The 91,373-nt window shown below is 69.6% G+C and carries 89 protein-coding genes and 1 pseudogene; 40 read left to right on the forward strand and 50 right to left on the reverse strand.

Annotated features, from left to right (window positions below):
* On the reverse strand, positions 1-478 hold a 478-nt coding region (locus Pth03_RS16610), incomplete at its 3' end, for a hypothetical protein (RefSeq protein WP_203945185.1).
* A gap of 311 nt (positions 479-789) precedes the next feature.
* Here Pth03_RS16610 and Pth03_RS16615 point away from each other — a divergent pair.
* Positions 790-3,177: a poly(ethylene terephthalate) hydrolase family protein gene (locus Pth03_RS16615; protein ID WP_203945186.1), complete on the forward strand. Its 2,388-nt coding sequence runs from the start codon at positions 790-792 to the stop codon at positions 3,175-3,177.
* A gap of 24 nt (positions 3,178-3,201) precedes the next feature.
* Here Pth03_RS16615 and Pth03_RS16620 read toward each other — a convergent pair whose 3' ends face one another.
* Both Pth03_RS16620 and Pth03_RS16625 read right to left on the reverse strand, forming a co-directional pair.
* Positions 3,202-4,818 carry an alkaline phosphatase D family protein gene (locus Pth03_RS16620; protein WP_239119095.1) on the reverse strand — a complete coding sequence of 539 codons (1,617 nt, stop codon included), beginning with the start codon at positions 4,816-4,818 and terminating at the stop codon, positions 3,202-3,204.
* 15 nt (positions 4,819-4,833) lie between these two features.
* A complete protein-coding gene (locus Pth03_RS16625) occupies positions 4,834-5,319 on the reverse strand; it encodes a MarR family winged helix-turn-helix transcriptional regulator (RefSeq protein ID WP_239119096.1) in 486 nt (161 codons plus the stop codon).
* A gap of 47 nt (positions 5,320-5,366) precedes the next feature.
* Here Pth03_RS16625 and Pth03_RS16630 point away from each other — a divergent pair, with 47 nt between their 5' ends.
* The 3 genes from Pth03_RS16630 to Pth03_RS16640 all read left to right on the forward strand — a co-directional run bounded on the left by Pth03_RS16630 (position 5,367) and on the right by Pth03_RS16640 (position 9,005).
* On the forward strand, positions 5,367-6,461 hold the full coding sequence (locus Pth03_RS16630; protein ID WP_203945187.1) for a substrate-binding domain-containing protein: 1,095 nt from the start codon (positions 5,367-5,369) through the stop codon (positions 6,459-6,461).
* Positions 6,462-6,567: 106 nt separating this feature from the next.
* Positions 6,568-7,998 carry an APC family permease gene (locus Pth03_RS16635; RefSeq protein WP_203945188.1) on the forward strand — a complete coding sequence of 477 codons (1,431 nt, stop codon included), beginning with the start codon at positions 6,568-6,570 and terminating at the stop codon, positions 7,996-7,998.
* Positions 7,995-9,005: an acetamidase/formamidase family protein gene (locus Pth03_RS16640; protein ID WP_203945189.1), complete on the forward strand. Its 1,011-nt coding sequence runs from the start codon at positions 7,995-7,997 to the stop codon at positions 9,003-9,005. The genes Pth03_RS16635 and Pth03_RS16640 overlap by 4 nt, the downstream gene beginning before the upstream one ends.
* A gap of 5 nt (positions 9,006-9,010) precedes the next feature.
* On the opposite strand, the gene Pth03_RS16645 is transcribed toward Pth03_RS16640, so the two are convergent.
* The 4 genes from Pth03_RS16645 to Pth03_RS16660 are packed head-to-tail and all read right to left on the reverse strand — an operon-like array spanning position 9,011 to position 11,721.
* Positions 9,011-9,907: a Gfo/Idh/MocA family protein gene (locus Pth03_RS16645; protein WP_239119097.1), complete on the reverse strand. Its 897-nt coding sequence runs from the start codon at positions 9,905-9,907 to the stop codon at positions 9,011-9,013.
* A complete protein-coding gene (locus Pth03_RS16650; RefSeq protein ID WP_203945190.1) occupies positions 9,904-10,401 on the reverse strand; it encodes a tetratricopeptide repeat protein in 498 nt (165 codons plus the stop codon). The genes Pth03_RS16645 and Pth03_RS16650 overlap by 4 nt, the downstream gene beginning before the upstream one ends.
* A 5-nt stretch (positions 10,402-10,406) precedes the next feature.
* On the reverse strand, positions 10,407-11,363 hold the full coding sequence (locus Pth03_RS16655) for an NAD-dependent epimerase/dehydratase family protein (protein ID WP_203945191.1): 957 nt from the start codon (positions 11,361-11,363) through the stop codon (positions 10,407-10,409).
* A gap of 10 nt (positions 11,364-11,373) precedes the next feature.
* Positions 11,374-11,721 (reverse strand): YrdB family protein, encoded by a 348-nt coding sequence (locus Pth03_RS16660; protein ID WP_203945192.1) that lies wholly within the window; start codon positions 11,719-11,721, stop codon positions 11,374-11,376.
* Positions 11,722-11,834: 113 nt separating this feature from the next.
* Between Pth03_RS16660 and Pth03_RS16665 the strand changes: the two genes are divergently transcribed.
* On the forward strand, positions 11,835-12,542 hold the full coding sequence (locus tag Pth03_RS16665) for a TetR/AcrR family transcriptional regulator (RefSeq protein WP_203945193.1): 708 nt from the start codon (positions 11,835-11,837) through the stop codon (positions 12,540-12,542).
* A 464-nt stretch (positions 12,543-13,006) separates the two neighbouring features.
* On the opposite strand, the gene leuA is transcribed toward Pth03_RS16665, so the two are convergent.
* Positions 13,007-14,731 (reverse strand): 2-isopropylmalate synthase, encoded by a 1,725-nt coding sequence (gene leuA, locus Pth03_RS16670; RefSeq protein ID WP_203945258.1) that lies wholly within the window; start codon positions 14,729-14,731, stop codon positions 13,007-13,009.
* 304 nt (positions 14,732-15,035) lie between these two features.
* On the opposite strand from leuA, the gene Pth03_RS16675 reads away from it, so the two are divergent.
* From Pth03_RS16675 to Pth03_RS16715, 9 genes are all read left to right on the forward strand, one after another.
* On the forward strand, positions 15,036-15,281 hold the full coding sequence (locus Pth03_RS16675; RefSeq protein ID WP_203945194.1) for a DUF2630 family protein: 246 nt from the start codon (positions 15,036-15,038) through the stop codon (positions 15,279-15,281).
* A 54-nt stretch (positions 15,282-15,335) separates the two neighbouring features.
* Positions 15,336-16,319, forward strand: a complete 984-nt coding sequence (locus Pth03_RS16680; protein WP_203945195.1) for a GNAT family N-acetyltransferase — start codon at positions 15,336-15,338, stop codon at positions 16,317-16,319.
* Positions 16,320-16,762: 443 nt separating this feature from the next.
* Positions 16,763-17,065: an urease subunit gamma gene (locus Pth03_RS16685; protein ID WP_203945196.1), complete on the forward strand. Its 303-nt coding sequence runs from the start codon at positions 16,763-16,765 to the stop codon at positions 17,063-17,065.
* A 61-nt stretch (positions 17,066-17,126) separates the two neighbouring features.
* A complete protein-coding gene (locus Pth03_RS16690) occupies positions 17,127-17,468 on the forward strand; it encodes an urease subunit beta (RefSeq protein WP_308442359.1) in 342 nt (113 codons plus the stop codon).
* Positions 17,461-19,185, forward strand: coding sequence for an urease subunit alpha (locus tag Pth03_RS16695; protein WP_203945197.1), 1,725 nt, complete (start codon positions 17,461-17,463; stop codon positions 19,183-19,185). The genes Pth03_RS16690 and Pth03_RS16695 overlap by 8 nt, the downstream gene beginning before the upstream one ends.
* A gap of 36 nt (positions 19,186-19,221) precedes the next feature.
* On the forward strand, positions 19,222-20,088 hold the full coding sequence (locus tag Pth03_RS16700; RefSeq protein ID WP_239119098.1) for an urease accessory protein UreF: 867 nt from the start codon (positions 19,222-19,224) through the stop codon (positions 20,086-20,088).
* A gap of 129 nt (positions 20,089-20,217) precedes the next feature.
* The gene (gene ureG, locus Pth03_RS16705) at positions 20,218-20,913 is read left to right on the forward strand and encodes an urease accessory protein UreG (protein WP_203945198.1); all 696 of its coding nucleotides are present in this window, start codon (positions 20,218-20,220) and stop codon (positions 20,911-20,913) included.
* Positions 20,914-20,919: 6 nt separating this feature from the next.
* Positions 20,920-21,726 (forward strand): urease accessory protein UreD, encoded by an 807-nt coding sequence (locus Pth03_RS16710; RefSeq protein ID WP_203945199.1) that lies wholly within the window; start codon positions 20,920-20,922, stop codon positions 21,724-21,726.
* A 69-nt stretch (positions 21,727-21,795) separates the two neighbouring features.
* Positions 21,796-22,275 (forward strand): hypothetical protein, encoded by a 480-nt coding sequence (locus Pth03_RS16715; protein ID WP_203945200.1) that lies wholly within the window; start codon positions 21,796-21,798, stop codon positions 22,273-22,275.
* A gap of 213 nt (positions 22,276-22,488) precedes the next feature.
* On the opposite strand, the gene Pth03_RS16720 is transcribed toward Pth03_RS16715, so the two are convergent.
* The 9 genes from Pth03_RS16720 to Pth03_RS16760 all read right to left on the reverse strand — a co-directional run bounded on the left by Pth03_RS16720 (position 22,489) and on the right by Pth03_RS16760 (position 28,660).
* Complete coding sequence (locus Pth03_RS16720; RefSeq protein WP_203945201.1) at positions 22,489-22,887, reverse strand: PIN domain-containing protein; 399 nt, start codon at positions 22,885-22,887, stop codon at positions 22,489-22,491.
* On the reverse strand, positions 22,869-23,156 hold the full coding sequence (locus Pth03_RS16725) for a type II toxin -antitoxin system TacA 1-like antitoxin (protein ID WP_203945202.1): 288 nt from the start codon (positions 23,154-23,156) through the stop codon (positions 22,869-22,871). Before Pth03_RS16725 ends, Pth03_RS16720 begins: the two co-directional genes overlap by 19 nt.
* 60 nt (positions 23,157-23,216) lie before the next feature.
* A complete protein-coding gene (gene era, locus Pth03_RS16730) occupies positions 23,217-24,131 on the reverse strand; it encodes a GTPase Era (RefSeq protein ID WP_203945203.1) in 915 nt (304 codons plus the stop codon).
* Position 24,132: 1 nt separating this feature from the next.
* The gene (locus Pth03_RS16735) at positions 24,133-24,468 is read right to left on the reverse strand and encodes a cytidine deaminase-like protein (protein WP_203945204.1); all 336 of its coding nucleotides are present in this window, start codon (positions 24,466-24,468) and stop codon (positions 24,133-24,135) included.
* The gene (locus tag Pth03_RS16740) at positions 24,465-25,121 is read right to left on the reverse strand and encodes a hypothetical protein (protein WP_203945205.1); all 657 of its coding nucleotides are present in this window, start codon (positions 25,119-25,121) and stop codon (positions 24,465-24,467) included. The genes Pth03_RS16735 and Pth03_RS16740 overlap by 4 nt, the downstream gene beginning before the upstream one ends.
* A gap of 317 nt (positions 25,122-25,438) precedes the next feature.
* Positions 25,439-26,740, reverse strand: coding sequence for a hemolysin family protein (locus Pth03_RS16745; RefSeq protein WP_203945206.1), 1,302 nt, complete (start codon positions 26,738-26,740; stop codon positions 25,439-25,441).
* Positions 26,737-27,213, reverse strand: coding sequence for an rRNA maturation RNase YbeY (ybeY, locus tag Pth03_RS16750; RefSeq protein WP_203945207.1), 477 nt, complete (start codon positions 27,211-27,213; stop codon positions 26,737-26,739). Before ybeY ends, Pth03_RS16745 begins: the two co-directional genes overlap by 4 nt.
* A gap of 28 nt (positions 27,214-27,241) precedes the next feature.
* Entirely contained in the window at positions 27,242-28,261 is a 1,020-nt protein-coding gene (locus tag Pth03_RS16755) for a PhoH family protein (RefSeq protein WP_203945261.1), read from the reverse strand.
* Between the two features lie 54 nt (positions 28,262-28,315).
* Positions 28,316-28,660: a histidine triad nucleotide-binding protein gene (locus Pth03_RS16760; protein WP_203945208.1), complete on the reverse strand. Its 345-nt coding sequence runs from the start codon at positions 28,658-28,660 to the stop codon at positions 28,316-28,318.
* 212 nt (positions 28,661-28,872) lie between these two features.
* On the opposite strand from Pth03_RS16760, the gene Pth03_RS16765 reads away from it, so the two are divergent.
* Positions 28,873-29,385 carry a SigE family RNA polymerase sigma factor gene (locus tag Pth03_RS16765; RefSeq protein WP_203945262.1) on the forward strand — a complete coding sequence of 171 codons (513 nt, stop codon included), beginning with the start codon at positions 28,873-28,875 and terminating at the stop codon, positions 29,383-29,385.
* Positions 29,382-29,993, forward strand: coding sequence for a hypothetical protein (locus Pth03_RS16770; protein ID WP_203945209.1), 612 nt, complete (start codon positions 29,382-29,384; stop codon positions 29,991-29,993). The genes Pth03_RS16765 and Pth03_RS16770 overlap by 4 nt, the downstream gene beginning before the upstream one ends.
* Before the next feature lie 19 nt (positions 29,994-30,012).
* Here Pth03_RS16770 and Pth03_RS16775 read toward each other — a convergent pair whose 3' ends face one another.
* From Pth03_RS16775 to hrcA, 3 genes are read right to left on the reverse strand one after another with little or no spacing between them, the layout of a single operon-like run.
* A complete protein-coding gene (locus tag Pth03_RS16775) occupies positions 30,013-30,744 on the reverse strand; it encodes a 16S rRNA (uracil(1498)-N(3))-methyltransferase (RefSeq protein ID WP_203945210.1) in 732 nt (243 codons plus the stop codon).
* 21 nt (positions 30,745-30,765) lie between these two features.
* Positions 30,766-31,899, reverse strand: coding sequence for a molecular chaperone DnaJ (gene dnaJ / locus Pth03_RS16780; protein WP_203945211.1), 1,134 nt, complete (start codon positions 31,897-31,899; stop codon positions 30,766-30,768).
* The gene (hrcA, locus tag Pth03_RS16785) at positions 31,900-32,913 is read right to left on the reverse strand and encodes a heat-inducible transcriptional repressor HrcA (protein ID WP_203945263.1); all 1,014 of its coding nucleotides are present in this window, start codon (positions 32,911-32,913) and stop codon (positions 31,900-31,902) included.
* Positions 32,914-33,146: 233 nt separating this feature from the next.
* Here hrcA and Pth03_RS16790 point away from each other — a divergent pair, with 233 nt between their 5' ends.
* Positions 33,147-33,962, forward strand: a complete 816-nt coding sequence (locus tag Pth03_RS16790; protein WP_203945212.1) for a DUF3097 domain-containing protein — start codon at positions 33,147-33,149, stop codon at positions 33,960-33,962.
* 177 nt (positions 33,963-34,139) lie between these two features.
* On the opposite strand, the gene hemW is transcribed toward Pth03_RS16790, so the two are convergent.
* Entirely contained in the window at positions 34,140-35,360 is a 1,221-nt protein-coding gene (hemW, locus tag Pth03_RS16795) for a radical SAM family heme chaperone HemW (RefSeq protein ID WP_203945213.1), read from the reverse strand.
* A 120-nt stretch (positions 35,361-35,480) separates the two neighbouring features.
* Here hemW and Pth03_RS16800 point away from each other — a divergent pair, with 120 nt between their 5' ends.
* On the forward strand, positions 35,481-36,752 hold the full coding sequence (locus tag Pth03_RS16800) for a glycoside hydrolase family 18 protein (protein WP_203945214.1): 1,272 nt from the start codon (positions 35,481-35,483) through the stop codon (positions 36,750-36,752).
* A 100-nt stretch (positions 36,753-36,852) separates the two neighbouring features.
* Here Pth03_RS16800 and Pth03_RS16805 read toward each other — a convergent pair whose 3' ends face one another.
* Entirely contained in the window at positions 36,853-37,479 is a 627-nt protein-coding gene (locus Pth03_RS16805) for an MOSC domain-containing protein (RefSeq protein WP_203945215.1), read from the reverse strand.
* A 137-nt stretch (positions 37,480-37,616) separates the two neighbouring features.
* Here Pth03_RS16805 and Pth03_RS16810 point away from each other — a divergent pair, with 137 nt between their 5' ends.
* Genes Pth03_RS16810 through Pth03_RS16820 form a run of 3 tightly spaced genes read left to right on the forward strand, consistent with a single transcriptional unit; the run spans position 37,617 to position 39,804 of the window.
* The gene (locus tag Pth03_RS16810) at positions 37,617-38,093 is read left to right on the forward strand and encodes a hypothetical protein (protein WP_203945216.1); all 477 of its coding nucleotides are present in this window, start codon (positions 37,617-37,619) and stop codon (positions 38,091-38,093) included.
* A 2-nt stretch (positions 38,094-38,095) separates the two neighbouring features.
* Positions 38,096-39,166 carry a sensor histidine kinase gene (locus Pth03_RS16815; RefSeq protein WP_203945217.1) on the forward strand — a complete coding sequence of 357 codons (1,071 nt, stop codon included), beginning with the start codon at positions 38,096-38,098 and terminating at the stop codon, positions 39,164-39,166.
* On the forward strand, positions 39,163-39,804 hold the full coding sequence (locus Pth03_RS16820; RefSeq protein WP_203945218.1) for a response regulator transcription factor: 642 nt from the start codon (positions 39,163-39,165) through the stop codon (positions 39,802-39,804). The genes Pth03_RS16815 and Pth03_RS16820 overlap by 4 nt, the downstream gene beginning before the upstream one ends.
* A gap of 4 nt (positions 39,805-39,808) precedes the next feature.
* Here the strand turns inward: Pth03_RS16820 and lepA are convergent, their stop codons facing one another.
* Entirely contained in the window at positions 39,809-41,641 is a 1,833-nt protein-coding gene (gene lepA / locus Pth03_RS16825) for a translation elongation factor 4 (protein WP_203945219.1), read from the reverse strand.
* Between the two features lie 119 nt (positions 41,642-41,760).
* Here lepA and Pth03_RS16830 point away from each other — a divergent pair, with 119 nt between their 5' ends.
* Positions 41,761-42,810, forward strand: coding sequence for a glycoside hydrolase family 18 protein (locus Pth03_RS16830; protein WP_203945220.1), 1,050 nt, complete (start codon positions 41,761-41,763; stop codon positions 42,808-42,810).
* 138 nt (positions 42,811-42,948) lie between these two features.
* Positions 42,949-43,221, forward strand: coding sequence for a 30S ribosomal protein S20 (rpsT, locus tag Pth03_RS16835; protein ID WP_203945221.1), 273 nt, complete (start codon positions 42,949-42,951; stop codon positions 43,219-43,221).
* A 91-nt stretch (positions 43,222-43,312) separates the two neighbouring features.
* On the opposite strand, the gene Pth03_RS16840 is transcribed toward rpsT, so the two are convergent.
* Positions 43,313-44,515, reverse strand: a complete 1,203-nt coding sequence (locus tag Pth03_RS16840) for an MFS transporter (RefSeq protein ID WP_203945222.1) — start codon at positions 44,513-44,515, stop codon at positions 43,313-43,315.
* Between the two features lie 66 nt (positions 44,516-44,581).
* On the opposite strand from Pth03_RS16840, the gene Pth03_RS16845 reads away from it, so the two are divergent.
* On the forward strand, positions 44,582-45,112 hold the full coding sequence (locus Pth03_RS16845; RefSeq protein ID WP_203945223.1) for a MarR family winged helix-turn-helix transcriptional regulator: 531 nt from the start codon (positions 44,582-44,584) through the stop codon (positions 45,110-45,112).
* A gap of 72 nt (positions 45,113-45,184) precedes the next feature.
* On the opposite strand, the gene holA is transcribed toward Pth03_RS16845, so the two are convergent.
* The 7 genes from holA to Pth03_RS16880 all read right to left on the reverse strand — a co-directional run bounded on the left by holA (position 45,185) and on the right by Pth03_RS16880 (position 54,612).
* Entirely contained in the window at positions 45,185-46,150 is a 966-nt protein-coding gene (gene holA / locus Pth03_RS16850; RefSeq protein ID WP_203945224.1) for a DNA polymerase III subunit delta, read from the reverse strand.
* A gap of 57 nt (positions 46,151-46,207) precedes the next feature.
* Positions 46,208-48,625, reverse strand: coding sequence for a ComEC/Rec2 family competence protein (locus tag Pth03_RS16855; RefSeq protein ID WP_239119099.1), 2,418 nt, complete (start codon positions 48,623-48,625; stop codon positions 46,208-46,210).
* 77 nt (positions 48,626-48,702) lie between these two features.
* Entirely contained in the window at positions 48,703-49,521 is an 819-nt protein-coding gene (locus Pth03_RS16860; RefSeq protein ID WP_239119100.1) for a ComEA family DNA-binding protein, read from the reverse strand.
* A gap of 90 nt (positions 49,522-49,611) precedes the next feature.
* Positions 49,612-50,451, reverse strand: a complete 840-nt coding sequence (locus Pth03_RS16865) for a DegV family protein (protein WP_203945226.1) — start codon at positions 50,449-50,451, stop codon at positions 49,612-49,614.
* A gap of 242 nt (positions 50,452-50,693) precedes the next feature.
* Positions 50,694-51,902 carry an imidazolonepropionase gene (hutI, locus tag Pth03_RS16870; RefSeq protein WP_203945227.1) on the reverse strand — a complete coding sequence of 403 codons (1,209 nt, stop codon included), beginning with the start codon at positions 51,900-51,902 and terminating at the stop codon, positions 50,694-50,696.
* A gap of 467 nt (positions 51,903-52,369) precedes the next feature.
* The gene (gene hflX, locus Pth03_RS16875; RefSeq protein ID WP_239119101.1) at positions 52,370-53,773 is read right to left on the reverse strand and encodes a GTPase HflX; all 1,404 of its coding nucleotides are present in this window, start codon (positions 53,771-53,773) and stop codon (positions 52,370-52,372) included.
* A 149-nt stretch (positions 53,774-53,922) separates the two neighbouring features.
* Positions 53,923-54,612, reverse strand: coding sequence for a DUF4097 family beta strand repeat-containing protein (locus tag Pth03_RS16880; RefSeq protein WP_203945229.1), 690 nt, complete (start codon positions 54,610-54,612; stop codon positions 53,923-53,925).
* Between the two features lie 154 nt (positions 54,613-54,766).
* Here Pth03_RS16880 and aceB point away from each other — a divergent pair, with 154 nt between their 5' ends.
* From aceB to Pth03_RS16925, 9 genes are all read left to right on the forward strand, one after another.
* A complete protein-coding gene (aceB, locus tag Pth03_RS16885; protein WP_203945265.1) occupies positions 54,767-56,347 on the forward strand; it encodes a malate synthase A in 1,581 nt (526 codons plus the stop codon).
* Positions 56,348-56,456: 109 nt separating this feature from the next.
* Entirely contained in the window at positions 56,457-57,545 is a 1,089-nt protein-coding gene (locus tag Pth03_RS16890; RefSeq protein ID WP_203945230.1) for a PDDEXK nuclease domain-containing protein, read from the forward strand.
* 2 nt (positions 57,546-57,547) lie between these two features.
* A complete protein-coding gene (locus Pth03_RS16895; protein WP_203945231.1) occupies positions 57,548-58,999 on the forward strand; it encodes an FAD-linked oxidase C-terminal domain-containing protein in 1,452 nt (483 codons plus the stop codon).
* Positions 59,000-59,036: 37 nt separating this feature from the next.
* Positions 59,037-60,254: an FAD-binding oxidoreductase gene (locus Pth03_RS16900; protein WP_203945232.1), complete on the forward strand. Its 1,218-nt coding sequence runs from the start codon at positions 59,037-59,039 to the stop codon at positions 60,252-60,254.
* A 25-nt stretch (positions 60,255-60,279) separates the two neighbouring features.
* Positions 60,280-61,566, forward strand: a complete 1,287-nt coding sequence (locus Pth03_RS16905) for a (Fe-S)-binding protein (protein WP_203945233.1) — start codon at positions 60,280-60,282, stop codon at positions 61,564-61,566.
* A complete protein-coding gene (locus Pth03_RS16910; protein ID WP_203945234.1) occupies positions 61,563-62,297 on the forward strand; it encodes an IclR family transcriptional regulator in 735 nt (244 codons plus the stop codon). Before Pth03_RS16905 ends, Pth03_RS16910 begins: the two co-directional genes overlap by 4 nt.
* A gap of 40 nt (positions 62,298-62,337) precedes the next feature.
* Positions 62,338-62,577, forward strand: coding sequence for a DUF2277 domain-containing protein (locus Pth03_RS16915; protein ID WP_203945235.1), 240 nt, complete (start codon positions 62,338-62,340; stop codon positions 62,575-62,577).
* A gap of 112 nt (positions 62,578-62,689) precedes the next feature.
* Positions 62,690-63,334 (forward strand): RNA polymerase sigma factor, encoded by a 645-nt coding sequence (locus Pth03_RS16920; protein WP_239119102.1) that lies wholly within the window; start codon positions 62,690-62,692, stop codon positions 63,332-63,334.
* The gene (locus Pth03_RS16925; protein WP_203945236.1) at positions 63,331-64,410 is read left to right on the forward strand and encodes a CU044_5270 family protein; all 1,080 of its coding nucleotides are present in this window, start codon (positions 63,331-63,333) and stop codon (positions 64,408-64,410) included. The genes Pth03_RS16920 and Pth03_RS16925 overlap by 4 nt, the downstream gene beginning before the upstream one ends.
* Before the next feature lie 104 nt (positions 64,411-64,514).
* Here the strand turns inward: Pth03_RS16925 and Pth03_RS16930 are convergent, their stop codons facing one another.
* Entirely contained in the window at positions 64,515-65,885 is a 1,371-nt protein-coding gene (locus tag Pth03_RS16930) for a cation:dicarboxylate symporter family transporter (RefSeq protein ID WP_203945237.1), read from the reverse strand.
* A 136-nt stretch (positions 65,886-66,021) separates the two neighbouring features.
* On the opposite strand from Pth03_RS16930, the gene Pth03_RS16935 reads away from it, so the two are divergent.
* Together Pth03_RS16935 and Pth03_RS16940 are read left to right on the forward strand one after the other, a co-directional pair.
* The gene (locus tag Pth03_RS16935; protein WP_239119103.1) at positions 66,022-67,602 is read left to right on the forward strand and encodes a sensor histidine kinase; all 1,581 of its coding nucleotides are present in this window, start codon (positions 66,022-66,024) and stop codon (positions 67,600-67,602) included.
* Positions 67,599-68,270 (forward strand): response regulator, encoded by a 672-nt coding sequence (locus Pth03_RS16940; RefSeq protein ID WP_203945238.1) that lies wholly within the window; start codon positions 67,599-67,601, stop codon positions 68,268-68,270. Before Pth03_RS16935 ends, Pth03_RS16940 begins: the two co-directional genes overlap by 4 nt.
* A 4-nt stretch (positions 68,271-68,274) precedes the next feature.
* Here the strand turns inward: Pth03_RS16940 and Pth03_RS16945 are convergent, their stop codons facing one another.
* From Pth03_RS16945 to Pth03_RS17000, 12 genes are all read right to left on the reverse strand, one after another.
* A complete protein-coding gene (locus Pth03_RS16945; protein WP_239119104.1) occupies positions 68,275-69,042 on the reverse strand; it encodes an HNH endonuclease family protein in 768 nt (255 codons plus the stop codon).
* A gap of 639 nt (positions 69,043-69,681) precedes the next feature.
* The gene (locus Pth03_RS16950) at positions 69,682-70,632 is read right to left on the reverse strand and encodes an ABC transporter substrate-binding protein (protein ID WP_239119105.1); all 951 of its coding nucleotides are present in this window, start codon (positions 70,630-70,632) and stop codon (positions 69,682-69,684) included.
* A gap of 129 nt (positions 70,633-70,761) precedes the next feature.
* Complete coding sequence (locus Pth03_RS16955; protein ID WP_203945239.1) at positions 70,762-71,736, reverse strand: ABC transporter substrate-binding protein; 975 nt, start codon at positions 71,734-71,736, stop codon at positions 70,762-70,764.
* Entirely contained in the window at positions 71,733-73,658 is a 1,926-nt protein-coding gene (locus Pth03_RS16960) for an ABC transporter permease (protein WP_239119106.1), read from the reverse strand. Before Pth03_RS16960 ends, Pth03_RS16955 begins: the two co-directional genes overlap by 4 nt.
* 2 nt (positions 73,659-73,660) lie before the next feature.
* A complete protein-coding gene (locus Pth03_RS16965) occupies positions 73,661-74,734 on the reverse strand; it encodes a quaternary amine ABC transporter ATP-binding protein (RefSeq protein ID WP_239119107.1) in 1,074 nt (357 codons plus the stop codon).
* A 402-nt stretch (positions 74,735-75,136) separates the two neighbouring features.
* Positions 75,137-75,898 (reverse strand): SDR family NAD(P)-dependent oxidoreductase, encoded by a 762-nt coding sequence (locus Pth03_RS16970; protein WP_203945241.1) that lies wholly within the window; start codon positions 75,896-75,898, stop codon positions 75,137-75,139.
* Positions 75,899-75,988: 90 nt separating this feature from the next.
* Positions 75,989-78,268, reverse strand: coding sequence for a tetratricopeptide repeat protein (locus Pth03_RS16975; protein ID WP_203945242.1), 2,280 nt, complete (start codon positions 78,266-78,268; stop codon positions 75,989-75,991).
* Positions 78,269-78,335: 67 nt separating this feature from the next.
* Entirely contained in the window at positions 78,336-79,106 is a 771-nt protein-coding gene (locus tag Pth03_RS16980) for an SCO6745 family protein (RefSeq protein ID WP_203945243.1), read from the reverse strand.
* 102 nt (positions 79,107-79,208) lie between these two features.
* On the reverse strand, positions 79,209-80,021 hold the full coding sequence (gene dapF, locus Pth03_RS16985) for a diaminopimelate epimerase (protein WP_203945244.1): 813 nt from the start codon (positions 80,019-80,021) through the stop codon (positions 79,209-79,211).
* 55 nt (positions 80,022-80,076) lie between these two features.
* Positions 80,077-80,982 (reverse strand): tRNA (adenosine(37)-N6)-dimethylallyltransferase MiaA, encoded by a 906-nt coding sequence (miaA, locus tag Pth03_RS16990; RefSeq protein WP_239119108.1) that lies wholly within the window; start codon positions 80,980-80,982, stop codon positions 80,077-80,079.
* A 69-nt stretch (positions 80,983-81,051) separates the two neighbouring features.
* Positions 81,052-81,582 (reverse strand): methylated-DNA--[protein]-cysteine S-methyltransferase, encoded by a 531-nt coding sequence (locus Pth03_RS16995; RefSeq protein WP_203945245.1) that lies wholly within the window; start codon positions 81,580-81,582, stop codon positions 81,052-81,054.
* A 63-nt stretch (positions 81,583-81,645) separates the two neighbouring features.
* Entirely contained in the window at positions 81,646-81,885 is a 240-nt protein-coding gene (locus tag Pth03_RS17000) for a hypothetical protein (RefSeq protein WP_203945246.1), read from the reverse strand.
* 124 nt (positions 81,886-82,009) lie between these two features.
* Between Pth03_RS17000 and Pth03_RS17005 the strand changes: the two genes are divergently transcribed.
* Positions 82,010-82,750, forward strand: coding sequence for a TetR/AcrR family transcriptional regulator (locus Pth03_RS17005; RefSeq protein WP_203945247.1), 741 nt, complete (start codon positions 82,010-82,012; stop codon positions 82,748-82,750).
* On the opposite strand, the gene Pth03_RS17010 is transcribed toward Pth03_RS17005, so the two are convergent.
* A complete protein-coding gene (locus tag Pth03_RS17010) occupies positions 82,751-83,404 on the reverse strand; it encodes a CGNR zinc finger domain-containing protein (protein ID WP_203945248.1) in 654 nt (217 codons plus the stop codon).
* Between the two features lie 115 nt (positions 83,405-83,519).
* On the opposite strand from Pth03_RS17010, the gene Pth03_RS17015 reads away from it, so the two are divergent.
* A complete protein-coding gene (locus tag Pth03_RS17015; protein WP_203945249.1) occupies positions 83,520-84,224 on the forward strand; it encodes an SDR family oxidoreductase in 705 nt (234 codons plus the stop codon).
* Between the two features lie 284 nt (positions 84,225-84,508).
* Positions 84,509-84,640: a hypothetical protein gene (locus Pth03_RS42120; RefSeq protein ID WP_275413125.1), complete on the forward strand. Its 132-nt coding sequence runs from the start codon at positions 84,509-84,511 to the stop codon at positions 84,638-84,640.
* A 73-nt stretch (positions 84,641-84,713) separates the two neighbouring features.
* Here the strand turns inward: Pth03_RS42120 and Pth03_RS17020 are convergent, their stop codons facing one another.
* Positions 84,714-85,226: a YkgB family protein gene (locus tag Pth03_RS17020; RefSeq protein WP_203945250.1), complete on the reverse strand. Its 513-nt coding sequence runs from the start codon at positions 85,224-85,226 to the stop codon at positions 84,714-84,716.
* Positions 85,227-85,796: 570 nt separating this feature from the next.
* Between Pth03_RS17020 and Pth03_RS17025 the strand changes: the two genes are divergently transcribed.
* Positions 85,797-86,489, forward strand: a complete 693-nt coding sequence (locus tag Pth03_RS17025; RefSeq protein WP_203945251.1) for a hypothetical protein — start codon at positions 85,797-85,799, stop codon at positions 86,487-86,489.
* A 573-nt stretch (positions 86,490-87,062) separates the two neighbouring features.
* Here Pth03_RS17025 and Pth03_RS17030 read toward each other — a convergent pair.
* Both Pth03_RS17030 and Pth03_RS17035 read right to left on the reverse strand, forming a co-directional pair.
* Positions 87,063-87,447, reverse strand: a pseudogene (locus Pth03_RS17030) (ADP-ribosylation/crystallin J1).
* Positions 87,448-87,736: 289 nt separating this feature from the next.
* Complete coding sequence (locus Pth03_RS17035; protein WP_203945252.1) at positions 87,737-88,177, reverse strand: hypothetical protein; 441 nt, start codon at positions 88,175-88,177, stop codon at positions 87,737-87,739.
* A gap of 720 nt (positions 88,178-88,897) precedes the next feature.
* On the opposite strand from Pth03_RS17035, the gene Pth03_RS17040 reads away from it, so the two are divergent.
* Positions 88,898-89,869: a ribonuclease Z gene (locus tag Pth03_RS17040; protein WP_203945253.1), complete on the forward strand. Its 972-nt coding sequence runs from the start codon at positions 88,898-88,900 to the stop codon at positions 89,867-89,869.
* Between the two features lie 55 nt (positions 89,870-89,924).
* On the opposite strand, the gene Pth03_RS17045 is transcribed toward Pth03_RS17040, so the two are convergent.
* Together Pth03_RS17045 and Pth03_RS17050 are read right to left on the reverse strand one after the other, a co-directional pair.
* Positions 89,925-90,692 (reverse strand): IclR family transcriptional regulator, encoded by a 768-nt coding sequence (locus Pth03_RS17045; RefSeq protein WP_203945254.1) that lies wholly within the window; start codon positions 90,690-90,692, stop codon positions 89,925-89,927.
* Positions 90,693-90,769: 77 nt separating this feature from the next.
* On the reverse strand, positions 90,770-91,373 hold a 604-nt coding region (locus tag Pth03_RS17050), incomplete at its 5' end, for a ferredoxin--NADP reductase domain-containing protein (protein ID WP_505873147.1).

Consider the following 91,373-nt stretch of genomic DNA (forward strand, 5'->3'; position numbering starts at 1 on the left):
CGATCGCCGAGACCAACCGATCACGCGCGTAGATCAACTCCTGCGCCTCAGCCAAACACGCAGACGCCACCTCAGGCGGTTCGACCAAGGCCAGCGCGCTGGCGGCATCCACCAGCATCGCTACCAAATCGGTCGGCCCCTCTGTCGCGCTTTCTGTTCCGTTCTTCGGGCTGGGGGGCGGCTCGGGCGAAGCCTCTTGCGCGAGCTCGGCAGCGTCGTCGGCGGGCGGCTCGCCACAGCCCACGGAGGCGAGCCGTGCGGTGGTCTCAGACGGCACAAAGTCAGACGGCGCAGAAGACGTGGATGCGTTCTCCGCAAGTGTGGCTTCCCACCACGCTTTGATCCCCGACGGAGAGCTCAACGCCGAACTGCCGTCGGACGACCACGCCCGGGCTTGCTCCCGTACCTCCGCCCACCACTCAGCGCCACCGATCGGCTCACCCGAAGCAGGAGACGGACGCCTGCGCCGATCGGCCACGCCGCCTCCCCCCAAGAGCCCCGGATCGAAACTGTGTCTGAATAATCTCACACACAGTAACCGTTCGACCACAGATTTAGAACAGAATTTCTATCCGTTCGACGGCTCATAACGGCCACAAACCCGCATTCCGGCACATCCCGACATCACAACGCTGAGACCGGATGCCAAATAGATCGTTAACGACGGCGCAACACACCGAAACGTTCGCAGGCAATTAGGAGCTGATCTTATTCGGGCTGTAACGCACCAAACCCCAGCAAACGTCGGATCCATCGACCAGCTGGGGCATTGCACCCGAAGGGGAAGACATGCGCTTACACGCGCACGCCTGGAAGCGGACGGTCCTCGCCGTAGCGACCGCCACAACGATCTCCACCACCTTCTTCGCAGGAGCCACGGGAACAGCCCACGCCGACGACGGCCGCTGGACGGTCGAATCGGTGACCGGCGGCTACAAGGTCACTCTCCATCTCGACGAGCCGCTGCCGGTGCGCGACGCCGTACCGGAGCTCGCGGTCGACGGCATGTCACTCGGCCCGGCCCAGGAGTCGGCGGACGGCAGTACCTTGACGATCACCACAACCGACCCGAGCGCCGCGCGGCCGTCGTCCGTCGACGTCGCGTGGAACGGGGAGGTGCCGTCCGGCGACACGGGCGTCACCGCACGGACGCTCACGCCGTCTCCCCACGTCGCACACCCGAAAGGCCCGGCCGACCCCGCGACGCCGGGCCCCTACGCCGTGACGCACGCCGAATACGACCTCGGGGACACCGCGATCACCCTCGAAGGCCTGGGTGGGCGGCCGGCGGAGATCCGGGCCGCGGTCTACCTCCCCGACGGAGCACGGGGCAAGCGGCCGCTGGTCGTCTTCCTGCACGGCCGCCACTCGGCCTGCTACAACCCGACGACTCCGGCCACGTCGAACTCGCAGTGGCCGTGTCCGGCGGGCCAGATTCCGATCCCCAGCTACAAGGGATACGACGGCGCCGCCGACGCGCTCGCGAGCCACGGATACGTCGTCGTGTCAGTCAGCGCCAACGGCGTCAACGCGGCCGACAACCCCTTCAGCGACGACCGTGGAGCGCTCGCCCGGGGTGAGGTCGTCATGCGGCACCTCGACCTGCTGGCCGAGGCCGCCAAGGGCAAGGGCGACCCCACGATGGTCAGGCTCTTCAAGGGCCGCCTCGACATGGACGACATCGGCCTGATGGGGCACTCCCGCGGAGGCGAGGGCGTGGTGAAGGCCGCGCTGATGAACGCGGGGCGGGCCAAGCCGTACGGGATCAAGGCGGTGCTGCCGCTCGCGCCCACGGACTTCGCCCGGGCCACGCTGCCGGACATCCCGATGGCCGTGATCCTCCCCTACTGCGACGGAGACGTGTCCAACCAGCAGGGCCAGCACTTCTACGACGACTCCCTGTACGCCGACGCCGGCGACTCAGCCTTCCGCTCGTCGCTGATGGTCATGGGTGCCGACCACAACTTCTTCAACACCGAATGGACCCCGGGTGTGGCCGTGGCCCCCGCCTCGGACGACTGGAGCAACAGGAACGACCCGGTGTGCGGCCCGAGCGCCCCGGCACGGCTGACGGCCGCCGAGCAGTACGCGGTCGGCACGGCGTACATCGCCGGGTTCTTCCGTCTCGTGCAGGGTCATGAGAAGGCGTTCCTGCCGCTGTTCGACGGCAGCGGCGGCGCGGCGGCCTCCGCGGGCCGCGCCGTGGTGCACGCGGTGGCGCAGTCCCCCGCGCGTGACCGGCTGGACGTCGCCCCGTTCACCTCGCCTTCTTCGTCGGTGAGGGTTTCGGGTGCGGCGACCGCGACGGTGTGCGCGAGCATGCTCGACCGCTCGCCGCAGAGCGGCCTGCCGTCCTGCGCGGCCACGCTCACCACCTCGCAGGCGCCGTCGTGGACCCCCGCGACGTACGCGGGCAACGTCGCCGCGACGCCGGTGCTGCGGTTCTCCTGGACCGACTCCACCGGCCAGGTGCGGGTGGCGCTGCCCAAGTCGGACCGGAACGCTTCGAAGTACGACGCGCTGACCTTCCGCGCCGCGCTGGACGAGAACGTCAAGGCGGGCGCCGATCTCACGGTCGGTGTCGTCGACGGCCGCGGCCGGGTGAAGTCGGTCCTGGTGTCCAGCGTGAGCTCGGCGCTCACGCCGTTCCCCGGTACGGCGTCGCCGCTGCCGAAGACCTGGCTGCGCACGGTGCGCATCCCGACCAGGTCGCTCACCGGCGTGAACCTGCACGACATCCGCGAGATCCGTCTCACGGGCGCGGGCACGGCGGGCGGGGCCTACCTCGGCGACCTCACCTTCTCCACGTCGGCCGTGGGTGGGACCGATCTGCCCGACCTGCCGCAGGTCTCCGTGCAGGGCCTCACCGTTCCGGAGGGCGACGGGCCGGCCGCCGCGACGATGACGCTGACGTTGTCGCAGCGGAGCAAGGAGCCGGTGACGGTCAACGTGCAGTCGATCACCAGCGGCTCCTCACCGGTGATCGCCCAGTTGGCGACGCAGGTCGTCATCCCCGCGAAGAAGACCACGGCGACCTTCCAGGTGCCGCTCGCCGGCGACACGACACCGGCGCCGGCCGCGCAGTCCTACCAGGTGGTGGCGTCCGTGCCGACGAACGCGACGATCGGCGCCGGGTTCGCCCGGCTCGTCGTGACCGACGACGACCTGCTGCCCTGATCCCTGCCCGGGTACGGCAGGCCCTCAGGGCGCCAGCCGTACCCGGGCCATCTCCTCCAAGTCCGGCCGGGCCGTGTACCAGCGCACGAGGGCCGACCTGCCGTCCAGGTCGAGCGCGGCCAGCGCGTTCGGAAACCACGGCCCATCGGTGATCTTCCAGCGGAACCTGCGGCGGGGCAGCCGCGCCGTACCGGCCAGCAGCCCACCGGCCAGACCGGCGATCCCGAACGAGGCGACCACGTTGGCCAGCCGCAGCGTACGGCTCAGCGGGTTGCGGATCGGCGAGCACACCGCCTGGTAGATGCGGGCGGCGTCCAGGTGGGCCGAGGCGAGGTCGGCCGAGGCCGGCCCCGCAGCGGCGAGATACGAGTAGTGCACGTCACCCGACAGCAGCACGATCGTGGCCGGAGCCGAGCCGCGCCTGCCGGCCGCGACGTCGACGAGCAGGCGGCCGAAGTCGTCGAAGGAGCGGCGGAAGGCGCCCCAGTGCTCCAGGTCGAGCGCCTGCCGGACCCGTTCGCCCCATCCGGCCGCCCGCCGTCCCCATGCGCCGTCGGCCAGGGCCTCGTTCCAGCTCTCCACGTCGAAGATCCCGCTCGGCAGGAACACGGGCACCGACGAGCCGATGAGCAGGTGGTCGACGTCGCCCTTCGCCTGCTCGGTGAACCATGACCACTCCACGTCGTCGATCATCCGGCGGCGTCCGGGGTCGAGCGTGCGCGCGCAGCGTGTGTCCAGCATGACCAGGCGGGTGCGGCCGATGTCGCGGGCATAGCTCCACCGCGCCGACGGCGGGTCCGCGTCGGCCTGCTTCGCGAACGCGTCGAGCACCGCGGCGCCGTCCCCGTAACCGTCACCGTCACCGGCGGCCGCTTGGATCGCGGCGTACGTCGGGTCGGCCGCGCGTTCGGCGGGCGAGAGGTTTCCGAGGTGCTGGTAGACCCAGTACGCGCCGAGCGCGGAGACCACCCGGGACGGCCACCACGGCACCTCGGCCATCTGGGCACGCCAGGCGGCGGAGGTGTTCCAGTCGTCGCGCACGTCGTGGTCATCGAAGATCATCGCGGTGGGCACGGTGGACAGCACCCATCGGACCACCGGGTCGGTCCACGCCTGCCGGTACAGCTCGGCGTACTCCTCGAAGTCGACGATCTCGTCGGGCCCGTCCTGCCTGCGCGCGCGGATGAAGCCGAGCATCTCCTGCGACGGCTCGTCGGCGTAGACCTGGTCTCCGAGGAAGAGCAGCAGGTCGGGCGGCTCCTCCTCGCCCGCCATCAGGCGCAGGCCGTACTCACGCAGGACGTCGGGGCCGTGCACCTTCACGTGGGCGGCGTCGTGCGGCACGCTCGTACGGCACGAGCCGAACACGACCCTGCGGAGCCGCTCCAGCGGACGGATCCGGCTTTCGGGGAAGTCCTCGACGGGCCACACCTGCCGTCCGTCCAGCTCCACGGTGTAGGCGCCGGAGCCCTCGGCGTCGACGATCGCGTAGTGGTGGCCGTGCACGGTGAAGGTGCGCCCGCTCGTGCGCGTGCCGCCCACGTCGACCGTGACCTCGCACGGTTCGCTCGTCTCCACCCATATGGACGCGCTGCTCGCGTCGGCATGCCGGAGCATGGGTCCCACCAGCAAGTCGGGCACGTGACCTCCCTCAGGTCAGCCTTCGAGTTCGCGGACGAGCAGCTCGAGGTCCTGCATGAGCTGCTCGGTCCTGACCGTGCCGTACGACGCGAGGATCGCCCGGTGGTGCTCGGCGATGCCCGCCTCCAGCCGGCCGAGGAGGTCACTTCCCCGATCCGCGAGAAAAACCGCGACCTTTCTGCGGTCGGCCGGGTCGTGCCCGCGATAGACGACCGCCCGCTCGACGAGCCGGTCGACGGCCTTGGTGAGGGTGGGGTGCGGCATCAGCGCGGCCTCGGCGAGGTCGCCCATCGTGTGGCCGCGCCCGTCGGCGAGGGCCTGGAGGATGCGCCACTGCTCGACCGACACGTCTTCGGAGGCGAGCGCCGCGGCGAGGGCCCGGTTGACGCTGCGTTCCGCCCGGCTCAGCAGGTAGGCGAGGGACGAGCCGAGCCCTCCCCCGGATGTCCGCACGTCGGACCGCCGGGCGTCACGCCCGCTTCCGGGTACCGCCGTCACCACCGAAGGCTCCCTTCGTTTACGAGCGCGCAAGGGTCATACTCGTGCACGTGGCCGATCCTGTCACGGTGGTCATCGACCCCTTCGAAGCTCACCTGCTGCGGGCCGACACGCTCCGGGTGGCCCTGGTCGTGCCCGTCTCCGGCGTGCTCGGCCTGCTCGGTCCGTGCGCCATCAACTGCGCGATGCTGGCCGCGTCGCAGGTCAACGCGACCGGCGGCGTGCTGGGCAGGCAGGTCGAGCTGGTCCTGGTCGACGGCGGCAGGAGCCCGGGCGAGGTCGCCCGCGAGGTCTCCGGCCTGGTGCGCGCGGGAGCCGTACAGGCCGTGGCCGGGGTGCACGCCAGCGACGTGCGCATGGCCGTCGAGCGGGCGCTGGCGGGGCGCGCCCCGTTCGTGTACGCGCCGCCGTACGAGGGTGGGGCGCGCAACCCGGGGGTGTACTTCCTCGGCGAGCCCGCGTCCCTGCAGGTGGGGCCGGGCCTGGACTGGCTGGCCGAGCACAGGCGGGCCAGGCGGTGGTTCCTGCTCGGCAACGACTACGTCTGGCCGCGCCTGGTGCACGCCTCGGCGCGCATGCACCTTCGCACGCTGTCGGCCACGGTCGCCGGCGAGCGGCTCGTTCCCTTCGGCTCCGTCGCGATGGACGCGCTGGTGGAGGAACTCGCGGCCGTACGGCCCGACGCGGTGCTCCTCACCCTCATCGGGAGCGACCTGGTCGCGTTCAACCGGGCGTTCGCGGCGAGCGGTCTGCGCTGCGCGCGGCTGTGCGGGGCCCTGGAGGAGCACGGACTGCTGGCCGTCGGCGGGGACACGACCGGCGAGCTCTACGCCGCGATGGGCTATTTCGGCAGCATCACCACCGACGCCAACCTCGGCCTGGCCGAGCGGTACACAGGGATGTTCGGGCCGGACGCCCCGTCGCTCAACGGCCACGGCCACGGATGTTACGAGGCGGTGCTCATGCTGGCGGCCCTGGCCGGCCGCGCGGGCGCCCTGGCCGTACCCGCGATCGAGGCGGTCGCCGACGGCACCACGGTCACGACGGGCCGGGGACTGCTCACGCTGTCCGGCCGTAACGTCCGGCAGCGGGTCTACGTCGGGCGCGCGGACGGGCTCGACTTCTCCCTCGTCACCTCCGTCTAGGCATCGCCGGTTGTGACCGCCACGTAAAACTTTCAAACGAAACCTTTCCGGATTCAAGTGTTAGTTCTATCGTACGGCTCTGCACCCGCGTGTTAAGGAGCCGTCAATGTCCTCTCCCGCCGAGGCCTCCCCGTCGTCCGCACCACCGCCGACAGGCGGCTCCGGAGTCGAGCAGTTCGGTTACAAGCAGGAGTTGCGGCGCTCGCTGAGCTTCGCCGACCTGCTCATCTACGGCCTGATCTTCATGGTGCCGATCGCGCCGTTCGGCATCTTCGGCAGCGTCTTCCAGGCCTCCGGCGGCATGGTGGCGCTGGTCTACATCATCGGCATGGTGGCGATGGCGTTCACCGCGCTGTCGTACGCGGAGATGGCCAAGGCCTTCCCGATGGCGGGCTCCGTCTACACATACGCGGGACGCGGGATCGCCGCCCCGGTCGGCTTCCTCGCCGGTTGGGTCATCCTGCTCGACTACGTGCTCGTGCCGTCCCTGCTGTATCTCATCGCCAGCGCCGCCATGGCCTCGTTCGTGCCCGCCATCCCGATCTGGGGGTGGCTGATCGGCTTCATCGTGCTCAACACGGTGGTCAACTACCTCGGCATCGAGATGACCGCGCGCATGAACAGGATCATGCTGATCGCCGAGCTGATCGTGCTCGCGATCTTCCTGGTGATCGGCGCGGTCGCCCTGGCCCAGGGCAAGGGACACGGCGGCGCGTTCAGCCCGCTGTTCGACTCCTCGACGTTCTCATGGCCGCTGGTGTTCGGCGCGGTGTCGGTGGCGGTGCTCTCGTTCCTCGGCTTCGACGGCATCTCGATGCTCGCCGAGGAGACCCGCGAGAACACCCGCCGGCTCGGCCGCTCCATGGTCGCCGCCCTCGGCCTCGCGGGCGCGCTGTTCGTCGTCCAGACGTGGGTCGCGGCGCTGCTCGTGCCGAACCGCGCCGACCTGATCGCCAACGGCGACCCCGCCGGTTCGGCGTTCTACGACACCGCCGAGTACGCCGGAGGGCACTGGCTGAGCGTGCTCACCGCCGTCGCGACCGCCATCGCATGGGGCTTCGCCAACTCGCTGGTCGCCCAAGCGGCCACCTCCCGCCTGCTGTTCGCGATGGCCCGCGACAAGCAGCTTCCGAGCTTCCTTGGCAAGATCCACCCCACCCGCAAGGTGCCGGTCAACGCCACCCTCGTGGTGGCCGCGGTCTCCCTGGCCTTCGGCCTGTACATGAACTCGCGCTCCGACGGCATCTCCCTGCTCACCCAGCTGGTGAACTTCGGCGCGATGACCGCCTTCCTCGCGTTGCACGTCTCCGTCGTCGTCCACTACCTCGTACGGCACGGCAGCCGCGACTGGTGGCGCCACCTCATCGCGCCGGTCATCGGCTTCGCCATCCTGCTCTACGTCGTGATCAACGCCAACATCGCCGCCCAGATCCTCGGCTTCGCCTGGCTCGGCGTCGGCGTCGTCATCCTCGTCGGCTCCTACCTGATGGGCCGCCGCCCCACCCTGTCCGCGATCAACACGGAGGTCTCCGAGTGAACGTCTTCTCCTACCGGCCCGCCCCCGAAGACCTGTCGTACACCTTCGGCGGCAGGCCGGCCGTGGCGACGGTCACCCCGGGCACGGTGGTGGAGCTGTACACCGAGGACTGCTTCGGCGGCCGCGTGCAGGGCGTGGGCGACCTCCCGTCGAAGGTGTGCGAGTTCCCGTTCCTCAACCCGGTCACGGGGCCGTTCCACGTCGAGGGCGCCGAGCCGGGCGACACCCTCGCCCTGCACTTCGTCTCGATCGAACCGGCCAGGGACTGGGCGGTGTCGACCACGTTCCCGCACTTCGGGGCGCTGACCGCCACCCACACGACCGCCATGCTGCACCCGCCGCTCGACGAGGTCGTGTGGGTGTACGAGGTGGACGCGGAAAAGCGCGTCGTGCGTTACCACGCGCGCAGGGGCGACTTCACGGTGGAGATGCCGCTCGACCCGATGCACGGCACCGTGGGCGTGGCGCCGGCGGCGTCGGAGGCGCGGATGACGATCACGCCCGACGCGCACGGCGGAAACATGGACACCCCCGAACTGCGGGCCGGAACCACCGTCTACCTCGGCGTCAACGTGGAGGGCGGCCTGTTCGCCGTCGGCGACGGGCACTGCCGGCAGGGCCACGGCGAGGTCTGCGGCACCGCCGTCGAAGCTGCGATGAACACCGTCGTCGCGGTCGAGCTCATCAAGGGCGTCTCGACGCCGTGGCCGCGTCTGGAGAGCGACGACCACCTGATGTCGACGGGGTCGGCCCGCCCGCTCGAGGACGCCTACCGCATCAGCCAGCACGACCTCGTGACGTGGGCGGCCTCGCTCACCGGGCTCGACGAGCTGGATGCCTACCAGCTGGTCAGCCAGGGCGGCGAGGCTCCCGTGGGCAACGTGTGCGACACCAACTACACGATGGTCGCCAAGCTGCCCAAGGCCTACCTGGGCGGCCCAGAGGTCTACGAGTCGGCGCACGCCCGGCTGCGGAGCCTCGGCGAGGAGTACCTCTCCTCACGCTGACCCGATCAGGATTCGGCCGCCTGAGCCACGATCTCCTCGCACAGGACGTGGGTGTCCAGGGCATCGTGCGCGCTGATCAGGCGGCCGTCTCCCAGGGCGGTGAGGAACTCCCGGCAGGCCTGCTCGATGCCGCGCTGACGGGCCACCGGCACCCAGTCGCCTCTGCGGACGAACGTCTCCGCGCTTGAGTAGTCGACCACGTCGGCCAGATTGACGACGCGGCGTTTGCCGCCGCCGCCGATGACCTCGCAGGTCTCCTCGGCGGCGCCGGCGACCCTGCTCATGATTCCGATCGCCGTGTGGCCGGGACCGCTGAGACGAAGGACGACGTGTTCCAGGAGGCCGTCGCGCACACGCACGTCGATCGAGACGTCTGGCGCGTCGCCCGGGGCCAGGAACCGCAGCGTGTCCACGACATGGATGAAGTCGTCGAAGACGACCCTGCGCGGGTCGTACGGCAGCCCGGCGCGGTTCTTCTGCATGACCACGAGGTCACGCGGCAGGTCGCGCAGGGCCGCGTACGCGGGCGCGTACCTCCGGTTGAACCCGACCATGAGCGACAGGCCACGCTCGTCGGCCAGCCGTACCAGCGTCTCGGCGTCGCCCAGGTTGTCGGCGAGCGGCTTGTCCACATAGACGTGCACGCCGGCCCGAAGCAGCGCGGTCACGATGTCCACGTGCGCGACCGTGGCAGCGTGGACGAAGGCTGCCTCGGCGCCGGCCTCGATCACCTGGTCGACCGAGGTGAAACGCGCGGGCACGCGGTAGGTCTCCCCCACCCGCGCGAGCGTCTCCTCGTCCCGGGTGCACAGCAGGAGGTCGAGTCCAGGCGTCGCCGCGAGCACCGGCAGGTATGCCTTCTGGGCGATGTCGCCGAGCCCGATCATCGCCACCCGGGTCACGGGGCGGGCTCCACGAGCAGCCGGGCGTAGTTGGCCAGCGAACGCTGGTATCGGGGCAGGTGCGGGGCCAGCGCGCCGAGCGCGAGGGAGACCGCCTCCCGCTCGTGCCCGGTGTCCGCCAGAGCCAGCGCCAGGAAGGCGCGCACGGCGTCGTCGAGGTGATCTGAGCCGGCCTCCATCTCCGCCTTCAGCAGTGCGACGCTCTCGTGCACGCGGCCGAGGTTGCGCAGCGAGCTGGCCATCTGGATCACGGCGCGACGGCGGCGCTCGCCGGTGAGACCGAGGCCGAGAGCCTCCTCATACAGGGGCACCGCGAGGTCGGAGTGGCCGGTGGAGTCCAGGGCCGCCGCCCGTTCGAACACGGCCGCCGCGGACCCGGGCAGCTCGGCGGCCAGCTTCTCGACGAGTGCCAGGAATTCCTGCTCGGGCAGGCGGGCGATGGACGCCCACGCGTCGGCGACCCGGCGCTCCCAGTCCGCTTCACGTTCAGCCATGTGGGCTAGCTTGGCATAGTTTCGACCTTGTCCTCGCTTTCCCGCCACCAGGCGATGGTGGCCTTCAACGCGGTGTCCAACGGCGTGGGACTCAGGCCGAGAACGGCCTGCGAGGCCGACGAGTCGAGGATGAACGGCCGGTCGAACTGATACCTCGTCTCCCGCATCTCCCGGATCACCGGGTCGACCACCCCCGCCGCCCACAGCGCCCACACGGGGATCCGCCGCAGGCGCGGCGCGGGCGCTCCGGCGAGTACGGCCAGGCGTTCGGCGACCTCCCGCACGGTGAAGGCCGGGTTCGTCGGCACATGCCAGGCACGGCCCCACGCCTCCTCCCGGGCGGCCGCGGCCACCAGCGCGCCGGCGACGTCCGGCAGATAGGTGTAGCTGTGCGGGATGTCCGCGTCGCTGATCACCATCGCCGTCTTCCCCCCGAGCACCGGCCCGAGGAAGCGCGGCCCCAGGAACGACTGGTCGGAGGAGCGCGGGCCGAAGTAGTCGGACCCCCGTACCTCGACGACCCGGGCCCGGCCCTCCTGGTGGGCGGCCAGCGCCTGCCGCCACATCGCGGCCCGGACGCGGCCCTTCGTGCCGTTGGAGGCCAGGGGCAGGTCCTCGGTCATGGGCCCGTCGACGGGGCCGTAGCCGTACAGGTTGCCGAGGGTGACGAGGACGGCGCCGGTGGCCTCGGCGGCCGCGAGCAGGGACGCGGCCGCCGGCGGCCAGTCGCGAACCCACTGGTGGTATTTCGGGTTCATGCAGTTGTAGAGCGCGTCGGCTCCCCCGGCGATCCGGCGCATCTGCGCCGCGTCGGCGGCGTTCGCCGCCACGAGGCTGATGCCCGGCCGCCGGGGGCCGGAGCCCGAACGGGTGACGACGACCACCTCGTGGCCCCGCTCCGCCAGGAGCTCCGCGACCTGACCGCCGACCTGACCGGCCCCGACGATGACGTGCTTTCCCATGACTTCTCCTTCAGACCTGGTGCCAGACGAGCCGCAGAACGGCGTTGACGACGTAGAGGGCGGCGAAGACGGTCCCGGTGGTGACGAGGCCGGAGGCGACGAGTGCCGCGGCCCCTCCCCCGAACCAAAGGACCTCCAGCACGACGCGCGCGGCGCCCGTGAGCGGCACGGGCGGGTTGTTCGCGGCTCCGAAGACCGCCCACACCGCGATGAAGAGGGCAGGAGCTCCTAAGCCGGCCAGCAGCCGAAGGGCCACATGTTCGCTCACCGTGAAACCCCAGTAGCCGGCCGCGAACAGGACACCGAGTTCCAGAAAGAACATCAGCGCCGCATTCACGCCCTTCGCCATGGTCAACATCGCACTCTCCCTGTGTCCAGCGCTTCCTAGCGAGAGCAATGCTCTCTCTTTAGAGCAGTGAACGTCAAGAGCAGTGCTCTCGTTTTCTTCCACTGCTCTGATAGCCTGCGCACATGAACGCGAGCCGTACCGCACGGGAGCGAGTCAGGGCGGAGCTGATCCGGGAGATCACGGACATCGCACGGCGCCACCTGGCGACCGACGGAGCCGGCGGGCTGTCGCTTCGAGCGGTCGCGAGAGACATGGGGATGGTGTCGTCGGCGATCTACCGGTATTTCCCGAGCCGCGACGACCTGCTCACGGCATTGATCATCGATGGCTACAACGCGATCGGACAGGCCGTCGAAGACGCGGACGCGGCCTGGGCCGAGGACGACTTCACGGGACGATGGCTGGCCGTCTGCCATGCAGTACGGAACTGGGCCCTGGAGCATCCGCACGAATACGCCCTGCTGTACGGCTCGCCGGTACCGGGCTACCAGGCTCCTGCGGACACCATCGAGCCGGCCACACGGGACACCGCGGTGTTCGGGCGGATCGTCTCACAGGCGCATCGCGCGGGGCGGCTGTCCCCGCCCGGGATCTTCCCCGACCCGCCCGGGGTGTTGTCGGCGGACGCCGAGATGGTGCGTCAGATCATGCCGGACGTCCCCGACGACGTGGTGGCACGCTCGGTGGCCGCGTGGACCGGCCTGTACGGAATGGTCAGCTTCGAACTGTTCGGCCAGTTCAACAACGTGATCACGCATCGGGCCGAGCTCTTCGAGCACAACATGATCTGCCTGGCCGTCCTGATAGGCCTCCCCTCCGCCCCCGCATGATCACGCCCACCCCCTAGGCGTGATCACACACCCCCCTCCCCGCGTGATTGCACGCCCCCTCCGCGTGATCATGCAGAAGTTCGGGATCATACGCGCCGACCAGCCATCACCCAGTTCGTGATCATGCAGAAGTTCGACAGAACGCCGCCCTGCCTGCGGCAATACCATTCGTGATCATGCAGATCTTCGAGGAAATGCCTCGCCACCTGCGGTAACGTCATTCGTGATCATGCACAAGAGGGTGGCGTCCTCGATGGAACGCCACCCTCTCCACTTCGGCTTCACATACACCCCGGCCACCCTCGCGAAACTGCATGATCACGAAAGGTGTTCGCGCAGGTCAGCGGACCTCCACCCGAACTTCTGCATGATCACGGGCAATGTTTGCGCCGGTCAGGCCACATGTCTCCGAACTTCTGCATGATCACGCCCAAGTGGGTGATCACGCCCAAGACGTGGGGTGATCAGTGGTGGGCGCGGTTGGCGGCGGAGATGATGGCCTTGAGCGAGGCCGTCGTGGTGTTGGCGTCGATGCCCACACCCCACAGCACCTTGGCACCGTCCGGGGTCGTGACCTCGCACTCCAAGTAGGACGCCGCCTTCGCGTCGGCCCCGGCGCTCATGGCGTGCTCGGTGTAGTCGAGCACGCGCACGACCACGCCCACCCCCTCCAGCGCATTGCAGAAGGCCGAGATCGGGCCGTTGCCGACCCCCTCGATCTCGCGGATCTGGCCGTCGATCTTCACGTCGGCGCTGATCACGTCCTTGTCGTCGACCGTCGAGGAGTGCCGGTGGGCCAGCAGGCCGAGCCTGCCCCACGGCTTGCCGGGGTTCGGGAGGTACTCGTCGGTGAACGTCTCCCACATCGCGGCGGCCGTCACCTCGCCGCCCTCCGCGTCGGTCTGCGCCTGCACCACGCGGGAGAACTCGATCTGCAGGCGCCTCGGCAGGTCGAGGTGGTGGTCGCTCTTCATGATGTAGGCCACGCCGCCCTTGCCGGACTGGCTGTTGACCCTGATCACGGCCTCGTAGCTGCGGCCGATGTCCTTGGGGTCGATCGGCAGGTACGGCACAGCCCACGTGAAGTCGTCCACCGGCACTCCGGCGGCCTGCGCGTCCCGCTCCAGATGGTCGAAGCCCTTCTTGATGGCGTCCTGGTGGGAGCCGGAGAAGGCCGTGTAGACCAGTTCGCCGCCCCACGGGTGCCTCGGGTGGACGGGCAGCTGGTTGCAGTACTCCACGACGCGGCGGATCTCATCGATGTCGGAGATGTCGACCTCGGGGTCGATGCCCTGGGAGAAGAGGTTCATGCCCAGCGTGACGAGGCAGACGTTGCCGGTGCGCTCTCCGTTGCCGAACAGGCAGCCCTCGATGCGGTCGGCTCCGGCCATGTAGCCCAGTTCGGCGGCGGCGACGGCCGTGCCGCGGTCGTTGTGGGGGTGCAGGGACAGCACTACGGAGTCCCGATAGGCCAGGTGGCGGTTCATCCACTCGATCTGGTCGGCGTAGATGTTGGGCGTGGCCATCTCGACGGTCGCGGGCAGGTTGATGATCACCTTGCGGTCGGGGGTCGGCTGCCACACGTCGTTGACGGCGTTGCAGACCTCGACGGCGTATTCGAGCTCGGTGCCCGTGAACGACTCCGGCGAATATTCGAAGGAGATCTCGGTGCCGTCCATCTCGGCGGCCAGCTTCTTGCACAGCTTGGCGCCCTCCACCGCGATGGCGGTGATGCCCTCCTTGTCCTGGCCGAACACGACCCTGCGCTGGAGCGTGGACGTCGAGTTGTACAGGTGCACGATCGCCTGTTTAGCCCCCCGCAGCGACTCGAAGGTGCGCTCGATCAGCTCGGGCCTGGCCTGAGTCAGTACCTGGATGACGACGTCGGAGGGGATGCGGTCCTCTTCGATGATCTTCCGGATGAAGTCGAAGTCGGTCTGCGACGCGGCAGGGAAGCCGACCTCGATCTCCTTGTATCCCATCCGTACCAGCAGCTCGAACATCTTGAGCTTGCGGTGGGAGTCCATCGGGTCGATCAGCGCCTGGTTTCCGTCGCGCAGGTCGACGGCGCACCACCGGGGCGCCTTGGTGATGACCTTGTCCGGCCAGGTGCGGTCGGTCAGGCGGACCGGTTCGAACGGGGTGTAACGGTGGAACGGCATGGGGCTGGGCTGCTGCTGGGAATTCATCATGCTCCTCGTCGGGCACACGACGACGCGGGAAAAGGACCCGATCAGATGAAGGCGTCGCCGGTGAAGAAAGACCAGTGACGGCCGACGCGCGTGAGCCTCACCGCGACGAGGGAGCCGGCCTTTACAGGCCCTCGCCGCGGCGGATAAGAAGGAGGCCGCGCAGCATGCCTAGGAGGTTAGCAGACGGCCTCGATCCGGCGAGACACGGGCCCACATGCCGAGACGGCGCCCGCCCGGGCGGCCGGAACCACTCCCTGCCCTCGCACGCTAGTGTGACTCAGGACAAAAAGGGGGTTGCGCCATGAAGGACAACGAGATCCTCGATCAGATCGGCGAGCTCATCGACGAGGAGCACACCCTGCGCCGCCGTCTCACGGCCGGTGAGGTGAACACCGACGAGGAGCACGCGAGGATCCGCCATCTCGAGGAGTCGCTCGACCGCTGCTGGGACCTGCTGCGCCAGCGCCGGGCCCGTCGCGGCGCGGGCGAGGACCCGGACGACGCCGCCGCCCGCCCCGTCAGCGAAGTAGAGGGCTACCTCCAGTAGCGGCGGCGGAAAACCGCTCGCGTCCCCGACCGGCGGTGCGGTTGTCTTGGCCGTATGCGGATCGAGCGCCTCGACTTCTCGTCGTCAGGCGACGGGATGCCCGGCCTGTACGCGGCCCATCGGGCCGGCCGGACGCAGGGTCCGGGCATTTCCCTACGCCATTTCCGGGTGTCGGTCGAGCGCGGCTGGTCTGCGGGGCGCTGCGAGGCCTGGGTCGCCCGTGACGCCGGGCAGGTCGCCGGCGGATACGCCCTCCACTGTCCGGACGCGGACAACACCCATGTGGCGTTGATCCGGACCTTGGCCGTCCTTCCCGGCCATCGGCGCCGCGGGATCGGCAGCGCCCTGCTGGAGCACGCGGTCGGCAGGGCCCGATCCGAGGGGCGGCGGGTGATGATCGGCGAGGCGGTCACCGGCGGCCCCGGCGCGTCGTTCGCCGCGGCCCGCGGATTCTCCGGTGCCGCCGAGGAGGCCCGGAGGGTTCTCGACCTGCGTACGGCCGACTGGCCGGGCTTGGAACTCATGCGCGACTCCGCCGCCCGCCACGGACGGGGCTATTCACTGGAACGCTGGGCCGGGCCGATCGCCGACCACCACCTGGACGACATGGCCGCCCTCCTGAACGGAATGAACGACGAGCCGCGGGGCGATCTCGACATCGAGGACCGGCGCTGGAACGCCGCCCAGGTCCGCACGGTCGACGAGACGACGAGCGAGGCGGGCCTGTTCGTCTACACCATGATCGCCCGGCACAATGCCACCGGCGACCCCGCAGGGTTCACCCGGATCGGCGTCGACGCCGGCGAGCGGGACGGCTGGGCCAGTCAGCTCGACACCTGCGTGCTGCGCCCTCACCGGGGTCGGCGGCTCGGCCTGACGCTCAAGCTCGCCAACCTCGCCTGGTTCCGCGCGTGTGAGCCGGACATCGTACGGCTGGCGACGTGGAACTCCACATCGAACCGGCACATGCTGGACATCAACGAGGCGATGGGCTTCACGGTGCTCGACATCTGGAACCGGTGGCAGCTGCACGTGTGACCGCAGGCAGGCCGCCCAGACGGTGAGGAAGCGAGCCGGCCATGCGCAGGGCCAGGTCCACAGGGCTCTTGTCGAGTGAGTCCCGGCGAGGCCAGAGGCGTTCAGGCGTTCGATCGCTTCCTCTCTTCGACGATAACTCCTGCGACGCCCTCTGCGACCCCGGGGGTCCCCCGCGAGCTCACCGAAATCCGCGTCCAAGCGCCCCGACGATTTCGCCGGCCGTTCTGCGGAAACATAACGAGAACCGGCTCCCTTCGCCCGGTTCCATGAAGGCGGAATTACGCATTTGCCCCGGCTGGCACGGCCGTCAGGGTGATAGCGTGTGATTTCGCGAAAACGTCTGAATGGTTAACAAACCATTAGCGCAGCCCGCCTCCGATCTCGATACACGCATGAAATGCGCGGGTAACGCGAGGGAAACCGCGATTACCTATCGTCCCGCCATGCGGCTCACTCCACATGAACAGGAACGCCTCCTCATTCACGTCGCCGCGGGCGTGGCGCGCGACCGCAAGGACCGGGGTCTGCGGCTCAATCATCCCGAGGCGACCGCGATCATCGCATCGTTCCTCCTGGAGGGAGCACGCGACGGCAGGAGCGTGGCCGACCTCATGGACGCCGGCCGCAAGGTGCTCCGCCGCGAAGACGTCATGGAGGGCGTGCCCGAGATGCTCGACTCGGTGCAGATCGAGGCCACCTTCCCCGACGGGACCAAGCTCGTCACCGTCCACAACCCGATCACATGAGCGCCGTACGGAGTCGCATGCCGCGCAGCGACAGAACGCACGAGACACGAGGGGCGGCCGGATGAGCGACTTGAGCGAGATGGTGCCGGGCCAGATCGTGCCCGGGGGGACGCCCGTCCCGCTGAACCCCGGCAGGAAGAGGATCACGGTGCGCGTGGTCAACACGGCCGACCGCCCGATCCAGGTCGGCTCCCACTATCACTTCGCCGCCGCCAATCCGGGCCTGGAGTTCGACCGGCGTGCGGCCTGGGGCACCCGGCTGGACGTGCCCGCCGGCACCGCGATCAGGTTCGAGCCCGGCGTCGAGCGCGACGTGACGCTCGTGCCCATCGCGGGCAACCGCATCGTGCCCGGCCTGCGCCCCGAGTGGGCGGGCCCGCTGGACGGCGGCGCCCGTGCCTAGCATCGAACGCTCCCGCTACGCGGCCCTGTACGGCCCGACCACCGGCGACAGGGTGAGACTGGCCGACACCGACCTTTTCATCGAGGTCACCGAGGACCTGTCGATGGGCCCTTCGGGAGCGGGCGACGAGGCGGTGTTCGGTGGCGGCAAGGTCATCCGCGAGTCGATGGGCCAGGCGCGCACGACCCGCGCCGAGGGCTCCCCCGACCTCGTCATCACCGGCGCGGTGATCCTCGACCACTGGGGTGTCGTCAAGGCCGACATCGGCGTGCGCGACGGGCGCATCGTGGCCATCGGCAAGGCGGGCAACCCCGACACCATGGACGGCGTGCACCCCGACCTGGTCATCGGCCCCTCCACCGAGATCCTGGCGGGCAACGGGAAGATCGTCACGGCGGGGGCCGTGGACTCCCACGTGCATCTCATCGCCCCGCAGATCCTCGACGAGGCGCTCGCCTCCGGCGTGACCACGATCATCGGCGGCGGCACAGGTCCCGCCGAGGGCACCAAGGCGACCACGGTCACGGGCACGTGGTACCTCGCCAGGATGCTGGAGTCGCTCGACTCCTACCCGGTCAACGTGGCGCTGCTCGGCAAGGGCAACACGGTCAGCACCGAGGGCCTGCTGGAGCAACTACGCGCGGGCGCGTCCGGCTTCAAGCTGCACGAGGACTGGGGCACCACCCCGGCGGCGATCGACGCCTGCCTGAGTGTGTGCGACGCCACCGGCGTGCAGGTGGCCGTCCACACCGACACCCTCAACGAGGCGGGTTTCGTCGAGTCGACGCTGAGCGCCGTCGCGGGCCGGGCCATCCACGCCTACCACACCGAAGGCGCCGGAGGAGGCCACGCGCCGGACATCATCAAGGTCGCCTCGCATGCCAACGTGCTGCCGTCGTCGACCAACCCGACCCGGCCGCACACGGTCAACACCCACCACGAGCATCTCGACATGCTCATGGTCTGCCACCATCTCAACCCGGCGATCCCGGAGGACCTCGCGTTCGCCGAGTCGCGGATCAGGCCCACCACGATGGCGGCCGAGGACGTGCTGCACGACATCGGCGCGATCTCGATGATCGGATCCGACTCGCAGGCCATGGGCCGCGTCGGCGAGACGATCATCCGCACCTGGCAGACCGCGCACGTCATGAAGGCCCGGAGGGGCGCTCTCGGCGGAGAGCCCGGCAACCCGGCCGACAACCTTCGCGCCCGCCGCTACATCGCGAAATATACGATCAATCCGGCCATCGCCCACGGGCTCGACGCCGAAATCGGCTCGGTGGAGGTCGGCAAGCTGGCCGACCTCGTGCTCTGGAGCCCCGCCTTCTTCGGCGTGAAGCCTGACCTGGTCGTCAAGGGCGGGGTGATCGCCTACGCCCAAATGGGCGACGCCAACGCGTCCATCCCGACCCCGCAGCCGGTGCTCCCCCGGCCGATGTTCGGCGCCGCGCCGGCCACGGCCGCCGCCACGTCGCTGCACTTCGTGGCCCCGCTCGCCATAGAGGACGGCCTGGCCGAGCGCCTCGCCGTACGGCGCCGCCTGGTGCCGGTGGCCGACGTGCGCAGCCGCAGGAAGGACGCGATGCCGCTCAACGACGCACTGCCGTCGATCGAGGTGGACCCCGACACGTTCACCGTCCGCGTCGACGGCGAGCTGATCGAACCCGCACCGGCAGAACGGCTGCCGATGGCCCAGCGCTACTTCCTCTTCTGAGCCTTCTGGACCGCGAGCCGGAAAGGGAAATCGGGGATGCAGAACGATAGAAGAAAGGGCGGCATGCGCGGCAGCCCCGACGCCGCGCTGCTGTTGCTGGCCGACTCCCGGCTGCCCGCGGGCGGTCACGCCCATTCCGGCGGCGCCGAAGAGGCGGTCCGGCTGGGCACGATCACCGGCCCGGAGGATCTGGCGCGGTTCCTCCGGGGCCGGCTCGCCACGGCCGGCCTGGTCAGCGCTGCGCTGGCCGCCGCCGCCTGCGAGCTCGCCTCAGCGGGCCATGACGAGCAGGCCGCAGCCCACGACGAGCAGACGGGCGGGCGCGACGGGCAGAGCGATGATCCGGCGGGACGCTGGCGGCAACTCGACGCCGAGGCCGACGCACGAACCGCATCCCCCGCCCAGCGTGAGGCGAGCCGCGTGCAGGGCCGCCTGCTCATCCGCTCGGCCCGCAGGATCTGGCCCTCCCCCGTGCTCGACCTGCTGGCGAAAGCCGTACCGAACGGCGTGCATCACCCGATCGCCCTCGGCGCGGCGGCGGCCTCGGCGGGTTGCGACCCCTATCAGTCGGCCCTGGCGGCGGCCTACAACGCGGTGACCGGACCGGCGACGGCCGCCGTGCGACTGCTCGGGCTCGACCCCGTGACCGTGCACCGGCTTCTCGCCGACCTGGCCCCCGCGCTCAACGACGCCGCCCACGCCGCCTGCGCCTCGCTCATCGACGACGTCGTGATGGAGCCGGGCGCGGCCGACCCCTTCGGCCCGTACGGCACGGCGAACGGCGACGCGAAAGGGAGCACGCGCGGACCGGGATGGCCGGCGCTGCCCGGTCACGCGGCGCCCGCGCTCGACCTGCTCGCGGAAGGCCATCACTCCAACACGATGAAGCTCTTCGTCTCCTGACCGAGACGCCGGAACACGACACACCAGACACCAGATCGGGAGGCCTGCGCACCCCCAGGCGCACGACCGCGCGACGGCATCCACACGGCATCCAGCCCCACTGGATCGAGCAGAAGGACGGGTCCACACATGGGCGCTAACCACGACGACCACCACGACGCGGCCGATCCACACGGGCGCGCACTGCGGCTCGGCATCGGCGGCCCCGTAGGCAGCGGCAAGACGGCCCTGGTGGCGGCCCTGTGCCGCAGCCTCGGCCCGTCGATGCGGCTGGGGGTGGTGACCAACGACATCTACACCACGGAGGACGCGGAGTTCCTGCGCCGGGCAGGCGTGCTCGATCCCGAGCGCATCCTGGCCGTGCAGACCGGCTGCTGCCCGCACACCGCCATCCGCGACGACATCGCGGCCAACATCGACGCCGTGGAAACCCTCGAAGAGCGGTTCGGGCCGCTCGACCTCGTGATCGTCGAAAGCGGCGGCGACAACCTGACCGCGACCTTCAGCCGGGGCCTGGCCGACCGGCAGATCTTCGTGCTCGACGTGTCGGGCGGCGACAAGGTGCCGCGCAAGGGCGGCCCGGGCGTGACGACGGCCGACCTGCTCGTGATCAACAAGACCGACCTCGCTCCGCTGGTCGGAGCCGACCTGACCGTGATGTCCCGTGACGCGGCAGCCGTACGGGAGGGCAGGCCGGTGCTGTTCACCTCGATCAGGGAGGACCGCAGCGCCCATTCGGTGGCCGAATGGGTGACCAGCCTGGTCGGCTCGTGGCACCACCAGAACGACCACACGCACGACCACAGCGCCCCCACGAACGCCTGAGCGGACATGACCACACCGCTCCTGAGCCCGGCGCCGCCGTCCCCCGCAGAGCGCGCGGCGGCGGTGACGGCCCGGGCGGTCATCGCGACGCGGGCCTCCGGCGGCCACACCCGGCTGGAGACCCTGCGCTCCGAGCCGCCGCTGACAGTGCGGCAGACCGGCCCCGGGCTGGTGCATCTGGTCTCGACGGGAGCGGGCCCCCTCGGCGGCGACCGGCTGACGCTCGTGATCGACGTCGCTCCCGGCACCGCCCTGGAGGTCCGCTCGGTCGCCTCGACGCTCGTGCTGCCGGGGCCCTCCCCCGCCGACTCCCTCATGATGATCGACGCGCACGTGGGCGCGGGGGCCTCGCTGCGATTCACGCCGGAGCCGACCGTGCTCGCGGCCGGCTGCTCCCACCGCATGGCCGTACGGCTCTCGCTCGCCGAGGACGCCACGGTGTTCTGGCGGGAGGAGATCGTCTTCGGGCGGCACGGCGAGCGACCCGGCCGCTGCCGGGCCCGGTTCGACGCGACGGTCGCCGGACGGCCGCTGCTCCGTCAGGAGCTCGTCGTCGGCCACCCGGAGGTCGAGGGCAGCCCTGCCGTGTACGGCGACGCCCGCTGCGTCGGCTCCACTCTCGTAGCGGGGCCCGCCTGGGACGCCGCACACGATTCGAAGCGGGAACGCCGGGCCACGATCGGGGCCGGCTGGGCCGCGTTGCCCCTCGCCGGGCCGGGTGTGCTCGCCTCAGCCCTCGCGCAGGACACCGTCGAACTGCGCGCCCGGCTCGGACGGGCCGAACAGGCGGCAGCCGTGCCGCCGGAGCGATGAGCGGACCGGCGTGAGCCGAGGGGACTCCGCGGTACCCCCGGCGCACCGGCGCGCCGTAGCCTGGTGATCGTGTCTGATCTCACCCCGCCCCCCGACGGAGTGCCCGACCGGAGCGTCCCCAGCCTGTTGCTCGCCGCCGGCGTGACCGTCGTCGGCCTGATCCTGTCCATCACGGCGCTGCTCCCATGGGCTGGGGTCACGGCTCAGTTCGGCGTGCTGGACACCGAGCTCAGCCACGTGGTGCGCGGCGTGGACGACGTCCCGGGCTGGCTGGTCATGGTGGCGGGCGTGGTCGCGATGCTGCTCGGCGTGCTCGGCATCGCGCGCAGCTGGCTGTTCACCGGGTTCGCCATCCTGCCCGGCGCGGTCGCGGCCTTCGCGATGGCGATGTTCCTCATGGATCCTCAGGGTCTCGCCGACCAGCTGAACTTCCGGGTGGCCGGGCTGATCGACGTGCACCCCACCATCGAGTACGGCTGGTTCGCGGGCCTGGCGTCGTCGATCGTCATGGCCGTCCTGGCCGCCGCCTCGCTCATCCGCCGCCGCTGATGCGGCGTATCTGAAAGAACGTGAGGCGAAGGAGAGCGTCTAATGACGTTCGAAATCCACGCGCATTTCATCCAATACCGATAGCCACGGTTCCGTCCCATGGAGAGCCCTGACCGCCTGCTCCACTAGTGCGGGCGAATACGACTTCCATGACTTGAGCCGGGCCGCCTCTTCATCCGACAGGCGCCTGCCGATGCTTCCATCTATATGCGGTCAGACCTCGAAGAGCGAAAGCTTCATGCCGATGGAGTCGGCCAGATGCCTCAGGTCGTCGGCGTCGCTGGTGATCACCGCGGCCTGATGCTGGACGGCAGTGACAACGACGATCGCATCCACGATGTCGGCGGTCCCCGAAGCCCCGCAGGCGACTCCGGCCGCGCGGCCGATGCGCTCGTCGTCAGCCACGATGTCGCAGCCCTTGAGAATGCGGGAGACCCGGTGTTGAGGGCCACCCCGCCACGCCTGGGCGAGAACCACCACCGGCACGACCGGGCGCACGCGAGCCGCGCTCAGTTCGTCATGCAGGGCGAGGAAATCCGGACTACCACGATCGGCAGCCAGCAATGCCCCCGTGTCGTAAACGACCGTACGCACTAGCCCGCCGCTCGCCATGAGTCGTCGTCGAGCAGCCCGGCCTCCATCATGAACTCGCGGGCACGGCGCCGGGACTCCTTGGGCAGCTCACCATGCTCGCTCTCATATTCGGCCACCAACTCCTGAGCGGCGGCCCTACCCTGCGTATTCAGGGCAGCGACACGCGCCTTCTCCACAGCGGCTTCGGCCACCCACGTGGACACCGCCTTGCCCTCTTCGGCAGCCGCCGCCTTGATGATCTCCTCGACCTCGGGCGGGACCGAGATCGACAACTTCCGCACGGTCATGGTCTGACCGTAGCACGTGGTAGGAAGCTCTTCCTACCACGTGGCGAACCATCGTCACTGTCAGTCGTAGAAGCCGAGGCGGCGCAGCTGCTTGGGGTCCCGCTGCCACTCCTTGGCGACCTTGATGCGCAGGTCAAGGTAGACGCGGGTGCCGAGCAGCGCCTCGATCTGCTGACGGGCGCGGGAGCCCACGTCCTTCAGCCGCGCGCCACCGGGCCCGATGACGATCGCCTTCTGCGACGGCCGCTCGACGTACATGAACGCGTAGATGTCCAGGAGGTCGTCGCGGCCTTCCCTGGGCCCCATCTCCTCGACCACGACCGCGATGGAGTGCGGCAGTTCGTCACGCACGCCCTCCAGCGCCGCCTCCCTGATCAGCTCGGCGACCAGCATCTGCTCGGGCTCGTCGGTCAGCTCGCCTCCGGCGTACAGGGGCGGCGACTCGGGCAGGCGGGCGATCAGCTGGTCGGCGAGCACGTCGAGCTGCTCCCCGCTCTCCGCGGACACCGGCACGATCTCGGCGAAGTCGGCCAGCTCGGCGACCGCGAGCAGTTGGCGGGCGATCTGCTCGCGTGAGGCGAGGTCGCACTTGGTGACGACCGCGACCACCGGGGTCTTCTTCACGGCGGCGAGCTTCTCGGTGATGAACTTGTCGCCCTTGCCGATCGGCTCGTTGGCGGGCACGCAGAAGCCGATCACGTCGACCTCGGTCAGCGTGGACAGCACCAGGCTGTCCAGCCGTTCGCCGAGGAGCGTGCGGGGCCGGTGGAAGCCGGGGGTGTCCACGATCACGAGCTGGGCCTGCGGCCGGTGCACGATGCCGCGGATGGCTCGCCGGGTGGTCTGCGGCTTGGACGAGGTGATGGCCACCTTGGTCCCGACCAGGGCGTTCATGAGGGTGGACTTGCCGACGTTCGGCCTGCCGACGAAGCAGGCGAATCCAGCGTGGAAGTCGGCGGAGGGCTCGGAGCTCACGTCAGATGTACCGGCCCTTCAGCATGCCGTCCGGGCCCGCGACGAAGAGCGTTCCGTTTCCGAGGTCCTCGATGGCGGCGACGTCCTGCGCGGCGGGGTCGTCCGCCTCGGTGACGAGCGCCGCCGCCTCCACGGCCTTCGCCCCGCTCGACACCGCCATGGCCACCGCGACCTGGATCGCCGTCAGCTGCAGCGAAGGCAGGTCGACGCCGCTCGCGGCATAGGTGCGCCCGGTCTCGTCACGTACGGCGGCCCCTTCGGGGGATCCGTTACGGGCGCGGGCCGAACGGGCCAGCGTGATGATCTTTTGGTCCTCGGGGTCAAGCGTGTCTGTCACGAGTCAAGGCTACCGACCTCACGGACCAGCGATCGGGCCAGTTCCTCGGTGCGGCCGGCATCGGGCGGGGTCAGCCCCGCGTGGACCAGCGCGATGACCGTGTGGCCGACTCCCGCGACAACCAGATGCATCTCGTACGGGTATCCGCCGACGCGTCCGGTCAGCCGGCGGGCCTCGACGTCGGCGCCGACGTCGCCCAGCGCCAGCTCGGTCGCGACAAGGCGGTCGTTCCCGCCCATGGCGCCGCTGCGGGCGGTGCCGCATCCCTCCATGGCGTCGCGAAGCTCGCCGAGACGCTCGCTCGCCCCGCCGCCGCCGGTGTAGACGGCCAGTCCCACGCCGGCCAGCTCGCCGATGTGGTCGCCTTCGAAGGTGGCCGTGGCCGTGCCGCCGAGTCCGTCCCTGGGCGGGCTTCCGGCCGCCGCGTCGAACAGGATGCGGCACGCCTTCTTCCGTGGCGAGAACGGGGGCCGCCAGCTCTCGCGCGCCCGGGCCGAGAACCCCTCCGGCAGGCCGTCCAGGGTGGCGAGGGCGGTGCGCAGGCGGGCCGCCTCCGCCGAGGACTCCGCGCGGGTGTAGGTCCTGCCCTCCACGCCGCAGGCGCCGGCCACCACGATGAGACCGCACATGACGACCACCTGGATGATGCGCATATCCGTCGTCTCCTCCGCCGCCCTGTTCCTTCCCAGGTACGGAAAACGGCAATCACTAAGAGTGACGAACGGAACACGACGAACTAATGGGGCGCTCTCACCCTTCCGGCCAGGCGAGAGGCCCCACGACCCCCGAGGGGGGTGCCGGTGCGCCGCGAACCCCTTCCGGCGCCCCGGGCTCCCCCCAAAGGCGTCCCGAACCCCTCCCGGACGCCTGGTACGACTCTCGCCTATCCCACTTGCAAAACACTTAACGGACACTTGCCACGCAGGTCCCATAAGGTTCAGAGGCGCCCGATAGCCCAATTTTGGGCAAGTCAGTCGCGTTCGGCTGAGGCGCCGACCGCTCCGTTCTCTGGTTCCTGCTCCGTGGTGGCCGGCCGTACGACGACGGTGCTGATCCGGTTGCGGCGGCCCGCGACCGTCTCCGCGGTGAGGTGGAGCCCGCCGACGGTGATCTCGGAGCCGGCGATCGGCACCCGCCCGAGCGCGGCCGCGAGAAGACCGCCCACGGTCTCCACGTCGTCCACGTCGATCTCGGTGTCGAACAGCTCCGCCAGTTCGTCCACGGGCAGCCGGGCGGTCACGCGGACCGCGCCGCCGTCCAGCGACTCGACCCTGGGCGCCTCCTGGTCGTACTCGTCGGCGATCTCGCCCACGATCTCCTCGAGGATGTCCTCGATCGTGACCAGGCCGGCGGTGCCTCCGTACTCGTCGATGACGATCGCCACGTGGATCTGCCGCGCCTGCATCTCGCGCAGCAACTCGTCGATCGGCTTGCTGTCCGGCACGTACGTCGCGGGGCGCATGAGCTCGTCCACGCGCGAACCCACGTCGCCGGTGTCCTGCATGCGGCGCACGATGTCCTTGAGATAGGCGATGCCTACGACGTCGTCCTCGTTCTCCCCGACCACGGGGATGCGGGAGAAGCCGCTGCGCAGCGCGAGCGACAACGCCTGGCTCAGGGTCTTGCCCCGCTCGATGAAGATGATGTCCGTGCGCGGGACCATGACCTCGCGCACCAGCGTGTCACCCAGCTCGAAGACCGAATGGATCATCTCGCGCTCGTCGGGCTCGATGACCCGGCGCTGCTCGGCCAGGTCGACCAGGTCGCGCAGCTCCGCCTCGGAGGTGAACGGGCCCTCCCTGAAGCCGCGGCCCGGCGTGAGCGCGTTGCCCAGCAGGATCAGCAGCTTCGGCAGCGGGCCGAAGATCCTCGTCAGCCCGTAGACGATCGGAGCGGCGGCCAGCGCGACGGGCTCGGCGTGCTGGCGGCCGAGCGTGCGCGGGGAGACGCCGACGATGACGTAGCTCACGAGGATCATGACGACGGCCGCCACGGCGTACGCCTGACCCTGGTCGCCCAGCCAGTCGACGAAGAGCAGCGTGGCGATCACGGTCGCCACCAGCTCGCAGCTGAGCCGCAGCAACAAGAGGAGGTTGAGGTAGCGCGGCGGGTCGGCGACGATCGCCTGCAGCCGCACGGCGCCGCGCCTGCCGTCCTTGACGAACTCCTCGGCGCGCACCCGGCTGATGCGCGCCAGGGCGGTCTCGGCGCTCGCCAGCAGGCCGCCGGCCACGATGAGGATGACGGCCGAGATCAGCCAGCCGTTGTTCACGGCTTCCGCCGCACCTCCCGCCACGCCTCGAGCAGTTCGCCCTGGAGGCCGAACATCTCGGCGTGTTCCTCCGGTTCCGCATGGTCATAACCGAGCAGGTGGAGGATGCCGTGGGTGCACAGCAACTCCAGCTCGTCCTGGGCGCCGTGCCCGGCCTCGGCCGCCTGCTTCGCCGCGACCTGCGGGCACAACACCACATCGCCGAGCAGTGCGGGGTCGGTCGCGGCGTCGTCGTCGCGGCCCGCGCCGGAGCCCGGCCGCAGCTCGTCCATCGGGAAGGCCAGCACGTCGGTCGGACCGGGCTCCCCCATCCACTGCTCGTGCAGCACGGCCATCGCCGGCTCGTCGACGATCAGAATCGACAGCTCGGCCAGGGGGTTGATCCCCATGCGGCCGAGCACGTGACCGGCCAGCTCGACCAGCGCCGACTCGTCCACCTCGACGCCGGACTCGTTGGCCACCTCGATGCTCACCGGATCTCCCTACCTGTGCACGTACTCGTCATCGTCTGCCCCGGGAACGCTTGGCCATCTCGCGCGGCTCCGACGCCACTGCGGCGTCGTAGCGCCCGTAGGCGTCGACGATGTCGCTGACCAGCCGGTGCCGCACCACGTCGGCGCTGGTCAGCCTACTGAAGTGAATGTCGTCGATGCCGTCGAGGATGTTCTGCACGACCTTGAGGCCGCTCTCCTGACCGCCGGGAAGGTCGATCTGGGTCACGTCACCCGTGACGACGATCTTGGAGTTGAACCCGAGCCGGGTGAGGAACATCTTCATCTGCTCGGGCGAGGTGTTCTGCGCCTCGTCGAGGATGATGAAGGCGTCGTTCAGCGTGCGGCCTCGCATGTACGCCAGGGGCGCGACCTCGATCGTCCCGGCGGACATGAGGCGCGGGATCGAGTCGGGGTCCAGCATGTCGTGCAGCGCGTCGTACAACGGCCGAAGATACGGATCGATCTTCTCGTAGAGGGTGCCCGGCAGGAATCCCAGCCGCTCCCCCGCCTCGACGGCGGGCCGGGTCAGGATGATCCGGTTGACATGCTTGTCCTGCAGGGCCTTCACGGCCTTGGCCATCGCCAGATAGGTCTTGCCCGTACCGGCGGGGCCGATGCCGAACACGATCGTGTGCTTGTCGATCGCGTCGACGTACCGCTTCTGGTTGACGGTCTTGGGGCGGATCGTCCGGCCGCGGGAAGACAGAATGTCCAGGGAAAGGACCTCCGCGGGACGATCGGTCGTCATCCGCAGCATGGCGATGCTGCGTTCGACGGAGTCGGGCGTCAGTTCCGCGCCCGAAGTGACCAGTTCGACCAGCTCCTCGAAGAGGCGGACCACGATGCCGCTCTCCTCCGGGCTGCCGGTGATGGTGATCTCGTTGCCGCGCACGTGGATGTCGGCGCGGAATGCCTTCTCGATGACGCGCAGCAGTTCGTCGCGCGAACCGAGGAGGCTGACCATGGGCTGGCCGTCGGGGATGACCACCTTCGCCTGGGTCTTATGGAATTCCTGTGAATCGGACATGGGCGGCCGTACGGCCTGCTCGCCTCCCTCGTTTCCTACCGTCATGCTAGCCGTTCAACCGGGGGGCCACTGGAGGCTCCTGCCGCCGAGAACGTGCGCGTGAACATGGAAGACGGTCTGCCCGGCCCCCGTTCCCGTGTTGAAGACGACGCGATACCCGGACTCGGACACCCCCTCCTGCACGGCGACGATGTGGCAGGCGGAGAGCAGGTCGTCGGCCAGGCCGTCGTCGGCCGCGGCGAGCGCGGCGGCGTTCTCGTAGTGGACCTTGGGAACCACCAGCACGTGGGTGGGGGCCTGGGGGTTGATGTCGCGGAACGCGAGAGCCCTGCCCGTCTCAAGGACGATTTCCGCGGGGATCTCTTTGGCCGCTATCTTGCAGAACAGGCAGTCGGTCACGGCGAAAGCGTAGCCGTTGCCAATCGGTGATGCCGTGGAAAGATCCCCGCAGATAGTCTTGGTGTGCGACACTGCACCGAAAAAACACCCCTAGTGTCGGGCGAGGACACCACTGGGTCATGCCCCCTAATGATTCGGAAGAACGTAAACTTCCCGGGAGTGACGAGCGTCCTACTGACGTGACCACCGAAACCCTCGTGGCCGACAGGTCAATGGGGGCGGTGCCCGTCGGATGGGACGCCGACATGGCCGTGACGGCGCTGTACAGCGCTCACTATCGGTCGTTGGTGCGTCTCGCGGTATTGCTGGTCCGCGACGTGGCCAGCGCCGAAGAGGTCGTGCAGGACGCCTTCGTCGCCATTCATGGCGCGTGGCGACGTCTGCGGGACACCGACAAGGCACTCGCCTACCTGCGCCAATCGGTCGTCAACAGATCACGGTCGGTGCTTCGGCACCGTGCCGTCGTCGAGAGATACGCCCCCAAGGGCCTTCCCGACGCTCCCAGCGCGGAGAACGGCGCCATCGGAGAACTGGAGCGCACAGCGGTGATCGAGGCACTCCGCGGCCTGCCGACCAGGCAGCGGGAGGCCCTGGTCCTGCGCTACTACGGGGACCTGTCCGAGGCGGAGATCGCGGGCGCCATGGGCATCAGCAAGGGCGCGGTGAAAAGTCACACGGCCCGCGGCATGGCCGCATTACGGATGGCACTGGAGCAGTTCTCATGACCTTCCCCGACGACGAGTTCGAGGAGCTGCTCCGCACCGCCATGCGCGCGGAAGCGGACTCCATCGTGCCGTCACCCGAGGGGCTGAACATCATCCGCGGGCGGATCGAAAGACGTGGCCTGCGGGGCACCTTTTGGTGGCGGATCGGAGTCTCGGTAGCCGGAGCGGTCCTCGTGGCGGGCACGGTCATCATGCTGGTGCCCGATCTTCGTGATCAGGTGAGCCAGAGCACGGGCATCTCCCAGGCGGGCGCGGACGGCACCGAACTGCCCGACGTCTCCTCGACCGGGCGGCCTCCGGCGGGCACCGTACCGACCCCGATCGTCAACTCCGGCGGCTCGATGCACCCCGAGCAGACCCCGACCCCCACTCACAAGGCGACCCCGAGCGTGAAACCGTCACCGCGGACGAGCCCCTGCCCCACCCACACCACAGGCCACGCGCCGGCGTCGCCGTCGTGCGCCCCGGTGTCGCAGGTGCCTCCGCCGCCGGTGGTCACGCCGACGACGGTCACCCCTCCGGACCCGTCTCCGACCCCCACTCCTTCACCGACCCCGTCGCCGGTGGACACGGCGGCCGGCGACACCGCCGAGGCCCCGGCCTCCTAGACCGCTCCGGCCGGGCGCGTCACCAGCGCCCGCAGCGGGACAGCAGCACGGACGCCGCCGCCACCCCCGCCGTCGACGTCCGCAGCACGGTCGGCCCGAGAAGGGCGGGTACGGCTCCCGCCTCCGTGAACCGGGAGATCTCCTCGCCGGTGACGCCTCCCTCAGGGCCGACCACGATGACGACGTCTCCCTCCGCGGGCACTGCGAGTCCGGACATCGGCTCGGCGGCCTCCTCGTGGAGCACGATGCCGAGCGCCGCCCGCGAGATCAGCGCGGCCACGTCGGCGGTCGTCGCCTGCTCGGTCACCTCGGGCAGGTGGAAGCGGCGGGCCTGCTTGCCCGCCTCGCGCGCCGTACTCCGCCAGCGGGCCAGCGCCTTGGCCGCGCGGTCGCCCTTCCACTGCGTCACGCAGCGGGCGGCCGACCACGGCACGATCACGTCGACGCCGACCTCGGTCATCATCTCGACGGCCAGTTCGCCGCGGTCGCCCTTCGGCAGCCCCTGCACGACCACCAGCCGCGGCGCGGGCGCCTCCACCTGGTAGCGCTTGACCACCTCGGCGGTCAGCGACTCCTTGGCGACGTCGACCACGACGCACTCGGCGACCTCACCGGCGCCGTCGGTGAGGTCGATCCGCTCTCCCGGCCGCATCCGGCGCACGGCGGCGGCGTGCCGCCCCTCCGCCCCGCCGAGGACGATGCGGGCGGCCTGGAGGCCGGCACGGTCCGCCAGGAACACGGGAACGCTCATGCGATCTCCGACCCCGAGGGCTCAGCGGCCGTTGAAGGCGTCTCTGAGGCGGGAGAAGAAACCCTGCTGTCCCGGGGAGAACTTGCCGGGCGGCCTTTCCTCGCCACGCAGCTTGGACAGCTCGCGCAGGAGCTCCTCCTGCTGGGGGTCGAGCTTGGTCGGGGTCTCCACGTTGACGTGGATCAGCAGGTCGCCCCTCCCGGTCTCGTTGAGCCGCTGGACGCCCCTGTTGTACAGGGGGATGACCTGCCCCGCCTGGGTACCCGGCCGTACGTCGATCTCCTCCGCGCCGTCGAGGGTCTCGACGGTGAGAGAGGTGCCGAGCGCGGCCGCCGTCATGGGGATCATCACGGTGCAGTGCAGCTCGTCGCCGCGCCGCTCGAAGATCGGGTGAGGACGCTCGACGATCTCCAGGAAGAGGTCGCCCGCGGGGCCGCCCCCGGGGCCGACCTCGCCCTCGCCGGCGAGCTGGATATGGGTGCCGTCCTCGACGCCCGCGGGGATGCGCACCTTGATGGTGCGCCGGGTGCGCACGCGGCCCTCGCCCGAGCACTCCATGCAGGGGTGGCGGATCACGCTGCCGAAGCCGCCGCACTGGGGGCAGGGCCGGGAGGTCATGACCTGGCCGAGGAACGACCGGGTGACCTGCGACACCTCGCCGCGCCCGTGGCACATGTCGCAGGTGTCGGGGTGGGTGCCGGCGGCCGCACCCGAGCCCTGGCACACCTCGCAGACCACGGCGGTGTCGACCACCAGCTCGCGGGTGGTGCCGAACCCCGACTCGGCGAGGTCGAGCTCGACCCGGATCGTCGCGTTACGGCCCCGCCTCGCCCGCGAGCGCGGGCCGCGCGACGCGCCGGAGGCGCCGAAGAAGGCGTCCATGATGTCGCTGAACGGGAACCCGGCTCCGAAGCCGCCCGCCCCCGCCCCGGCTCCGTTGCTGAACGGGTCGCCGCCGAGGTCGTACATCTGGCGCTTGTTGGTGTCGGAGAGCACCTCGTACGCCTGGGTGATCTCCTTGAAGCGCTCCTGGGTCTCCGGGTCCGGGTTCACGTCCGGGTGCAGCTGACGGGCGAGACGGCGGTAGGCCTTCTTGATCTCTTCCTGGCTGGCGTCACGGCGGACCCCGAGGGTCGCGTAGTAGTCCTGGGCCACTTACGACCCCGCCAGAATCTGGCCGACGTAGCGCGCCACGGCGCGCACCGCACCCATCGTCACGGGATAGTCCATTCGCGTCGGGCCCAGCACTCCGAGCCGGGCCAGTTCCTTGTCGCCCGAACCGTATCCCGCGGCCACTATCGAGGTGCCGCGAAGTCCGGTGTACGGGTTCTCCGAGCCGATCCGGACGGTCAGCTCGGACAGGCCGCCGGTCTCGCCGAGGAGACGCATCAGCACGACCTGTTCCTCCAGAGCCTCCAGCACGTCACGCAGGCCGACGCTGAAGTCGGCCGCCGCGAGGTTGGCGGCCCCGGCAAATACGATCTTCTCCTCGTGCCGCTCCACGAGTGTCTCCAGCAGCACCGACAGGATCGTCGCGGCCACCGGCCGGTCCTCCTGCGGCAGCCGCTCCGGCAGTTCTGCGACGGTCTCCGGCACGTTGGACAGGCCGCAGCCGTCCAGGCAGGTGTTGAGGACGGCCCGCAGGTTCGCGATCCGGTCCTCCGCCACCTCCTCGACCAGATCGATCACGCGCTGCTCGACCCTGCCGGTGTTGGTGATCAGCACGAGCATCACCCGCCGATCGCCGACGGGCACGATTTCCACGTGACGGACGGTCGACCTGGTCAGCGACGGATACTGCACCACCGCGACCTGCCGGGTGAGCTGGGCCAGCAGTCGCACAGTGCGCATGACGATCTCGTCGAGGTCGACGGCCCCGGCGAGGAAGGTCTCGATCGCCCTGCGCTCGGCGCCGGACAGCGGCTTGACCTGCGAGAGGCGATCGACGAACAGGCGGTATCCCTTGTCCGTCGGCACGCGGCCCGCGCTGGTGTGGGGCTGGTGGATGTAGCCCTGCTCCTCCAGCGCTGCCATGTCGTTGCGGATCGTCGCGGGAGAGACGCCGAGGTTGTGCCTGTCGGCAAGGGCCTTGGAGCCCACCGGCTCATTGGTGGACACGTAGTCTTCGACGATGGCACGCAGCACGGCCAGCTTGCGGTCGTCGAGCAATGTGTCACCTCCCTCTGCGGGGAACACGGGCTCTGGCACTCTGTGTTCCCGAGTGCCAAGTGTACGGCCACCGTCCCCGGGGTGCGATAACACAAGCGGCGGCTCGGACAAACCGCCTGTATATCGCTTACATGCGCTCACGAACGAAATACCCCGTCCGTGGAGAAGTCCCCGTTTTACGCGTCACGGATCTCTGCCGACAACTCCCGCCCCTGTTTGCTAGCGTTCCCGGCATGTACGGGCAGGACGTGCTCTCCGGTGACTGGCGGCGCCCCAAGAAGGGGCAGATCCCCAAGATCCCAGCCGAACTCGATCTCGTGGTCGAAGACGCGGAGGGCCGCTTCTGCGGGGCCGTCGTCGCCTGCGACAAGGAGGGCGTGACCCTGGAGGACCGGCACGGCCGGCGGCGCCTGTTCCCGCTGACACCCGCCGGGTTCCTCCTCGACGGCAAGCCCGTGACCCTCGTACGGCCGGCTGCCGCGCCGCAGGCGCCCAGGAGGAGCGCCTCCGGCTCCGTCGCGGTGGAGGGGCTGCGGGCCCGGGTGGCGCGGGAGAGCCGCATCTACGTCGAGGGCGTGCACGACGCGTCTCTCGTCGAGAAGATCTGGGGCCACGACCTGCGCGTGGAGGGGGTCGTCGTCGAATACCTCGAGGGCGTCGACGACCTGCCCGCCATCGTGGCCGAGTTCGCACCCGAGCCGGGCAGGCGTCTGGGGGTGCTGGTCGACCACCTAGTGCCGGGTTCCAAGGAGAGCCGGATCGCGAGCCAGGTCTCGGGAGACGACGTGCTGGTCGTCGGCCATCCGTACGTCGACGTCTGGCAGGCCGTCAAGCCCTCGGCACTCGACATCCCCGCCTGGCCGAACGTGCCGCGGGGAGTTCCGTGGAAGGAGGGCGTGATCGCCGCTCTCGGCTGGCGGATGGACCCGCAGGAGGCCTGGCGGCACATCCTCGGCCGCGTCCAGACCTACGCCGACCTCCAACCCGAACTCCTCGGCCGGGTGGAAGAACTGATCGACTTCGTCACCACCCCCCACCCCTCCCCGTGATCATGCAGAACTTCGGGATCATGCCCTCCCGCCTGCGCATACCCTGCTCGTGATCATGCAGAAGTTCGGACACAAGCCGCCCTGCCTGCGCATACGCTGTTCGTGATCATGCAGAAGTTCGGACACAAGCCGCCCCACCTGCGAAAACATCAACCGTGATCATGCACGGGGACGCATTCAGGCGGTCAGGTCGACGATCAGGGCGTCCGCGAGCAGCCTTCCCCGCAGGGTGAGCACGGCCTGACCACGCTTGAACGCCTCCGGCTCCAGCAGCCCGTCCCCCAGCGCCCTGGCGACGGCCGTACGCGCCTGAGGGGGCAGGTCCGCCAGCGGGAACCCGGAGTCCAGGCGCAGCTCCAGCATGATCCTTTCGACCGCCCTGTCCGCGGCGGACAACTCCTCCCTGGCGTACCCGGGTGAGTCTCCCGCGGCCAGCCGCCCCGCGTAGGCCGCCGGGTGCTTGACGTTCCACCAGCGGGTGCCGCCGACGTGGCCGTGGGCTCCCGGGCCGACGCCCCACCAGTCCCCGCCGGTCCAATAGAGCAGGTTGTGGCGGCAGCGCGCCTCGTCGGACGCCGCCCAGTTGGAGATCTCGTACCACCGCAGGCCTGCTGCCGAGAGCATCTCGTCGGCGATCAGGTAGCGGTCGGCCGCCACGTCGTCGTCCGGCATCGGCAGCTCGCCGCGGCGCACGCGCGCGGCCAGCCGTGTGCCGTCTTCGACGATCAGTGAGTACGCCGATATGTGATCGGGCCCGGCGGCCAGGGCGGCCTCCAGCGTCGCCCGCCAGTCGGCGTCGGTCTCCCCCGGGGTGCTGTAGATCAGGTCCAGATTGACGTGGTCGAATCCGGCCTCGCGCGCCTCCCGTACGGCTTGCGCGGGGCGGCCGGGCGTGTGCCGCCGGTCGAGCACCTGGAGCACGTGCTCGCTGGCGCTCTGCATGCCGAAGCTCATGCGGTTGAATCCGCCCGCCCTGAGGGTCTCCAGGTATTCGCGGTCGACCGACTCGGGGTTGGCCTCGGTGGTCACCTCCGCGCCGGGCGCCAGGCCGAACTCCTTGTCGATCGCCTGGAGCATCCGTACGAGGTCGGCGGCGGGCAGCAGGGTGGGCGTGCCCCCGCCGAAGAAGACCGTCTGGACCGGCAGTGCGGCGTCTCCCAGCACGCGCCGCGCGAGCCGTACCTCTTCGATCGCGGTGGCGGCGTAGTCGCGTTGCGAGGCACCGGGGCCGAGCTCGGCAGACGTGTAGGTGTTGAAGTCGCAGTAGCCGCAGCGCGTGGCGCAGAACGGCACATGCACGTAGAAGCCGAACGGGCGGGAGCCCAGCCCGTCGAGGGCGCTCGGCGGCAGTTCGCCGGACGCGGGGACGGGATCGCCGTCGGGAAGCACGGAAGGCACGGTCCCAGTCTGCCGCCCGTGCCTGCATGCCATTGACGCCCCGGGCGCTCCGGTCTACGATCAGGCGCAATTTAAAAGAAAGTTTCCTATTAGTTGTCCATCGCAACAGCAGGAGACAGCGTGCGCAGGTTCCTCAAGCACACTCTCGTCGTGGCGCTCGCCGCCGGCCTCGCGGCCGTCGCGGTGCCGCCCGCGGCGCAGGCCCAGACGGGCAAGAACGACCGGTTCAAACGCGTCGCCTACTTCATCCAATGGGGCGTCTACGCGCGGAACTACCAGGTCAAGGACCTCGAGACCACCGGGGCCGCCGACAAGCTCACCCACATCAACTACGCCTTCGGGTTCGTGGGCCCCGAAGGCACGTGCTATTCGGCCGACCCGTGGGCGGACTGGCAGCGCGGCGTCCCGGCCGAGCAGAGCGTGGACGGCGTCGCCGACGCCGACGCGCAGCCGCTCAAGGGCAACCTCAACCAGCTGAAGAAGCTCAAGGCCAGGCACCCCGGCCTCAAGGTGCTGATCTCGCTCGGCGGCTGGACCGGCTCCAAATACTTCTCCGACGCCGTCCTCACGCCGCAGTCCCGGGCCAAGCTGGCCGCCTCCTGCGTGGACCTGTGGCTGAAGGGCAACCTGCCGGACCTGCCCCCCGGCGCGGGCGCGGGCGTGTTCGACGGCATCGACCTCGACTGGGAGTGGCCCGGCTCGTCCGGCAACGACGGCAACATCATCAGGCCCGAGGACAAGCAGAACTTCACGTTGTTCCTCGCGGAGCTGCGCCGCCAGATGAAGACGGCGAACAAGCGCTCCGAGCTCACCGCGTTCCTCCCCGCGGCCGCCACCAAGATCGACGCCGGCTTCGAGGTGAAGAAGGTCTTCGGGCTTCTCGACTTCGCCACCGTCCAGGGCTACGACCTGCGCGGCTCGTGGGAGCTCCAGACCGGGCACAACGGCAACCTGTTCACCGACCGCCGTGACCCCAACCCGGTGCGCTACAGCGTCGACCAGACGGTCCGCGACTACATCAGCCGCGGAGCGCCCGCCAAGAAGATCGTCGTGGGCGTGCCCGCGTACGGCCAGGGCTGGACCGGCGTGACGTCCAAGGGCGACGGCCTCTACGCTCCGGCCGCCGGCCCGGCCCCCGGCACCTGGGCGCCGGGGAGCGACGACTACAAGAACCTGATCGGCAAACCGGGCAAGCGCTACCGCGACCTGCGCACCGGCACCGTCTGGCTGTACGACGGCAACGAGTTCTGGTCCTACGACGACCCGGCCGTCATGCTTCAGAAGGCCGCCTACATCAGGCTCAAGGGCCTCGGCGGCTCGATGTTGTGGTCCATCGACCAGGACGACTCCAAGGCGTCCCTCACCTCGGCGTTGTACTCCGTGCTTCGCTGACCGTCAGACCCACCTCGGGGGGTGGGCCCGCCCGGCGCAGCACGGGCGGGCACAGCGAGGGGGCCGGAGCTCCTGGGTCGAGCTCCGGCCCCCTTCTCGTTCAGCTCTTCAGGACCCTTTCCGCGATCTTGTCCCACTTCTCGCCGTGTCCCTGATAGGCGAGCAGCCGGCGCAACGCGTCCTGGTCCCCGTGGTAGGCGGCGAACGCCTCCCCGATGGTGACACTGGCGGCGGGCCGGTCCAGCACCTCGATCGCGTCGCCCGCTCCGAGCTCGCCCTCCTCGATCACCCGGAAGTACGCCCCCGGACGGCCGGCCTGCGTGAACCGCTTGACCCAGCCCTTCTCCCCCATCCAGCCGCGGAACGTCGCACACGGCACGCGGGGGGCCGTCACCTCGAGGACGGCGGTGCCGACCCGCCACCGCTCCCCGATGAGCGCACCCGTCAGGTCGGCCCCGGACGTGGTGAGGTTCTCCCCGAACGCGCCGTCATGCAGGTCGCGGCCCAACTGGGCCTGCCACCAGTCGTGGTCCTCCCGCGCGTAGGCGTACACCGCCTGGTCCGGATGACCGTGGTGGGCGACGTCGGCCCGCTCGTCCCCCTCCAGCCCGTTGCCGTGTACGGCGACGCGGCCGCCGGCCGCCTTCTTGTCGATGGCGGTCCGGCCGACGTCGCCCGCCCACTCGGCCGGTACGGCACGGCCCACGTTGACCGAAATGATGCGCATATAGCGACGCTAGGCGGCGCGCTCGCCGAAGACCAGAGATTTTCCCGCGAGCGGCCGGGTCCTCCGGGGGGTGGACAACCAGATCTCCACCCGTGCTCCGATCCGCCCGGCCACCACCTCTCCCTAACGTCGAGCCCATGAACGAACTGCTCGCCGCCGTGCTCGCCCTCGCCGTGCTCGCTCTCGCCGTCTACCGTCAGATGCGCGCCCGCCCCGTCAACGAGGGACGCGCGTTCACCCTCCCCCTGGTGATCATCGTCATCGGCGTCCTCCAGGGACATCTCATCGATCAGGATCACGCGTCGCTGAGCGTGGCGCTGCTGGCGGCGGAGTTGCTCGTCGGCGCAGCGCTCGGCATCGTCCGGGCCTACACCATGCGGATCTGGCGGGACGCCCGGGGCACGCTCTGGCGCAAGGGCACGACCTGGACGATCGTCGCGTGGATCGCCGCCATCGCCGCCCGGTTCGGCTTCGTGGCCGTCGGGAGCGCGGCGGGAGCGGCCCTCGAAACGGGATCGATCCTGATCTTCCTCGGCCTCTCCCTGGTCGTCCAGGCCGCGGTGGTCGGCTACCGCGCACGAGTGATGGACTCCTCGCCGGCGGTTAACGTCTAGGGGTGAAAAAGGCCCGCGACCTCATGTTCGCGTTGCGGCTCGCGGCCGTGGCGGCGTTCGCGGTCGCCGTCGTGCGCGCCCGGCCGGAGCCCGCGCTCACGTGGGCGCACGTGATCGACGGGCTCCTCGCGGTCGCCTTCGTCACGCTGGCGTTCCTCGCCCTGCAGCGCCGTAAGCGCCCGCTGCCCGTCGTGCTCCTGACGGCCTACGCCATGGTCGTCGTGGCCGTCACGCTCCAACTGCTCGCGCCTCACAGCCCCGCGCTCACCGCGGTGTTCGTCTCCATCGGCGTCATCGCCGTACGGCTGCCGCCGGCCTACTCTCTCCCCGCGACCGCTGTGGCCCTGGCCGTGCTCACCCTGAGCGGCCAGTCTCAGGGCGGAGAGGTCTCGTGGGACATCATCGCCTTCAGCGTGGTGATCTACCTGATCGCCTACGTGCGGCGCACCACCGTCGCGGCGCGGGCGGCCGAGGAGCGGGAGGCCGTCCTCGCGGAGCGTGCGCGCATCGCCAGGGACATCCACGACATCCTCGCCCACTCCCTGTCGGCCCAGCTCCTCCACCTCGAAGGGGCCCGGCTCCTGTTGCGAGCCGACCGGGCCGGCGAGGCGCTGGAACGGGTGGAGCTGGCCAGGGACATGGCCAAGCAGGGGCTGGAGGAGACGCGCCGGGCGATCACCGCGCTGCGCGGGGACGTGCCCCCGCTGGCCGAGGCGGTCTCCGCCCTGGCCGGCGAGTTCCAGACCGCGACCGGCGTGGGCTGCGAGGTCGCGATGACCGGCGAGACGCGCCGGCTCGACCCGGAGGCCGAGTTGACGATCATCCGTACCGCCCAGGAGGCGCTCACCAACGTGCGGCGCCACGCGCCGGGCGTCGCGCCCGGTGTCCGATTGACCTTCGCGCCGTCGTCGTGCTCGCTGGAGGTGACCAACGAGATCGCCGCGACCCCGGGAACGCCGGGGAGCGGCTACGGCCTGGTGGGCATGCGCGAGCGGGCCGAACTGCTCGGAGGCCACCTGGAGGCGGGCGAGGACGACGGCGTGTTCCGGGTCCGCCTGGAGGTGCCCGCATGACCCGCGTGCTCGTCGCCGACGACCAGACGGTCGTCCGCGAGGGACTCGTCCTGCTGCTCGGGCTGATCCCCGGCGTCGAGGTGGTCGGCACCGCCGCCGACGGCGAGGCCGCCGTGCGCCTCGTGGCCGAGCACCGTCCCGACGTGGTGCTCATGGACCTGCGCATGCCCCGCATGGACGGGGTCGAGGCCACCCGGCGCATCCGGGAGGGCTTCCCCTCGGTGCAGGTGGTGGTGCTCACGACCTACGCCGACGACGAGTCGGTCTTCTCCGCCCTCCGGGCGGGCGCACGCGGCTTCCTCACCAAGAGCGCGGGAGCGGAGGAGATCGCGCAGGCGATCGCCGTCGTGCACGAGGGCGACGCGCAACTCGACCCCTCGGTGCAGCGCCGCCTGCTGGAGTCCATGACGGCCGCTCCCCCGCCGAAGCCGCGGCCGACCGGTCTCACGTCACGGGAGGCCGACGTGCTGCGCCTCATCGCCGGGGGCAGGTCGAACGCCGAGATCGCCGGCGAGTTGTTCATCAGCGAGGCCACGGTAAAGACGCACATCAACAACCTGTTCGCCAAGACCGGCGTGCGCGACCGCGCGCAGGCGGTCCGCTACGCCTTCGAGCACGGCCTCGCCGATCCGCCCTGACGGCCTACTTCTTGGCCTTCTCGGCGGCGGCGCCGGAGTCGGTCGACAGCGCGGCAACGAACGCCTCCTGGGGGACCTCCACGCGGCCCACCATCTTCATCCGCTTCTTGCCCTCCTTCTGCTTCTCCAGCAGCTTGCGCTTACGGCTGATGTCACCGCCGTAGCACTTGGCGAGCACGTCCTTGCGCATGGCCCGGATGTTCTCCCTGGCGATCACCCGTGCGCCGATGGCCGCCTGGATCGGCACCTCGAACTGCTGGCGAGGGATGAGGTCCTTCAGCTTCTTGGCCATCTCGACCCCGTAGGCGTACGCCTTCTCCCGGTGGACGATGGCGCTGAAGGCGTCGACGGGCTCGCCCTGCAACAGGATGTCGACCTTCACGAGATCGGCGTCCTGCTCGCCCGACGGCTCGTAGTCGAGCGAGGCGTAGCCGCGCGTCTTGGACTTGAGCTGGTCGAAGAAGTCGAAGATGATCTCGCCGAGCGGGAGCGTGTAGCGGATCTCGACCCGGTCCTCCGACAGGTAGTCCATGCCCTGGAGCTGGCCGCGACGGCCCTGGCAGAGCTCCATGATGGCGCCGATGAACTCGGCGGGCGCCAGAACCGTGGCCTTCACGACGGGCTCATAGATCTCGGCGATCTTGCCCCCGGGGAACTCCGAGGGGTTGGTGACCACCAGCTCGCGGTCGTCCTCCATGATGACGCGGTAGATGACGTTGGGCGAGGTGGAGATCAGCGAGAGGTTGAACTCCCTTTCCAGCCGCTCCCGGACGATCTCCATGTGGAGCAGGCCGAGGAAGCCGCACCGGAAGCCGAAGCCCAGTGCCGCCGAGGTCTCCGGCTCGTAGACCAGGGCGGCGTCGTTGAGCCGCAGCTTGTCCAGAGCGTCCCTGAGCTCGGGGTAGTCGTCCCCGTCGATCGGATAGAGGCCGGAGTAGACCATGGGCTTCGGGTGCTCGTATCCGCCGAGCGCGTCGGTCGCGGGCTTCGTCGCGCTGGTCACGGTGTCGCCGACCCGCGACTGGCGCACGTCCTTCACACCGGTGATGAGGTAGCCCACCTCGCCGACGCCGAGACCCTTGTCGGACGGCACGGCCTCCGGGGAGATCACGCCGATCTCCAGGAGCTCGTGCTGGGCCGCGGTGGACATCATCAGCACCCGCTCGCGCTTGGACAGGTGCCCGTCGATGACGCGGACGTAGGTCACGACGCCGCGGTAGGTGTCGTAGACCGAGTCGAAGATCAGCGCACGGGACGACCGGTCGGCGTCGCCCACCGGGGCGGGAACGTTCGCGACAACGTGGTCGAGCAGTTCCTTGACGCCGACGCCGGTCTTGCCCGAGACGCGCAGGACGTCGCCGGGGTCGCAGCCGATCAGCCCGGCGAGCTCCTCGGCGTACTTGTCGGGCTGGGCCGCGGGCAGGTCGATCTTGTTGAGCACCGGGATGATGTGCAGATCGGCGTTCATGGCCAGGTACAGGTTGGCCAGCGTCTGCGCCTCGATGCCCTGCGCCGCGTCGACGAGCAGGATCGCTCCCTCGCACGCCTCGAGCGACCGCGAGACCTCGTAGGTGAAGTCGACGTGGCCGGGGGTGTCGATCATGTTGAGCACGTGGCCGTTCCACGGGAGCCGTACGGCCTGTGACTTGATCGTGATGCCGCGCTCGCGCTCGATGTCCATGCGGTCCAGGTACTGCGCGCGCATGGATCTGTCGTCCACCACACCGGTGAGTTGCAGCATCCGGTCGGCGAGCGTCGACTTGCCATGGTCGATGTGCGCGATGATGCAGAAGTTGCGGATCAACGCGGGGTCGGTCTGGCCAGGCTGGATGCGCACCGGAGTCCGTTTCGACAAAAGTAGGTGAGTCCCGTCCGGCCGAGCCGCCTCGCCTGACGCTCAGCGCGCTCTCCGGTCGGGGCTGGCGAAGCAGCCACCTTCCATGGTGGCATGTCCGGATGCTTGCCTTGACCATCCCGGGCCCCGTCAGGCGCTTTCTCAAATGGGCCGGGATCGCCCTGGCCGTACTCCTCGCCCTCTGCCTGGCCGCGGTGGGGGCGCTGCGACTGCAGTTCGCCGGCACCCCGGCCGCCTGGGCGAAGTCCACCGGCCACGACGCGCTGTGGATGGGACACGCCTGGGTGGACGGCCGCAAGACGGCCGCCGACGTCGACCGCCTGGCCGCCCGGATCCGGCAGAGCGGGATCAGCGACGTGTACGTCCACAGCGGGCCGTTCGGCGCCGACGGCACTCTCCCACCCGACAAATACCCCAACGCCCGAAATTTCCTGAAGTGGTGGCAGGAGAAGCTGCCCGGCGTCCGGGTGTCGGCCTGGCTCGGCCAGGTGGTGGACGAGGACGTGGACGGCCACGTCGACCTGGCGGACCCGGCCACGCGGGCGCGGATCGTCGCCGGCGCGAAGGCGCTGACCGACCTCGGCTTCGACGGCGTGCACTACGACTTCGAACCGGTGCCCGACGGCGACCCCGCCTTCCTGAGCGTGTTGAAGGAGACGCGCCGGGCCGTCGGCGGCAAGCTCCTTTCGGTCGCCACCCAGCAGATCGAGCCGCTGCCCGGGCTGCGCTTCCCCCTCCGGCTGGTCATCGGCCACGAGAAGTACTGGACGACCGGATACTTCGCGCAGGTCGCCGCGCTCACCGACCAGGTCGCCGTCATGACCTACGACTCCTGGACCCCCCTGCCGTCCCTCTATGGAGGCCATGTCGTACGGCAGGCCGAGCTGGCCATGGACGCCGCTCCCCCGGGTACGGCCGTTCTCATCGGCGCGCCCGCCTATCACGATCACATCGTGGGCCTGAGCGATCACGCCGAGAGCGTCGCTACGGCCGCCGACGGGGCCCGGCTCGCCCTGACCGAGCACGGCCCGCGGGCCCAGTTCGGCATGGCGCTCTACGTGGACTTCGCGGCCACGGAGGAGGACTGGAAGGAGTACCAGACCGCCTGGGTACGGCCCGGCCTTCCTCCGGCCGCCGGGTTTCCGGGGTAGGATTCTGACGCAGGCCACGGTCCATGTGCGCGATTTGAGCGGCAAGCCGGGCTGTTGGTATCCTGTTCAACTGCGTGTGGCGCGCCCTCTCTCGAGCCCGCGCGCCCCATCCGACCAAGACTTCACCGAGGCTTCTTCGTGGCGAACATCAAGTCCCAGATCAAGCGCAACCGGCAGAACGAGAAGGCCCGGCTGCGTAACAAGGCTGTCAAGTCGTCCCTGAAGACGGCGGTCCGCAAGTTCCGCGAGGCCGCGGACCAGGGCGACGTCGAGGCGACGGTCGCGGCTCTGCAGGCCGCCTCACGCCAGCTCGACAAGGCCGTCAGCAAGGGCGTCATCCACAAGAACCAGGCCGCCAACCGCAAGTCGGCGATCGCCAAGCGCGCCGCCGCCCTGCAGGCCGCCAAGTAACCGTCCTCAGCGGACGTCCGCGCCGCATCTCGCTACCGGGATGCGGCGTTTTGGCATTCCCTTCATGTCGTGCCTCCGATGGCACCGCACCTCAGGCTCTCTGACGAGCCACGGGGAGGCTAGCTCGGTCCACGGGCTCGCGGACTTCCGGCAGGGCGAGGACCATCAGGTTGACGGCGGCGACAAGGACCGCCACCACGAGCAGCGGGATCGCGGCTCCCGTCCACGCCGCCAGCGGTGCCGCGACGGCGAGGCCGAGCGGGCGGGCCGCGAACGAGATCAGCGCGTCGAACGAGCCGACCCGGCCGAGGGCCTCCTGCGGGATACGCCGCTGCATGGTGGTATCCCACAGCGGAATGAGGAGGCCCAGGCCGAACATGGCGACGAAGTAGGCCCCCGCGACCGTCACGAGTGGCGCCGGGATCGCCAGTGCCACCAGCGGGCATGCATAAAGAGCGGCCGCGCCGCTCGTCACCGCGAGCGGCCGTGAGATCGGCAGCCGGGAAGCGGCGACAACGCCGAGCACCATCGCCACCGTGCCCACCTGCGCGATGACCACCCATGCCGACTCCCCGCCCAGACTGCGCACCGCGATGATCGGGCCCAGCGTGAGCAGGAAACCCGCCGCCAGGTGCCAGACACCATGACCGAGCACGCTGCTCAGGAACCAGCGGTGCCGCCTGGCCTCACGCCAGCCCTCGCTCAGGTCGGCGAGCAGGTGCCGCCGAGTCGCCGGGGCCGGGGCCTGGGGCGTGACCAGCCCGCCCAACGTCAGCGCGGAGACCGCGAACAGAGCTCCGGTGATCATGAACGACCACCCCACGCCGGCGAACACGGTCATGCCTCCAGCGAGGGCAGGCCCTGCCATCTGAGCGAACCCGTTGGTCATGCCGAGCCGGGCATTGAGCTTGAGCCGTCCCTCAGATGGGGCCACCGCGGCTACAAGCGGTGACACGGCAGGGATCCCGAAGGCCACGGCGAAGCCCGTGACGGCCGCGAGCGCGGCGAGCTCTCCCACGGCGGGATGACCAAGCAGGAGTCTGAGGCCGATGGCCATTTGGGCCGCGCATCGCGTCATGTCGGCGACCAGGATGACGCGCCTCGGCGACAACCGGTCGGCCACCACCCCGCCGATCGGAAGAAGCAGCAGCATGGGCAGTGTCTCCGCGGCGAGGACGATGCCGAGATCGACCGCCGAGCCCGTGGCCCGAATGACGGCGAGGGTCAGTCCAGTGGGGATGAGCGCGGTGGCCAGGGCGGCTATGGCCCTGCCCGCGACAAGTCGTGCAATCATGCCGCCGAGAGTATTTCGCCACCGAATATTTCGTCAACTAAATATATGGTGCCGTATGATGGCGTCGTGGACGACTCGGTGGACCGGCACATCACTCGCTGGCGGGGGAAGGCACCGTTCGACGAGCGCGTCGAAGCGATCGTCACCCGCATGCAGTTCCTGGTGAAACACGTCTCGCAGGCCAAGGACACCGCCCTCGCCGCGGTCGGCCTGCAGGACTTCGAATTCGAGACCCTTCACCGCCTCGCTTCCCGCGGCGAAGGCGGACGCGCCACTCCGTCGGAGCTCGCCGCCGAGCTCAAGTTGTCTCCCGCCGGGATGACCGGACGGCTCGACACCCTGGAGAGTGCGGGTCTCGTGCGACGGATCAGGAGCGAGCAGGACCGCCGACGGGTGGATGTGGAGCTCACCGAGGAGGGCCACGCGACGTGGCGGAAGGCCATGAACGTCCAGGGTGGGGTCGAGGACGACATGGTGGGCGTGCTCTCCGAAGCCGAACAGGACGTCCTTTCGGCGCTGCTCAAGCGGATGTTGAGCCACGTCGAGAGTCAGGGCCGCCCGGAAACGTGGGTGAGCGTTTCGGCGCCCAACGAGTGAGCCGACGCCGCGAGCAGAAACGTCCGGGCCGCTGTCTGGGGTGCGGCCGAGGTGGAGGCAGCCGCTCGCGGGTCAGCGGCCCGTACGGCTGGCCACGATGACCTGCACCGCCCGCTCCAGAGCGTAGGCGGGGTCCGTACCGCCACCCTTGACCTGCTCGTCGGCCGCGGCCACCGCCTGCATGGCAGCCGAGATGCCCTCCTGGCCCCATGCGCCGAGCTGGCGCTTGACCCTGTCGATCTTCCATGGCGGCATGCCGACGCTGCTCGCGAGCTGAGCTCCCCGCAGGTTGCGCGGCGCCCCGCCGACCTTCGCCAGCGACCGGAGGCCGCCGGCCAGAGCGCTGACGATCAGCACCGGCGCGACTCCGGTGGCCATGGCCCAGCGAAGCTGTTCAAGGGCCTCGCCGAGGCGCCCCTCGACCGCGAGATCGGAGATGGTGAACCCGGTGACCTCCGCCCGGCCCCGGTGATAGCGGTTGACCGCGGCCTCGTCGATGGTCTTGCCCTGGGTGTCGAACGCCAACTGGCCGCATGCGGCGGCAAGCTCCCGAAGGTCGCTTCCCACGGCGTCGAGCAGCGCCTGCGCGGCGGCCGGGGCGATCGTACGGCCATGCCGCCTGGCCTCTGCCTTGATGAAGTCGAGGCGCTCACCCGGCTTGGTGGGCTTGGCCACCGTGACGACCTCGGCTCCGGCCTTCTTGACCCCGTCGACGAGGGCTTTCCCCTTGACCCCGCCGGGATGGGCCAGCACCAGCACAGTGTCGTCGGCGGGGTGGGCGGCATATTTGACGATCTCGGCGATGACGTCCTTCTGCAGGTCCTGGGCCGAGCGCACGACCACGATCGACCGCTCCCCGAACAGGGACGGCGACGACAGCCGGGTCAGCTCGCCCGGCTCGACCTTGCTTCCGACGAGATCATGGACCTCGGCCTCCGCGTCGGTCTCGCGCACGGCGGAGACCACGGACCCGACGGCTCGATCCACGAGGAACTCCTCGTCGCCGACCACCAGGATGACGGGTGCCGTGTTAGCCATGTCTCGCAGCATGCCACGCCGCGCACGCCGTGGCACATCGACATGTGCGCCGCCCGCTCATCGACGGCGGCCCACGATGCCGAGGCGGCCGCCGTGGCCGGTGACCGCGATGTCGCCCGACAGGTCGGTCCGATAGACCCGCATGCCGAGCCGGGTCAGGCGGTTCACCGTCAGAGGCGCCGGGTGGCCGTAGTCGTTGACCGCGCCCACGCTGATCAGCGCCGCCCGAGCCCCGGTGGCGGCCAGGAATCGGGGGTCCTGCCGCCCCGAACCGTGATGGGGCACCTTCAGCACGTCGACCTGGGGGACCCCCACCCGTAACAAGTCGGCCTGCGCCTCGGTCTCCATGTCTCCGGCGAGCAGCGCCGACCCGATGAGGGTGCCCGTGCCCGCGAACCAGCGCACGAGCAGGACCACGCTCCCGTTGTTGGCGATCGCGCCTTCCCCCGGCCCGTCGCGTACGGCTCCCGGAACGGGGGCGAGCACGGTGAGCTCGGCCCCGCCGAAGCGCCATCGTGTGCCGGGAGGCATCACCCACTCGGGCAGCCTCGCCGTACGAAGACGCCAGGAGACGCGGGCGCTCTCCTGCTCGGGCACGCGCCCCGGGCTGACCAGGACCGCTCCGACCGCTCGCCCGCGCATCACCCCCTCGACGCCCCCTACATGGTCGAGGTGGGGATGGGTCAGGACCACGAGGGGCACCTGCCGTACGCCGAGGTCGCGCAGGCACCGGTCGACGGGCCCGGGCTCCGCCCCCGTGTCGATCACGACGGCTCTCCCCGGGCCCGCGGAGACGGCCAGGGCGTCTCCCTGCCCGACGTCGCAGGCGACCATCAACCAACCTGGAGGAGGCCATGGACCCGCCAGGGGGCGCAAGGTCACGACGGCGAACACGGCGCCCCCGGCCAGCGCGACAACGACGCGGCGCGGCCCCTGTCTGCGCAGAAGAACCCAGGCCACCGCCGCAGAGACCGCGAGCAGGGCCAGCCCGACCGCCCCGGTCGGCCACGGGACCGTCGCGAGAGGCATGGCCGCCGCTCGCTCGGCGACCACGATGATCCAGCCGACGGCCCACCCGGCGGGATGGACCAGGACCTGCGCGACCCCCATACTCATCGGCGCGACGACCGCGGCGGCGAACCCCAGCACCGTGGCGGGCGCGACCGCCGGCGCCGCAAGCAGGTTGGCGGGGATCGCCACCAGGTCGAGGCGGCTCGACATCAGCACCAGCACCGGGGTCACGGCCGCCTGAGCGGCGGCGGAGACGGCCAGTGCCTCCGCGACGAGTGCGGGCATCCGGCGCGCCAGCCGATCACGCCAGCGCGGCGCGAGAACGAGGATGCCGCCCGTGGCGCAGACCGACAGCGCGAAGCCGTACTCGCGGGCGAGGCCGGGGTCGAACATGATCAATCCCAGCACGGTGGCCGACAGGATGGCGACACCGTCCTTCGGCCGGCCGGTACCGAGCGCCACCGCCGCGACGACCCCCATGAGAAGCGCTCTGAGAACGCTGGGAGACGGCCTCGCCACCACGGCGAATCCCACCATCGCGACGATCGCGACCAGCGCCCGCAACGGCAGCGAGAGCCCGGCGAGCCTCGCCAGCGCGAGCGCGGCCCCCGCGACAAGAGCGAGGTTCGCACCCGAGACCGCGGTGAGATGGCTGAGCCCGGCGGTGGTGAAGTCCTGCCTGAGCTGGTCGTCCATCCGTGAGACGTCGCCCACCACAAGGCCGGGGAGCAGTCCCCGCTGGTCAGGCGGCAGCACGTCGCTCGCCTGCCGCAGACCTGCACGCAGCGCGCCGGCTGCGGTCTGCAGAGCCGACGGGCCGCGGATCGGCTGTGGTGGTCCCCGGACGAGCAGCACGGCGGCGGTGAGCTCCCCGGGATCGGCCGGCCCGAGACGGCCCTTGACCCTGACACGCTGGCTGGGCAGCAGGTCGGCCCAGCCCGGTCCCGATCCGAACAGGACGACCGGAACCCTCACGGACAGGCCGTTCCCCGCGTCCGTTCCGGCGCCGTCGTTTCCGGCGGCCGGGGTCGCGGAGATCAGCAACTCCAACCGGGCCTCGACCACCGCGCTGTCCCTGCGGATGACGCCGCCGCGATGGGGCCGCACACGGGGGTCATCGGTGATCACCACGTCGGCGGTGACCGTCGCGCCGCGCGCGGCCAGCTGGGCCACGGGCCCGGCGGTGACGGCGTGCACCTTGAACGTCACCACGGCCGCCGTCGCGGATGCGCACGCGAGCATGCCGATGACGACTCTCCTGGAGGAGCCCGCCCACGCACCACGTCGGTCGTCGTCTCGCGGAGGCCGGGGAAGCCGTCTCGCCCGGTACAACGACACCGCAGCCCAGGTCAGCGCCGCACCCCCGCAGCCGAGGGCCGTCGCCGTCCCCACGACGGCGGGAAGCCCCAGCAGGACGAGCGCGACGGCCCACGCGGTCAGCGCGGGCGCGAGAAGCGGCAGCATCCGCGAGACTCCCTCCGCGGACGCCGTACCCGCCTCACCCTGAGCCGCCGGACCACTCGCCGCACGTGTACCGGCGGTCATACGGTGGCCTTGTCCTTGATCTCGGCGAACTTCTTCTCGCCGATCCCCGCAACCTCACGCAGTTGCTCGACACTCTGGAACCCGCCGTGCGCCTCACGAAACTCGGTGATGCGCTGGGCGAGCACCTCGCCGACGCCCGGAAGGCTGTTGAGTTGCTCGGCCGTGGCGAGGTTGAGGTTGACCAGGCCGCCGGCCTGCGGTGCGGCCTCGCCGCCGACGTGCCCGGGCGGCGCCGGCTCCCCCACCACGATCTGCTCGCCGTCCACAAGACGCCGCGCGAGGTTGACCGCTCCGGGCTCGGCACCACGCCGCACGCCTCCCGCCGCCTTGAGCGCGTCGGCCACCCGGGACCCGGTCGCCAGGGTGAGAACGCCCGGCTTGCGCACCTTTCCGGTCACGTACACGACGACGCTCGACGTCGGAGACGGCGTGGCGACGGCCGAAGCGAAGCTCGCGGGCATCGGCGGCGCGATCGGCTCGGCCACCGGCCGCGACCGCCACGCGAAGATCCCCGCGACGACGGCAGCGATCACTCCGAGAACTATCAGTACCCGCAGACCCGGGGTCCCCGGATCGAGCGGCGGAGTCGTCGCGGCCAACCGCTCTCGCACACGCCGCCTGACCTCGTCCTTCATCGCCACGATCGAGGGCTCCTCCTCCGCCTGGTCCTCCACGTACGGTGCACCGAACGACGGCGGCGGGCCGGCCGGGCCGCGCGGGCCGGCGGCGGGCGGCTGGATGGCCGCCATCGCCGTCAGGCCGCGCAGGCGTGCCTCGGCAACGAGAGTGTGAGCCGTTTGCTGCGTGGTTCGCACGCGACGACCGTAGGCGGACTAGGCGAGGCCGCTACGCCTGAAAACGGCGCCCTGTGGAAATCGGCTCGCCTGTGGACAACGAGCAGACGGTCACTCAAGGACTGGCGAGACGGTGACCCCGAGCAGGCCGGGACCGACATGAGCACCAAGCACCGGGCCGACCTCCGAAACGATCATGCGGGCGAGCTTCGGCATGCGGGCGCCGAGGCTCTGTGCGAGGGCCTCGGCGCGGGCGGGGGCCATGAGGTGCTGGACCGCCACGTCGACCGGTTCGCCGGCCGCCGCGCCGATCACCAGGTCCTTAAGGCGGGCGATGGCGCGTGATGCCGTACGGACCTTCTCCACCACGGTGATCGTCCCGTCTCCGAGGTGCATCAACGGCTTGATCGCCAGGGCGGATCCGAAGAGGTTGGCGACGGCGCCGATGCGACCGCCGCGGCGCAGGTATTCGAGGGTGTCCACATAGAAGAACGTGCGGGTGACGTCGGCACGCCGCCGTGCCGCCGAAGCGACCTCCGCGAGCCCGGCCCCCCTCTGGGCCGCCTCCACCGCGGCCAGCACGGGAAACCCCAGGCCCATGGCGATGGACCTGCTGTCGATCACCTCGACGGGCACGGACGCATCCTGTGCGGCGATCCGGGCCGAGTCCACCGTGCCAGACATATCACCGGAAAGATGGATGGAGACGATGCCAGTGACGCCGCGCGCGGCCACCGCGCCGTACGCGTCGGCGAACCGCTGCGGAGCGGGTCGTGAGGTGGTGACGCGCCGGGCGTCCGCCAGCGCCGCGGCATCGAACGGCGTGCGGTCGTCGAACGTACGGCCGTCGCAGACGACCTCCAGCCTAACGACCGCGATCCCCCACCTGGCCGTCTCGTCTTCGCCCAGGTACGCGGTGGAATCCGTGACGACGGCAATCGATGGGGACATAGCGCGAGCGTAGCCGTTTGTGATCAGGAACACACGGTGCATGATCACGGCCGGAGTCCGCGCAGGTCAGCCGCATCGCGTCCGAACTTCTGCATGATCACGGAAGAGGTTGTGGCTGATCAGCGGCCCCGGCGGCGAACTTCTGCATGATCACGGTGAGGGGCGGGGCTGGTCACACGGCCTGCGGCCGAACTTCTGCATGATCACGCCCAGGGGGCGGGGGTGGGGCGGGGTGATCGGGGTTACTGGACGGGGGTGCCGCCGCGCCAGACCCGGCGGGGCTTGAGGCCGAAGGACCAGGCGAAGGCGCCCTCGTGGTCGGCGTCCCACTGCACGATGTCGGCCAGGCGTCCCGGCGCCAGGATGCCGCGGTCCGGCGTGCCCAGAACATGCGCGCCGCCGAGCGTCGCCGCGCGGAGCGCGTCCCCGACGCTCATCCCGAAGGCGGCCACGGCCAGGCTGATCACCAGGGACATCGAGGTGATGCCGCAGTGACCGGGGTTGTGGTCGCTGCCGAGAGCGATCGGCACGCCCTGCGACATCATGCGGCGCACCGGCGGAAGGCTCTGGCCCTGCAGCGCCGCGGCGGGGCAGACCACGGCGGGCACGCCGTACCTGCCCATCAGCGCGATCTCCTCCTCGGAGGTGTGGTGGAGGAGGTCGGCGGAGGCGCATCCCATCTCGGCGGCGAGCTGAACCGCGCCGCGCCGGTTGTAGGCGCCCGCGTGCACCCGGGGAAGGAGCCCGACGTTGCGGCCGGAGGCGAGCACCCAGCGGGCCTCGTCGACGCTGAAATGGCCGTCGTCGCAGTAGACGTCCACGCTGTCGGCGCCCGCGGCGGCGGCGTCCGCGCACCAGGTGGCGACGGCCTCCACGTAGTCGCGCTGGCGGCCGAAGTACTCCGGCGGCACGACGTGGGCCGCGAGGAACGTCACGTGCACCCGCGGCATCATCGGCTCTTTCTCGAGCTCGCGCAGCAGGCGGACGTCGGCGAGTTCGCCGTCGCGGGTCAGGTGGTAGCCGGTCTTGGCCTCGACGGTCGTGGTGCCGGACAGCAGCCATTCGCGCAACCGCTCGCGGACGCCGTTGCACAGCGTCCAGGGGTCGGTGCCGCGCGTCACGGTGACGGTCGAGCCGATGCCGCCCCCGGCCGCGTTGATCGCCGACGCGGTGGACCCACCGGAGCGCATCGCCATCTCGGCGTAGCGGTTGCCGGCGTAGACGGGGTGGGTGTGGGCGTCGATGAGACCCGGCGTGACGAGCGCTCCGCCGAGGTTCTCCACGTGGTCGACGTCGACGATGTCGTTGACGACGCCGGGCACGCTCTGGGGAAGGTCGGCAGCCCGGCCGACCCAGGCGATCCGGTCGTTGTGGACCAGGATGGCCGCGTTGCTGCAGACATCGTGACCGGTCCACAACCGGCCGATGTTGGTGAGCAGGCGAACGGTCATCCCATCACCTGCCTGTCGTCCGGGAACATCGCAAGGGCCCAGGCTCTGGGCGTCGCGCCCGCCGGGTCCGCTCGGTGTCCGGACGTCATTGGGGGGTCTCCTGCCTCATCGCGCACCGGTGTTGTGCGATGACCCTACCGCCAGGATCTCGAACCCGGGCGATTTCAGTTCAGTCACGTTATTTCACAGCTCGACTGGATGTACAGGGCTATTGAGAAAGAGCACCAATAAGCAACAGCCGCGTAGAAACGTCACATCTGTCCCCGGTGTCGCATCGGCAGCCGTCCCCACAGCTGAAATTCCGACGCCCTCGCCATGCCAACGTGTAACAGCACTTTTTAGTGTCATTGTGTTACCCGCACCATAAGGTTTCGTTGGGCTGGCGTTATCGTATCAAGGCCACAACGGGAGGGCCACTAACCGGACGTGACCCTTTCCCGGTGTGTTGAAAACGAAGAAATCCCAGCTCAAACCGTCTCGACGGGCTTGGCCACCCGATCGAGCACGGCCAGCAGGTCGCCGAGCACCCTGGCGTGCAGGATGGTGCCGTCGCCGGTGTGCTCCAGGGACAGCACCTCACCCTCGTCGTGCGCCCGCGCGACGAGGTCACCCCGCTCGTACGGCACGAGCATGCGGACCTCGTGGTCCAGCCGGGGAAGCTCGCGCTCGATCGTCGCCAGCAACTCCTCGATGCCGGCTCCGGTGCGCGCGGACACCACCACGCTGCGCCGTTCCTTCATCGTGAGCCGGGCCAGCACGACCGGGTCGGCGGCGTCCGCCTTGTTGATCACGACGATCTCGGGAATGTCCCTCGCGCCGTCGATCTCGGCGAGCACCTCGCGCACGGCGGCGAGCTGCGACTCGGGGTCCGGGTGCGACCCATCCACCACGTGGAGGATCAGGTCGGCGTCGCCCACTTCCTCCAGAGTCGAGCGGAACGCCTCGACGAGCTGGTGCGGCAGGTGCCGTACGAACCCGACGGTGTCGGCGAGCGTGACCAGGCGGCCGTCCGGCGTCCGGGCACGGCGCACCGTCGGGTCGAGGGTGGCGAACAACGCGTCCTCGACCAGGACGCCCGCCCCGGTGAGCCGGTTGAGCAGCGACGACTTGCCGGCGTTGGTGTATCCGGCGATCGCCACCGACGGCACCTCGCGGGTGCTGCGGCGGTGCCGCTTGGTCTCCCGGGCCGTCGACATCTCCTTGATCTCGCGGCGCAGCTTGGCCATGCGCTCGCGGATGCGGCGCCGGTCCAGTTCGATCTTCGTCTCACCGGGGCCGCGGCCGCCGATGCCGACGCCGCCGGCGGCACGACCACCGACCTGGCGTGAGAGGTTGCCACCCCAACCGCGGAGGCGGGGAAGGAGGTACTGAAGCTGGGCCAGCTCGACCTGCGCCTTGCCCTCGCGGCTCTTGGCGTGCTGGGCGAAGATGTCGAGGATCAGCGCCGTCCTGTCGATGACCTTGACCTTGACGACCTCCTCCAGCTGGCGTAGCTGGCCGGGGGCGAGCTCTCCGTCGCAGATCACCGTGTCGGCGCCGGTCGACGCGACGATGTCGCGCAGCTCCGCCGCCTTGCCTGAGCCGATGTAGGTGGCCGGGTCCGGCTTGTCGCGCCGCTGGATGAGTCCTTCGAGGACGTCCGATCCCGCGGTCTCCGCGAGGAGCTTCAGCTCCTGCAGGGAGTTCTCCGCGTCGAAGATCGTGCCACTGGTCCACACACCGACGAGGACGACCCGCTCGAGGCGCAGCTGGCGGTATTCGACTTCGGTGATGTCCTGGAGCTCCGTCGAAAGACCCGCTACGCGACGGAGCGCCTGACGCTCCTCGAGTTCGTAGTCGCCTACCGCGTGATCTTCGGGCTCAAATCGCATATATGTCATCTCTACTAGACAAACAGTTGGACACCCTTGGGTCTTCCCCGATGGTGACACGATGGCACGGCAGTACGCATCCCCTTAAGTGTCCGTCCCATCCCCTTATGTCCCCAGCTCGGCCCCGCCTTGTGACCCGCCGCCGTGACTCAGTTCTTGAGGACCTTGGCGTCGCCTGATCCGGTCTTGACGACGACGGTGTGCGGGGCGGAGGGGTCCTGGGCGACGGTGACGTCCTTGGACCCGACGCCGGTTTCCGTCTTCACGTTGTACGACCCGTACGGCACCCACACCGTGCCGTCGCCCGAACCGGTCTCGACGTCCACGTCGTCGGGGACGGCGGAAAACCTGAGCTCCACGTCGCCCGAGCCGGTTTGGGCCGTCACCCGCCGGCCGGCCAGCCCGCGCGCGTCGATGTCGCCGGAGCCTGTGCCGGCCGACGTCTCGCCAGTCAGGCCGCGCAGCGTGATCGTGCCCGATCCGGCGTCGGCCCGTACGGCCAGGCCGCGCGGGATCTCGATGCGGTAGTCGATGGAACAGTTCCCGCAGCGGTAGCCGAGGGTGAGCGCGCCTCCGTCGACCTGGTGTCCGTTCTGCGGCTTGTCCCCGTGCCAGTGCAGGGTCTCGGTCACGTGGACGCCGGTCCGGTCCGACTCGTTGATCACGACGTCGCCGGATCCGGAGTCGACGGTCAAGCCAGTGATCTTGTCGGTGACGTCGTAGCTCTGCACGGCCTGCTGGTCGTTGACGCCGATGGCGCCCAGTCGCACGTCGCACGCGGTCAGGGCGAGGCCCGCACCCAGGAGGGCTCCCGCGGCGATCAGGTTCTGCCTTCTCATGGCAGCGATTCTTCTGCTCGTACGGCCGCACACCCATCGGGGAGATCCCCCACGCCTCCCTGACGGTCCCCCCACGTTGACCCGCGAATTCGTCGTGGAGTAGCGTCGATTCCACCTTTTAGAAGTATTTTTCCGCATAGTGGAAAGGGTGCTGATGGTTGAGATCACGGGACCTCTGCTCGATCGGTTCGACGAGATCCTCACCCCCGAGGCGCTCGACTTCGTGGCTACCCTCCAGCGCGAGTTCGACACGAGGCGCAAGGAACTGCTCGCGGCGCGTGAGGAACGCCAGGCCAGGCTCTCGGCCGGCGGCACGCTCGACTTCCTTCCGGAGACCAGGCAGATCCGGGAGTCCGCGTGGCAGGTGGCTCCGCCCGCGCCGGGGCTGGAGGACCGCCGCGTCGAGATCACCGGACCGGTCGACCGCAAGATGACGATCAACGCGCTCAACTCGGGCGCCAAGGTGTGGCTGGCCGACTTCGAGGACGCCAACGCTCCCACCTGGGAGAACACGATCAACGGGCATCTCAACCTGCGCGACGCCCTCGACCGCACGATCGACTTCTCCTCCGGCGGCAAGGACTACGTGCTGCGCCCCGACGACGAGCTGGCGACCGTGGTGGTGCGGCCGCGCGGCTGGCACCTTCCCGAAAAGCACGTCCTGATCGACGGCGAGCAGATGTCAGGCTCGCTGCTCGACTTCGGGCTCTACTTCTTCCACTGCGCGCGGCGGCAGCTCGCCAAGGGCCGCGGGCCGTACTTCTACCTGCCCAAGATCGAGTCGCACCTCGAGGCGCGGCTCTGGAACGACGTGTTCGTCAGGGCGCAGGACCTGCTCGGCGTCCCGCAGGGAACCATCCGGGCCACCGTACTGATCGAGACCTACCCGGCCGCGTTCGAGATGGAGGAGATCCTCTACGAGCTGCGCGACCACTCCGCCGGCCTCAACGCCGGCCGCTGGGACTACCTGTTCAGCGTCATCAAGAAGTTCCGCACCCGCGGGCGGGAGTTCCTGCTCCCCGAGCGCAACGCGGTGACCATGACGGCGCCGTTCATGCGGGCCTACACCGAACTGCTGGTGCGCACCTGTCACAAGCGCGGCGCCCACGCGATCGGCGGCATGGCGGCCTTCATCCCCTCCCGCCGCGACCCGGAGGTCAACGAGGTCGCCCTGGAGAAGGTACGGGCCGACAAGACCCGCGAGTCGGGCGACGGGTTCGACGGCTCCTGGGTGGCCCACCCCGACCTGGTGCCGATCTGCCGTGAGGTCTTCGACGGCGTGCTGGGCGAGCGCCCCAACCAGCTCGACCGGCTGCGCGAGGACGTGCACGTCACCGCCGAGGACCTGCTCGCGGTGTCCAAGACCCCCGGCCAGATCACCGAGGCGGGCCTGCGCAACAACGTCGACGTGGCGCTGCGCTATCTGGCGGCCTGGATGGGCGGGCTGGGCGCGGTCGCGATCCACAACCTGATGGAGGACGCGGCGACCGCCGAGATCTCCCGCTCGCAGATCTGGCAGTGGATCCACAACGACATCGAACTGGCCGACACGGGCGCCGTCGTGACGCGCGAGCTCGTCGAGCGGATCATCGGCGAGGAACTCGCCAAGGTCGCCGAGGAGCCCGGATACGACGAGCGCCTGTTCGGCCAGGCCACCGCCCTGTTCAAGAAGGTCGCCCTGGACGACGACTTCGCGGAGTTCCTCACCCTGCCCGCATATGCCGAGATGCCGTGACTTCGACCGAATTCGAGGTTGGGAATCCTTCCACCCGGTGGGGATTCCCAACCTCGGTCGGTGTACGACTAGACGAGCACATCCATCCAGATGTTGCTACTCATTGGGCATGACCGAATTCACCGGCAGCGAGATCCGTCCCGACGACCACACGGAGCTGCTTCACGCGATCAAGAAAGAGATCACGACCGGCCGGACACGCGCGGTGCTCGCGGCCAACACCGAGCTGATCCACCAGTACTGGCGCATCGGCCGCCAGATCCTGGACCGGCGGCCCGACGAGGGCTGGGGCAGGAATCTGGCTGCCGACCTGAGAACCGCCTACCCGTACGCCAAGGGGTACTCGCGAACCAATCTTCACCGCATGAGAGCCCTGGCGATCGCGTGGCCGGAATTCGTCCCACACGCCGTGGGACGAATTCCCTGGGGCCACATCGTCGTGCTTCTCAACATGCTCGACGACCGGGCCGCCCGCGACTTCTACGCTGCGAAGACGGCCGATGAGGGATGGACGCGAGGCGTCCTCATCACAATGATCAAGGCCGGACTCCACCTGCGCGCGAACCTCCCCCTGCACGACTTCGCGAGGAAGGTACCGCCGGAGGACAGGGAGTCCGTCCAGAGCATGGTCAAGGACCCCTACGTGCTCGACTTCCTCGACAGCGACAAGCGCCACGAGCGCGATCTCGAGGCACGGATCGTCGAGAACGTGATCCGGTTTCTCCAGGAACTCGGCACGGGGTTCGCCTTCGTGGGCAGGCAGTACCCGCTGTCCGTCGGCGGCGAGGAGTTCTTCGCCGACCTGCTCTTCTACCATCTCAAACTGCATCGATACGTCGTGATCGAGCTGAGGACCAAGGGTTTCGCCCCGGAGCACGTCGGCAAGCTCGCCTTCCACGTCGCGGTCGTGGACGGCCAGGTACGTGATCCCGGCCGCGATGAGCCGACGGTGGGCATCCTCCTGGTGGCCTCGCGCAACGAGGTCGCCGTCGAGTTCAGCCTCAACGCGATGAACCCGCCGCTCGCCGTCGGAACCTACGCCGCGTTGCCGCTCCGCCTCAGAGCCGCCCTGCCCACGCCGGCACAACTCGCGGATGCCATCACCCCTGTGCTGAGAGATGATTCAAGGGAAGACGACATTCCCCAGCGAACCACCACAGAAGATTGCGAGCCTGAGACGCACGAGGAGGAACGGTAGCGATGTCCACGCTCCAGCGGCTGACCGAACGGCTCAGCGAGATCCTCGACCAGGACTCGGTGATCACAGACCCGGTGCGGCTGCGGACCTACGACTGCGACGGGCTGACCTATCACCGGGCCACGCCCGGGGTGGTCGTGCTGCCGGACTCGGCCGAGCAGATCGCGGCCGTGGTGCGCCTGTGCGACGAGTACGGCGTGCCGTTCGTGGCGCGGGGATCGGGCACGGGCCTGTCGGGCGGTGCCCTCCCCCGCACCGACGGCGTGCTGATCGTCACCTCACGCATGCGCAGGATCCTGGAGATCGACATCCCCAACCGCCGGGCGGTCGTCGAGCCGGGCGTCACCAACCTGGCGATCACCGAGGCGGTGCGCGACCAGGGCTACTACTACGCCCCCGACCCCTCCAGCCAGCAGATCTGCTCGATCGGCGGCAACGTCGCGGAGAACTCCGGCGGCGCCCACTGTCTCAAGTACGGCTTCACGGTCAACCACGTCCTCGAGATCGAACTGGTCACCCCCGACGGGGAGATCGTGTGCCTTTCCGAGCACGACCCCGGCTACGACCTGCTCGGCGCGTTCATCGGCTCGGAGGGCACCCTGGGCATCGCCACCAAGGTCACCGTACGGCTCTCGCGCACGCCGGAAACGGTCACGACCGTCCTGGCGGCCTTCGACGACATCGAGGGCGGCGGTCGCGCCGTGTCGGCGATCATCGGCGCGGGCATCGTGCCCGCGGCCATCGAGATGATGGACGCCCTCGCCATCGAGGCGGCCGAGGCCGCGGTGAGCTGCGGCTACCCTGAGGGCGCGGGAGCCGTGCTCGTGGTCGAACTGGACGGCCCGCACGCCGAGGTGGACCACCAGTTCGCCGAGGTCGACCGGATCTGCCGCGAGGCCGGTGCGTTCGAGATCAGGGTCGCCGCCTCGGCCGAGGAGCGGGCCGCGATCTGGAGGGGCCGCAAGTCGGCGTTCGCCGCCGTCGGCCGGATCAGTCCGGCCTACATCGTGCAGGACGGCGTGGTCCCCCGTACGTCGCTGCCCGAGGTGCTGGCGGGGATCGACAGGCTGCAGGAGGAGTTCGGCATCCGCGTGGCCAACGTGTTCCACGCCGGCGACGGCAACCTCCACCCGCTCGTGCTCTTCGACGACGCCGTACCCGGCCAGGGCGAGCAGGCCGAGGCCGTCAGCGGCCGGATCCTCGACCTGTGCATCGAGCACGGCGGGTCGATCACCGGCGAACACGGGGTCGGCGTCGACAAGTCGCGTTACATGTCGCGGATGTTCAGTGAGGAGGACCTCGACACCATGCAACTCGTGCGCTGCGCCTTCGACCCGAAGGGCCTGTCCAACCCGGGCAAGGTCTTCCCGACCCCACGGTTGTGCGGCGAGGTCCCCGGCGTGCGCAAGGGCGTGCATCCGCTCGTGGAATCCGGACTGGCCGAGCAGTTCTGATGAAGACCCCGAATCGCGCCCGCCGGAGGTGGCCGTCATGAGCGCCGACGAGGATCTCGCCGGGTGCGGCACGACCGTGCGCCCGGCGACCGACGCCGACGCGGTGGCGGGCGTGCCGCCGCGCTGGGTGGCGCTGCCCGAGTCCACGCAGGACGTGGCGGCCGTGATGCGTGTGGCCGCCGCGCACGGCCTCGCCGTGGTCGCCGCCGGCGCGGGCACCATGCTGCACTGGGGCCCGCCTCCGGAGCGTTGTGACCTGGTCATCGACACCTGCTGCCTGAACGAGGTCCTCGAACACGCCTCGGGCGACCTCGTCGCGCGCGTCCAGGCGGGGGTCACGGCCGAGTCCCTCACGCAGGTGCTCGCGGCGCGCGGCCAGCGCCTGTCGGTCGACGCGCCCGCCGAGGGCGCCACCGTGGGCGGCATGCTCGCGGCCGGCTCCGCCGGCCCCCTCAGGTTCCGGTACGGCACGAGCCGCGACATGCTCATCGGCGTAACCGTCGTGCTGGCCGACGGCACGGTTGCCAAGTCGGGCGGCAAAGTCGTGAAGAACGTCGCCGGCTACGACCTGGGCAAGTTGTTCACCGGCTCGTACGGCACGCTGGGGATCATCACCGAGGCGGCCTTCCGGCTGCACCCCCTGCCGGCCGACAGCCGCTGGATCACCGCCGTCGTCGCGGAGCCCGGCCAGAGCCTGCTGGAGTCGCTGGCCGCCTCCCCGCTCGAACCGGCCGCGATCGAGATCGACCGGCCAGGCCCGCGCGAGCCGGTCACCGTGTCGGTGCTCGTCGAGGGCGTGGCTGCTGCCGAGCGGGCGAAAGCCGTACAGGATTTGATGGGGATGGACGCCGCGGTCGCCGAGAAGCCGCCCGCGTGGTGGGCCCGCCTTCCCGGCGAGGAGATCCTGCTGTCCGCGCGTGGGCTTCCCGCGGCGGTGACGGGCACGCTGCGCGTGATCGCCGCCCAGGCGGAGCGCCTCGGCCTGGCGCCGCACGTGCGCGGCTCGGCGGGCGCGGGCGACCTGCTGGTCGGGCTGCCGCCCGAGTCGGACCCGGCGCAGGTCGCCGCCTTCGTCACCGCGGTGCGCGAGGAGACCGCCGCGACGGGCGGCCGCCTGGTCGCACTGGCGCTGCCCGAGGCGGTCGGCGTGGACTTCTGGGGACCGGTGGGGGCGCTCGGCCTGATGCGCCGGGTCAAGGAGCGGTTCGACCCGGAGCGGCGGATGGCCCCCGGCCGTTTCGTCGGCGGCCTGTAATGAGGGGGCACGTGGAGGAGAACGCATGGACCCGGAGCTGATCAAAGACTGCGTGCACTGCGGGTTCTGCCTGCCCACCTGCCCGACGTACGTGCTGTGGGGCGAGGAGATGGACTCGCCCCGGGGGCGCATCCAGCTCATGGACCAGCACGTGCAGGGGGTTCCGGTCACCGACGTCATGGCCGGCCACCTCGACGCCTGCCTGGGCTGCATGGCCTGTGTGACCGCCTGCCCGTCCGGCGTGCAGTACGACCGCTTGATCGAGCAGGCGCGCGCCGTGGTCGAGGAGGAGCACGTCCGCACGCCGCAGGAGCGGGCCATCAGGGGCATGGTCTTCGCCCTGTTCCCCTACCGGCGCAGGCTGCGGGCGATGCGTCTGCCGATGGCCCTGAGCAGGCGGATGCGCCCCTTCCTCGATCGGGTGAACCCCTCGCTCGGCGCGATGGCCGAGCTCGCTCCGCCCCCCGCCACGCCGGTACGGCTCCCGCCCCTGGTGCGGGCGCGCGGGCCGCGCAGGGCGACGGTCGGCCTGCTGACCGGCTGCGTGCAGGGCGAGTTCTTCCCGCAGGTCAACGCGGCGACGGTCCGCGTGCTCGCGCTCGAGGGCTGCGACGTCGTCATCCCGCCCCGGCAGGGCTGCTGCGGCGCGTTGTCGCTGCACTCGGGTCGCGACGCCGAGGCCAGGAAGTTCGCCAAACGCACGATCGCGGCGTTCGAGCGGGCCAGGGTAGGCACGGTCGTGGTCAACGCGGCCGGGTGCGGGTCGAGCATGAAGGACTACGCCGAGGTGCTGAAGGACGAGCCCGGCTGGGCCAAGCGGGCGGCGGCGCTGCGCGTGCGCGACCTCTCCGAGTTCCTCGTCGAGCTGGGCCCGGCCGCCGAGCGTCACCCCCTGCCGGTCTCCGTGGCCTACCACGACGCCTGCCATCTGGCCCACGCGCAGGGAGTGCGGTCGCAACCGCGCGAACTGCTGGCCGCGATCCCCGGGCTCGACCTCCGCGAGATCGCCGAATCGGCCATCTGCTGCGGCTCGGCCGGGACCTACAACCTGTTCCAGCCGGAGGCCGCCCGTGAGCTGGGCGACCGCAAGGCCGAGCGGGTGCTGGCCACCGGCGCCGAGCTCCTGGTCTCGGCCAACCCGGGCTGCACGATGCAAATTGCCGCCGCTGCGCGGCGGATGCAAATCGCCGCGGGGAGCCGGCGGGCGGGCAAGGGCGAAATCCGGGTGGCGCACACCGCCGAAGTGCTCGACGCCTCCCTGCGCGGGCGTCCCCCCGGCTCGCTCGGCCAGGTGGCGGGGAGCGGCAGGTGAGCGTGCAGAGCGTCGACCGGGCGCTCGACGTGCTGGAGGCCCTCGCCGAGCAGGGCGGCCATGCCGGGTTGTCGGAGATCGCCGCCAGGACCGGCCTGCCGTACGGGACGATCCACCGGCTGCTCCAGACGCTGCTCGCCCGCGGGTACGTGCGGCAGGAGTCCGACCGCCGCTACGCCCTCGGCGGCGCGCTGCTGCGGGTCGGCGGGGCCGCGGAGCGCATGGTCGCCGCCAGTGCCGAGCCTTATCTCGCCCGGCTGGTGGAACTGTCGGGCGAGACCGCCAACCTGGCGGTGCTGGAGGGTGACTTCGTCGTCTACGTGGCCCAGGTGCCCTCGCCGCGCAGGCTGCGCATGTTCGCGGAGGTGGGGCGCCGGGTGCTGCCCCACAGCACGGCCGTCGGGAAGGTGCTGCTCGCCGAACGACCGGACGCGGGCGCGGTCTTCCGGCGTACCGGCATGCCCCGCCGTACGGACCAGACCATCACCTCGGTCGAGGCCATCCTGGCCGAACTGGAGGAGGTGCGTGCCCGGGGGTACGCGCTGGACCTCGGCGAGGAGGAGAGCGGCGTGCACTGCATGGCCGTCCCCGTGGTCGACGGCGGGCGCACCTTCGCGGCGATGTCGGTGTCGGGGCCGGCCGACCGGCTCGACGCCATCGACAGGGAGGAACTGGCGAACACCATGCGGAAGGTGGCCGGAGATTTCGGCTCTGCCGTCTTCGGCATGTGAATCGGCACCCGTCCGCGCGCTTCGCGAGGAAGATGAAGCTATGTGCCGAAGCATCAAGACCCTGCGCCCGCCGTTCACCGACGAGGTGACCGAGGACGACATCCACGCCGCCGCTCTGCAGTACGTACGGAAGATCTCCGGCTTCCGCGCCCCCGCCGCGCACAACGCCGAGGCGTTCGAGCAGGCAGTCGAGGCGATCGCCGAGGCCAGCGCCGCGCTGCTGGCCTCCCTCGAGGTACGCGGCGGCCAGCGCTCCTCGGGCGCGGCCGCCGCCGGATGACAATCGCCGGATAAACGAGGGAACCGGCCGCGCGGGTCCGGCGGATGAGGGGTGAACGGCGCGAACGCGCCGACGGAAGGATTCCCCCCCCCATGAACGGACACAACGGGTGGTGAGTACAGCGGCCGGCCACCAGCACATTCGCCCGTGGAGCCGCGACACCGCCACAGAAGATCCGCAGAGCGATCCGGGAGATCATGCGAGCGACGCCGGGATGATCCGCGCGTCGCTTGCCGACCCCGACCAGTTCGCGGGTGTCTTCGACCGGCATTCCGACGAGATCCACGCCTACGCGAGCCGGCGGCTGGGCCTCGACCACGGCCACGCGGACGACGTGACGGCCGAGACGTTCCTCATCGCGTTCCGCAAGCGGCACCGGTACGACCTGACGCGGGCGGACGCCCGGCCGTGGCTGTACGGCATCGCCGCCAACCTGATCGCGGGCCACCGCAGGTCGGAGGTCAGGCGGCTCAAGGCCCTCGCGCGCACGGCCGCGTACGGCCACGAGCTTCACGAAGAGGAGCGCAGCGCGGAACGCGCCAGCGCCGCCGCGCTGCGCCCCGCCCTGGCGGCCGCGCTGGCGCGGCTGTCTTCCGCCGAGCGGGAGACGCTCCTGCTCGTCGCCTGGGCCGACCTCAGCTACGAGGAGACCGCCCAGGCACTGCAGATCCCCGTGGGCACGGTCCGCTCCCGGATTCACCGTGTTCGCGCGAAACTCCGCCGCCACCTTGACCTTCCTGAGGAGGAGACCTCATGACCGACGAACTCGACCTTGTCACCGGGGCACGGCCTGAGGTGCCGGCCTACTCCCCCACCGCCAAGGCCGCGGCCCGCCGGCAGCTGGCCTCTCCCCCCGCCCGGCGCAGGCCGTACGGCTTCGCGATCGCCGGTGTGGCCGTGGTCGCGGGCGCGAGCGTGGTGGCGGTCAACGTGCTGACGGCCGCGGCCAGCGGCACCGGACACGCACCGACCGTGGCCGGGAGCGCCGCACCGGAGCCTTCCCGGACCGTGGCTGCTCTGCCGGACGTCACGAAGATGTCGGCGAGCGAGGTGCTGGGCAGGGCCGCGCAGGCCGCGACCGACCTCAAGCCGCGGAACGACCAATTCGTCAAGGTCACCTCGGAGACCATGTACAGCGTCATCGAGGCTCCCACCGGCTCCTCGGGCACCGGCGGTCCGGGCAAGGAGCCGCGCTACCTCTACCGGGACAAGCGCACGATCTGGTTGTCCGTCGACGGCAGCAAGGACGGCGCGCTCACGACGGAACACCTGCAGCCGCGCCCGTATCCGGGCTGGCCCGTTCCCAAGCAGGCCTACGCGCAGGCGGGCACGACCGAATCGATGAAGCTGCCGACGTGCGGCCAGGTGCCGGACACCGTCTACACGAGGCTGGAGCGGCTGCCGACGAGCGAGAAGGGGATGCGCGCCCATCTCTTCGCGGGCCCCCGGACCAAGAATCCCGCCGAGGTCGACGCGTGGACGAAGGTGGGTGACCTGCTACGGGAGACCTACATGCCGGCGGCCCAGCGCGCCGCGCTGTTCCGGGCGGCGGCCACCATCCCCGGGGTCAAGGTGACAGGGCACGTCACGGACGCCGCCAGCCGCTCAGGCATCGGCGTCGGCCTGGTGCGCTTCGGCATCCGTGAGGACCTCGTCTTCGACGCGAAGACCTTCGAGCTGCTCGGAGAGCGGGGAACCGTCGTCGACGCAAAGGCGGCACAGGCGCCTGTCGGAAGCGTGCTCTCATCCACCGCACAACTTCAGGTCTCGATCGTGGACAAGGCGCCGGACGCACCCAACCCGATCAGCGAGAAGCAGAAGTACTGCGGCTGACCGGCGGCCTGTTCCACGGTGCGACCGGCCGCCTCGGCCCGCCCGTGACCGCACCGCGGCGCCCGCCCCTCGGACACGAGGGGCGGGCGCCGCGGTCGTTTGGTTCAGGACTGGAGGACGGGGGCCTCGTGCTCCTTCGGCGGTGTGGGGGCGTGCTCGTCCAGCAGGGTGGTCTCGTCGAAGGGCTCCCTTCCCGCGAGCACCTCCTCGGCTCGTTCCCGGTCGAACTCGCCCGTCCAGGTGGCGACGAGGACGGTGGCGATCGCGTTGCCCGCGAAGTTGGTGAGCGCGCGAGCCTCCGACATGAACCGGTCGATGCCGACGATGAGGCCGACCCCGTCGACCAGTTCGGGGCGGTGCGACTGGAGGCCGCTGGCGAGCGTGGCCAGGCCCGCGCCGGTCACGCCGGCGGCGCCCTTCGAGGCGACCATCATGAAGGCCAGCAGGGCCAGTTGCTCGCCGATCGCCAGCGGAGCGCCCGTCGCCCTGGCCACGAACAGCGTGGCCATCGTGAGGTAGATGGCGGTGCCGTCCAGGTTGAAGGAGTAACCCGTCGGCACGGTGATGCCGGCGACCGGGCGGCTCACGCCGAGGTGCTCCATCTTGGCGATCAGGCGGGGCAGCGCCGACTCCGACGACGACGTGGACAGGATGAGCAGGAACTCCCGCCGCAGGTAGTTCAGCAGGGAGAGCACGTTGACGCGCGCGACCGACCACAGCAGCGGGCCGAGGACGACGAAGACGAACACCAGGCAGGTCACGTAGAAGCTCACCATGATGAGGCCGAGGCTCTTGAGCGCGTCGACGCCCGTCGCGCCGACGACGGCGGCCATCGCGCCGAATGCCCCGACGGGAGCCGCCCACATGATCATGGCGAGGATGCGGAAGACGAGCCGCTGGATGTGCTCGACGCCTGCCAGGATCGGCGCCGCCTTGGACCCCATGGCCTGGAGTGCGAACCCGGCGAGCAGCGCGACCAGCAGCGTCTGCAGAACCTGGCCCTCGGTGAAGGCCGACACGAGGGTGGTCGGGATGATGCCGAGCAGGAACTCGGTGGTGTCGCTCTCGCCGCCGGTGGCCGCCTGGTCCTCCGCTGCCTTGCGGAGCTCGTCGGTGAGCTGCAGCCCCTGGCCCGGGTCGACGAGGTTGCCCACCAGGAGGCCGATCGCGAGCGCGACCGTCGACATCACCAGGAAGTAGCCGAGCGCCAGGCCGCCGACCTTGCCCACCTTCGCGGCCTTGGCTACGGAACCGACGCCCAGGACGATCGTGCAGAAGATGATGGGGCTGATCATCATCTTGATCAGCGCGACGAAGCCGGTGCCCAGCGGCTTGAGCGCCACGCCGAGGTCAGGCGCGACGAAGCCGACCGCGATTCCGGCCACCACCGCCACGATGACGGCAAGGTACAAATAGCGGGTCCGGTCGGGGCGCTCGGGGGCGCCGGCCTGGGGTGCGTCCGTTGTCGCGGACATGGCCACTCACTTTCCTCGGGGGATGAAGGAACTTCAGTGGAGCGACTATGCGGCGCGATATGACCTGGGTCACTATTGCGTACATTTCGTTCATCACCGAAGTGTGCTCGTGGAAGTGAGACGTGCAATGGTGATCATGAGCCAGGTGCGGCGCTGGAGCCTGGCCCGGCAGATGCTGGCACTCCAGATCGTCATCGTCGGCGTGACCGTGGCCGTGGGGACGACGCTGGCCTTCTTCCAGGTCAGCGAACTGCTCACCGACGAGGCCACCGAGGTGACCACGGCGGTCGCGGTCAGCGTCGCCGACTCCCCTGCGCTGCTCGCCGCGCTCGACGACCCCAATCCGTCGGTCGCGCTGCAGCCGTACGCGGACCGGGTCCAGACGGAGACGAAGGTCGACTTCATCACCATCATGAGCACCTCCGGCATCAGGTACACGCATCGGAATCCGGCCGAGATCGGCGGGCACTACCTGGGCACCATCGCCCCCGCGCTCGCGGGACGCACCTACAGCGAGACCTACACCGGCACGCTCGGCCCCTCGGTCCGCACGATCACCCCGGTTAAGGACACCGCCGGCAAGGTCAGGGCGCTGGTCAGCGCGGGCATCATCGTGGACAAGATCAGCGGGCGGCTCCGCGAGCAGATCGGCGCCGCCGCACTCGCCGCGCTGATCGGCCTGTCGGCGGGCGTCGCCGGCACCTTCCTGGTGGGCAGGCGGCTGCGCCGCCACACCCACGGCCTCGGCCCCTCCCAGCTCAGCCGGATGTACGACCACCACGAGGCGATCCTGCATGCCGTACGGGAAGGGCTGCTGCTCGTCGACCGCGAAGGCGTTTTGACTCTGTGCAACGACGGCGCCCGCGAACTGCTCGGACTCGACCCGGACGCCGAAGGCCGCCACGTCACCCGGCTGGGCCTGCCGCCGTCGCTCACCGAGGTGCTCGCCTCCGGGGACGACCGCACCGACGAGATCCACCTGACCGGCGACCGCGTGCTCGTGGTCAACGTCGCCGTCGTCCGGTCCGGGACGCGCGCCCTCGGCACGGTGGTGACGTTCCGCGACCACACCGAACTGCAGGGGCTGGCCGGCCAACTCGACGCGGAACGCGGCTTCGCCGAGTCGCTGCGCTCCGCGGCGCACGAGGCGGCCAACCGGCTGCACACCGTCATCACGCTGGTGGAACTCGGCCGCCCCGAGCAGGCCGTGGAGTTCGCCACCGCCGAGCTTCGGGCGGCGCAGGCGCTCACCGACCGCGTCGTCGCCGCCGTGCGCGAACCCGTGCTCGCCGCTCTGCTCCTCGGCAAGTCGGCCGAGGCCGCCGAACGCGGCGTCGAGCTGTCCATCAGCGACGACAGCGAACTGGGGGACGCCGGGCTCGACCCGCGTGACCTGGTGACGATCCTCGGCAACCTAATCGACAACGCGGTGGAGGCGGCGATGTCGGGCAGCCCGCCCGCGCGCGTCACCGTCCACGTCGAAACCGACGGCGTGACCTGCCTGATCCGGGTGAGCGACACCGGCCCCGGCCTCGACCCGGCGGCGGCGCAGGAGGCGTTCCAGCGCGGATGGACCACGAAGGGCAGCGGGCGCGGCATCGGGCTCGCCATGGTGGCCCATGCCGTACGGCGGCTCGGCGGCACGATCGGGGTGTCGGGCGACGAGGGCGCCGTCTTCACCGTACGGCTCCCGCTGCCCGTGAGGAGTCGGCCATGATCTCGGTGCTGGTCGTCGAGGACGAGAAGATCACCGCTGAGGCGAACCGCCTCTACGTGGAACGCGTGCCGGGCTTCGAGGTCGCGGGAGTGGTCCGCTCAGGCGGCGAGGCGTTGCGGTTCCTCCGCCGGCAGCCCGTCGACCTGATCCTGCTGGACCTCTTCCTGCCCGACATGCACGGGCTGGATCTGTGCAGAGCGGTCCGGGGAGCAGGCATCCTGTGCGACGTCATCGCCATCACCTCGGCGCGGGACCTGTCGGTCGTGCGCGAGGCGGTGTCCGTCGGTGTGGCGCACTACCTGCTCAAGCCGTACACCTTCGCCGCGTTCAGCGAGAAGCTGCGCCACTACGCCCGTTTCCGCGACTCGGTCGACGCGTCAGGAGAAGCGAGCGGCCAGGAGGAGGTCGACAACGCCCTCGCGGCCCTGCGCGCGCCCGCGCAACCGCGGCTGCCGAAGGGGATGACGCCGGTCACCATGGCGGCGATCATGCATGAGCTGACGAAGGCCCCCGAGGGCGTCTCCGCCTACACCGTCGGCGTGTCGATCGGCGTCGCCCGGGTCACCGCCCGGCGCTACCTGGAGCACCTGACCGAGACCGGGGTCGCGCAGCGGGTCCCGCAGTACGGTTCCGTCGGTAGGCCAGAGCTGCTCTACCGGCTCATCTGACGCGTCAGGCGCACTGGCCGAGCATCGTCTCCTTGTCGGCGGCCGTTACCGGAAGGTCGTATTTGAGGGCCACCTGGGCGAACCGTACGGCGTAGGAGCAACGGATGCCCTTGGCCGGCGGCAACCACGACGCCGGACCGGAGTCGCCTTTGGCGGAGTTGGCCGAACCGTCCACCGGCAGGAGGTTGAGCGGATCGTTCGCGATCTGCTTGCGCTTGGCGTCGGTCCAGCGGGACGCGCCCATCTGCCAGTCGTACGACAGCGGCATCACGTGGTCGATCTGGACCTCCGCCGCGTCCTCCTTGCTCCAGTCGATCGTCTTGCCGGTGTACGGGTCGTACAACGTCATGGAGACGACGACGCAGTCGGAGCCGCTGCGGAACTTGACCTTCTCGCCGTCGCGTTTGAGCAGGTCGTTGCGGGTGTCACAGCCGTTGTGGGACAGGGGGACGTCGTCGGCGTTGTCCGCCCAGGCGTACCCGAACTCGTCGCGGTCGTAGCCGGTCTTCGGCCCGCGCCCCTTGGTCTGCACCTGGGAGATGACGTCGCGGGCGTCGGACCTGTCCCGGCCGGAGGTGATCTGGGCCAGGCCGGGTTCGGTGCCGTCCGGGTTGTCCAGAGGGTTGGTGCCGGTCTCCTTGCCGGTCTCGTCTCCCTGGGAGCCGACCGGGCCGGGCCGGTCAACGCTGAGGCCCTCTGTGGGGCCACATCCGGCGAGTAGGGCCATCGCCAGCGAAACCCCGGCGATCATCCGGGATGCACGCCCGTCCAACTGCCACCCCTAGGTCATGAAATAGTCAAGGTAGGTATAGCAAATGCCCAAGAGGCAACAAATAAACGCCTACCCGAGGCAGGGATCCCACTGCCGCGATCACGAACCCATACGCGTGATCACACCGCCCAAACCCTGCGCGTGATCACGAACCCATACGCGTGATCATGCAGAAGTTCGGCGAGTTGTGACCTGAGCTGCGCGAACCCTCCCCGTGATCATGCAGAACTTCGATGTTTCGGGGGCTGAGCTGGGCAAACACGATTCGTGATCATGCAGAAGTTCGGGGATCAGAGGCCGTACCTGCATGAACTCCCATAGTGATCATGCAGGAACGCGACGATTCGCCACCCCGCCTGCGCAAAAGCCCTTCGTGATCATGCATCGGGCCCGGCCACCCGCCAGGCAACCACGCCACGGGAGTCTCGCCGTACGGACCTCCGTGCCGCGCAGGCGCCGTACGGCCGGCCCGGCGATGCCCTTAAGTGCATGATCACCGAATGAATGCGGCCAGGTCGCAGCAGCCGTCACCGAAGTTCTGCATGATCACGAAATGAGTTTTCGCAGCTCGGCCCATGGATCGTCGAAGTTCTGCATGATCACGGTGAGGATCACGGGGTCTGCGTGATCAACACGGGATCAGGCGGCGGGGATCCAGTCCTGCCAGACGATCTTGTTGGCCTCGACCCACTTCTTGGCAGCGGCGTCGTCGGACATCTTGTTCACGGCGATGTCGTACGCGACGGAGTTCTGGTCGTCGTTGGTCCACACGAAGTTCTTGATGAACTCGTAGGCCTTGCCCCCGGTGTTCGCGAACTTCTTGCTGACGATCTTGTCGAGCAGGTACGGCGGGTAGTCACACGCGACCGCCTGCGGGTTGGTGTCACAGCCGATGGCGTACGGCGGAAGGTTGATCTTCACCAGCTTGAGCTGGGAGAACAGCCACTGGGGCTCGTAGAAGTACATGAGCAGCGGCGTCTTGTTCGCCGTGGCCTCCTGCGCCGCCTTGATCAGCGCGTCCTCGCTCCCCGCGTACACCACCCTGTACGGGAGCTTCAGGTTCTTGATCAGCGCTGCGTCGTTGGTGACATAGGAACGGTCACCCGCAAGAAATTGTCCGAGATTGCCCGAGTCGGCCGTTCTAAAGAGACTGGCGTAGTCGGGCAGTTTCTTCCAGTCGGTAATGTCCGGATACTTCTTAGCCATCCATTCCGGTACATACCATCCGATAACGCCCTTGTTGCCGTCTTCCCCGGCGGATATCGCGACCTTCTTCTGGTCGATGTACTCCTTCTTCAGCTCCGGATGGGCCCAGTTCTCCAGCACCACGTCGACGGTGCCGCTCTCGAAGCCCTTCCAGGAGTCCGCCTCGCCGCTTTCCACGGTCTCGACCTTGTAGTGCAGCTCGTTTTCGAGGAGGTACTTCACCACCGCCGCACTCGCCTCGTAGCCCACCCAGGGGTTGACGGCCAGTTTCACCGTCCCTGAGCCTGCTGCGCCCGCGGTGGCCGCATTCTCGGAACTCCCGCTGCACCCGGTCATCGCCAGCGCGACCGTGAGCACTCCGGCAAAGAGACGGACCCTCATCATGTGACCTCATCAGATATTGGACGGCGGCGGTCGCGGGCGACGTGGGCCACGGCCACCGGCAGGAGTATTGCACAAACCGAAAGCGGCAAATTGGCCGCGATCCATGAGGATCGCGGCCAATTCACTCGGTCACTTCGGAATCCAGGCCTGCCACACGGTGGGGTTGGCCTCGACCCACTTCTTGGCCGCATCCTCGGGGGAAAGGCCGTTGTTGGTGATGTCGTCGGCGACCTTGTTCTGGTCGTCGTTCGTCCACGTGAAGTTCTTGACCAGCTCGTACGCGGCGCCGCCGGTGTCAGCGAACTTCTTGCTCACGATCTTGTCGAGATCGTACGGCGGGTAGTCGCAGGCGACCTTCTTGGGGTCGGAGTCACAACCGGCGGTGTACGCCGGGAGGTTGATCTTCACGAGCTTGAGCTGGTTGAACAGCCACTGCGGCTCGTAGAAGTACATGAGCAAGGGCTTCTGCTGCTGGGTGGCCTGCTGGGCCGCCTTGATGAGAGCGGCCTCGCTGCCCGCGTACACGACCTTGTAGTCGAGCTTGAGGTTCTTGACCAGGGCCTCGTCGTTGGTCACGAACGACGGGTCGCCGTCGAGCAGCTGGCCCTTGCCGTCGGACTCGGAGGTCTTGAACAGGTCGGCGTACTTGTTCAGGTTCTTGTAGTCCGTGATGTCCGGGTACTTCTGCACCATCCACTCGGGCACGTACCACCCGATGACGCCCTTGTTGCCGTTCGGGCCCGCCTCGACGGCGATGCCCTTCTCCTCGATGTACTTCTTCTTCAGGTCGTCGTGGCCCCAGTTCTCGAGGACGACGTCGACGGAGCCCGACTCCATGCCCTGCCACGAGGGCTCTTCGGCGAGGTTGACCTTCTCGACCTTGTAGTTGAGCTTGTTCTCCAGCAGGTAGTCGACGACCGCAGCGCTGGCCTCGTACCCGACCCATCCGTTGATGGCCATCTTCACGGTGCCCACCGGAGCCGCGCCTCCGGACGCGTTCGCGCTCGGCGCCGCCGCGGAGGTGTCGTCGACCTTCGCGCCGCCGCAGCCCGCTGCCGCGAGTCCAAGCACGAGAACACCTGCGACCAGGCGTAACTTGTTCATGCGATCCTCTTCTTTTCGGGGTTCAGGCGCCCGCTGGCGCCCTGCGTGATCCGGTCGAGCATGATTCCGAGCAGAACCAGGGCCACACCGGCGGCCAGGCCCTTGCCGTAGTCCTCCTGCTGCGAGATCCCGGCCACGACGTCATATCCGAGCGCGCCGGCCCCTACGAGCGCGCCGATCACCACCATCGCGAGCGTCATCACGATGCCCTGGTTGGCGGCGAGAAGCAGCGAGCTCCTGGCCATCGGGAGTTGCACCTTCCACAGGAGCTGCCTGTCGGTCGAACCCGCCGACCTGGCCGCCTCGAGCACCGTTCCCGGCACCGCCCGCAGGCCGTCCTCGACGAGGCGGGCCACCACCGGCACCGCGTAGATGACCGACGCGATGATCGCGGTGAACCGTCCGTTGCCGAACAACGCGACGGCGGGCAGCAGGTAGGAGAACGACGGCATGGTCTGCGCGGCGTCGAGCACCGGCCGCAGCACGGCGGCGAACCACCGTGACCTGGCGGCTCCGATGCCGAGGGCCGCACCCGCCGCGATCGTGATCACCGCGGCGACCAGCACGATCGTCAGCGTCTCCATGCTGTGCTCCCACAGGCTGAGCGCCGCGATCGCCGCCAGGCACCCGGCCGCGATCAGGCCGGCGCGCAGCCCGCTGATCCGCCAGGCGAAGGCCAGTACGGCCAGCGTGATCAGCCACCAGGGCGCGCTGGTCAGCAGGTTCTGGAGCGGGTTGAGCAGGCCGTAGGCGACGGTGTCGTTGAGGAAGCCGGTGAATACGTACCAGTTGCCCTCGATCCAGCTCACGACGTCGTTGATCGGGCGGACGATCTGGATCTCCCACTGCTCGGGGAACTCCGCCGACAGCACCGGGGTCAGGGCCAGGCCCGCCACGACCGCGACGACCAGCCCAGCCCAGCGCCACACGCGGGAACCGGCCCGGGCGACCGCCGCCGACCGGGTGATCCGGTCGAGCACGATGGCGATGAGGACGATCCCGATGCCCGGCACGAGGGCCGCGCCGACGTTCACCTGGGCGAGCGCCCGGATGAGGTCCACGCCGAGCCCGGGGGCGGCGATAAGCGCGACGAGCGGCACCATCGACAGCGCGGCGGCGATCGTCTGGTTCACGCCCAGTGCGATCGTGTTGAGCGCCATCGGCAGCCGCACCTTGCGCATGGTCTGCCAGCGGGTGGCGCCCAGCGATTCCGACGCCTCGACCACCGTGGGCGGGACGCGCTCGATGGCGAGCGCGGTGATCCTGATCGCGGGCGGGATCGCGTAGATCATCGTGGCGAGCGTCGCCGAGGCCGGGCCGATGAGGAACAGCAGCACGATCGGCGACAGGTACGAGAAGGTCGGCATGATCTGCATCACGTCGAGCACGGGCGTCACGATGCGCCGCACCGACGGCGAACGGCCGGTCAGCACGCCGATCGGGATGCCGACGACCAGAGAGAGCAACACGGCCGACAGGGTCAGCGCGAGCGTGTCGACGCTGGCGTCCCACAGGCCGAGCACGCCGATGCCGGCGAACCCGGCGACCGACACGGCGGCGATCCGCCATCCTCCCGCCAGCCAGCCGAGACCGGCCGCCACGCCGATGAGCCCGGGCCAGCCCAGGCCGGCCAGTGCGGACTGGAAGACGGTGAACAGGTCGGCGACGAACAGCCGGATGTAGTTGAGGAAGAACAGGAAGACCGGGTTGTTGTTCCGGTTCTCGTCGACCCAGTCCCTGGCGTCGTTGAGCCCGCGGAAGAACGCGGCGTCGTCGTCGTGCGGCAGCACGTCGGTGCCCTTGAACACCAGATAGAGCGCCACGAACAACACCACCCCGGCCGCCGGAGCGATCCATCGGATGAGCCGCTGAGCGCGGGCCCCCACGGAAACGGGTGGTGCCATCTCGGCGGGCGCGGTCACCACTACGCCTCCTCCGCCGGCAGCCCCGCCAGGGCCGCGTGGTCGTCGTCGGCGCCCTCGCCGAGACGGACGGCGCCGAGCAGGTCGACCCGGTCGACCACGCCGACGAGTTCCCCGTCGGAGACGACCCTGATCGGCCGGGCCGAGGCCATCGCGGCGGGGATCGCGTCGTGGATCACGGTGTCGGCCGGCAGCTCCGGCCCGTCCAGCGGGTCGTCCTCCTCAGGCTGCCTGCTGATCCAGCGCAGCGACAGGACGTGCGACTTGGGCACGTCGCGGACGAAGTCGGCCACGTAGTCGTCGGCGGGCGCTCCGACAAGCTCCTCCGGCGTGCCGACCTGCACGATCGACCCGTTGCGCATGATCGCGATCCGCTCGCCGAGCTTCAGCGCCTCGGACAGGTCGTGCGTGATGAAGACCATCGTCTTGCCGACCTCGCGGTGCAGGCGGATGACCTCGGCCTGCATGTCCCGCCTGATCAGCGGGTCGAGCGCGCTGAAGGGCTCGTCGAACAGCAGCACCTCGGGGTCGACGGCCAGCGCACGGGCGAGGCCCACGCGCTGCTGCATGCCGCCGGACAGCTGGTCGGGGAAGGAGTTCTCATGCCCTTCCAGTCCCACGAGGGACAGGATCGAGCGCGCCTTCTCGTGCCGTACGGCTTTCGCCACACCCTGGATCTCCAGGCCGTAGGCGACGTTGTCGAGCACGCGGCGGTGCGGGAGCAGCCCGAAGTGCTGGAACACCATGCTGACGCGGTGGCGGCGCAGTTCGCGCAGTTGAGCGGCCGACATGGCCCGCACGTCCTCGCCGCCGATGGCGACGTCGCCGCCCGTGGGCTCGATCAGGCGCGTCAGGCACCGGACGAGCGTGGACTTGCCGCTCCCCGACAGCCCCATGACGACGAAGACCTCGCCGGGCCGCACGTCGAAGCTGACGTCGCGCACGGCGGCGGTGCATCCGGTCTTGGCCCGGAGTGCGGCGGAGTCGAGCTCCGCGTCCGGACTCCCGATGATCCGATCGGCCTTGGGGCCGAAGATCTTCCAGAGCCCGCGAACCTCGATCGCGGCTGTGCCCACGCTGTTTCCCCTCACTCGGCTATCGCCCGAGAGGCGGCGTGAACGCCCGGGAACGCCACAGCACGGCGTGGAGATCGCCACTCGCACGCCATGGATGAAGAGCTGGGGGTCAACGACTCCTCATTGGGCATATGCACAGGAGTTGCGCGATGCGCAACTCATCGTGTTTGAACAGAGAGCAGGCTAGGCCCCACAAGCCCCACAGATGGCCAGAAATAACACTTTACGCGCCATATCGTGATCATTTAGTGATCTGGCCCTGCGTTTGCGCAGAAAAACCCCGGAAGCCTTACGGCACAGGCGATCCAGGGCCTGTCGTAAACCCGCCAGACAAACGATGCAGTCAATGAACAAACGTCAACATAATGACCGCCGAGCCGCATAATCGGCTAAAAGCGACAATCAAGTGAGAAGAAGCCCACCGTCGACCGGCAGGACGACGCCGCTGATGTACGACGCCGCATCCGAGGCCAGGAAAATCGCGGCCGTCACGAGTTCGACGGGCTCCCCGGCGCGGTTCATCACGACCCGCTGCTCCATCACGCGGTCGAGGTAGCCCGGGGGGTACTGCTCGGTCATCTCCGAGTGGAAGAACCCCGGCTCCAGGCAGTTGACCCGGATGCCCTTGCGCGTGGTCCACTGCTGTGCCAGGTCACGCGTGAGCCCTGTCACGGCGGCCTTGGACGCGCTGTAAGCGGCCTGCGGCAGCCCGGCGGTGGTCTCCCCCAGCACGCTGCCGATGTTCACGATGGACGACCCTGGGCGCATGACGCGGGCGCAGGCCTGCGCCATCCAGTACGTCCCGTGCAGGTTGACGTCGACCACGTGGCGGAACTGCTCGGGTTCCTCGCGCAGCGCCGGTACGGCCGCGCCGACGCCAGCGTTGTTGATCAAGATGTCGACCTGGCCGAACTCGGCGACGGCGGTGTCCACCAGCGCCTGGCACTGCTCCGGTACGGACACGTCCGTGGTGACGGCCAGGCACCGGCGGCCGGTCTCCTCGACCAGCCGCCGGGTGTGGTCCAGCCTGTCCGGCCGGCGTGCGCCGATCACGACGTCGGCACCCGCTTCGGCGAATCCTCGCGCGAAGGCCACGCCCAGGCCGGAGGAGGCCCCCGTCACGATGGCGACCCTGCCGTCCAGCCGGAATCGCTCGAGCGTCACGCCGACCTCCTCTGCCCGGAGTCCCGGAAGCTCCGGGCCCGGCTCATGTCCGGAAACAACCGAACATGACTCTAGATCAGCGGCCGGTCCTCACAGGCCGTACTCCTTGGAGATGCGCTCGTGCCGCTCGACCTCGACGCCGACCTCGCGGGCGAGGTCGAGCCACGCGATCGGATGCGCCCACTGCTCGGTGGCGTCGTCGAGCACCGCGTCCAGCTCGGCGGGCTCCACCGACGACGGCACCGCGATCCAGCCGAAGACGCCGGGCAGAAGCTCGCCGGTCATGGGATGGGTGACGGTGTAGTGCTCGTCGCTGTAGACCCACATCGGCCAGCCGCGCTCGGCCAGCATCTCGTTGAAGTCGGTCCACTCGGCCTCGGTGGGTGCGGCGCCGTCGAAGAACCAGCTCGTGTAGCCGCCGGGCCTGAGCATCGTCACCCCGGCGAAGGGGATGACGAAGTTCTCCTGCTCCGGGTCCTCGGGGACGGGCTCCAGCGGGCGGGGGTCGAAGACGATGACGTCACCCGCGTTGTACTCCATGCCGCGCGGCTGCGGTATGACCAGCCGGGCGGTCGCCGGCCCGGTCCGCACCGCCATCACCTCGCGCCTGCTGCCGTCCGGGGCGGGGAGGATGGCGCGGATGAGGTGCCACTCCTCCTCGATCGGGCCCTCGGAGGACTGCACCGGCAGATTCAGCTTGGCGGAGGCCCGGCGGACGGTCGCCCAGTCCTCCCCCGCGCTCGCCAGGACGATCAGGCGCCAGCTGTCCTCCTCCTCGCCCTCGCCGGACTCGAACAGCGGCATCATGATCTCGGCGGCCCTGGCGTTGTCGCCGAGCTGCTGGACGGCCACCGACCACATGCGGCGGGCCTCGGGGGTGTCGTCCGCGGCGACGGCGCGCTCGGCCTCCGCCGCGGTCTCCTCCCAGCGCTCGCGGGCACGGTAGAGGCGCGCGAGCGTCAGGTGGGAGGCATCGTCGGACAGGCGGGCGGCCAGGCTCTCCACCCGGTCGTCACGTCCGGCGTCGATGAGCAGGCTCGTGAGATAGGCGATGTCCTCCGCGCTCGCCTGCGCGGGGTCGCCGTCCTCGGTGAGGAGCTTGCCGTAGATGTCGGCGCCCAGCGGGGCGTACCCGAGGAAACCGAGGGTGGTCGCGTGGCGGCGGGTGATCTCCAGATCCTCACCCGCGTACGGCCAGAACCAGCCGACCCAGCGCTCCGGATCCGCGGTGCTGCCATCGGCCGCGTCGAAGAGCTCGACGAGCCTGTCCTGCGGCCCCGGCGCGGGGACCTCGGAGACCTCGTCGGCGGCGGCGCGCAACTCGGCGATCCGCTCGGGCAGTCCTTCAGTGCCGCTGAGATCGCCGAGGGCCGCCTCGGCCTGCGCGGCGAGCAGCCGGGCCTGCCAGACGCCCTGCCGGGCCACCGCGAGATGACCGGCGGCCAGGGCCAGCTCGAACCGCGCACGGTGGCCGCCCATGGTCTCGAAGTAGATGATCCACTGACGCAGGATGCGGCCGAGCTGCCAGGTGTTGGCGATCGCGCCGCTGGTGAACAGCAGGCTCACCGTGCGCGTCCACTCCACCCACTCGCGGGGGTGGTCGCCGACCACGTCGAGGTCGGGCAGCGCCTCCACGGCCTCCTGGACGCGTCCCAGCGTGCCGAGGGTGAGTGAGATGAGCAGGGCCTCCCGGCGGCCCTTGGCGACCGGGTCGTCGGGCTTGAACCCGGTCGCGGCCTGCAGGGCGGTGAGGGCGTCGTCCGGGCGGCCGGCGGCCAGCAGCGCGCGGGCGGACTCGGCGCCCAGCTCCCAGCTCGCCTCCCGGCCCGCCTTGGTGAGCCGGTCGACCGCCGCCTCCGCGTAGGCCACGGCCTCCTCGGGGCGGTCGGCGTCGCGCAGCGCGGCGACGTACTGCGTGGCCAAGCCGGAGAAGGCGAGCGAGTCGGGCCCGACGCCGTCCAGCACGGCGCCGAGGGCGGCCAACCGCCTCTCTGCGAACCCGGGGCCGTCGGTGTTGGCCAGCGTGATCGCCAGAGCCTCCACGGCGGCCGGGGCGGCCGGGCAGTCGCGGACGTCGTCCCGCTTGGCGAACTCGGCGAGCGCCTCGGCGTCGCCGAGCGCGACGGCGCCGTTGGCCCGGTCGCCGACCCGGCCGATCAAGTGCCAGTAGCGCACGAAAAGCTCAAGCCAGGGCTGGCCGAGCGCCTCCGCGTGCTGGGCGACCGCGGGAGCCACGACGTCCAGCTGCCCGTAACGGCCCTCCAGGGCCTGCGCGGGCACGTCGGCCAGCGCCATAGCGAGTCCGGCATTGCCGGTCTCCTGCAATTCCCGCTGGGTGTCGCCGACCCATGCCCAGATGTCCACGTCCATGGGCAGCCAGTCTGCCAGGTCGCCTACCGTGTCCCAAACAGCCGCGAGGCCCGCCACACCGGAAGAATCACCTGGCGAAAGCCGTACCGGCGGCCGTGGCCAGAAGATCGGCCAGCTCTGCCCGCTCTCCCCCGTCCAGCACGCCGTACGCGGGGGCGGCCAGGTCGTCGGTGAGCTCCTCGGCCCTGGCCCGGCGCTCGACCGCGTCCCTGGACGGCATGCCGTACGGCTCGGGCCATTGGAGGAAGCGGGCGACGGCCGCGTTGCCGGTCTCGGGGTCGGAGGCGCCCGCGCCCCGCGCGCCGACGAGGGTGGCCTCCAGCGGGTCGAGGCCGTAGGCGAGGATCGCGGTCTGGTGCAGGCCGCCCCGGTGCTCCCGCAGCACCTGCAGCAGGTGGGCGGCCAGTGCGACGTCGTCTCCGGCGGGGCGGGGCATGGCCCGCCATCCGGCGAACAGCGGCGAGCCGTGCACCGTGGAGCCGTCGGCGATCGCGGCGAGCAGTTCGGCGAGCCGGCCGGCGCCGCGGAATTCGCCGAGCTTGCGGCGCCCCCAGTCGTGGCAGGCAGACGCGTAGATAGCGGCCGCCTCCTCGGCGGGCAGGCTCCTGCCGCCCTCCCAGGAGGCGCGCACGTGGCCGGCCGGGAAGAACATCGCGGCGGCGACGACCACGTCGGCGTGCACCTCGCCGAGAACCCCGCAACGACCGCGGAAGTACATCTCCCGGCTGCCGAGGCCGTAGAGGTCACAGAGACTCTTGACCTCCCTGGACATCATGAAGCCCCCGCCCAGGGCCCAGACCGCCCCCTTCGTCGCCACCACGGTGCCGCGCGGGTCCATGCGTCCTCCAACTCGGTTCGGATGGAGGACCCAGCATCGACGATCAGAACAACATTCTGCAACCGGGCTTCGCGGCGGCTCGGCCTCTCGGGCCGGGACGGATCAGACGGACGCGGGATAGCTGCCGGAGGCCACCAGGACGGCGGGACCGGTGAGATAGCTCGTGCGCCCGTCGAGGGTCACGGTCACGGTGCCGCCGAGAACCCGCACGCTCCACGTGCCGGTGGGCTCGCCGGCCGCGTGCGCCGCGGCCACCGCGGTCGCGACCGCCCCCGTCCCGCACGAGCGGGTCTCGCCCGAGCCGCGCTCGTGCACGCGCATGGACACGGTGTGGTCGCCGACCCGGTTGAACAGCTCGACGTTCACCCCGGCGGGATAGGTCGCCCGGTCGAATCCCGGCTCTCTGGTGAGGTCGAGCTCCGCGACCGGGTCGTCGATGACGCAGGCCAGGTGCGGGTTGCCCATGTTCACGTTGAGCCCGGCGTACTCCCGCCCGTTCACCGTCGCACGGCTCACGCCCAACACACGCGGGCTGCCCATGTCGACGGTGACGTCGCCGGTCGCGCCGAGCCGTACGCGCTTGACGCCGCCGCGGGTCGCGACCCCGAACTCGCCGGGGGCGGCCAGCCCCGAGTCGACCAGATAGCGGGCGAAGACGCGCACGCCGTTGCCGCACATCTCGGCGATGCTGCCGTCGGCGTTCCGGTAGTCCATGAACCACTCGGCTTCACCCAACTGGTCGGCCGCCTCCGGGCAGAGCTTGGCCCGCACCACCCGCAGCACACCGTCGGCCCCGATGCCCGCCCGCCGGTCGCACAACGTCGCGACCAGCTGAGGGCCGAGGTCGAGCCGGGCGTCGGCGTCCGGCAGGATCACGAAGTCGTTCTCGGTGCCATGCCCCTTCACGAACCGCATGGCACCGAATTCTAGGCGGACCCACAGGTCCGGCCGCGCGTCGCCCGACCCGGGATCAGGCACCGACCAGGGCCAGGGCCCTTTCTGCGAGGTCCGGCGCGTCGAACGGCAGCCACACCACACGCGGGTCGCGGCGGAACCACGACTCCTGCCGCCGGGCGAACCGGCGCGTGGCGCGGACGGTCTCCTCCCTGGCCTGCTCCTCGGTCCACTCGCCGTCGAGGAAGCGCAGCACCTGGGCGTATCCGAGCGCCCGGCTCGCCGTCCTACCCTCGGCCAGCCCCTCGCCGGCCAGGCGGCGGACCTCCTCGACCAGGCCCGCCTCCCACATGCGGGCCACCCGCAGCTCGATGCGCTCGTCCAGCAGCGGCCGCGGCACCTCGACGCCGATCTGCACACTGTCGTAGACCGCGTCGTAGGACGGCATCGTGGCCGAGAACGGCCGCCCGGACAGCTCGATGACCTCGAGCGCTCGCACGATCCTCCGGCCGTTGCTCGGGAGGATCTTCTCCGCGGCCACGGGATCGAGCGTCGTGAGCCGGGCGAACAGGGGCGCGGGGCCGGTCTCCGCCAGTTCGGCCTCAAGCCGGGCCCTGATGTCCGGATCGGTGCCGGGGAAGTCCAGATCGTCGATCGCCGCCCGCACGTAGAGGCCGGAGCCGCCGGCGAGGATCGGCGGTCGCCCCTTGGCCTCGAGCTCCTCGATCAGCGGGCGGGCCAGCCCCTGGTATTCGGCGACGCTGGCCGTCCGGGTCACCGGCCAGATGTCGAGCAGGTGATGGGGCACGCCCCGGCGCTCGGCGGCCGACAGCTTGGCGGTGCCGATGTCCATGCCACGGTAGAACTGCATCGAGTCCGTGTTGATCACCTCGCCGCCGAGTCTGAGCGCGAGCTCGACGGCCAGGTCCGACTTGCCCGCCGCCGTGGCCCCCACGACGGCGATCACTGGTAGTTGCCCCACGCCCCCAATTCTCCCGGGTCGACACGTCTCCCAGTGCCGGGGACCTCCGCGGGCGTCCTCACCAGGCGGTCACAGGTCCCAGTCGAGCGTGGGCGGCAGGTGGCCTTCGAGGGTCAGCAGCCAGCGCTTGGACTCGACGCCGTCGCCGCCGCTGAACCCGCCCAGCCCGTTGCCCGCGACGACCCGGTGGCACGGCACGATGATCGGGATCGGGTTGCTGCCCATGATCGAACCGATTCCCCGGGCCGGAACGGTGGTGCCGCTTCGCACCGCCAGCTCGCCGTACGTCACGACCTGTCCGTACGGAACGGTCGTGAAGAGCGTGCCGAGCACCTGGCGCTGGAGCGACGACATGAGCCGCCAGTCGACGGCCACGCCGAACTCCTTGAGGTCTCCCCCGAAATACGCCCGCAGCTCGTCGCGGGCGGCGGCCGTACGGGCAAAGTCGTCGACGACGGGGAGCCCGAGCCGATCGGCGATCCGCGCCCGGATGTCCGGCGCGTCGGTGAAAGACGTGGCGGCGACGCCGTCTTCGGTGACGGCCGCCAGCACGTCGCCCAGCTTCGTCGGAACACTCCCGAACGCCACGGTTCCCGCCATCGGGCCATTCTCCCGCATCGCCCGCTTCGCTCCCGCACGGGTCACGGACGTGCACGCAGCGGGCTACCGCGCGCGTCCCGTCGCCCGCTTGTGGCCGGCGTCCAGCACCACGATGACGCCTAAGGCGATGATCATCGCCCCCACTGCCCCGACGTAGCACCAGGGTGCGGACAGGTAGTTCGCCGCGGTCAGCACCGTGGGCTCCTTGTCGGTGAACAGCCGGAAGATGATCGCCAAGGGCCCCTCCCAGACCCCCGCCGCGAGCGCCAGAAGCATGCCCAGCCGGTACCAGGCCTCACCCATCGCCGGACTCCCCTCATCGCAATGGCCGACGTTACAAACGTATCCATCGTCGATTGCATTAATAGGCGAGTGTGAGGACATTTCTTTGATTACGTCACAGTTCTCATGGAAGTAAACTGCGAATGTGCGTGACGAAAAGAGCCGGGCATGCCGGATCTGCGGCGCCCCGCTCTCCACACCTGTGCGGGGCCGGCCCCGGGCGTACTGCTCGCGCGGCTGCCAGGCCAAGGCGTACCGGCGGCGGAGGAACCCTCCCACGCCTTCGAGCGAGGCCCCGGCGGCGCCTTCACCCAGGCACCGCCAGATAGCCGAGGCGGTCTGGCGCATCGCCGCCGAACGCGGGCTGGAGGCGGCGAGCATGCGGGAGGTCGCCGCCGAGGCCGGGGTGTCCCTGCGTGTGGTGCAGTACCACTTCACCAGCAAGCACCGGCTCCTCGTCGCCGCGCTCCAGCTCCTCAACGACGCCGAAGACCGTCACGCGAGGGCGCGGCTCCAGGCGCTGCCCGACCCCGCCGACCCCCGCGCCCTGCTACAGGCGATCATGCGCGAGTTCCTGCCGCTGGACGGCCGCAGGCGCATGGCCCTGCGGGTGTTCGCGGCCTATTACGCGCGCAGCCTGACCGACCCCACGCTCGCGTCGGTCTTCCTGTCCGCCTCACACCCTCTGGAACTGCTGGTCGCCGGCATCCTCAGGGAGGCTCAGCATGCCGGTGCGGCCGCGCCCGGGCTCGATCCCGACCACGAGGCCGACCTGCTCGTCTCCGGCATATCCGGGCTGGGCATGGACGTCCTCCACGGCAGGCGGACGGTGGCCGACGTCCAGCGTGTCCTCGACTATCACCTCGGCCGGATCTTCACTGTGTGATCACCTCACCGTAGGCTCCGCTTTCGGACCGCTGTCGGCGCCGTCATCCGCCGGGGTCCCCGTCTTCTTACGGATCCGGGACGCGCGAAGGTTCGCCATGTTCCCGCAGGTGCGGACGTTGTGCCAGACGCCGCTGCCGTTGCGGGACGTGTCGTAGAAAGCGGACCGGCACCCGGGCTCGCGACACAGCTTGAGCTTGACCCACTCGCCGGTCCGCTGCGCGAGCAGAATCTCCGACCAGACGGCTGATTCCAGCCACACGCTGCCCGAGCCGAACGGAGCCATCACCACCCGCCCCTCGTCGTCGGTGACAAGGACCACCTGGGCGCGCCGCCTGACGCCTACCGGCGTGCCGGCCGGGGAGGAGGGCCGCTCATCGGCGGGAACCGCAAGCAGCTCCTCCACGGTCGCCCTGAGGTTCCGCAGCGCCTCCCAGTCTTCCTGGGAGAGCGACAGTTCCGGGGCGCCGAGTCCCCGGCTGACGGCCCATTCCCGGGCAGCCCCCTGTAGCCACTCCTCCGCCGACGTGCGCTTGCTGAGCAGATCCCCGCCGCCTCCACGTTCGACGGCATGCGTATTGAGCAACTCCTGCACCAACGCGAGCCCGGCCGGGGCGGTCCTGGCCCCAAATCTCTCAGTCGCCACCCATGACATAGGTAAGAGTCTATTTGACTACGTCACCCAAGACGGGCACGCTCTAAGACAGAGGCTAAATGCCTTACGTCTCTGTCGCGCGCGATGGAGCGCTTCGTCATTCAAGGAGTGCGAAATGACCACTGCCAGTGGAGCGATCGCCCTGGTCACGGGCGGGCAGCGAGGCCTGGGCAAGGAAATCGTGCAGGAGCTTCTCCGGGCCGGGGCCTCGAAGGTGTACGTCACCTCTCGCAGGCCTGTGGCCGAGGACGACCCGAGGATCGTCCCGCTCGAGTTCGAACTGGCGGACCCGCGTGCCGCCGCCGCGCTCGCGCAAGCCGCCGGTGACGTCACCGTCGTCGTCAACAACGCCGGCACCATGACCTTCGGGCCACTCCTCGGGGACGACGACGAGGAGGTAAGTCGCGTCTTCGAGCTCGTGGCGTTCGGTCCTCTGCGCATCGCGAAGGCGTTCGCTCCCGCGCTGGCGGCGAATGGGGGCGGCGCGTTGGTCAACGTCCATTCGCTGACGTCGTGGATCGCCGGATTCCCCGGCTCCGGCACCTACGGCTCCGCGAAGGCCGCCCTGATCTCGATGACCAACAACCTCCGGGCGGAACTCGCCGCGCAGGGCACCCAGGTGCTCGGCGTTCAGCTGGGTCTGACCGACACCGACCTGGTCAGGCAGCTGGACGGGCCCAAGAACGATCCGCGCGCAGTGGCCGCGGACATCGTTTCATCCCTCGAGAAGGGAGAGTCCGAACTGCTCGCCGACGACTTCAGCCGTCACTTCAAGGCCGCGCTCTCCGGCCCGGTCGAAGGATTGATCGTGTCCGGCTGAGGCCGGCCGCCGGTGCGGGAGTCGGCCGACGCCCGCACCGGCCCGGGCATCTCGGTGGCACGGCCGATCCGTGACATCATGCAAAAGCCCGCCAGGCCGCCGAACGCGCGAGCCGCCAGGCGCGCAGCAATGCTCGGCGATTGCATCGCTCTTGGGCCTTCGTCTGTGGAGCGGGTGAGGGGAACGAACCCGCGCTGTCAGCTTGGGAAGTCTTTCAACAGCATCCGGGTGACCTGGGGTAACGGTGACCTGCGCGCATGTCGGTCGAGTGACCGTGAGTCCCCGTGACTCCCCGCTGGTTGCCGACCGTACGGGCACGCAACGGGCACGCGAGGCCCCTGGGCCAGGCCTGCACCACCTGCGGAGTGGCAGGCCAGGCGGCGGAGCTGCCCGGCGCGTCGCTCGTCTTCATGTAAACGATCAGATCACCCTCACACGGCGCGAAAGCGCGGGGTTAACCATGGTCAACCCGACAACGCCCCGCGCAGGTCAAGCGGGCCGGCCAGGTGCCCGTGTCGATCTTCCCAGTCGGGCCGCAGCGATAGATTCGCCCAATGTCCATAGGGACGCACCTAGCAGCACCAAGTCCTTGAGCAGAAATTGCCCCAAAGGCGACAGTGCTGGAAAACCTCCGGCGGTGGGATCGCCGACGCCAGGAGTGGTGAACAGGAAACTCAATGTGGTGAGGAACAGCAAAGAAGCCAGGGCGCTGCCTACGGCGGAGTAATGCGGAAGCCATGGCCCGAGGGCGACCAGAAGAGCCGCGATGATCTCAACGGTACCCAGGAAATTGGACAATGCCCGTACGTTGAGGGCGTCGGTCATCCAGCTCATGAACGGACTGTGCGTAATGTACTGTTGAATACGCACAGCCTCCGAGTCGGTGTATTTCAGGGCGCCGATCCAAGCGACGACCACCACGAGCCCGTATCGGAGGATAAGGCTACTGGCGAGCAATACGTACCGTTCGATTATGGGACGATCTCCTGGTGAAGCAATCATCGACTAGTCACTCCTTCTCAAATGAATTTCGACCGCACTCTACATCGAGTAACGGTCGTTCGGCATTTCGATCAGGGTGCGGCGTGTAACAGAAATGGTCGTGCTTCTCCCATCGAAGTCCGGCTCCTTGCACGAGAGGACGAGTCGGCCTGTAGGCCGGGTTCTGCTCGCAGCGTTTCTCTGACCTGCGGCTAACCTCCGGAACTGGCCCTGAGCTGGGATTTCATGTTCCAGCAGTTGCCAACGGTTTTGGGCATCCCTCGCGCTCCGGCGGAACAGAAACGGAACAGAGCCGCAGGGGTCGGATCACCCGTATACCGGGCGGGCGACTGTTCGCTCTCAGCGTCCTGGTGCCCCGAACGGGAAGCGCGCGCCCTTGCTCTACAGCAACCTTTCGAGACTCGCCGACTTGAGCCTCCGGAATACGAGCGATGTAACAATCGGCCTCTGTCCCTGGCCTTGATACTCAGTGGCGAGCAGGATTCGCTCATAGGACCGATCCGTCCGCTTACTGCTGGGGAGACAGAATGCGCCTCCACCTTCGACGCCCACCTTCGCCGGAGGTACGCGGTGATCCCTGACGCCAGCCCACCGCGCTGGCCGGCCTGGTCACTGCTCGCCGGCGTCGGCGCCGCCGCCGCGCTGGCCGTGTTCTCGCTGGTGCGTTACCCGGCCAACCTGCACGATCCCGTCGCGCCGGCCTCACTCATCGCCCTGGGCGCGATGATCGCCCTCTACCTCGGGTTCGCCGGTTGGGCGCTGCGCCGCCCGCGCACCGGCCGCGCGCTCGGCACCCTGGTGGGGCTGGCCGCCGCCGCGGCCTGGTCGGTCGAGATCTGGGCCGGCGGTCCGGCCAAACTTGACCGACCGGTGGAGCAGGCCGTCGGCGGCACCTTCGCCCTCCTCGCAGTCGCGGTCACCGTTGCCGCGGGGGTACTGGCCGGGGTGCGCATCCACGACCCGGGCGCGGCGCTGCGGGCCGGGCTGTTCACCGGCCTGTCCAGCGGTGTCGCGGTCTTCTGTTTCGCCGTCGTGATGACGCTGACCAACCTTGACGTGCTCGGTACCCGCGACGATTACCGGCGCCAGTTCGCCACCGGCGGCAGCCATGCGGCGGATATGGCCACGTTCCTGGTGGGAGACATCCTGGCCGCGGGCGTCGCGCACCTGGTGATCAATCTGGTACTCGGGCTGATCGGCGGGGGTCTGGGCGCGTTGGCGGCCTCATGGGTGAGCCGGCCCGGCACCGCCGCGACCAGATGACGGGCCTAAGGGTGTGGATCCTGATGGTCTCGGACGGTCATGCGTGGGCGCACGTCCAATCGCGTCCCGCCTGTCCACCCCGTTTGCCCGGATTTCCCCGCGAGACGCCGACCGTATGGGCATGCAAGCTCCCGCGATAGGACTCGAATCAGACTCTCCCCGTATCGATCAGTTCACGCTGATCCGGATGCGAGATCAGGCCAGCCAGCCAACTGAGTCCAGCCCCGTTCATGCTGGTTCACCGCGTGTGGCTCCCCTTCGGGCTCTCAGCCAATCACGCCTTTGCAACCTTGATATCGGAGCGGCAGCGGGCCGGCGACCGTACGGCACGGCACGGGCACGTCCTAGCTTGCGTTGGCTGTGACAGGCCTGGGACTGTACGTTGCGGCAGGTATCGCAAGCATGCAGGGGTCCGGCCCGATGAAGACGTCTCAGAAGGTCCTCTCCGTCGCGATCACCGGCGGGGTTATCACGTTGGTAGCCATATTTGCCCACGATGCCCTAACGCGGGCGAAATGCGGGGATGGCATCGGGCAGGCGATTGTCGATACCTGGACGTCAGGTAAGCCGGTCTTATCCTCTGTCGTGATCGAGCCGAAACTCGCGTACCACTTCGATGACGCCGACGATGTGTGCGTTGAACTCGTCCAAGTCCTCAGCAGGCACCCACAGTTCGAGAATCGTCTTACCGCCTACCCGCTGGATTGGGTAGCGCGCCAGGAAGTCGCTGCGCCACCTGGAAGTCGCTGCGCACCTGGAAGCGGGTCACATAGCCAACCCCGGAACGGGGGGCATTCCAGTCGCGAGCGATCTGTATGGCGTAGTCCTCGTTGAGCACCGGATAGAAGATCGGTTGCTCGGGTAACCGGGGCGGCCATGCCCGCCATTCGGACTGCCGCACCAGTTCCAACTCCTCCGGCCCGGTCGGCCGCCACAAGGTCGTCAACTGGTCCGACATGATCTCTCCTCTCACGAACACCGCCCTCAACTTAACTGGCCAGACCCACGTAGAGCACCTGAAAATGGTGGAGATGGTTAGCCGATACGTCTCTCTCAACCCATCGGAAGGCGGAAGGACAGCGCCTGGCGGAGATTCTGTCAGCTTGGGAAGTCTCTCAAGATCATGCCGCGACACCTGGAAACGGTGACCCGGGCCTATATGGGTGGGGTGACCGTGAGTCCCCGTGACTCTCCGTCGGTTGCCGACTGTACGGGCACGCAACGGGCACGCCGGCGTGTTTCTCTACTCAGATAGGAAATTCGCCAATGTTTGTCCTCGCCAGCCCGCTATCCGACCCTTCGGGGCCGGTACTAGCAAGGTTCCCAGATGAGCGCAGCCAGATTTCTCCGTAGATCTCTTCATTCCCGAGTTCTGTGTTCACGGCCCCCGGCGAAAGGGCAAATTTGACCGCTCGGTCGACGACTCTCATGCCCTGGTGCCCGGGGCGAGTATCGGCTCGGTTGGGAAGCAGGTTGGGTCTGAACGTGTTCCCCGCGGGAAAGGACGCCGCGATCTCGTCATCTGGGCTGAGAATGTCTTCCTCTCGAAGTCTTACGAACTCGCGGAAGGTGTCACTCATCTCTGCCGGATCGAACGATGCCGAGTACGTGACCGTGAAGTGGTACCTGCTGTCGTGGGGGAGGGTACCGGGGACGTCATCTATTCGCGGATTAAATATCTCCACCACGTGGATCGTCTCCTTTTCCTCGCAAGCTCGGGGTTATTGCCCAGTCATAATCACAATTCCGCTCCAGCTGGCAACGACCTGTCGTGCCGGACACACACTGTCCAAATATCTCACTTGCTGTATAACCCGCCCAAATCCGGCATAACGCCAAAATGACACCAAATAACCCGGCCTACAAGCCGGGGGCGTGCACATCGATCCGTTCCGTGCGGAAGGCGGCCAGCCTGCGGGAATACTGCAGGCCCCCTGTCCACCCCGATGCTGCCATCGGACCCGACCGCGGAGCGGCAGCGGGCCAGCGACGGAGGAGGCGGTCTGCTGGGCTGGCCTGGGTCGATGGCCGGCGGGGTGGCCACCCCCACCCCAGCCACCCCACAAGCCGAACATACATTCGAATGCCACCCGGAGCCCGAGGGCCCCGCCGGAGGCACGACCACGCGCGGCCAGCTCCGGGCGGGCACTTCCAACTCAGCCCGAAGCCCTGTGATCAGAGATGTACTGCCGCCTGGCGGCCCTTCACCTTGTCCGCGCCAGCCGTCCGGCGCTCTTTGCGCACTGTCCGCCGGGAGCGCCAGCGGGAAGCGGCGGCGTGCGCCGTGACGGCGGCGCGTGCGGCCCGGTAAGGGCCCACTTGGCCTTGTGCCCCATCCCCCGGGGGCGCGCCGGAGGGCGGTGGCTTGAGGTGAGGACCGGCACCCCGCAGGCGGTAGTTTGACCCGCATGACCCGCGAGCTTGTGGTCCTCGGCACGGCGAGCGCCGTGCCCACGCGACACCGGAACCACAACGGCTACCTGCTCCTCTGGGACGGGCAGGGCTTCCTCTTCGACCCCGGCGAGGGAACCCAGCGCCAGATGACGATGGCCGGCATGAGCGCGCACGACGTGACCTGGATCTGCGTCACGCACTTCCACGGCGACCACTGCCTCGGCGTGCCCGGCGTCGTGCAGCGCATCGCCCGGGACAAGGTGGCCCATGCCGTACAGGCCGCTTATCCGGCGAGCGGCGAGGAGTTCTGGGAGCGGCTGCGCCACGCCACCGCGTTCGCCGACACCTCGGTGATCATCCCGCGGCCCGCGTCGGGCGAGGTCGTCCGGTGGCCCGCCGGTCCCGTGACCCTGACCGCCCGTCCGCTCTCCCATCCCGTCGAGTCGTACGGCTACCGCCTCGACGAGCCCGACGGGCGCCGGATGCTTCCCGAGGAACTGGCACGGCGGGGCGTGCACGGCCCGATGATCGGCGAGCTGCAGCGACAGGGCTCGGTCACCCTCGCCGACGGCACCGCCGTACGGCTGGAAGAGTGCAGCGTGCCGCGGCCCGGGCAGAGCGCGGCGTTCGTCATGGACACGCGCCTGTGCGACGGCGTCTTCGCGCTGGCCGAAGGAGTCGACCTCCTCGTGATCGAGTCGACGTTCCTGTCGGATGAGGCCGCCCTCGCTCAGGAGTACGGCCACCTCACCGCGGCCCAGGCGGGCCAGGTCGCGCGGGACTGCGGTGTGCGCCGCCTCGTTCTGACGCATTTCTCCGAGCGCTACTCCTTCGCCGACGAGCCGCGGTTCGTCGAGGAGGCGGCCAAGGCGTTCGACAGCGAGATCGTCGCCGCCCGCGACCTCATCCGGGTGCCGGTCCCCCGGCGTTCAACTCTGTCCGATACAGAGATCGCAAAACCGGGGAACGCTGCTTCGACCTGCTGAAACAGTGCCGCGCCATCGCGACCCGCTATGACAAGCAGCGCGGAGTCGGCCGCCGTCATGTGTGGCGCCACTCCAGTGCCTGGGACTTGAGCGCCGCGGACAGCTTACGGGCGAGGCCGACGACCACGGGCACCCGTTTTCGCCAGTCCTCCGTCGCGGGGATGATCACTGACAGGGCGGCCGTTGCCCCGCCCACCCCGATCGACACCGGGGCAGCGACCGACGTCGACCTGTCGGTGAACTGCCGGCAGCTGACGACGTACCCGCGCCGGAGAATGTCGGAAAGGGCACGCCGCAGGTCGTCCGGCTCCACCAACGTCTCGGTCGTGAACCGGTGCAGTGAGCCTTCCAGGACCTTCTGCCGCAGATCCATCGGGGCGTGCGCCAACAGCACGAGACCTGCGCCGGTCGCGTGGAGCGGGATCCGGGTGCCGGTGCTACCCAGCAGGTGCGCCGACCGCTCCGCGACGATCCAGACGATGGGCAGCGCACTCTCGCCGTCCAGGGTGGTCAGCGCGACGTTATTCCCGGTGCGGGCGTACAGGTCGGCGATGTAGCGGAGCGCGGTCTCCCTGATCTCGGATCCGCGAGGTGACAGCGCGCCGATCTCCCAGAGTCGGAGCCCGATGCGGTAGCTGCCGTCCGAGCTGCGCTCCAGGGCTCCCCAGGCGACGAGCTCATTCACCAGCCGGTGCACCGTCGACAACGGCAGGTTGGCGGCCCTACTGATGTCCGTCAGGGTGCGTTCGGGCCGCAGATGGGTGAAGGCGCCCAGGATGGCCAGCACCTTCGACGTGACGGACGGACCGCTCACCGCCGGCACGGCGGGCACCCCAGGAGCGGCAACCCGCGAGTTGGGTTCTCATCCATGTTCACTCCTCACGGCAGCGGCTTGGGTGGTTAGCGTGCGGCCTCCACGATCTCGGCAAGACTGGTCAGTTTACGGCGTGGTCGACCTGCGGACCGGCCGTTGCGACGCTCGAGCGCATCGACGCGGAGCCATCCGGCCGCGTCCAGGCGGTCTGATTGCCGCTCGCTCAGGAGCGCCTCCAGCTCCGTCGCCGGCCGCAGGTCGCGGGTGAGTGTTCCGGCCTCGTAATCCTCCAGCAGGCTGCCCACCGTCTCGATGGCACACGCCTTGTTGGAGCCGACCACTCCTCGCGGGCCTCGCTTCAACCAACCGGTGACGTAGACCGCTGGGAGAACCTCGCCATCGACGCCGGTGAGCACCCGGCCCGCCCGGTGAAGGACCGAGCGACCGGACGGGGCGACAGGCAGATCAGCCATGTCCGCCCGGAAGCCGATGGCGGACAGCACGAGGCCCGCGCGCAGCTGCTGGTGAGTCCCGGTGGCCACGGCACGGAGCCCGCCGAAGTCCGAACCGACCATCGTGTTCTCCGCGAAGTCCACCTGGACCTCGGAACCGAGTCGCGAGATCCGGACCGGCGACAGCAGGTAGCGAAGTACCACCCGCCTGCGCGCCCGCTCGTTCGCCGGCGGGCCC

It is taken from the genome of Planotetraspora thailandica (assembly GCF_016863335.1).
In the GTDB taxonomy this organism is placed as follows: domain Bacteria; phylum Actinomycetota; class Actinomycetes; order Streptosporangiales; family Streptosporangiaceae; genus Planotetraspora; species Planotetraspora thailandica.

Bases quoted from the DNA above. Each gene is read 5' to 3' on its own strand.
- Pth03_RS16615 (WP_203945186.1), top strand. From the start codon at position 790: ATGCGCTTACACGCGCACGCCTGGAAGCGGACGGTCCTCGCCGTAGCG.
- Pth03_RS16635 (WP_203945188.1), top strand. From the start codon at position 6,568: ATGTCCTCTCCCGCCGAGGCCTCCCCGTCGTCCGCACCACCGCCGACA.
- Pth03_RS16650 (WP_203945190.1), bottom strand. From the start codon at position 10,401: ATGGCTGAACGTGAAGCGGACTGGGAGCGCCGGGTCGCCGACGCGTGG.
- Pth03_RS16655 (WP_203945191.1), bottom strand. From the start codon at position 11,363: ATGGGAAAGCACGTCATCGTCGGGGCCGGTCAGGTCGGCGGTCAGGTC.
- Pth03_RS16660 (WP_203945192.1), bottom strand. From the start codon at position 11,721: ATGTTGACCATGGCGAAGGGCGTGAATGCGGCGCTGATGTTCTTTCTG.
- Pth03_RS16665 (WP_203945193.1), top strand. From the start codon at position 11,835: ATGAACGCGAGCCGTACCGCACGGGAGCGAGTCAGGGCGGAGCTGATC.
- leuA (WP_203945258.1), bottom strand. From the start codon at position 14,731: ATGAATTCCCAGCAGCAGCCCAGCCCCATGCCGTTCCACCGTTACACC.
- Pth03_RS16675 (WP_203945194.1), top strand. From the start codon at position 15,036: ATGAAGGACAACGAGATCCTCGATCAGATCGGCGAGCTCATCGACGAG.
- Pth03_RS16680 (WP_203945195.1), top strand. From the start codon at position 15,336: ATGCGGATCGAGCGCCTCGACTTCTCGTCGTCAGGCGACGGGATGCCC.
- Pth03_RS16685 (WP_203945196.1), top strand. From the start codon at position 16,763: ATGCGGCTCACTCCACATGAACAGGAACGCCTCCTCATTCACGTCGCC.
- Pth03_RS16690 (WP_308442359.1), top strand. From the start codon at position 17,127: ATGAGCGACTTGAGCGAGATGGTGCCGGGCCAGATCGTGCCCGGGGGG.
- Pth03_RS16700 (WP_239119098.1), top strand. From the start codon at position 19,222: ATGCAGAACGATAGAAGAAAGGGCGGCATGCGCGGCAGCCCCGACGCC.
- ureG (WP_203945198.1), top strand. From the start codon at position 20,218: ATGGGCGCTAACCACGACGACCACCACGACGCGGCCGATCCACACGGG.
- Pth03_RS16710 (WP_203945199.1), top strand. From the start codon at position 20,920: ATGACCACACCGCTCCTGAGCCCGGCGCCGCCGTCCCCCGCAGAGCGC.
- Pth03_RS16720 (WP_203945201.1), bottom strand. From the start codon at position 22,887: ATGGCGAGCGGCGGGCTAGTGCGTACGGTCGTTTACGACACGGGGGCA.
- Pth03_RS16725 (WP_203945202.1), bottom strand. From the start codon at position 23,156: ATGACCGTGCGGAAGTTGTCGATCTCGGTCCCGCCCGAGGTCGAGGAG.
- Pth03_RS16740 (WP_203945205.1), bottom strand. From the start codon at position 25,121: ATGCGCATCATCCAGGTGGTCGTCATGTGCGGTCTCATCGTGGTGGCC.
- Pth03_RS16755 (WP_203945261.1), bottom strand. From the start codon at position 28,261: ATGTCCGATTCACAGGAATTCCATAAGACCCAGGCGAAGGTGGTCATC.
- Pth03_RS16765 (WP_203945262.1), top strand. From the start codon at position 28,873: ATGGGGGCGGTGCCCGTCGGATGGGACGCCGACATGGCCGTGACGGCG.
- Pth03_RS16770 (WP_203945209.1), top strand. From the start codon at position 29,382: ATGACCTTCCCCGACGACGAGTTCGAGGAGCTGCTCCGCACCGCCATG.
- Pth03_RS16775 (WP_203945210.1), bottom strand. From the start codon at position 30,744: ATGAGCGTTCCCGTGTTCCTGGCGGACCGTGCCGGCCTCCAGGCCGCC.
- Pth03_RS16790 (WP_203945212.1), top strand. From the start codon at position 33,147: ATGTACGGGCAGGACGTGCTCTCCGGTGACTGGCGGCGCCCCAAGAAG.
- Pth03_RS16805 (WP_203945215.1), bottom strand. From the start codon at position 37,479: ATGCGCATCATTTCGGTCAACGTGGGCCGTGCCGTACCGGCCGAGTGG.
- Pth03_RS16810 (WP_203945216.1), top strand. From the start codon at position 37,617: ATGAACGAACTGCTCGCCGCCGTGCTCGCCCTCGCCGTGCTCGCTCTC.
- Pth03_RS16820 (WP_203945218.1), top strand. From the start codon at position 39,163: ATGACCCGCGTGCTCGTCGCCGACGACCAGACGGTCGTCCGCGAGGGA.
- Pth03_RS16830 (WP_203945220.1), top strand. From the start codon at position 41,761: ATGCTTGCCTTGACCATCCCGGGCCCCGTCAGGCGCTTTCTCAAATGG.
- Pth03_RS16840 (WP_203945222.1), bottom strand. From the start codon at position 44,515: ATGATTGCACGACTTGTCGCGGGCAGGGCCATAGCCGCCCTGGCCACC.
- holA (WP_203945224.1), bottom strand. From the start codon at position 46,150: ATGGCTAACACGGCACCCGTCATCCTGGTGGTCGGCGACGAGGAGTTC.
- Pth03_RS16855 (WP_239119099.1), bottom strand. From the start codon at position 48,625: ATGCTGCCGCTTCTCGCGCCCGCGCTGACCGCGTGGGCCGTCGCGCTC.
- Pth03_RS16865 (WP_203945226.1), bottom strand. From the start codon at position 50,451: ATGTCCCCATCGATTGCCGTCGTCACGGATTCCACCGCGTACCTGGGC.
- hutI (WP_203945227.1), bottom strand. From the start codon at position 51,902: ATGACCGTTCGCCTGCTCACCAACATCGGCCGGTTGTGGACCGGTCAC.
- hflX (WP_239119101.1), bottom strand. From the start codon at position 53,773: ATGCGATTTGAGCCCGAAGATCACGCGGTAGGCGACTACGAACTCGAG.
- Pth03_RS16880 (WP_203945229.1), bottom strand. From the start codon at position 54,612: ATGAGAAGGCAGAACCTGATCGCCGCGGGAGCCCTCCTGGGTGCGGGC.
- aceB (WP_203945265.1), top strand. From the start codon at position 54,767: ATGGTTGAGATCACGGGACCTCTGCTCGATCGGTTCGACGAGATCCTC.
- Pth03_RS16890 (WP_203945230.1), top strand. From the start codon at position 56,457: ATGACCGAATTCACCGGCAGCGAGATCCGTCCCGACGACCACACGGAG.
- Pth03_RS16895 (WP_203945231.1), top strand. From the start codon at position 57,548: ATGTCCACGCTCCAGCGGCTGACCGAACGGCTCAGCGAGATCCTCGAC.
- Pth03_RS16900 (WP_203945232.1), top strand. From the start codon at position 59,037: ATGAGCGCCGACGAGGATCTCGCCGGGTGCGGCACGACCGTGCGCCCG.
- Pth03_RS16905 (WP_203945233.1), top strand. From the start codon at position 60,280: ATGGACCCGGAGCTGATCAAAGACTGCGTGCACTGCGGGTTCTGCCTG.
- Pth03_RS16915 (WP_203945235.1), top strand. From the start codon at position 62,338: ATGTGCCGAAGCATCAAGACCCTGCGCCCGCCGTTCACCGACGAGGTG.
- Pth03_RS16925 (WP_203945236.1), top strand. From the start codon at position 63,331: ATGACCGACGAACTCGACCTTGTCACCGGGGCACGGCCTGAGGTGCCG.
- Pth03_RS16930 (WP_203945237.1), bottom strand. From the start codon at position 65,885: ATGTCCGCGACAACGGACGCACCCCAGGCCGGCGCCCCCGAGCGCCCC.
- Pth03_RS16935 (WP_239119103.1), top strand. From the start codon at position 66,022: ATGAGCCAGGTGCGGCGCTGGAGCCTGGCCCGGCAGATGCTGGCACTC.
- Pth03_RS16940 (WP_203945238.1), top strand. From the start codon at position 67,599: ATGATCTCGGTGCTGGTCGTCGAGGACGAGAAGATCACCGCTGAGGCG.
- Pth03_RS16950 (WP_239119105.1), bottom strand. From the start codon at position 70,632: ATGATGAGGGTCCGTCTCTTTGCCGGAGTGCTCACGGTCGCGCTGGCG.
- Pth03_RS16955 (WP_203945239.1), bottom strand. From the start codon at position 71,736: ATGAACAAGTTACGCCTGGTCGCAGGTGTTCTCGTGCTTGGACTCGCG.
- Pth03_RS16975 (WP_203945242.1), bottom strand. From the start codon at position 78,268: ATGGACGTGGACATCTGGGCATGGGTCGGCGACACCCAGCGGGAATTG.
- Pth03_RS16980 (WP_203945243.1), bottom strand. From the start codon at position 79,106: ATGGACCCGCGCGGCACCGTGGTGGCGACGAAGGGGGCGGTCTGGGCC.
- dapF (WP_203945244.1), bottom strand. From the start codon at position 80,021: ATGCGGTTCGTGAAGGGGCATGGCACCGAGAACGACTTCGTGATCCTG.
- Pth03_RS16995 (WP_203945245.1), bottom strand. From the start codon at position 81,582: ATGGCGGGAACCGTGGCGTTCGGGAGTGTTCCGACGAAGCTGGGCGAC.
- Pth03_RS17000 (WP_203945246.1), bottom strand. From the start codon at position 81,885: ATGGGTGAGGCCTGGTACCGGCTGGGCATGCTTCTGGCGCTCGCGGCG.
- Pth03_RS17010 (WP_203945248.1), bottom strand. From the start codon at position 83,404: ATGTCATGGGTGGCGACTGAGAGATTTGGGGCCAGGACCGCCCCGGCC.
- Pth03_RS17015 (WP_203945249.1), top strand. From the start codon at position 83,520: ATGACCACTGCCAGTGGAGCGATCGCCCTGGTCACGGGCGGGCAGCGA.
- Pth03_RS17020 (WP_203945250.1), bottom strand. From the start codon at position 85,226: ATGATTGCTTCACCAGGAGATCGTCCCATAATCGAACGGTACGTATTG.
- Pth03_RS17040 (WP_203945253.1), top strand. From the start codon at position 88,898: ATGACCCGCGAGCTTGTGGTCCTCGGCACGGCGAGCGCCGTGCCCACG.